This window comes from Rhodococcus ruber NBRC 15591, assembly GCF_001894945.1.
GTDB lineage: Bacteria > Actinomycetota > Actinomycetes > Mycobacteriales > Mycobacteriaceae > Rhodococcus > Rhodococcus ruber.
Map to the genome: position 1 here is coordinate 1 of NZ_BCXE01000036.1, position 113,349 is coordinate 113,349.

A 113,349-nucleotide genomic window follows, 5' to 3' on the forward strand; every position below is an offset into this window, starting at 1 on the left:
ATCATCACAGACGGAAGAATGCGATGTCCAGCAACAACCACCCCACAAAAGTGAAGTGGCCGCACCAAAATAATTTGGCACTGACATTCATCGGCACACTGTTGAGTTCTCAAAGAACACGCACACACCATCACCCCGCGAACCAACGTCCGCGGCGCTCCGGGGCAACCGTTCCAGCCTACCCACACCACCCGCCGGGAACAAACCCGACACACTCGGTGGGATCGGCAACGGCCCAGAACCCTACCAGAAGATTCCGAACCGAACAATCAGGCGCCTGCGTCCAACCTCGTTGTCCCGAGCCCCTGCGGGCCGGGTCGGTGTCCGTGTCGCTCTGACCTGGAATAAGTTACGTGAACATTGCGCGAGTTACCAAATCGCCTGGTCAAGCCGCTTTTCTGGACGACATCAGGGCACCCAGTACTTCGCGGCCAGCTCTTCCACAACGGGGTCCCCCTCGGCGGCCTGGTCCAGCAGTGCCAGGTCGAGGCCGATGTCGATGAGCCGGGGGTTGTCCCCTTCTGCGTCCCCGAGGGGGCGCCCGCCGTCTTCTCCGCGCTGGCGCAGAATCTTCGCTCGCACCCGCTCCTTCAACGACTCACTCATAAGTCGAGTGTACTGAGCCGACGACGCCCGAGCGGGGTGCCGAGCAGCGGCGATCGGACTAGTGGTCGTCGTCGCGCCGGCGGAACACGCGCACCGCAGTGGGGATGAGAACGACCAGGGCGCCGATGATCAGAACGATCGAGAAGATCTCCAGGAGCACACCCGCCATCATGCGGCACGGAACGCGGCGGCGGGCGCCTTTGCCCGGGGCGAGCGGACCGGAGAGTGTACGTGCGTACGACGAAGGCCCTCCGTCCGCGTTCGGGATGGAGGGCCTTCGTCGTGCGGAGCTGCCTGCGAGAATCGAACTCGCGACCTTTTCATTACGAGTGAAATGCTCTACCGACTGAGCTAAGGCAGCGTGCCTGACGGCGCGCACGAGTCTAGCGCCTACCCCCCTGCCCAATGCAAACCGCCCGTCGGTGCCTACCGGAAGGCCGAGCTCAACCGGGCCGCCATCGCGGCCACCGCGAAGCGGGGCTTGACGTTCTGCGCGAGGACCTCGCGGCATTCGAGAATCGCCTCGATGCAGGTCAGCAACGCCTCCGGCCGGGCACGCGAAGCCAGGTCGGCGGCACGCTCGGCCATGTCGGGATGGTTGGCGGTGCTGGAAGCGCCCAGGGAACGTGCCAGCGCGTCGCGGTAGAGACCGGCCAGATCGATGAGGGCGCGATCCATGATGTCGCGCTCGGTCCGGGTGCGTCGGGACTTCTGGGTGCGTTCGAGGTCCTTGAGGACGCCCGCCGAGCCCCGGAGCGCCCCGGCAGCGCCCTTGCCGGTGCCTCCGGCGCCGAGAGCGGTCCGAAGTTCCTCGGTCTCCCGTTCGTCGCGCGTGGCGCTGATCTCCTTGGCTTCCGCCTCCGCACGCTGCACCAGCTCGTCCGCAGCGGTGTACGTGGTGGCAGGGCGGAGGACGGCCGCGGCCAGATCCAGCGCACGTCGACGGCTGGTGCGAGCGGACTCGTCGGTGGCCAGACGCCGGGCCCGCCCGACGTGGCCGCCGCTGATCGATGCCGCCCAGTTCGCGGTCTCGGGGTCGAGTCCGTCGCGTTCGCGCAGCACCCGGGCGATGGCGTCCGGGTTGGGCGTGACGAGCGCGACGTGCCGGCATCGCGAGCGCAGGGTCACGGAGATGTCCTGCGGATCCACGGACGGTGCGCACAGGAGGAACACCGTGCGTTCCGGCGGTTCCTCGACGACCTTGAGCAGTGCGTTCGCGGCGCCCTCGGTGAGACGGTCCGCATCCTCGATCACCACTACCTGCCACTGCCCGGTGCTCGGACGACGCGACGCGGTCCGGACGATGTCGCGCATCGCCTTGACACTGATCGTGAGCCCCTCGGGAACGACCCGACGGACGTCGCCGTGAGTGCCGGCCATGGTGGTGCTGCACGCGTGGCAGCGACCGCAACCCGGGACGTCCGGGTCGGTGCACTGCAGGGCGGCGGCGAAGCAGAGCGCCGCAATCGACCGACCGGAACCGGGAGGGCCGGTGAACAGCCACGAGTGCGTCATCCGGGAACCGGCTCCGCCGCCGCGCGCCGCGGTGGCTGCGGCGATCAGTTCGGTCTCCACGTCGCGCTGGCCGACGAGACGTTCGAAGACACCGGGCATGGCCTCAGCGTAGCGACCGGTTCCGACGCCGCCGAGGCGTCGGCCGTCCGAAACCTTCAAGACGGCGACGGCGCAGCGACCTAGCGTCACCGGTATGACCGCACAACTCGCCCTGGTCGGGCTCGTCGTCGCCGACATGACCCGTTCCTTCGACTGCTATCGACGCCTCGGACTGGACCTGCCCGCCGGTACCGACGAACCGCACTTCGAAACGACACTTCCAGGTGGGCTCCGCCTGGCATGGGACACAGTCGAATCGGTCCGGTCCTTCCATCCGGACTTCCGGCCGGGAACGGGTGGCCCCGCGCTCGCCTTCGACTGCGGTTCACCGGCAGGCGTGGATTCGACGTACCGCGACTTGCTGGAGGCGGGATGCACGAGTGCGCTCGAACCGTGGGACGCGTTCTGGAAGCAGCGGTACGCGAGCGTCCACGATCCCGACGGGCACAGCATCGAGCTGTTCGCGGCCCTGCCCGGGTGACCGCTCAGCCGAGGAGCGCACCGAGCGTGGTGCCGGAGAGGGCGCGGACCTCCCGCGCGAGATGGGCCTGGTCGCTGAAGCCGCACTCGGCCGCGACGTCGGCGAACGGTCGGCCGGCGCGGGCGAGACCGACCGCGCGGCGGAACCGCAGCACGCGTGCCAGCGTCTTCGGTCCGTAGCCGTACGCGCGCAGTGCGTGCCGGTGCAACCGGCGCGCGCTCCAGCCCGTCGACGCCGCCAGCTCGGCGACGGACGCTCCGGCCCCGAGCTGCGCCGCGATGCTCGTCTCGACACTGCGGTCGACGCCGTCCAGACGGCGCCGGGTCTCGCGCAGGAGCGCACCGACCGGGTCGGACTCCGCGTCCGAGACCAGGCGACGAACGTGTGCGCCGGGCCGGATGTGGTCCAGCGGTACGCGTGCGTCACGGAGGTCGGCTGCATCCACGCCGAGCACCGCCGGCCCTACGCCGGGACCGAAACGCACGGCGGTCAGGTCACGCCGGGCACCCAGGTCGGAGAACTGGGCTCGGGTGTCCGGTCCGGCGACGAGGAGGCCGTCCTCGTGCCAGATCAGGTCCGTGCAGCCGTCGGGCAGCACGGACGTTCCCGCCGAATCCGCGGTCCTCGTCGCGGTCCACACGAGCACACCGGGTATGCCGGACGCCGCTTCGCGGTACACACGGCGAGGATAGGACGCCGTACCCGGAAGGTCACTCCTTCTGCGCGGCGGTCTTCTTCGCAGTCGTCTTCTTCGCAGTCGTCTTCTTGGCGACGGTCTTCTTGGCCGCCGTCTTCTTCGCGGGAGCCTTCTTCGCAGCGGTCTTCTTGGCGGTCTTCTTCGCCGGACCACGGGCACGTCGATCCGCGAGCAGCTCGGAGGCACGCTCGTCGGTGATGGTGTCGACCTCGTCGCCCTTGCGGAGGCTGGCGTTGGTCTCGCCGTCCGTGACGTACGGGCCGAAGCGGCCGTCCTTGATCACCATCGGCTTGTCGCTGACCGGGTCGGTGCCCAGTTCCCGCAGCGGCGGCGTGGCGGCGGCCTGCCGACCGCGTCGTTTCGGCTCGGAGTAGATCTTCAGCGCCTCCTCGAGGGTGACCGTGAACATCTGCTCCTCGTTCGCCAGCGACCGCGAGTCGGGGCCCTTCTTCAGGTACGGCCCGTAGCGACCGTTCTGGGCGGTGATCTCCTCACCCGTCGCAGGATCGACCCCGACGACCCGCGGCAACGACAGCAGTCGCAGTGCGTCCTCGAGCGTCACCGTCGACAGTTCCATCGATTTGAGCAGCGACGCCGTCCGCGGCTTGGGACCGGCCGCCTTCTTGGTGGCCTTCTTCGCCGGTGCCTTCTTCGCAGCCTTCTTCGCCACGGTGGTGGTGCCGCCCGCCGAGGGCGCCGCCTCGACCGGGATCGGCGTGATGTCGGGTTCGGGCTCCGGCTCCGGCTCACGCAGCAACTCGGTCACATACGGACCGAAGCGGCCCTCCCGCGCGACGATCTCGTTGCCGGTGGCCGGGTCGACGCCGAGGACCCGGCCCTCCTGCGGGGTCGAGAACAGCTTCTCCGCGTACTCGAGCGTCAGCTCGTCCGGCGGCAGGTCGTCGGGCAGGTTCGCACGCTGGGAGATCGGTTCCCCGTCGGGAGCGTCGGGATCGGCAACCATCCGCTCGAGGTACGGGCCGAACCGGCCCACGCGCACGTGGATCTCCCGGCCCTCGGCGTCGTCGAACAGCCGGATGGAGTTGATCTCGCGGGCGTCGATGTCTTCGAGGTTCTCGCCCACCATCTTCTTCAGGCCACCCTCGCGCGCCACCGAGTTCTCGGCTCCGTGGGCGCCACCGAAGTAGAAGCTCGACAGCCAGTCCGTGCGCTGCTCGTGACCACCCGCGATCTCGTCGAGGTCGTCCTCCATGGCGGCGGTGAAGCCGTAGTCGACGAGGCGTCCGAAATGCGCCTCGAGCAGCCCGATGACCGCGAACGCCACCCACGACGGGACCAGGGCGCTGCCCCGCTTGTAGACGTAGCCGCGGTCGAGGATGGTCTTGATGATCGACGCGTACGTCGACGGCCGGCCGATGCCGAGGTCCTCGAGAGCCTTGATCAGGCTGGCCTCGGTGTAGCGAGCCGGCGGGTTGGTCGAGTGACCGTCCGGGTCGAGCTTCGTCGCGGTGACGCGCTGTCCCTCGGACAGGTTCGGCAGCCGGGATTCGGCGTCGTCGGACTGGCCGCCGGCCTCTTCGTCGACGCTCTCGACGTACGCCCTCAGGAAGCCGGGGAAGGTGATGGTGCGACCGGACGACGAGAACGTGCATTCCTCACCGCTCGCGGCGGTGCCGGTGATGCGCAGTGTCAGGGTCGTGCCCCGCGCGTCGGCCATCTGGGAGGCGACGGTGCGCTGCCAGATGAGTTCGTAGAGGCGGTACTCGTCGGTGTCGAGACGCGAGTGCAGTTCGCCGGGCGTGGCGAACACGTCACCGGCCGGACGGATCGCCTCGTGGGCCTCCTGCGCGTTCTTGACCTTGCGGGTGAACTGCCGCGGGGTGGCGTGCACGTACTCCGCGCCGTACAACTCGGTGGCCTGGGCCCGGGCGGCGGCGATCGCGCTCTCGGACAGGGTCGTCGAGTCGGTACGCATGTACGTGATGTAGCCGTTCTCGTACAGGCGCTGGGCGATGCGCATCGTGCGCTCGGACGAGAACCGCAGCTTGCGGCCCGCCTCCTGCTGCAGCGTCGACGTCATGAACGGTGCGTACGGCTTGCGGGTGTACGGCTTGCTCTCGACCGACGTCACCGTCAGGTCCACGCCGTGCAGAGCGTCGGCGAGTCGTCGCGCGTACGCCTCGTCGAGCACGACGACGCCGGTGGACTTGAGCCGGCCGTCGGCGCCGAAATCGCGGCCGGCGGCGACGCGGGCGCCGTCGACACCGACGAGCCGTGCCCCGAACGATCGGGGGCTCGCGTCGGCGCCGGCGTCGAGGGTGGCGGCGATGTCCCAGTACGTCGCGGACCGGAAGGCCATGCGCTCACGTTCGCGCTGGACGATGACCCGGGTGGCGACGGACTGCACGCGGCCCGCCGACAGCCGCGGCATGACCTTCTTCCACAGCACCGGGCTGACCTCGTAGCCGTAGAGGCGGTCGAGGATCCGGCGGGTCTCCTGCGCGTCGACCAGGTTGTTGTCGAGGTCGCGGGTGTGTTCCGCGGCGGCCCGGATGGCCGGCTCGGTGATCTCGTGGAAGACCATCCGGCGGACCGGGACCTTCGGCTTGAGCGTCTCGAGCAGGTGCCAGGCGATGGCCTCGCCCTCCCGGTCGGGGTCGGTCGCGAGGTACAGCTCGTCCGCGTCCTTCAGCAGCCCCTTCAGCTCGGTGACCTTGGACTTCTTCTCAGGACTGACGACGTACAGCGGCTCGAAACCGTGGTCGACGTTCACACCGAGGCGGGCCCACGACTCGCCCTTGTACTTGGCCGGCACATCGGCGGCCCCGCGTGGCAGGTCGCGGATGTGTCCGACGGACGCCTCGACGACGTAGTCACGGCCCAGGTAGGGCGCGATCTTCTTTGCCTTGGTCGGGGACTCGACGATGACGAGCCGACGCGTGCCCGACGAGCCGTTCGACGTGCTGTTGTCCCGTGCTGCCACAGCGCTGCCGCACCTTCCCTGTTCGCTGACATGTCCCGCTTCTTGAAGACATGTATACCGACCCGTTCCCCGGACGCGGCCATACACAGGGTCGCACACCTGCAACGGAAGGCCCGTCACGCGTGATGCGGCCCCTACTGCACGCGCGGCCAGATCTGCCGCGCGCGGGCGTCGTCCGGGGGTGCCCCGATGTTCTCGACGAGACGCGTCAATCGCCGTCGCCCGGACACCCGCAGGCCCGGTCCGGCGCCGCGGGCGCCGATCAGCGTCGGCGCGATCCCGGCACGCATCAGCGACTGGGCCAGCACCGCGTGGGTGTCCGGGGCGTGCGGATCCAGCCCCAGGACGTAGCGTTCGCCCTCGACCTCGACGCGACCGGCCGCGAGCACCCACGCCCGCAGGGCTCGCGAGCCCGGCACCCATCCCGCCGGCACCGCCTTCACCGCGCCCCGCGTCCATTCGGCCGCGACCGGGACGAGTTCCGGCAGGGCTGCGGTGCGCACCAGCGGATGTCCCTCGTCCGTGCGGGTGACCTCCGGGGACAGCGCGGCCTGCGTCATGAGCTCCGCGATCGCGTCCGCCCGCCACGGCTCGTCCACGACCACGGAGATCCGCGCGCCGTCACCGGAGACCACCGCGTGTCCGTGCGCGGCCAGCAGACCACCGAGGTCGGCCGGGTCCGGCGGCATCACCTCGGCCCCGAAGAACGACAGTTGACTCACTCCCCCGTCCTTCCTTCGCTGCCTCCCGCAGAAACAGATCGTCCCCCATCACCGAGGGTGACGGGGGACGATCGAGGCTTCGGTCCTTGCGGACCGAGTCACGTCAGGCTCCGGCAGGAGCGTCGACGATCAGAGCGCGCGAACGCCGGTGGCCTGCGGGCCCTTGGTGCCCTGGCCGACCTCGAACTCCACGCGCTGGTTCTCCTCCAGGGTGCGGAAGCCGCTGCCCTGGATCTCCGAGTAGTGGACGAAAACGTCGGCGGAGCCGTCCTCGGGAGCGATGAAGCCGAAGCCCTTCTCCGCGTTGAACCACTTCACAGTGCCCTGTGCCATGCTTTTCCTTCTCTTTCTAACACCGGATGCGGCGGTTCGCGGGCGAGCGAGCCGCCGGGCCGGTTCCGACCGCTGTACTTCTTGATCCCCCCACAGGAAGAGCAAAGCACCGCGCTCGCAACCATCGATCCTGCGAGCCGTGCACTTTCTCAAGTCACCGAACACAGAAGCTGCGACCGATGTCAGTGAACCACGTTCGGGGCGCCGACAACAGTAGGAGGGCGCACAATTCGCCCGAAAATTTGATCTTGTACATACCGACGGTACGATTACTCGTCGGTACGGTTACGTCGATGTTAACCCGCGCGCGGGTCGCACACCGACCGAACGCCGGGAACGACGGCCGACTACGCTGGTTTCCCATCCCGACCGCATCCTCCGGAGTACCCAGTGTGACCAGCTCGCCGCACCGCCGTCCCGTCGGCGACGGGCCGACGAGCTTCGGCCACGAACTGCTCGAACGAGTTCTCGAGGGCACCCCGGCCTCGGAGCACCCCCTCACCCACAGCGCGGAGCTGCCCGCCCGCGAGGTCCGGCACACCGACTGGCCGGACTGGGCGTCCGACGCCGTCGTCCGGGCCCTGCGCGCGACGGGTGTGCCCCGGCCGTGGAGCCACCAGAGGGCGGCCGCCGACGTCGCCGCCGGCGGGGAGCACGTCGTCGTCTCCACCGGCACCGCGTCGGGCAAGTCCCTCGCCTACCAGTTGCCCGTGCTCACCGCACTCGTCGAGGACCCGCACGCCACCGCGCTGTACCTCTCCCCCACGAAGGCGCTCTGTGCAGACCAGTTGCGCGCCGTCACCGACGTGACCGCCGCCGAGCCCGAACTCGGTCGGGTGCACGCGTGTGCCTACGACGGTGACACCTCCACCGAACTGCGGCAGTGGGCGCGCAGCCACTCGCGGTGGATCTTCACCAACCCCGACATGCTGCACATGTCGATGCTGCCCGGGCACGCCCGCTGGTCCCGGTTCTTCCGCCGACTGCGCTACGTCGTGGTCGACGAGTGCCACTCCTACCGCGGCGTCTTCGGCTCCAACGTGGCCCTGGTGCTGCGCCGGCTGCGACGGATCGCCGCACGCTACGGTGCCCGACCGGTCTTCGTCCTCGCCTCCGCGACGACCGCCGACCCCGGCGCCGCGGCGTCCCGGCTCGTCGGCGCGCCCTGCCGGGAGGTGACCGAGGACGGCTCCCCGCACGGCCCGCGCACCGTCGCGCTGTGGGAACCGCCACTGCTCGAGCAGGTGACCGGCGAGAACGGCGCCCCGGTGCGCCGCGCCGCCGGAACCGAGGCCGCGCGCATCCTCGCCGACCTCGTCGTCGAAGGTGCCCGCACCCTCGCCTTCGTACGGTCCCGGCGCGGCGCCGAGTTCACTGCGCTCGGCGCACAGCGGCTGCTCGCCGAGGCCGCCCCCGAACTCGTCGATCGTGTCGCCGCGTACCGCGCCGGCTACCTCGCCGAGGAGCGGCGCGAGCTCGAGGCTGCTCTGGCGGACGGCCGTCTGCTCGGTGCCGCCAGCACCAACGCCCTGGAACTCGGTATGGACATCGCCGGCCTCGACGCCGTCGTCGTCGCCGGATTCCCGGGCACCGTCGCGTCGTTCTGGCAGCAGGCCGGCCGGGCCGGCCGCCGCGGCGCGGGATCGCTGGTCGTGCTCGTCGCCCGCGACGATCCACTCGACACCTACCTCGTGCACCATCCGGCGGCGCTGCTCGACAAGCCCGTCGAGGCGACGGTCACCGACCCCACCAACCCGTACGTGCTCGGCCCGCAACTGCTGTGCGCTGCGCTCGAGCTGCCCCTCAGCGACGCCGAGGTCGAGGAGTTCGGCGCGGCCGACGTCCTCGCTGCCCTGGCCGCCCAGGGCGCGATCCGGCGGCGCCCGCACGGCTGGTTCGTCACCCCCGACACCCGTCCGCACTCCGACATCGACATCCGCGGCGGCATCGGCACCCAGATCGCCATCGTCGAATCCGACACCGGACGGATGCTCGGCACCGTCGACGGCGGCCGGGCACCGGCGACCGTGCATCCGGGCGCGGTGTACCTGCACCGCGGCGAGTCGTTCGTCGTCGACGAGTTGCACCTCGACGACGGGATCGCGCTCGTGCACGCCGAGGAGCCCGAATGGTCCACCTCCGCGCGGGAGATCACCGACATCGTCGTGACCGCCGTGACGGAGCAGCGCTCGCTCGGTCCGGTGACTGTGGGCCTCGTCGAGGTGGAAGTGACCCATCAGGTGGTCTCCTACCTGCGGCGACTGCCGTCCGGCGAGGTTCTCGACAGCACCGAACTCGATATGCCGTCCCAGTGCCTGCCGACGCGCGCAGTGATGTACACCGTCACCCCCGAACTGCTCGACCGGTGCGGAATCGGACCGGAACGGGTACCCGGCGCGCTGCACGCCGCCGAGCATGCCGCGATCGGGCTGCTGCCGTTGGTGGCGACGTGCGACCGCTGGGACATCGGCGGGGTGTCCACGGCGGTGCACCCGGACACCGGGCTGCCCACCGTCTTCGTCTACGACGGGCATCCCGGCGGCGCGGGCTTCGCCGACCGCGGTTACGCGCGCATCGCCGAATGGCTCGGGGCGACCCGCGCGGCCGTGACGGCCTGCGAGTGCGCCGCCGGCTGCCCGTCGTGCGTGTACTCCCCCAAATGCGGCAACGGCAACGACCCGCTCGACAAGGCCGGGGCGGTCGCTCTGCTCGGCGCGGTGCTCGACGCCCTCTCCTGACCGGCGCTCACTCGACCGGCCCCGCCCGCGCGATCGCGCGGGCCTGCCGCCCACCCGGCAGCGCCACCGCGGCCTCGACCTCGACGACCGCGTCCCAGCCGTCGACGGTGCACGAACGCACCTGCACCCGCATCCGCGCCGCGATCCGGTTCGCTTCCGAGCAGGCGGTGCCCGATCCGCGGTCGAGTGCACCGGCCACCGCGAGGGCCGCCAGGTCGGCCGCCCCCTGCGCCCGATGCCGCGTCGCGACCCCCGCGCCGATCTGCACGAGCAGTCCGGTGACCGCGATCAGCGCGGCCGCAACGAAACACGCCACCACGCTCGCGCTACCCCGATCGTCCCGGAACGTCACTGCGCCACTTCCGGTTCGAACGCAGCCACGGCCTCCGCGGTGAGCGTCACCGCCGGCAGCAGCGGACCGTCCGCTGTCACCGTCGCCACGACGAGGTCGCCGTCGGGGCGCACGGAGATCCGTGCGCCCTCCGGGGCGATCCGCGCCGCCACCTCCACCGCCCGCGTCCCGTCGCCACGGGCCGCGAGCCGGGCGGCTTCCCGTGCGGCGTCCTGGCATCGGAGCTGACTCGAAATACACAGCACCGCACCGAGACACAGCACGAGGACGCTCACCAGAGCGGTGAGGGCGATCGCCGCCTCGACGGTCACCCCACCGTCGTCCCCGCTCACACCGCCGTGTTCAGTGCGCGCTCGACAATGCCGGTGAGCGCAGTGACGATGTTGTCGCCGGTGACGACCGTGTAGAGCACGGCCCCGAACGCCGCCGCCGCGATCGTACCGATCGCGTACTCCGCGGTGGACATCCCGTCCTCCGCCGCGACGGCACCGCTCAGCCGTTGCACGACCGTACGAATTACGTTGCCTACCATGGTTCCTCCCCTCCTCCGGCGCGGACCGTCCGCGCCGACGTCTCACAACAGCCCCTCACCGAGCACGCGTCCCGCGAGCCCGATCACGACGGGCACGATGCCCAGGCACACGAACGCCGGCAGGAAGCACAGTCCGAGTGGGCCGCTGACCAGAACCCCGGCACGCTCGACGGCTGCAGCCGCCCGGTCCTCCGCTCGTTCGCGCTGCCGCTCCGCCACCTCGGCGACGATGCCCGACAGCGGGGCACCGGATCGTGCCGATCGCCGCGCGGCGCGGGCGAAGGCCTCCAGCGCCTCCGTCTCGTCGTCGGATCCGTCGGCCGTCGCCTCCCCGAGACCGCTCCACGCCTCCGACGGCGCGGCCCCGAGCTCGAGACGGTCGGCGCCCCGCCGCAGGGCCAGGGCGAGCGCGGGCGGTGCCGAGTCGGCCACCGCCCGTGCCGCGGTCGCCGTCGGAAGGCCGGCGCGCAGGCAGGCGGCCATCAGGTCGAATGCGGCCGGCACGGCGTGCGGGTCGTCCGGGGCGCCGCCGGTTCCGGTGGCTTCCCCGGAGGCCGCGGCCCCGGCAGTCCGGCACCGTCGCGTCCGCAGGTCCGGCAGGATCACGAGCGCCGCGGCCAGGCAGACCAGCGCTACGGTCACGATGCCACCCCCCTCGCGATCCGGTCGGTCCACAGCAGTCCGGCGCACCCCAGTGCGGTGCCCACCACCAGCAACACCCCGCCGAGACCGTCGCCGAGCAGCACCGACACCGGCGACGCCCCCATCATCTGCCCGAGCGCCACACCGAGCGCCGGCAGAGCCGCGAGCACCGCCGCCGTCGCGCGGGCCCCCGCCAGTCCCGCTTCGGTACGGGAGCGCAGGCGCATACGACCGGACAGATCCGCCCGTGCGGCCGCGAGGAGTTGCGCCAGCGCCAGCCCGTACCGGTCGGACACCTCCCAGGCCCCGGCGACCCGATCGAGCGACGCGGCGATCCCCGACGGGTCCGTCGCGCGGGCTACCGCGCGCAGGCCGTCGGCTGCGCTTCCGCCGAGCCGGGCCCGCGCCGCCGCGACACGGAAGGCATCGGCGGTGGGCCCGGTCGTCTCCCGTGCCGCCGTCGCACACGCCTCGGCCGGATGGGTGCCCACCTCCAGCTCGGCGACGACGGTTTCGAGACCGGCGAGCAGGGCCCGCTGTTCGGCGTCACGGGCGCGGTCCCGTCGGCGTCGCCGCACCCGGCGCACGGTGGTGCCGGCGACGACCGCCGCCGCGACGGCGGGTGCGACGCCGAGCAGCAACACCGGGAGGACGCACAGCACTGCCGTCACCTCCTGCGGCGGTCGCCACGGCCGTCCGGCGACGACTGTCGTGCGCAGCGACCGCAGTCGCGGCGCGGCGACCGTCGCCGGCGCGACCAGCAGGGCCGCGGCCAGGCACAGGGCGGTCGCGGTCACGGCGCCTCCCGTCGCCGGAAGAGCTGTTCGAGCCGGTCCATGCCGGCCTGCGTGCCGCGCTCGTGGGTCCACGCGGGTGCGACGACGACACCCGAGACCTCGTCGCGCTGCACGACACCGATCTCCGTCAGCCGACGGGTTCCGTCGGGGGTGCGGTGCACGTGCAGGACTACCTGCACCGCTGCGACGAGCTGACTGTGCAGGGCGGCGCGGTCCAGACCGCCGAGCGCGGCGAGGGCTTCGAGCCGCGCCGGCACCTCGTCCGGAGAATTGGCGTGCACGGTGCCTGCACCCCCGTCGTGACCGGTGTTCAGCGCGGTGAGCAGATCGACGACCTCGGCGCCGCGCACCTCGCCGACGACGATGCGGTCGGGCCGCATTCGCAGCGCCTGCCGGACGAGATCGCGCACCGCGACCTCCCCGACGCCCTCGACGTTGGCGGCTCGCGCGACGAGCCGCACGACGTGGGGATGGGCGGGCGCCAGTTCCGCCGCGTCCTCGACGCACACGATCCGCTCACCCGGATCCACGGTGCCGAGCAGCGCCGCGAGCAGGGTGGTCTTGCCCGCACCCGTGCCCCCGACGACGAGGAAGGCGAGCCGGGCGGCGACGATCCGGCGCAACAACACGTAGGCGTGCGGGTCGACGGCGCCGCGATCGCGCAGCGCGTCGAGTCCCTGGGTGGCGGGCCGCAGCACCCGCAGCGACAGACACGTGCCACCCTGTGCGACGGGCGCGAGGACGGCATGCAGGCGGACACCGAAATCGCCGTGCCCGGGCAGCCGGCCATCGACCCACGGTTGGGCGTCGTCGAGCCGCCGCCCGGCGAACAGCGCGAGGCGCTGGGCCAGTCGCCGCACCGACGCCTCGTCGGGAAAGGCGACGGAGGTGAGCCGCAGCCCGCCGCCGCGGTCGACCCAGACGCGGTCGGGGGCGGTGACGAGTACGTCGGTGACGCCGGGTTCGGCAAGCAGCGCTTCGAGCGGGCCGGCGCCGGACAGCTCGGTCTGCAGATGCCGCAGTGCCGTGAGCAGATCGAAATCGCCGAGAACCCCGCCGGATTCGGCACGCAGCGCAGCGGCGACACGGTCCGGCGTGGGCTCGCCGGCCTCCGTCGCGAGACGTTCACGGACCCGGTCGAGCAGCTCGGCAGTGAGGACGGCGCTCATGCTGCCCACCGCGATCCCGGCTCGGGACCGGCCAGCACGTCGAGGACCGACTCGGCGGCGTGGACCAGGGGCGAACGACGTCCGAGCCGCAGTCCACCGCGTTCGAGTGCCGCGGCGAGGCCGGGCTGCGCGCGCATCGTGGCGATCAGCGGCAGCCCCACCACCTCGGCGACGTCCCGGCCACGCAGTCCGCCGGGGGCCGGGCCGCGCACGACGATGCCCTGGTTCGTGTTCTGGTCGGCGACCCAGCCGGCGACCCGCCCCGCGGCGAGGGCGGCACGCACACGGGCGGGGACCACCAGCACGGCCAGGTCGGCGGCCGCCACCATCGCCTCGGCGGCCGGCCCGCGGCTGCGCGGCACGTCGCACACCACCAGGTCGCCCGAGCGGCGGACGGTGTCGAGCACCGCGGTGACGGCGGCGGGGGCCGGCTCGGACGTGGACTCGCGATCTGCGGAGAGCACGCCGAGTCCCGGAAGCCATTCGGGCACCGCATCCCGCAGCGACCGGGCGGAGAGCCGGCCGCGATCGACGGCCAGGCCGGACCAGCGGACACCCGGCCGCTCCTCGATTCCCGTGAGGACGTCCAACCCTCCGCCCAGGGGATCACCGTCGACGAGAAGTGCTCCCGCACTGTGCCGGAAGGCGGCGACGGTCCATGCCAGGGCGGCCGCGAACGTGGAGGCGCCGGCGCCGCCGCAGCCGCCGAGTACGGCGACGACGTGCCCACCCCCGGTGTCGGGTTCGGCGGCGGTGCCGAGCACCGTGAGCAGTTCGACTTCGTCGTCGGGCAGGCCGACGACGTGTTCGGCCCCGACGGCGGTGGCGGCCTGCCAGTCGGGGAGGTCGGCCCCGCCGGCAGTGACCAGGACGATGCCGCCTCGACGGGGAAGCTGCTGCGCGCAGAGCAGGGCTGCGGTTCGGTCGACCACGACGAGTCCCGCGTCGAGCCAGGTTCTGCGCGGCGGTGGCATCGCCGCCGCGCCGACGGTGCGGTCGGTGGCGGCCGCCACGCGGTGCAGGCTCGCCGTCAGGGCGGGATCGTCGACGAGGGCCAGGACGTCGTTCATGGCGCCCAGCTTGCGCGCCGAACGAGGGTGCCGGAAGCCGAGGCGGGGCGAATCGGCGAATCTGTGGATGAATGCGCCGCCTGTGGATGAACACGCCGGGCTTCGAAAGGTCCCGGAACAGAGGACGACCCTCGCCAGGGGGGAGGAGGCGAGGGTCGTCATGTTCAGCCCCGGGGGGGTCGGGCTGAACACCCCCTGGACTATGTCCAGGTGAGGTCGATACTACGCCGGGACCCGATATTTGCAAGTTCAACCGTCGCGTGTTCCACGCAGGTGGAGGCGCCCGACGACGGGCCGGATCACGGGACGTACCGGGAAGATGCAGCCACACCTATTGTGGTGCCGTGACCGACGCGACCGTGGACCCGACCCCGTCCGGCCGAATCGCCGCCTTCTTCGATCTCGACAAGACCGTCATCGCGAAGTCCAGCGCGCTCGCCTTCAGCAAGCCGTTCTTCGCCCAGGGGCTCCTCAACCGGCGGGCGGTGCTCAAGAGCAGCTACGCCCAGTTCCTGTTCATGCTGTCCGGCGCCGACCACGATCAGGTGGAGCGCATGCGTGCCCACATCGCGGCGATGTGTACCGGCTGGGATGTCGAGCAGATCAAGGCGATCGTCGCCGAGACACTGCACGACATCGTGGACCCGCTGGTCTTCGCCGAGGCGGCCGATCTCATCGCGGACCACCGGCTCCGGGGACACGACGTGATCATCGTGTCCGCGTCCGGGGAGGAGGTGGTCACCCCCATCGCGACGGCGCTCGGGGCGACGCACAGCACCGCGAGCCGGATGCGGATCGAGGACGGCCGCTACGCCGGGGAGCTGGAGTTCTACTGCTACGGGGAGGCCAAGGCGGAGGCAATCCAGGCGCTGGCGCTGCAGTACGGGTACGATCTCGCACGCTGCTACGCGTACTCGGACTCGTCGACGGACATCCCGATGTTGCGGGCCGTGGGTCATCCGCGGGCGGTGAACCCGGATCGGGTACTGCGCCGCGAAGCAGTCGAAAATGATTGGCCCATACTCACTTTCATCCGTCCCGTCCCGCTCCTGCACCGATTCACCACGACGTCGCCGGCCGTGGTCGCCGCGGCGGCCGCGATCACCGCGGGCGCGGCGGCCGCGGGCGCCGCGGCGTACCTGGCGTTGCGCCGGAGGCACCGGCGCGGGTTCACGCCCCGGGGGTGACGGTCCCGAAAATGGGACTTGCCCCCCCGTGAGACCGGGAGTAGAAAGGAGTTACGGAAGGACGGAAGGCCAAGAGCGAATCGGAAGAGAAGGTTCGATCTCCCGACCGGACTTCCCAGCACGGACACCGAGCACCCACGCGGAGCCGATGCCACTATAAGGGCAAAAGCGTTGTGGGCTTGCGAGATTCGGGTCTTCGACGGCGAGCACCCCGCACCCGTTGCGAGGACGAACCAGCGATATCCGAACCCTCGCCGAGGCCAGTGACACACAACCCATGCAGCACGCTTGGTAACTCGGCAGTCCGTGCTGGCGGGCGACGCCACCGAAGTCATTCGGCGACGTCGCCCGCTTACATGTGACGACATGGCCCGAAAACGATGTCGGGCAGCCTGATTCACTGCTCTAACCAGCCGCACCGCTCGGACTAGCCGCCGGCGAAGGCGTCCGCGATCGATGTCGCCTCCCGCGCGCCCGCTTCCAGCCCGCCGCAGCAGAAGACGACCCAGCCGCCGACGCCGACCGCGGTGCCCGACTCGAAACCCGCGAGCCCGTCGCGGTAGGCCTGGGCGCGACGCATCCAGCTCACCTCGGGCACGCCCAGATTGTGCACGTCCAGCCCACTCGCGACCGACACGAGGCGCGACGCCGACCGGGCGATCACGCCGTCGGCCACTCCGAAGGGACGCAGCACCGCCAGCTCGCCGTGCACCACCGCGGCCAGCACCGGGGCGGGTGCCCGGGTACCACCGGTCACCAACTGCGCGAGGGCGTCGAGCCGCTCCCCCACGCCCGGCTCCGGGCGGGGCCGGCCCAGCACCTCCGGATCGTCGACGAGGTCGGCCGCCGCGAGCAGATGCAGACGTGCGAGGGTCTGCAAGGGCGCGCGCTGCCAGGTGGACACCATGACGGCCAGGCCGTCGCCGTCGAGCGCCTGCGCCACTCGCAGTGCGCCCGCCAGAATCGGCTCACCCGCCTCCCCCGGCGTGGGCAGCTCCATGGATCCACCGTCGAGCGCGGCCGAGGCCCGGGCGGCCCGGACCGACGCCTCGGCGGCGGTGTTCGGCCAGCCGCGCCGGTTGGTCTTGTGCCGGTGCACCTCGGCGAGGGCGTCGCGCGCGCGGTCCGCGGCGGCGCGCACTCCGGGCAGGTCGAGCAGGGGCTGCAAGGGGTCGGTCACGGCATCCGACGGTACCGGCCGGTGCCGACTGCCCGGGCGCCGGTTCCGCTGGACGCGGAGGCCGACCGCCCGTCGCGCGGGACCGACCGATCGTCGAAAGTGAGCAGGTTGCAGCCGTATGCAACGGTGCGATGTCGGTCACAGGTGACTACCCTCACAGGTGCCCGAACTGTTTGGACCGACCGGAAAGAGGCCCCGCAACCATGACGAGCGCAGCGCAGGACCACGAACAGCAGGTGTACCCACCGAGCCCCGAGTTCGTCGCCACCGCCAACGCCGGTCCCGAGTTGCAGGCCGCCGCGGACGCCGACCGGCTCGGGTTCTGGGCGACGCAGGCGCAGCGGCTGGACTGGGCCACGCCGTGGAGCGAGGTGCTGGACTGGTCCGACGCGCCGGTGGCCAAGTGGTTCGTCGGCGGGCAACTCAACGTCGCCTACAACTGCGTCGACCGGCACGTGCTCGCCGGCAACGGCGACCGGGTCGCCATCCACTTCGAGGGCGAGCCCGGCGATTCGCGGGCGCTGACCTACAACGACCTGCTCGCCGAGGTGTCCAAGGCGGCGAACACCTTCACCGACCTGGGCCTGGTCGCCGGCGACCGGGTGGCGATCTACATGCCGATGATCCCCGAGGCGATCGTGACGATGCTCGCCTGCGCGCGCCTGGGCCTGACCCACTCGGTGGTCTTCGGCGGGTTCTCCTCGCACGCGCTGCGCTCACGCATCGACGACGCCCGCGCCAAGCTGGTGGTCACCGTCGACGGACAGTGGCGCCGTGGCCAGGCCGCTCCGCTCAAGCCGGCCGCCGACGAGGCCCTCGCCGAGGCCGCGTCGGTGCAGCACGTGCTGGTGGTCAAGCGCACCGGCATCGACGTCGACTGGACCGACGGACGCGACCTGTGGTGGCACGAGACGGTGGACAAGGCCTCCGCCGAGCACGAGGCCCAGCCGTTCGACGCCGAACATCCCCTGTTCATCCTCTACACCTCGGGCACCACCGGTAAGCCCAAGGGCATCGTCCACACCTCTGGTGGCTACCTGACGCAGGCCTCGTACACCCACCACTACGTGTTCGACCACAAGCCGGGCCGCGACGTGTACTGGTGCACCGCCGACATCGGCTGGGTCACCGGGCACAGCTACATCGTGTACGGCCCGCTGTCCAACGGCGCGACCCAGGTGGTCTACGAGGGCACCCCGAACTCGCCGAACGAGCACCGGCACTTCGAGATCATCGAAAAGTACGGGGTGAGCATCTACTACACCGCCCCCACCCTGATCCGCACCTTCATGAAGTGGGGCCGGCAGATCCCCGACGCGCACGACCTGTCCTCGATCCGGTTGCTGGGTTCGGTGGGTGAGCCGATCAACCCGGAGGCGTGGCGCTGGTTCCGGGAGGTCATCGGCTCGGGCAAGGCCCCCATCGTGGACACCTGGTGGCAGACCGAGACCGGCGCGATCATGATCTCCCCGCTGCCGGGCATCACCGCCACCAAGCCGGGCTCGGCGATGGCGCCGCTGCCGGGCATCTCCGCCAAGATCGTCGACGACAACGCGGCCCCGCTCGGGGCCGGCGGCAACGGCTACCTGGTGCTCGATCAGCCGTGGCCGTCGATGTTGCGCGGCATCTGGGGCGACATGGACCGGTACAAGGACACCTACTGGTCCCGGTACGCCGAGGAGGGCTGGTACTTCGCCGGTGACGGCGCCCGCTACGACGAGGACGGCGCCCTGTGGGTCCTCGGCCGCGTCGACGACGTCATGAACGTCTCCGGGCACCGCATCTCGACCTCCGAGGTCGAGTCCGCACTCGTCGGGCACCCGGCCGTCGCCGAGGCCGCCGTCGTCGGTGCCGCCGACGAGACCACCGGCCAGGGCATCGTCGCGTTCGTCATCCTGCGCGAGGGCGTGGAGAACACCGGCGATGCGCTGATCGCGGAACTGCGCAACCAGGTCTCCACCGAGATCTCCCCGATCGCCAAGCCCCGGCAGATCTCCGTCGTGCCGGAACTGCCCAAGACCCGTTCCGGCAAGATCATGCGCCGCCTGCTGCGCGACGTCGCCGAGGGCCGCGAACTCGGCGACACCTCCACCCTCGTGGACCCGAAGGTCTTCGAAGCCATCCGTTCCCAGAGCAAGTAGGCAGCGAAGCTGCCGGTGTGCCCTTTGGGCGGCCCCAACAGCCCAAAGGGCACACCGGCCGCGGAGCGGCCTACACCTCGTCCAGCCGGCGATCCTTGGTCTCGTGCATCACGAGCAGCGCGACGAAGGTGAGTGCGGCCGCGGCCAGGAGATACACACCCACCCAGCCGACCCCGTAGGTCGTGGCGAGCCACGTCGCGATGAACGGGGCGACGGCGGCGCCGAGGATGCTCGACACGTTGTAGGCGATGCCCGACCCGGTGTAGCGCACGTTGGTGGGGAACAGCTCGGGCAGCACGGCGCTCATGGGACCGAAGGTGAAGCCCATCAGGATCATGCCGACGACGAGGAACAGCAGCATGCGCGGTTCGCCCATGCCCTCCGGGTCGAGCAGGATCCCGAAGGTCAGGCCGAACGCCATGATGATCCCGGTGACGACGAGCAGGGTGATGCGGCGACCGTAACGGTCGGCGAGCCGGCCGGACACCGGAATGGCGGCCGCGAAGAACAGCACCGCGACCAGCTGCAGCACCAGGAAGTCCGAGTACTGGAACCCGGCGCCGGTACCGCCTTGCGCGGGGGTCTTCCCGGTGCCGTGGCTGAGCACCCAGGTCGTCATGATGTAGAAGAGGGTGTACGTCGCGAGCATCACGAATGTGCCGATGATCAGCTGACGCCAGCTGGTCCGGAAGACCTCGGCCAGCGGGGTCTTGACCTTCTTGCCCTCGGCGACGGCGCGGGCGAACACCGGCGTCTCCTCCAGCTTGAGCCGCACGTAGAGGCCGATGATCACCATCACCGCGCTGAGCAGGAACGGGATCCGCCAGCCCCACGTCAGGAACGCGCTGTCCAGGTCGGGCTCGGCGTTGTTGTGGTTCAGGAACAGGGTGATGATCAGGAACAGGCCGTTGGCCAGGAAGAACCCGATCGGCGCACCCAGCTGTGGCCACATGGCGGCCCACGCCCGCTTGCCCTTCTCGGCGGTTTCGGTGGCCAGCAGTGCCGCGCCGCTCCATTCGCCCCCGAGGCCGAGGCCCTGACAGAAGCGCATGAGTGCGAGCAGCGCCGGGGCCAGCAGACCCACCTGGTGGTACGTGGGCAGGATTCCGATGAGGAAGGTCGCGACGCCCATGGTCAGCAGCGAACCGACGAGGGTGGCTTTGCGGCCGATGCGATCGCCGAAGTGACCGAACAGGATCGAGCCGACCGGACGGGCGACGAACGCGAGACCGAACGTCGCGAGCGAGGCGAGCAGAGCGGTGGTGCCGTTGCCCTTCGGGAAGAACAGGTGCGGGAACACCGAGACGGCGGCGGTCGCATAGATGTAGAAGTCGTAGAACTCGATCGAGGTGCCGACGGTGCTCGCGACGATGATGCGGCTGCGCGGTACTCCCGCGACCAGCGATCCGTCTCGGCCGGCGGTGTTGTCGAGGGAAGTGCTCACGAAACCAGCTCCAGAGATTCACATGATGGGAAACGATCCCAGCTTCTAGGAAAGTGAACACCTCCTTTCCGGAACGAATCAAATCGGACATCCGCCGACCGGACGGACGGGGATACGATTCGTCGCTGGGTGCGCTGGGAATCCTGGTCGGCGGCAGCCCCATCGCCCCGCGGATTCGTCGATCGAAAGGCCTTCGTGAATCAGCCACTGCGCTCGGAACTCACTCGGTATCTACGCACCGAGACCGTCGGTGGCGCGATCCTCCTCGTCGCCGCCGCCGTCGCCGTCCTGTGGGTCAACTCCCCGCTCGGACCCGCCTACGAGAGGCTGCGCGACTTCACCGTCGGGCCGGAGGCGCTGCACCTGCATCTCACCGTAGGCACCTGGGCACAGGACGGCCTGCTCGCCGTTTTCTTCTTCGTCGCCGGACTCGAACTCAAACGCGAACTCGTGATCGGTGAACTTGCGGACCGCAAGAAGGCCCTGCTGCCGGTCATCGCGGCCTGCGGCGGCGTGCTGCTGCCGGCACTCATCGCCGCCACCGTCGGGTGGGGCACGCCGGGCATGGACCGCGGCTGGGCGATCCCCGTCGCCACCGACATCGCCTTCGCCCTCGGAGTTCTCGCCCTCACCGGTTCCCGCATCCCCACCGGCGCGCGTGTCTTCCTGCTCAGCCTCGCCGTCGTCGACGATCTCATCGGCATCGCACTGATTGCCGTCCTCTTCACCACGTCCATCGCGGCGCTGTGGCTGCTCGGGACCGTCGCGTGCGCCGCCGCCTACTGGTACGCCCAGCACCGGCGGATCACGACCCCGTGGCTGTACGTCCCGCTCGCGCTGCTCACCTGGTACGGCATGCACGAGGCCGGCATCCACGCCACCATCGCGGGCGTCGTGCTGGGTCTGCTCACCCGCGTCCGCGCCGACCCGGGTGAGCGGCGGGCACCGGCCGAGCGGCTCGCCCACGACCTCCAACCCTGGTCTGCCGGCCTGTGTGTGCCTCTGTTCGCGCTGTTCGCCTCCGGCGTTCCCATCGACGGCGAGGTCCTCGCCGATGTGTTCACCAGTCCGGTGGGCCTGTCCGTTCTGCTGGGCCTGCTGATCGGCAAGACGGTCGGCATCTTCGGCGCATCCTGGCTCGCGATCCGGACAGGCGTGGCCACCAGGCCCGCCGGCCTGGCATGGCCGGACCTGCTGGCCCTCGCCGTACTCGGCGGCATCGGATTCACCGTGAGCCTGCTCATCGCCGACCTCTCGCTCGCCGGAATCGACGGCGGGGCGCCCGCGGAGATCGCGAAGGCGTCGGTCCTCGTCACGTCACTGATCGCCTCGCTGCTGGGATCGACGCTACTGTTACGGCGTGGGCGAGCCCACCGTAGGCAATACGAATCAACTGGAGGGGTCGACAAGTGAGCGTGACGAACGGGAACCGGAAGCAGGGTGACGGGGTACCGACGAGCATCTCGTCCATTCCGCTGACCGAGGTGCGCGCCCGCACTCCTCAGGAAGCGAGCATCGGGGACCTGGTCCGCGACGCCACAGCACAGGTCTCGACGCTGTTCCGCGCCGAGGTCGAACTCGCCAAGGCCGAGGTCACCGGCGAGGTGAAGAAGGGCCTGCAGGGCAGTCTGTTCTTCATCCTGGCCCTCGCGGTCCTGGTGTTCAGTTCGTTCTTCTTCTTCTTCTTCCTCGCCGAACTGATCGACATCTGGACGCCCCGCTGGCTGGCGTTCCTGATCGTCTTCCTCATCATGGTCGTGGTCACGGCGATCTTCGCCCTGATCGGGTACCTGCGGGTGCGCAAACTGCGCGCCCCGGAGAAGACCATCGACTCGCTCAGGCAGGCTCGTACCGTCCTGCCGCAGCAGCACGACGCGGAGCCGGCAGCGGGCCCCCGGCACGCGCGCTGATCCTCCACGTGCAGGGCACCGTGTCCCTCCCCGACCCGTCCACGGTCCGGTTCCCCGGGCCGTGGACGCACCGCGACATCCACGCGAACGGCATCCGTCTGCACGCCGTCGAAGCCGGCCCGTCCGGCCCCGACGCACCGCTGGCGCTGTTCCTGCACGGGTTCGCCGACCTGTGGTGGTCGTGGCGGCACCAGCTCACCGCCTTCGCGGACGCCGGCTACCGCGCCGTCGCCGTCGATCTGCGCGGCTACGGCGACTCCGACAAGCCCCCGCGCGGCTACGACGGCTGGACCCTCTCGGGCGACGTCGCAGGACTCATCCGCGCCCTGGGCTGCTCGGAGGCGACGCTGGTCGGGCACGCCGACGGCGGGCTGGTGTGCTGGGCGACGGCCGTGCTGCACCCGCGGCTCGTCCGGGCGATCGCCCTCGTGGACTCGCCGCATCCGATCTCGCTGCGGGACGCGACGCTGCACGACCGGGCGCAGCGGGCAGCGCTGCTGCCCACGTTCCTCGCCTACCAGGTGCCGTGGCGGCCCGAACGCAAGCTCGTGCGCGACGACGGCTGGGAGATCGAACGACTGCTGCGGGCCCGGGCGGACGCACGGTGGCAGCAGTCGGACGAATTCCGGGAGGTCGCCGAGCGGATGCGCTCGGCCATCCGCATTCCCGGCACCGCACACTGCACGCTCGAGTACCAGCGCTGGGCCTTCCGCAGCCAGTGGCGGCCGGACGGACGGCGGTTCATGGCGGCGATGGACAAGACGCTGACGCTGCCGGTCCTGCAACTGCACGGCGCGCGGGACCCGTACGTCGTGCCGGCGACCGTGCGCCGGTGCGTCCGTCACGCTCCCGGCCGGAAGTTGCTCATGATCGACGACGCCGGGCACTACGCCCATCAGGAATGTGCCGACGACGTGACCGCCGCGCTGCTCGACTTCGCCGCCGGGCTCTAGGAGCCCCGGGATTCAGGCGATGCAGGTCCCCGTCGCCACCGCGGCGAACGAATCGTCGGCCAGTGCCAGCTGGCTGCCGACCTCCGCCGCGGTCAGCACGAATCCGGTATCGCTGTTGTCCACGGCCGCCCCGAACACGACACCCAGGACCCGGCCCTGCTCGTCGACGAGCGGACCGCCGGAGTTGCCCTGACGGATGGACCCGCGGACGGTGTACACCTCTCGCTCGACGGTGCCCGAGCGGTAGATGTCCGGTCCCTGCAGGTCGAGCGTCTCCCGGATGCGCGCGGCACTCGCCGTGTAGGGGCCGCCGCCGGGATAGCCCAGGACGAGGGCGTCCTGCCCCGAGTCGGCCGGGGCCGGGGCGAATTCGAGCGGTGCCACGTCGAGTCCCGGCACCGAGAGGATCGCGACGTCGACCGCGGGATCGAACAGCACGACCTCGGCGTCGAGCGCCCCGCCCAGCGTCTGCACCGACACTGCCGAGGTGCCGGCGACGACGTGGGCGTTGGTCATGACGCGTTCGGGCGCGACGACGAACCCTGAGCCCTCGAGCGCGCGCTGGCAGGTCGGCGCGATGCCGTTGATGCGCAGCACACTCGGGTGCAGGTCGAGCGCGACGGGACTGGCGAGCACACTCGGGTCCGGTGGCTCCACCTCGGCGACCGGGGTGCGTCCGAACGGGCCGATGACGTCCGGCAGGCCCGAGGTGTCGAGCAGCGCAGAGAACTCCTTCGGGACCCCGCGCAACCAGTCCGGGGCCAGCACGTCGACCGTGCTCAGCACCCGGGACCCGCGCACGGCCGCGGAGATCTCCGGCTGGGACGAGGCGGTGAGCGGTATGGCGAGCAGCCATGCCGCCACCAGCACCGCCACGGCCTGCAGGCCGGCCCCGACCACGCTGTCGACGCCCCGCGCGACGGGGCTGTGCATGTTGCTCCGGGCCGCCCGGCCGAGCACCATGCCCGCGACCTCGCCGATGATGACGAGGACGACGATGAGCGCGATCCCGGCGAGGATCCGCATCCGTCCCTCCTCGACATGCACGAGCACGTGCGGGGCGATGAGGATGCCGGCGACCGCGCCGAGCACCACGCCGAGGAACGCCAGCGCGGACGCCACCGCGCCCTGCCGCAGGCCGGACGACGCGGCCACGAGCACGACCAGCAGGATGAGCAGATCGATCCATCCGGACGGCGTCACGGTTCGACCACCCCTGTCTCGAGCTCGACGAGCGTGACGTCGAAGTCACGGATGTCGCTGTGGTCCCACTCGATCTCCCAGCCCGACACCGCGAACAGGCCTGCCAGGATCCCCGCGGTGAATCCCCACACGAGCATGTCCTCCACCAGGAACGCCGGTCCCTGGTAGCCGCGCTCGTGCCGGATCTGGAAGCGATTGTCCGGGTCGAGCAGGTCGTGCAGGGACACCCGGACCACCCGGACCGCCTCGCGGGGGTCGACCACCCCGATGGGAGTGGGCTTCTCCCAGAAGGCCACCACCGGGGTGACGTCGAACCCGGACGGCGGGATGAAGATCTCCGGCAGCACCGTCAGCGGGCGGACACCCGCGGGGTCGAGGCCTGTCTCCTCCTGCGCCTCGCGCAGCGCGGTCGCGACCGGGCCGTCGTCCTCCGGGTCGGCGGCACCACCGGGGAACGCGACCTGTCCGCTGTGCTGACGCATCGTCGGCGCCCGCTGGGTGAGCAGGACGTCCGCGTCGGCGGGCAGTCCGCCCCGGGCCAGGGGATCGGGTTCGGGCGAGCCGCCGAACAGTACGAGCACGGCCGCGGGACGAACGGGAACCCCGCTCGGAGCCCGGCGGTCGAGCACGGGGTTGACCCGGTGCGGATCGCTCGGCAGGACGGTGGACACGTGGCGCAGCCAGTACGGCGTCATACCTTCACTCCCAGGTGGTACTCCACGGCGGCGGCGACCTCGTCGGCGCTGCGGAACGGCTGGGGCAGCACCTTGGCGACCGAACCGTCGGGCCGCAGCAGCACCGTCACCGGCAGCACCGGCGGCGACTGCACCGCGGCCTGCGCCCGCGCGGACCCGTCCTGCACCCCCGGCAGCTGCACGGCGTACTCCGCGAGCCGGGACAGGGCGTTGGCCTCGTTGGGATCGGTGTGGACGGTGACGACCGTGACCGCATCCCCGGCACGCTGCGCGTACTCCTGCAGGTAGGGCAGTTCTTCGGCGCACGGCCCGCACCACCACGCCCACAGGTTCACTAGGGCGGGCCGTCCCGCGAGCGCGGCCGCCAGGTCGACGCTGCTGCCGTCGCCGAGACACTCGAACCGCAGCCCCGCAAGCGGCCCCGCTCCGTTCCCGGCCGGGGCCGGGCAGGCCTCGAGCGCCGCCGCGGCACGCAGCGGCGCGAGGGCCTCGGGGGTGTCCTGGGCCCGGCGGTCCACCGGCGCCGCGGCCGGCCGGGCACCGTCGACGGGCGGTGCCGGATCGTCGGTGTCGCGGGGCCAGATCGCGACGATCAGCGCCACCACGACGACGAGTGCCACCAGGCTCCAGCGGCCTGCGCGGGTCAGTTGCACCGGGTCACCGTCCGGCCAGCTCGAGCAGGTGCTCGGTCTCCGGTCCCTTCACCAGCGCGGCGGCGGTCACGGGGTCGGTCGGTCCGATGCCGTAGGACGGGCAGTCCTTGGCCAGTACGCAGATGCCGCAGGCGGGTTTGCGGGCGTGGCACACGCGCCGGCCGTGGAAGATCACCCGATGCGAGAGCAGGGTCCATTCCTTGCGCTCGACGAGCGCACCGACGGCGTGTTCGATCTTGACCGGGTCGGTTTCCCCGGTCCACTTCCAGCGGTGCACGAGGCGCTGGAAGTGGGTGTCGACGGTGATGCCGGGAACGCCGAACGCGTTGCCGAGGACGACGTTGGCGGTCTTGCGCCCGAATCCGGGAAGTGTGACGAGATCCTCGAGCCGGCGTGGCACCTCGCCGTCGAACCGCTCGAGCAGGGCCTGGCCGAGCCCGATCAGGGAGTTGGCCTTGTTGCGGTAGAAGCCGGTGGACCGGATGTACTCCTCGAGCTCGGCGCGGTCGGCCTCGGCGTAGGCGCGGGCATCCGGGTAGCGGGCGAACAGTGCCGGGGTCACCTGGTTGACCCGCACATCCGTGCACTGGGCGGACAGGATCGTGGCGACCGCCAGCTCGAGTGGCGTGGTGAAGTCGAGTTCGCAGTACACGTGGGGAAACGCCTCGGCGAGCCGCCGGTTCATGCGACGCGCCCGGCGCACGAGGGCGAGCCGACTCTCGGGTGGGCGCTCGCCTCCGGACGCGCGTCGTCGGCGCACGTCGGGACTCTCGGACGGGGTCGCATGCACCTGCTCCACTGTACGTACCCGGCCCGTCGCGGATTCGGCGCTGTGTCGCATCTGAGACCTTTCTTGTGTTTACTTCCCGGTATGCAAGCTCTTGCTGTCGTGCTCTTCCCCGTCCTGCTCATGCTGTTCGCATTGGCGATGGAGCGGGTCGAGTCCCGGCTGAGCCGTCTGTCCGTTCGCCAGCAGGAGGTCGAGGAGTTCCTCGACAAGGCGAGCCACGACGACGTCGCCACCCTGGCCAGGGAGGGATTCCCCCACGCTCTCGCCCGGTTCCACCGCCGCCGGCGGCGGGTCCTCGTCATGGAGTTCGACGACGCGGAGTCCGACATAGGGGAGCGCCGCGCGAGCTGATGCCGCGCGAGCTGATTCCGGGACGCATCGGTAGAATGCGTGGGCGCTGCCGCGGGAACGGCACGACGGTTGTCGTGGTGTCAATCACTCGTGCCGAGGGCGCGCACAGTAGACTTCGATTCCGTACGCGTTGCAGGTGGCCTGTCCGGGCGCCCGTGGACGTCGTGCGGACCCGGCAGCATGACGACGAGAATTACCCTCAAAGGAGCGCACGTGGACGACGTCCTGGCCAGAGCAGGCATCTTCCAAGGAGTCGAACCCTCGGCGGTTGCGGCGCTGGTCAAAGAGCTTCAGCCGGTCGATTTCCCCCGCGGACATGTCATCTTCAACGAGGGTGAGCCGGGCGACCGCCTGTACATCATCGTCTCCGGCAAGGTGAAGCTCGGCCGCCGTTCCCCGGATGGGCGCGAGAACCTGCTGACCATCATGGGTCCGTCCGACATGTTCGGCGAGCTGTCGATCTTCGACCCGGGCCCGCGCACCTCCACCGCGACGACCGTGACCGAGGTCCGCGCCGTGAGCATGGACCGCGACGCGCTCAAGGCCTGGATCGATCAGCGCCCGGAGATCGCCGAGCAGCTGCTGCGCGTGCTCGCGCGCCGCCTGCGCCGCACCAACAACAACCTGGCCGACCTGATCTTCACCGACGTGCCCGGTCGCGTCGCGAAGGCTCTGCTGCAGCTCGCGCAGCGGTTCGGCACCCAGGAGGCGGGCGCGCTGCGCGTCACGCACGACCTGACCCAGGAGGAGATCGCACAGCTCGTCGGCGCCTCCCGCGAAACCGTGAACAAGGCGCTCGCCGACTTCGCCCACCGCGGCTGGCTGCGGCTCGAGGGCAAGAGCGTGCTCATCTCCGACTCGGAGCGCCTCGCCCGCCGCGCGCGGTAGGCCCACCCCTTCCGAACGACCCGAGGCCGGTGCATCGTCGATGCACCGGCCTCGGGTCGTCCCAGGTCAGGCGAAACTGCGCAGGTACTCGAGCTGGACGTTGACCGACTTCTCCGCGACCGGCCACAGCGACGGGTCCACATCGGCGTACACGTGCTCGACGACGGATCGCGGCGTGGCGTCGTCCCCGAGCACTCGCAACGCGGCCCGCACCTGGTCGAGCCGTTCCTCCCGATGGGCGAGATAGCCGCGGGCGACGGTCTTGAGGTCGGGCAGATCCGGTCCGTGACCGGGCAGAACGGTGTAGCCGCCACCCAGGTCGATCAGCCGGCGGAGCGACCCGAGGTAGTCCCCGAGGTCGCCGTCGGAGTCGTCGAGAACGGTGGTGCCCCGGCCGAGGATGGTGTCGGCGGTGAGCACGCTGCGGTCGTCCTCGACGACGAAGGACAACGAGTCCGCGGTGTGGCCCGGCGTCGCGAGCACCCGGATCCGCAGCCCGGCCGCCTCGATCACCTCGCCGTCGGCCAGGCCCGCTCCCCCGCCGTGCCGGTGCCGGGCATCCACGGCCCGTACCTGGGTGCCGGTGAGTTCGGCGAACCGGCCGGCGCCGTCGGTGTGGTCGCCGTGCCGATGGCTGACCAGCGTCAACGCCACGGGAACGCGCGCGACGCGGGCGAGGTGCGCCTCGTCGAGCGGGCCCGGATCGACCACGACGCATTCGTCGCTGCCGGGGGCCCGCAGGATCCAGGTGTTGGTGCCGTCGAGCGTCATCATCGACGGGTTTTCGGCCAGCACCACCGCGGCGTTGGCGGTGACCTGCCGCAACTGGGCGTACGCGGGGTGAACCAGCGTCACGATCCGGCCTCCTCCATGTGGGGTGCGTCCCACTCTAGATCCGGTCCACCCCGCATCCGTCAGCGCACCTCGGCGACGATCTCGACCTCGACGGGTGCGCCGAGCGGCAGCTCGGCCACGCCGACGGCGGACCGGGCGTGCACGCCCGCCTCCCCGAACACCTCACCGAGGAGTTCGGATGCGCCGTTGATCACACCCGGCTGACCGGTGAAACCCTCCGCCGATGCGACGAAGCCCACGACCTTGACGATGCGGACGAGGTTGTCGATGCCGACGAGGTCGTCCACCGCGGCCAGCGCATTGAGCGCGGCGATGCGCGCCGCGGCCTTCGCGTCCTCGGCCGCGACGTCGGCACCCACCTTTCCGACGAGGCCCAGCGCGCCGTCGACGAACGGCAGCTGGCCGGAGGTGTAGACGTGGTCACCGGTGCGGACGGCGGGAACGTACGCGGCGACGGGCGCCGCCACCGGCGGCAGGCTCAGGCCCAGTTCGGCGAGCCGTGCCGTCCAGCTCTGCCCGGCGGAATCCCCTGTTGCCACGCCCGTCAGCCCTTCGGGCGCTTGAGGTACGCGACGTGCTGCTCGCCGGTGGGTCCCGGAAGCACCGAGACGAGTTCCCAGCCGTCGGCTCCCCACGTGTCCAGGATCTGCTTCGTGGCATGGGTCAGCAGGGGCACCGTCGCGTACTCCCACGTTGTCAATTCGCTCATGTCTCGACCCTATATGCGCACCGGACTTATAGGCTCGACGTCGTGGCATCAACGACTGCTGAACACGACGTCTGGCCGGCGAAGGCCGCGCAGGCGCGGCTGCACTTCGTCTCGGGCAAGGGTGGCACCGGTAAGTCGACCGTCGCGGGGGCGCTGGCCCTCGCGCTGGCGGCCGGGGGCCGCAAGGTGCTCCTGGTGGAGGTGGAGGGACGGCAGGGCATCGCCCAGCTGTTCGACGTGCCGCCGCTGCCGCCGGTCGAAACCAAGATCGCCACGACGGACAGCGGCGGCGCCGTGTACGCCCTGGCCATCGACATCGAGACGGCCTTCCTCGAGTACCTGGACATGTTCTACAACCTCGGGTTCGCGGGGCGGGCGATGCGCCGGATCGGTGCCATCGAGTTCGCGACCACGCTGGCGCCGGGTCTGCGGGACGTGATCCTGACCGGCAAGATCAAGGAGACCGTGGTGCGCACCGACCGCACCGGGGAACCCGTGTACGACGTGGTCGTGGTGGACTCCCCGCCGACGGGCCGCATCGGCAGCTTCCTCGACGTGACCAAGGCGATGGCCGACCTCGCGAAGTCGGGTCCGATCCGCTCCCAGAGCGAGGGGGTCGTGCGGCTGCTGCACTCCGACGAGACCATGGTCCACCTGGTCACGCTGCTCGAGGCGCTCCCGGTGCAGGAAACCTCCGACGCGGTGAGCGAGCTGCTCGCGGCGGACCTGCGGCTGGGTACCGTGATCGTCAACCGGACCGCACCCGACTTCCTGCCCGAGGAGATGGTGGACGAGGCGGCGGCCGGCCGGATCGATGCGGCCGCGGTACGCGAGGGACTCGACCGGGCGGGGGTCGCGCTCGACGAATCGGACTTCGCCGGTCTGCTGACCGAGACGATCGAGCATGCATCCACCCTGCAGGCGCAGCAGGTCAGCGCCGCCCAACTCGACGAGGTGAACGTGGCACGAATGCATCTGCCCGCGCTGGCGGACGGCGTGGATCTCGGCGGGCTGTACGAGCTCGCGGAGCAGCTCGGCGAACAGGGCGTGCGGTGACCGCGCCGCGGGCGCACCATGCGCCGCCGCTCGACGTCCGGTCCATCCTCGCCGACCCCTCGTCGCGCATCATCGTGTGCACCGGCGCGGGCGGGGTCGGCAAGACCACGACCGCTGCGGCGCTGGCGCTGCGGGCCGCAGAGCAGGGCCGCAACGTCGTGGTGCTGACGATCGATCCGGCCCGGCGGCTGGCTCAGGCGCTGGGTGTGCAGGCCCTCGACAACAGTCCGCAGCTCGTGCAGCTGGGGCCGGGCGCGAAGGGCGAGCTGCACGCGATGATGCTGAACATGCGCCGCACCTTCGACGACATGGTGCTCGAGCACTCGACACCGGAAAAGGCGCAGCAGATCCTCGACAACCCGTTCTATCAGACCGTGGCCTCGTCGTTCTCCGGCACTCAGGAGTACATGGCGATGGAGAAGCTCGGGCAGCTCGCGGCGAGCGACGCCTGGGATCTGATCGTGGTCGACACCCCGCCGTCCCGCAATGCGCTGGACTTCCTCGATGCACCGCAGCGGCTCGGCGCGTTCCTGGACGGCCGGATGATCCGCATGTTCACCGCGCCGGGGCGGGGGCTGGGACGGTTGGTGACGGGCGCCATGGGCCTGGCCCTGAAAGCGGTCTCAACGATCGTCGGTAGCCAGATGCTCTCGGACGCATCCGCTTTCGTGCAGTCCCTGGATTCGATGTTCGGCGGGTTCCGGGAGCGGGCGAACCGCACCTACCAGTTGCTGCAGCAGCCGGGCACCCACTTCATGGTGGTCGCGGCCGCCGAACCGGACGCGCTGCGGGAAGCATCGTTCTTCGTCGAGCGGTTGTCCGAGGACCGCATGCCGCTCGCGGGGCTGATCCTCAACCGCACGCATCCGACACTGTCCTCGCTACCGGCCGACCACGCCCTGACCGCGGCGGATCTGCTCGAGGAGCAGGGCCGGAAGGAGAACGCGCCGGCCGAGGCCGTGCTGCGGGTCCACGCGCACCGGGCGGTGACGGCGAAGCGGGAGCTGCGGCTGCTGGCTCGATTCACGAGTGCGCATCCGCGGGTGCCGGTCGTCGGCGTACCGTCGCTGCCCTTCGAGGTCTCGGATCTCGAGGCACTGCGCGCCGTGGCCGATCAGATGACCCGCGAGGCATGACCTCGCGGGTTCCCACTGATCGGTCGGACGGCTGGTCGGTCGGACGGCTGATCGGTCGGACGGCCGATCGGTCAGACGGCGTTCTGGTGCTGACGCTGAGCCTCGAAGAAGTCGGCCCAGGAGTCGACTTCGGGATGCTGCTTGAGCAGCGCCCGGCGCTGACGTTCGGTCATCCCGCCCCAGACGCCGAATTCGACGCGGTTGTCGAGGGCGTCGGCGCCGCACTGGAGCATCACCGGGCAGTGCCGGCAGATGACTGCGGCCTTGCGCTGGGCGGCGCCACGGACGAACAACTGATCGGGGTCCACTTCACGGCATCGGGCTTTCGATACCCATGCGATGCGTGCTTCTGCTTGGTCTACGTCGAGCCGGGCCATCGGGGTGGTCATGTGCATTCAGTTGCCCCTTACTCTCCGAACGCCGTGTCACGGGGTCCTGGAAGGCACGCAGTATCGACGGCCTAGCACGACCGTTCTGCGCCACATTCCTATTCAGGTGTTATCTGCATCACACTGAGGACTCAATCTAGGTAAAGAGTTCCCCGTGCGCAAGGTGGAGAAACACTTTTCTGGTACGCCCGTGCATCACTGCACGTCGGAGGGTTTTCGCCAGCGCAACGCGGACACCGGTACGCGTGCGGCGGGGTCCGTGCTCCGCCGCGGCACGTACTGTGTAGTCGTGTCGATCGGAAAAACGGTGGCGAAGCTCGCAGGATGCACGGCACTGGGCGGAGTCCTGCTGGCCGGTGTGATGTTCCCGGCGGCCGGAGGGTTCGGCTACGTCTCGAACCGCGCCGCGGACACGGTGGACAACAGTTCCGCCGAACTCGTCGAGGGGGTGGTGCCCGCGGTCACCACCATGACCGACGCCGCGGGCACACCCATCGCCTGGCTCTACGACCAGCGCCGGTTCGAGGTGCCGAGCGACCAGATCTCCAACGAGATGAAGCTCGCCATCGTCTCCATCGAGGACAAGCGCTTCGCCGAACACCAGGGTGTCGACTGGCAGGGCACCATCCGCGCCTTCCTCACCAACACCACCAGCGGGCAGGTCGAGCAGGGCGCGTCCACGATCGACCAGCAGTACGTGAAGAACTACCTGCTGCACGTGGTCGCCAAGACCGACGCCGAACGCCGCGCCGCGATCGAGACGACGCCCGCGCGCAAGATCCGGGAGATCCGGATGGCGCTGACGCTCGACGACGAGCTGACCAAGGACGAGATCCTCACCCGCTACCTGAACCTCGTGCCGTTCGGGAACGGATCCTTCGGCGTGCAGGACGCCGCACAGACGTACTTCGGCATCGACGCGAAGGACCTGAACGTCACCCAGTCCGCGATGCTCGCAGGCATGGTGCAGTCCAGCTCCGCGCTGAACCCGTACACCAATCCGGACGGCGTGCTGGCGCGGCGCAACGTCGTGCTCGACACGATGATCCAGAACATCCCCGAGCGCGCCGCCGAGATCCGTGCCGCGAAGGAGCAGCCGCTCGGCGTCCTGCCCGAGCCGAAGACCCTGCCGCGCGGGTGCATCGCCGCGGGCGACCGGGGGTTCTTCTGCGAGTACGCGCTGCAGTACCTGGCCGAGGCCGGGTTGTCCCGCGAACAGATCGACAAGGGCGGGTACCTCATCCGCACCACGCTCGACCCCGAGATCCAGAACTCGGTCAAGTCGTCGCTGGACAAGTTCACGAGCCCGACCGTCGAGGACGTCGCCACGGTGATGAACGTGATCCGGCCCGGGGAGGATTCGCATCGTGTCCTCGCGATGGGGTCGAGCCGCGTATACGGCCTCGACGGCGAGGCCAACCAGACGGTGCAGCCGCAGCCGTACTCGCTGACCGGTCACGGCGCCGGCTCGGTGTTCAAGATCTTCACGGTGGCCGCGGCGATGGAGAAGGGCCTCGGCACGAGTGCCGTGCTCGACGTGCCGGCCCGCTACAACGCCCGCGGTCTCGGTGACGGCGGCGCCCCCGGGTGCCCGCCGGCCACCTACTGCGTCGAGAACGCCGCGCCGTACCCGCCGAAGCTGTCGGTGACGGACGCGCTGGCGCAGTCCCCCAACACCGCCTTCGTCAAGCTGATCGAGGCCACCGGGGTGGACTCCGTCGTCGACATGTCGGTGCGGCTCGGTCTGCGCTCCTACGCCCAGCCCAATTCCTCCGGTTTCGGCGAGCAGAGCATGTCCGAGATGCAGAAGGCGCAGCACCTCGGTTCGTTCACCCTGGGACCTACCTGGGTCAACCCGCTGGAACTGTCCAACGTCGCGGCGACGCTCGCCTCCCACGGCAAGTGGTGCCCGCCCACACCGATCGACGCCGTGTTCGACCGCGAGGGCAAGCCCGTGCCGATCACCCAGCAGGCCTGCGAGCAGGTCGTCGAACCGGGCCTGGCCGACACGCTCGCCAACGCCCTGGGCAAGGACACCACGGGCGGCGGCACGGCGGCCGGCGCGGCCGGCTCGGTGGGCTGGAACCTGCCGGTGTCCGCCAAGACGGGAACCACCGAGTCGCACATGTCCTCGGCCTTCCTCGGTTTCACCAACAATCTCGCCGGAGCCGTCTACACGTACGGTGACTCGCCGACGCCGGGGCAGATCTGTTCCGGGCCGGTGCGCCCCTGCTACGACGGCAACCTCTTCGGCGGCACCGAGCCCGCGCGCACGTGGTTCGATGCGCTGCTGCCGGTCGCGAACAAGTTCGGCCCCACCGAGCTGCCACCCGTGGATCAGAAGTACGTGCGCGGCGCCGGCAACGCGCAGGTCCCCAACGTCGTGGGCCTGAACCGGCAGCAGGCCAGCCAGCGCCTGATCGACGCCGGGTTCCAGGTGACGGAGACGACCGTCAAGGCGGAAGGCCGCAGTGGCACCGTCGCCTCGGTCTCGCCGTCCGGTTCCGCTGTCCCGGGCTCGACGGTGACGATCTTCGTCAGCGACGGGTCGGTGCGCGCCGCGCCGCCGAGCCCGAGTGCGACACCGGCGCGGCCGAGCGAGAGCCGGGTACCGGACACGACGGTGCCGGCCGCGCCGGCACCCATCCCGGGACGATGACCGTCGCCGCCCGGTCGCGCGACGACCGGGCGGCGCCGTCGTCTACAGGTGCGGTCTACAGGCGCGACTTGACGGCGGCGGACAGGCGCTTGCCGTCGGTCTTCCCGGCGGCGATCGCGGTCGCCGCCTTCATGACCTGACCCATCTGCCGGGGCCCCGGCCGCTCCCCGAGCTCCTCGGCGACCTGGGCGATGGCGGTGTCCACCACGTCGGCCAGTTCGGCGTCGGTGAGCGGGGTCGGCAGGTACTCGTCGATGATGCGGGCCTCGGCGTGCTCTTTCGCCGCCAGTTCCCCGCGGCCGTTCTCGGTGTACACCTCGGCAGCTTCGCCGCGCTTCTTCGCTTCGCGCGCGAGCACCTTCACGACTTCCTCGTCGGTGAGCTCGCGTGCCTGCTTGCCGGCGACTTCTTCGGTCTGGACGGCGGCGAGCAACATGCGCAGCGTGTTGGTGCGCAGCGCATCCTTGTCCTTCATCGCGGACGTGAGGTCGGCGCGGAGCGTGGCTTTGAGCGAGGACGTGGTCTCGGACATGCCTCGACGCTACGCGGTGCCCTACGAACCCGTGCACGGACGAGCCTCGGCGGTACGCTGGAGACGTGCCAGACGTTCCTATTCTCCGACGTGCCGCGATCGGCGCGGCCGGTGCCGCTGTCCTCGGCCTCGGCTACGCGACGCTCGTCGAGCGCAACGCCTTCGCTCTGCGGGAGGTGACGCTGCCGGTGCTCGCGCCGGACGCCTCGACGCTGCGAGTGCTGCACCTGAGCGACATCCACATGACGCCCGGGCAGCGGCTCAAGCAGAACTGGCTTCGCGAGCTCGACCGCCTCGAACCCGACCTGGTGATCAACACCGGTGACAATCTCGCGCATCCGAAGGCGGTCCCCGCCGTCGTGCAGGCGCTCGGCGGTCTGCTCGCCCGGCCGGGGCTGTTCGTCTTCGGCAGCAACGACTACTTCGGGCCGCGGGTGAAGAACCCGCTGAAGTACTTCGACCGCAACCACGAGCGCGTACACGGCGCGCCACTGCCCTGGAGTGATCTGCGCGCCGCGTTCAGCGAGCGCGGCTGGCTCGACGTCACGCACGTGCGACGCGAGCTCGAGATCGCCGGGGTGCGCATCAGCGCAGCCGGTGTCGACGACCCGCACCTCGACCGGGACCGGTACGACACCGTCGCCGGTCCCGCGAATCCGGCGGCGGATCTGCGGCTGGGGCTGACCCACTCGCCCGAACCGCGGGTGCTGGACCGGTTCGCGGACGACGGGTACGACCTGGTGATGGCGGGTCACACCCACGGTGGTCAACTGTGCCTGCCGCTGGTCGGCGCGCTGGTGACCAACTGCGGGCTGGACCGGTCGCGGGTCAAGGGCCCGTCGCGCTGGGGGTCGCACATGCGGTTGCACGTCTCGGCGGGCATCGGCACGTCACCGACGGCACCCGCCCGGTTCTGGTGCCGTCCCGAGGCGACGCTGCTGACGCTGGTTCCGGCGCCGCGGGAGCAGGCTCGAAGCACCGCCGACGCGGGTACCCGGAGTACGTTTTCGCCGCGCTGACCAGGCGATTTAACCGTCACCCCCATCGTGCTGTAAGCTGACCGAGGTTCGAAACGGGGTGTGGCGCAGCTTGGTAGCGCGCTTCGTTCGGGACGAAGAGGTCGTGGGTTCGAATCCCGCCACCCCGACTCGTGAAGAACCTGATCGGGGCCTCTTCTCCGCACAGAGAAGAGGCCTCGATCTCGTTCTCCGTTTCTCGGCACGGCACGTCCGCCGTGATCGTGACGTACGGTGAGCAGACCGGCACGTTCCCGTCTCGAGCATCCGGCTCGACGCCTCCCGGTGACAAGCCGGCCTCCCCGAGGCCACCCAAGGAGCGTCTCATGACGCACAACCACGCCATCACCCACGTCGCCGACGATCGCTCCGTGCCGCACGATCGCTCCGTGCCGCCCGATCGCCCCGTGCCGCCCGAGCGCACCGTGCCGTCGCACCGCCCACCTGCCCGATTTCCCACACCGGCCCACACGCCGCGCTTCCTGCTCCGGCCGAACTCCGCACCACCGTCCTCGATCGACGGCTCCTGGTTCCCGTGGACCACGAACCTCACCGACGAGCTGGACGACCTGATCTCCGCGCTCGTCCTGCGCCTCGGACCCGTGGCCCGGGTCTGCTTCGACTGGAACGCCCTGCAGATCTCGCGAAAACGAATCGACGAGTTCACCCTCGACTCGGGCGGCACCGCCCTGCGCGAACCGGCACCCGGACAACCACCGCACACGATGTACTTCCTCGGGTGCAACGGCACCCAACTCGTGCTGGTGCTCCTGTCCCCCGACACCGAACCGGACCACGCCTACGGCATCATGCGCACGTTGGCGGATTCGTAGGATCGGCCGGCGGCGCCGGCTCGTCCGGATACCGGCCGCCCCCGGAGTCCAGTGTGGCCGTCAGGCCCGAAAAGAAGACGTCGAGGCCGCGCTCGAACTCGGCGGCACCGTCGTAGGAGGCCAGAATCGGCGCGAGACTACGTAGGATAGGGAACTCGCCGATCGGTAGCCGATGCAGCCCCAGGCGGAGCAGGTCGTCGGACTCCTCCGGCCGCTCGACGAGTTCCTGCAACTCGTCGAGGACGTGACCGTGAAGGAATCCGAACAAGGCCCGGTAGACATGCAGGGCGTCGGCCGCAGTGAAGCCGGCCCGGGTGAGCAGGGTCAGGATACCTTCGAGGGGACGCAGAGTTCCGAGCGGACGCAGCGCGAGGGGCGTGGCCAAGGGGCGGGTGACCAGCAACGGAACCACGTGCGGGTGGTCGAGAGCCAGTCGACGGAAATCCCTTGCCACCGTTCTTAGTTGATCTTCCCAGTCACCGTCCTGGGGGTCGACGACCAGTTGCCCGAGGACGATCTCGGCGACTCCGTCGAGGAGGGCGGCCTTGTTCGGCGCGTGGCGGTACAGGATCATCGGATCCCGGCCGAGAGCCTTGCCGAGGCGGCGCATCGAGAGCCCCTCGACGCCGTCGCGATCGATGATCGCGAGCGCGGACGTGAGGATCGCTTCCCGGGTCCGAATGTTCCCGCCCCAGGGTCCGACCGGGCGGCCCGCGGGAGTCTTCGGCATCACGGACTCCTTCCCGTCCGTGTCCACTGTAGCCCTGTGCTGTAGGTCTACAGCGTTGACACCCTCGGTGACGCGGTGTTGACTGGTCCTACATCCCAGGCCTCGGGAGGCCGCCGTGATCGACCTTGTGCGACCGAACGTCCTGCTCGTCGGGACCGCCGGAACGGGCGGGGCGCCCCGCGGATCCCGTCGCGAATCGACCGACACGCACCGGCGTCGTGGCCGCCCCGCTACCGAGAACGTGACTCGACGACGTGCGCCGCGGTGGGCCACCGCACCCACCGTTGATCCGCTCCCGCAGCGGGGGCCGAATCCGACCTCGCCCGTTGCGAACTCGATGCGGAAAGGACACCATGGCGATCTCCGACATCAAGAAATATGCGCACCTCACCGCGGATGATGTCGAGGCGCTGAGCACCGAACTGAACGAGATCCGCCGGGATGTCGCCGAGTCGCTCGGGGCGGCGGACGCCGCCTACATCCGGCGCACGATCGCGTTCCAGCGTGCACTGGATGTCGCTGCACGGCTGATGATCTGCACCAGCAGGTCTCGGGCCGGGTGGGTTCTCGGAGTGACAGCCCTCGCTGTCGCCAAGAGCGTGGAGAACATGGAGATCGGTCACAACGTCTCGCACGGGCAGTGGGACTGGATGAACGACCCGGAAATCCACTCCACCACGTGGGAGTGGGACATGGCCGGGCTCTCCTCGCAGTGGCGGCACTCCCACAACTACCGCCACCACGTTTTCAACAACGTCGTCGGCGTGGACGACGACCTCGGCTTCGGCGTCATCCGGATCACCCGCGACCAGCCTTGGCAGCCCGGCAATCTGGCGCAACCGCTGCGAAACCTGCTGTTGGCAATCACCTTCGAGTGGGGGATCGCACTGCACGGTCTGCATTCCGCGAACGAGCACGCCGGCAGCGAGGCCGAGAAGACCGCCCACCGGCGAGCACTGACGGGAAAGGTTGTCCGCCAATCGCTGAAGGACTACCTGGTCTTCCCCGCGCTCAGCGGTCGTCGCTGGCGGCGTACCCTGACGGCCGATCTGGTCGCGAATCTGCTCCGGAACCTGTGGTCGTACGTGGTGATCTTCTGCGGGCACTTTCCCGACGGCGCCGAGAAGTTCACCCTCGTCGAGCTCGAGCACGAGACGAGGGCGGAATGGTATCTCCGGCAGATGCTCGGAAGTGCCAATTTCCGCGCCGGCGCGGTGATGGCTTTCCTGAGCGGCAACCTCTGCTACCAGATCGAGCATCATCTGTTCCCGGATCTCCCCAGCAACCGCTACGCAGAGATCTCCATGAAGATCCGGGCGCTGTGCGACAAGTACGATCTGCCGTACACGACGGGTCCTCTTGTGCGGCAGTATCTTCTGACTCTGCGTACGATCCACAAGCTCGCGCTGCCCGATCGATTCCTGCGGGCGACCTCCGATGACGCCCCGGAAACCGCCTCCGAACTGAAGTTCCGCTCCCCGGCTACCGCGCCGGTCGTTCCGCCGGCGGCCCTTCGGCCCGGCCGTCGGGCAGTTCTGCGGACCTTGCACCTCGACCGGCGCAACCGCCGGTGAGCGATGAACCCTGCCCGGCACCGGGGTGACCATCCGGGGCGGGGCCACGGAAGAGCAGGCTGTGAGGATAGCCTGCCCTAATGAACAAGCTCAGACACCTCGGCCGCCTCACCGCCGCGGCCCTGCTCGTCACCTTCACGGTCGCGGCCTGCGGCGGCGCCGCCGAGTCGACCCGCGACACCGGCGCCGGCAACGCCGACGTCGCCACCGGTGGCCGGCTGTTCGCCACCGCCGACGAGGAGACGGCGAAGCTCGGCAGCGACGCGGCGCCCGGACAGTTCCCCCGGGTCGTCACCCACGCTCTCGGCGAGACGGAGATCGCGGCCAAGCCGCAGCGCGTCGTCGTGCTCGACGGCGGCGAACTCGATGCCGTCCTCTCCCTCGGCCTCACTCCCGTGGGCATCGCGAGTCCCGAGGGCGCTGCGGAGCAGCCGTCGTACCTCGCGGACCGGCTCGCCGGCGTCGCCGACGTGGGCACGATCAACAACCTCGATCTCGAGGCCATCGGCACGCTGCGGCCGGATCTGATCGTCGGCAGCAAGCTCCGCGCGGACAAGATGTACCCGCAGCTGTCCGCCATCGCCCCGACCGTGTTCTCGATCCGGCCCGGTTTCCCGTGGAAGGAGAATTTCCTGCTCGTCGCGGACGCGCTGGGCGAGGAGGAGAAGGCCGAGTCGGTCCTCAATGCCTATCAGACCCGCGCCGACGAGGTGGGGGACTCGATCCAGGGCGATCCGAGCATCTCGCTCGTGCGGTTCATGTCCGGCAAGATCCGCCTGTACGGGAACCTCTCGTTCATCGGCGTCATCCTGCAGGACGTCGGGCTGCGCCGTCCGCCGGTCCAGGACATCGAGGAACTTGCGGCCGAGGTCAGCCCGGAAACGATCACGGAGGCGGACGGCGACCGGATCTTCTACTCGAGCTACGGCAGAGAAACCGACGAGGCGGCCGTCGTCGGTGGCCCGCTGTGGTCGAGCCTCACAGCCGTGCAGCAGGGGCGCGCCGTCGCGGTGAGCGACGAGACGTGGTTCCTCGCACTCGGCCCGACCGGCGCAATGCTCGTTCTCGACGACCTCGAGCGATTGCTCGCACGGCAGTAACCGACAGCTGCGTCAGATCGTCACCTCGTCGCGCCAACGGGTCAGCAACGCGGCGTCACCGAACACCTCGAACCGGTCGAGGGACGCCCGGTTCCACAGGAGGAGCAACAGATCCGATGCCGGCCCGCGGACTGCGACGTCCCCCTCGGCGTGGGCGTGGACGACGGAAGGTTCGTCGGCATCGAAGGTGATCGACCATTCGCCCTCGCTCGCGGCGAGGGCGGGGTCGGTCGCATGCAGGTGCATCGTCTGCCCCGACCAGGACGGCGACCCGGCACTCCCCGTCCCGGCAAGGGCACGGAACGGGAGCAGCACCCCGAAGAGTTCGTCGATGCCCTCGACGGCCAGTGCGGTGTCGACGGGCGTGGTGCCCTCGCCCGTGGCGAGCTCGGCGTCGATCCGGTGCAGCGCAGTTTCGACCGCCATGCGACGGACCCAGAACGACGCCGGCTGCGGTCCGGCGAAGGTCTGCTCGTCGGCGTGCGGATCGGCCGACTGCACGGCCTCCGTCAACTCCTCGAGTCCGTCCCGCACCCACGGGAGGACGGCGGCCCCGGCCGGAGCGGGTGGGATCTCGGCGCGACTGCCGGTCCGCAGCCAGGCTGCCGCGTTCCGGTGCACGCGGCCGACGTGCCCGAGAAGCCGCTCGACGGACCAGCGCGGGCAGGTCGGGACCGGCCGGTCGAGCCGGCCTTCGCCGACGGCGAGCAGCCGCTCGGTGTCCGCGCGCAACAGCTTCGGATAGGACGCTCGATCCACGCCTCGATTATGCGTCCCGGGCACCTGCTTCCTGCCGGAGCGCCTCCTGTCAGCGCGCCGTCTCGCGCACGCGCAGCATCATCACGTCGACGGGCTCCCCGACGTCCGAGAGGCCGTCGGACTTGCGGGCGGTGACGGCACCGAACTCGACGATCTCCCCGCCGTGGGTGCCGGCGAACGCGTACAGACCGTACGTGCCGTTCGCCGCACCGTCGCTCACCGTGAACGCGATCCGCTCCTCGAGGGTTTCCCCCGCGGCCAGATCGACGTCGATCGGGTCCAGGACCGGCTCGCCTTCCTCGCCGTTCGGGCGGACCGCCCCGGCCCACACCTGCCCCATGTAGGGTGCGTCGTCGGGTGCTTCGACGAGCAGGGTGGCCTCGACCACCCCGCCGGACGCGGGCAGCGTCGTGGACGTGTCCGCGGTGAGGGAGACGCGCACGGGCAGATCCGTTCGGGGAACGGCGGGCCGGGTCGACGACGGGGATCCGTCGCCGATCTCCGGCCACCCGTTGGCCCACACGATCCGGTCGATCATGCCCTCCCGTCGCTGAGCGCCGCTGGGCAGCTGGAGATCGTCGCGGGGAATCGCGTGGTAGACGATCCAGTCGTCGCCGGCGTCGTCGGTCACCACCGTGTTGTGCCCGGGCCCTGCCCACGGGTCGCTGCCGGCCAGGATGAGCGCGCCGCCACCGCCGTCGAGATCGTCGCCCTTGCGGTCGACGTACGGGCCGGTCAACGACTCGGACCGGCCGACGAGGACCCGGTAGGCGGTGTCGGCACCGTTGCAGCAGTGGCCGGAGGAGAGGAACAGGTAGTAGTAGCCGTCGCGATGTTCGACGTGTGGTCCCTCGAAGCGTTCGTCCGCGACCCGGACCGGTTCGCCGGCAGGCGCGGTTCCCTCCGCATTCAGCGGGATGGCGTAGACGCCTTTGAAATTCCCGACGAACATCGTCTTCGTCGTGCCGTCGTCCCATACGAACGGATCGATCGTGCCCTGGACTCCGACGTCCTCGGCGCAGAACACGGGACGACCCAGGTCGGTCCACGGGCCGGCCGGTCCGGGTGCGGTGGCGAGACCGATGCACGGATTCGCCCCGTCCGGGAGCGCGTAGTAGAGGCTGTAGCCGGAGTCCGACTCGATCACGTGGGGAGCCCACACGTAGTTGTCCGGCGGGTGCCAGGTGGGAATCTCGGAGAACACGTCGTCGACGTACTTCCAGTCCGTGAGGTCGAAGGACGTGAAGACGGACATCCCGCGCAGGCCCCGGCCGTCGCCCCAGTCGTCACCCGTCGTGTACATGTAGTACGCCCCGTCGGATGCCCGCACGATGCTGGGGTCGGCCGCCACCGGCTCGACGATCGGGTTCGCCGCGGCCGACGGCGCCGGTGCGATCAGACAGGCGAGCAGCGCTGCGGCGGCGGCCCCCCGACGGACGTGGCGCCGCGCCGCGTGCGTGCCTCCCGCGTTCTTCCCCGTCTCGAACTTCCGCACGTCGCTCCCACCGTCGCACCCACATGGAACGGGGCAAATGTATACGGATGTGACTGATGTGAGAGTTGTGAACGACGGAAGCGGCGGGATCGAAACCGAACCGTGCCCTCGGACCGGTCCCGCGCCTCACACCGGCGGCAGCAACCGATCGAGGAATCCGTTGGTGAACACCCGATGCGGGTCGTGCCGGTCGAACGACGCGCGCGCCGCGTCCCAGCCCTCGTCGGCGGACAGTCCGGTGCGGTACATCGCCGGGACGACCTCACCGAGAAACCTCGGATCCCGGTATCCGCCCGCCGCGTCGAACGCCCAGCCCTTCGACCACTCCGACCGGAAGGCCGCGTAGTCACCGGAGTAGTGGTCGGCCATCCACTGCTCCATCTCCTGGAAGAAGGCGGACTGTCCCGCGGTGCCGGGAACGGAGACGACGTTCATCCAGATGGCCGTGTCCCACTCGGGCCGGTCGGGACGGGGACGGACGGCCGACAGGTTCGGCGGGCCCGCCGACTCGACGAGCACCTCCGACTGATCGTCCACGGTGCACAGGCGCACCTCGAACGGCATGTTGACCGGATACTGCCCGAGCGAGGCGTAGTGGGTCATCCGTTCGTGCAACCACGTGGTGAACTCGTGGATGACGCGGGCGATGTTCGCCCGCCGCGTGAGGACCACCCCGCCGCCGGCGACGACGCGCAGCGTGGTGGCCCGCAGATAGAACAACAGGTCCTTCGACCAGCCCCACAGGTCGGCGGTGCCGGTGGCGGCGAGACCGGCGGCGACGGCCCCGAACTGGGCGGCGCCGAAGGCCGGGGTGGCGGCCTGCATCCCGCTCGCCACCTGACCGAGAGGCGTGGTGACCTCCTCGGGGATGCTGTCGGAGAAGAAGTAGTTGTACGGCCCGTGCACCTCGCGCGCGGTCGGCGGCTTCTCGGGGCACACCGACCAGATCTTCAACCACGGCGTCTGTGTGAAGGGGAACCAGATCGCCTCCACTCGGCCGGACTCCTCGACGAACCGCTCGAAGGTGCGGCCCGGAGCGCCGGGCGGGGCGAACAGTTCCTGCCACGGCACGTCGGTGAAGCTCTGGCAGCGCAGCCGGTAGTTGGCCCCGGCCTGCAGGGTCACCGAGGTGACGAAGCTGCGACCCAGATGGGCGAGCAGGGGCGTGATCTCGGGTTCGGACCGACGGAACTCGCGCAGTTCGTAGGCGCCGGCGGCACCGTTCCACACGACGGCGGTGAGGGCGACGACGAGGTTCGACAGGGAGCCGAACGACTGGCCGGGGATCGCCCGCTCCCCCGCCGCCGGATAGGTGGCGCCGTGCGCGCCGATCGACAGCGCTCCGGCGATGGTGATGTCGCCGATGGCCGGCGCATTGGCCCACCCGAGGCCGTGCTGCTCCAGCGCGGTGAGGATCGATTCGATGCTCGCGCCCGCGCCGGCGGTGACGGTGGCGGGCGTTCCTGCGGGATCGACGGTGACGGCGTTCAGGTGCGCCATCGTGTCGATCAGCACGATCTTCTCGACGCTCTCGCCGGGCACGACGGTCAGCGGGCTCCAGCTGTGCATGGTGCCCCGCGGGCGGACGCGGTAGCCGTGGGCGCGGGCCCAGTCTGCGATGCGCACGACGTCGTGCGCATCGCGTGCGGTCGCGGTCCACACCGCGTCGAAGCGGATCGTCCGGGCCCAGTTCTCGAAGCGCTGCTGGGCCAGCGGGATATCCGTGGGGAATGCCGGGGGCGCCGGAATGGTGGCGCGCGGATCACCGACCGGGACTGCGCCGGCGGGTTTCCAGGCGAGACCGGTCAATCCCACGGCACTGGCGGCGCCGAGAAAGCCTCGTCGGCTGAGGGTCGTGGTGGAGACGGGGTCGCCGTCCGTCCGGGCATCGCGGGCTTTCACCGGGCTGGGCTCCGATCTGGCGGGAGGCAGAAACAGAGCAAAAATAGAACAAGTTCTCTTTCGATGCCAGTGGTTCCGAAATCCGCGTCAGCTGCCGGCGCGCGACACCCCGACGGCTTCGCGCAGGAGTTCCGGCGCGCCGTCGATCGACCACACCGCTATCGCGACCGCGGCGATCGTCAGCGCCGGGCCGAGGATCGCCAGCTCGAACGCGCCGCCGGCGCGGATGGCGAGGAACCCGGGCATCCGGATCTCCCACCAGCGTTCGCCGCGCCAGGGCACGAACGGCGCGAGAAACGGGATGCCCTCCTTGGTGACGGCGTCGCCCAGGCAGTGCGTCGCGCATCCGAGCGCTACCGCCACCCCGAGGCCCACCGAACCCACCTCGCCGGGGAACCAGTTCCACATGAGCACCGACAACACCGCCGAGGTCGCGGTCACCACGAGCCACCCGTTGCGCTTGGCCCAGCCGTCCGCGAGCCCGCGCAGCGCCAGGCCGAGCGTGACGAACAGGACGGCGACGACCGCGACGCGGTCGAACCGGGCGACGAGCATGGACACCCCCGCCCCCAGCAGGGCCGCGAACAGGGCCGTGTGCGTCAGCGTGCGATGGCCACCCCGGCGGCTACGGTCACGACGGCCCTTGGTGAGCGTGTAGTAGCCGAGGGAGAGGTTGTCGATGCCGCGCGCCGCCACCTGACTGACCGGCCCGAAGGACCGCGCCACCGTCGACTGCGGGGTGTCGAGATCCGGCAGCAGGGCTGAGCCGGCGCAGACCGCGGCGAACGCGAAGGTCTCCGCCGTGGAGCCGGGTCCACCCCACTCCGGGGGCAGCACGTCGGCGACGAGGAGGCCGACCAGCGCCCCGGACACCGCGTGGGTAGGACCCATGACCATCGCTGCAGGCACCTTTCGATCGGAGAACGGACCGGTGCCAACGTAGCAATCACATCCGACACTCCAGTAACACAGGTGTTCGATCGCCCGGAACACACGAAGGGCCACCCGCGGGAACGGGTGGCCCTGAGGGAGGTACCGGCTCAGGCGAGCTGGGCCTGCCACATCCAATGCGTCTGCTCGAGACCGGCGGTCTGGGCGATGAGCAGGTCCTGCGTGACCGGGTCCGCCTCGTCCGTCGCCGCGATGCGCTCGCGCAGGCGGCCGATGACGGCCGAGAGGTTGTCGGTGATCGACGCGACGACCTGCTCGTCCTTGGTCCAACCCGCACCGAACCCCTTGGTGCCCGAGTCCTGGGCGACGGTCGTGGCCCGTCCGTCCGGGCTGACGCCGATCGCCGTGAGCCGCTCCGCCACCTCGTCGGTGTAGGTCCGGGCGGCCGTGACGATCTCGTCCAGGGCGAGGTGCAGGCTGCGGAACTGGGGGCCGACGACGTTCCAGTGCGCCTGCTTGGCGATCAAGCTCAGGTCGATCATGTCGACCAGGGTGTCCTGCAGAGCATCCCCCGCGATCTTCTGCTGGTCCGGATTCAGCGTGCTGGTGATGGGTCCGGTCATGATCCGAGCTCCTATCGGTGTCGATGTGCCTCCCGGCGGCGACGGACGTCGCGCCGGTCGTACTTCGGACATACTGCCCTGTTTCAACGCCCGAGGCGGTGGCCTGGTTCCCTGCGGCCGCAGGCAACGAAGTGGACACGGGACTCCCTGTTCTCGGAGTGTCCGTGGCGGCCGTGCCCCCGCGGGCGGATGATGGAGGAAGAATCCGCACCGAGGGAGGACAAAGAGATGCAGACGGTCGTCGTGTGGATACTGGCCACCCTCCTCTACTGGTGGGGCTTGCTCTGACGCGCGGTCAGGCCCGGCCCGACCGGACACCCTCCTCGATCTTCTTTCCGAGGTCGGTGTCGACATTCGACCAGTATTCGAAGATCCGGCCGTACAACGCCTCCGAGGTTCCGCCGAGGATGTGTCCGACGATGTTGCCCACCAGCCGCTCCCGAGCGGCGTCGTCGAGCACCTCGCGCACGAGCGTGCCGGCCTGACCGAAGTCGTCGTCCTCGGCATGCCGGACGTAGCCGGCCCGTACCGCCTCGGTGCCGAACTCCCACAGACCTTCGTCGCCGGCGAGCTGCGGGTCGGCGTGCGGGCCGCCGAAGCTGTTCGGCGCATACACCGGGGTGCCCGGGTCGTTGAACGAGTACCGCATGGCGCCGTCCTGCGAGTACGAGTTCACCTCGTTCTTCGGCGCGTTGACCGGCAGCTGCGCGTGGTTCGCGCCGATGCGGTAGCGGTGCGCGTCGGCGTAGGAGAACACCCGGCCGAGCAGCATCTTGTCCGGCGACAGTCCGATGCCCGGCACGATGTTCGACGGCGCGAACGCGGCCTGCTCGATCTCGGCGAAGAAGTTGCGCGGGTTGCGGTTCAGCGTCCAGGTGCCGACCTCGATCAGCGGGTAGTCACGCTGGGACCACACCTTGGTCAGGTCGAACGGGTTGAAGCGATACCCCTCCGCCTCGGCCAGGGGCATGATCTGCACCTTCAGCGTCCAGCTGGGGAACTCGCCCCGCTCGATCGCGTCGTGGAGATCGGCGCGATGGTAGTCCGGGTCGGTACCGGCGAGCCGGTCGGCCTCGGCCTGGGTGAGGAATTCGATGCCCTGGTTCGTCTTGAAGTGGTACTTGACCCAGAACCGCTCCCCTTCGGCGTTGACCCACTGGTAGGTATGGGAGCCGAAACCGTCCATGTAGCGCCAGGTTCGGGGGATGCCCCGGTCACCCATCAGCCACGTCACCTGGTGCGCGGTCTCGGGACGCAACGTCCAGAAGTCCCACTGCATGGTGTGGTCGCGCAGTCCCGAACCGGGCAGCCGCTTCTGGGAGTGGATGAAGTCGGGGAACTTGATCGGGTCCTTGACGAAGAACACCGGGGTGTTGTTGCCGACGAGGTCGTAGTTGCCGTCCTCGGTGTAGAACTTCACCGCGAATCCGCGCGGGTCACGCCACGTGTCGGGACTGCCCTGCTCCCCGGCCACCGTCGAGAACCGCACGAGGGATTCGGTTCTCGTGCCGGGCTGGAACAGCTTCGCCGCGGTGTACGCACTGACGTCGTTCGTGACGACGAGTTCGCCGAACGCGCCGCCGCCCTTGGCGTGCACGACGCGCTCCGGGACCCGTTCCCGGTTGAACTGGGCGAGCTTCTCGATCAGGTAGTGGTCGTGCAGCAGGATGGGGCCCTGCGTTCCGGCGGTGAGCGATTCGTCGTCGCTCGCGACGGGGATACCGACGCCGGTCGTGGTGGGGCGGGGATTCGTCATGGTGATCCTCCTGAGGAAGGGTGCCCGCCACACCACCGCGGGATGCGGTGGTGGCGGAGGGAAAAGCGTTGCTGAACTAGGATTCTCGACAATCGGGGCACAGACCCCAGAACGTCACTTCGGCCTCGTCGACGGCGAATCCGTGATCGTCCGAGGGCACGAGGCACGGGACCGCTCCGACGACGCAGTCGATATCGGTCACCGCGCCGCAGTTGCGGCACACCAGGTGGTGGTGGTTGTCGCCGATCCTGGTCTCGTACCGGGCGGGTGAGCCGGCGGGTTCGATGCGGCGCAGTAGCCCGGCCCCGACACACGCCTTGAGCACGTCGTACACCGCCTGCGTGGAGACGGAGCCGAGTTCGCTCCGCACCGCGACCGCGATCTCGTCCGCATCGGAATGCGGGTGCGCGGCAACCGCGCCGAGCACGGCAACGCGCGGAGCAGTCACCCGCAGACCCGCGGCGCGCAGTTGCGCCGGGATGTCGACAGGCTCGTCCGTTCGGTGCATGACCCCAGTATGCCCCTTTTCTGGAATAGGTCAAGAAAATGGGCGAGATCGGTGCGAGCACGATCCTCCGATTCCACACAACGGACCCCTCGGTGCGGTCTACCCTGCTTCTCAGCCCACCGGAAGAGGTCCGCCATGCGCACCATCCCGATTTCTCGCGCCTCCGGGATCGCGATCGCGGCCGGCACCGCGCTCACCCTGCTGCTCGGCTGCTCCAGCGGTTCCGACTCGGAGTCGGAGCCCTACTCCTACGGGCCCACCGTCGATGTCGGCGACGGCACTGCACGGACCTATGTCGAGTCGGGCGACGACGGCACACCCCAGGCGATCGGGCTGCGCTTCTCGGCGACGGCACTCGACGGGCTCGCCGACGCCCTCGAGGTGCACACGCTCGAGTTCCCGGCCGAGGCGGACGAGACGGCCTTCGACCACCTGACCCTGGACTGGAACCCGCACGGGCACGAACCGGTGGGATTGTTCGACCAGCCCCACTTCGACATCCACTTCTATATGATCCCCGCCGAGAAGGTCGACGAGATCGACCCGGCCGCACCGGGATACGCCGAGTCGGCGGCCAACATGCCCGAACCACGGTACATGCCTGCGGACTACGTTCCCGCCGGCCCGCCGGAGGTGGCACTCGTCCCGCAGATGGGGATGCACTGGGTCGACGGCACCCTGCCGATCGCACCCGGACAGTACGACTTCACCCAGATCCTCATCGAGGGATCCTGGGACGGCGAATGGACATTCGTCGAACCGATGATGACCCGTGAGTGGCTGCTCACCCGGCCCACCGTCGACGAGCCGGTGAAGCAGCCGGAGGCCTATCAGCAGAGTGCGTACTACCCCACCACCTACTCGGTGAGCTTCGACGACCGGGAGCAGGAATACGTCGTCGAACTCGGTGGACTCACCATGCGAGAGGAGTCGTGACAGTGGTGCATCTTCGCACGTTCGCGGTGCTCGGAGTCGTCGGTGCGACGGCGACGGCGACAGCACTCGTCCTCGGCTCGGCGGCCGGAGCCCAGAGTTCCACGGCCCTCGACGGCCCGCCGCACCCGGTCGGCAACGGATCGGCCCACACGTACGTCACCGTCGGCCCCGACGGCACTCCCACCGCGATCGGCGTCCGCCTCGACGCGGCCGCACTCGACGGCCTCACGAGCGGTCTGCTGCCCACCACCGAGGCCTACGTCCTCGACGTGCCCGCCGGGGCGCCGGACACCGTCGTCGACCACGTCACGCTGGACTGGAACTCGCACGGCCACAATCCGGAGCACGGGTTCGACCAGCCGCACTTCGACGTGCACTTCTACCTCGTGGACACCGCGACGGTGGAATCGATCCACCCGTTCGTCCCCGGTTATCTCGAACGGGCCGCGAAGCTGCCAGACCCGAAGTATCTGCCGGAAGGCTACGCACCGTCGGACCCCCAGCCGATTCTCGGCACCGTCGCCAAAATGGGACTGCACTGGCTCGACACCACCGAGCCGCACGGGCACTTCACGGAAACGGTCCTGCAGGGTTCGTGGGACGGCCGGCACATCTTCATCGAGCCGATGATGACCAGGGACTGGCTCGCCTCCCGGCCCGACCTGCACGAGGACCTGCGCCAGCCGAGCGCGTACCAGCAGTCCGGCTACTACCCCACCACCTACTCCGTGACGTGGGACGACGCGGCCGGGCAGTACGTCGTCGAGCTCGGCGGGCTCACGATGCGCGAGGCGTCGTGAGCCCGGTGCCGCCCGTCAGCGCACCGTCCGGGCCGGCCCGATGCTCATCCGGCCCGAGGTGATCACGATGCCGTGGTGTGCCCCCGGCAGCAACCACTGCCCGAGCGTCGGGCCCTGCGCCTCGACGCGGACCCGCGCGTAGCGGAACCGCCCCCGCAGCCGCGCCGTGGCCCGGGCCTGACTGCCGTCCGGTTCGGGCTGGGCGAATGCCAGTCCGCCGACGATCGGCAGTTCGGGACCACGCGGGGACGCGTCGGTGTCCACCTTCCACGTGTGGCCCGTGGCCGAGAACCGGCCGGTGACGTCGCCGTCGAACGAGGCAAGCACCTTCGGCAGGTGCCAGTGCTCGCGGCCGCCGTGCACGGACGCCTCGGAGTCCACGGCGATGAACGGCACCGCCATCGCCGGGATCAGGACCGGGCGCAGGACGGGACTGGCGAGCACCTCACGGTAGGGACCGACGGGCGAGTCGAGATAGTCCACCACCATCGCGAGGGTGAACGGCAGGGTCCGGCCACCGGGGCCGAACTGCGCCGCCCCCGGCGCACTGCGATGCCACCACAGGGCGGCGCGCGCCTGCGCCGACCACGGGGGCGGCGCGGATGTCGGCCAGTCGGTGCGTTCGTCGGTGCTCTCAGGCACGCTCCACAACACGGGCGGCCTCCTCTCGTCGGACGGGATGGATCGGCAGGCGCAGCGCCCCGGGCGCGGAGTCCGGAACGCTGGGGCGCACCGGCTGCACGGCGGTGACCGGCACGTACCCGGAGCCGGAAGCCGGACGCGGGTCGGCCTCGCCCTTGTTGGGCCACAACGCCATCGCCCGCTCGGCCTGCGCCGTGATGGTGAGCGACGGGTTCACGCCCAGATTGGCACTGACGACGGATCCGTCCACGACATGCAGACCGTCGTGACCGTGGACGCGCAGGTAGGGGTCGACGACACCGGACTCGGGCGAATCCCCGATCACGCAGCCGCCGAGGAAGTGCGCGGTCATGGGAATGTCGACCAGGTCCGCGATCGATCCGCCCGCGTCGCCGTCGATCCTGTCGGCGACCCGCCGGATCGCCTCGTGACCCACCGGGATCCACTCCGGCGGCGGCGCACCCGGTCCGCGGCGGCTCGTGAGCCGGCGCCCGAAGAACCCGCGCTTGCTCGTCAGTTCGAGCGAGTTGTCGTCGGTCTGCATGACCAGCGCGATCACGGTCCGCTCGGACCAGCGCCGCACCGACAGGCTGCGCAGGAACGCCGCCGGATTACGGGCCGCCACGGCGAAGAACTTCGCCAGCCGCGGTGTCCGGCCGCCACCGTCGACCAGCAGGGCCTGGAGGAGTCCGATAGCGTTGCTGCCCTTGCCGTATCGCACCGGTTCGATGTGGGTGTGGTCGTCCGGGTGGAAGGAGGCGGTGATCGCGATACCCCGGGAGTAGTCCACGCTGCGGTCCTGCGCCGTCGCGGCGAGCACCGCTTCGGAATTGGTGCGCACCACCGTGCCCAGCCGCGGCGACAACCGCGGCAGCGCACCGGTCTCGCGCATCGCGAGCAGCAGCCGCGACGTGCCGTAGGTGCCGGCGGCGAGCACCACCTGGTCGGCGGTGTACACGTCGTGGCGCTTGCGGATCCGGTTCGTGCTGCGGGTGCGGACCTCGTATCCGCCGCCGGCGCGCGGGCGGATCCCGGTGACGGTGGTGAGCGGGTGGATCGTCGCACCGGCCTGCTCCGCGAGGTACAGGTAGTTCTTCACCAGGGTGTTCTTCGCCCCCACCCGGCAACCGGTCATGCAGCCGCCGCACTCGGTGCAGCCGGTCCGGTCCGGGCCGGCGCCGCCGAAGAACGGGTCCGGGACCGTCTGCCCCGGCTCGCCGAAGAACACCCCGACCGGCGTGGTGGTGAACGTCTCCCCCACCCCCATCTCCTCGGCCACCGAACGCATCACGTCGTCCGCGGGGGTCGTCAGCGGATTCGGGCGCACCCCGAGCATCCGCGCCGCCTGCTCGTAGTACGGTCCGAGCTCGGCCTGCCAGTCGGTGATGTGCCCCCACTGCGGGTCCTGGAAGAAACGGGCGGGCGGCCGGTAGAGGGTGTTGGCATAGTTGAGCGATCCGCCGCCGACGCCTGCGCCCGCCATGACCAGGACGTCGGGCAGCAGATGGATGCGCTGCACGCCGTAGCAGCCCAGCGCCGGCGCCCACAGGTACTTGCGCAGCCGCCAGCTGGTCTTCGGGAGTTCGTCGTCGGCGAACCGCCGGCCGGCCTCGAGGATGCCGACGCGGTAGCCCTTCTCGGTCGCGCGCAGCGCGGCGACACTGCCGCCGAAGCCGGAGCCGACGACCAGTACGTCGTAATGGGTCATGCCGCAATCCTTTCGGCCGCGGGGCGGGCGAGGTAGTTCTCGGGGTCGAACTGCCGGGTCCGGGCGCGGTACCGCCAGGTGAACGTAGGCCACATCACCGAGTTACGGCCCTTGCGGTCGAGGTACCAGCTGTCGCAGCCGCCCGCGTTCCACACCGTGCCCGCGAGGGCTGGATCGAGTTCGGCGTTGTAGGTGCGCTGCGCGCCCGCGGTCACCTCGACGGCGGACAGACCCCGGGACCTCATGGCGCGCAATGCATCCGCGATGTAGGCGGCCTGCGACTCGAGCATGTACACGATCGAGCTGTGACCGAGGTTGGTGTTCGGCCCGTACATCAGGAAGAGGTTGGGGAAACCGTGGACCGCGATGCCCAGATAGGCGCTGGGGCTGCCGTTCCAGGTCTCGGCGAGGGTGCGGCCGTCGCCGCCTCGGATGTGCTGGGCCACCGGTGGTTCGGTGACGGTGAAGCCGGTACCGAAGATGACGGTGTCGACCTCGTACTCGTTGCCGGCTTCGTCGACGACCCCGTTCTCGGTGAGGGCGGTCAGCCCGGACGCCACGACGGTGACGTCGGGCCGGGTGATCGCCGGGAACCAGTCGTTGGACAGCAGGATCCGTTTGCACATGATCCGGAACTTCGGGGTGAGCTTCGCCCGCAGCTCCGGATCGGCGACCTGCCTGTCGAGCACCGACAGCGCCCGGCGCTCGAACAGCGGCACGAGCCACCGGCGTGCGAACGGGCGTGTCATCCCGACGACGTACGTCTCCTTCTGCCCGTAGACGGCCGCGCGAACGACCTTCTGTGCGAGCGGGAAACGCCGGTAGAGGGCCCGCACCGGACGCGCGATGGTGTGGTCGTGCTTGGGCATGACCCACGAGGCGGTGCGCTGGAACAGTGTCAGGTGCCCGACGGTGTCGACGATGGCGGGGACGAACTGGATCGCGGAGGCGCCGGTGCCGATCACGGCGACGCGCTTGCCGGTCAGGTCGTAGTCGTGGTCCCACTGCGCCGAATGGAACATCTTGCCGCGGAACGATTCCAGTCCCGGCACCTTCGGCAGGGTGGGGGTGGACAACGCGCCGGTCGCCGAGACGAGCACCTCGGCGGTGAGGTCACCACGCGACGTCGACACCATCCAGCGGGCGCTTTCGTCGTCCCATTGCGCGTCACGCAGTTCGCACCCGAACATCGTCCGGTCGGTGACGCCCTGCTCCTTCGCGACCCGGCGCAGGTAGGCGTAGATCTCCTCCTGGGTACCGTGAGCCTTCGACCAGTCCGGTTCGGGCGCGAAGGAGAACGAGTACAACGCGCTCGGCACGTCGCAGGCCGCACCCGGGTAGGTGTTCACGCGCCAGGTGCCGCCGACGTCGTCGCCTCGTTCGATCACGAGGACGTCGGCGCGCGGATCCTCGCGCAGGAAGGTGGCGGCCATGCCGATGCCCCCGAAGCCCGCCCCGACGACGAGCGTGTGTACGTGCGGCGGGAGGGTCTCGATGCTCACTTCATCACCAGTTCCTTCCAGACCGGGAGCAGCCGCTCCCGGATCTCACGATCCGATTCGGGGGTACGCATCAGGGCGGCGACGGCAAGTCCGCGAGCGAGTTCGATGCTCAGGTCGATCTCGTCGGGCCCCATCCGGTCACCCATGATCTCCAGGCAGCCGACCCGCAGCGCATCGGAGACCTTGCGCTCGAGGGGGATCACCGCCTCGTGCAGGGCGGGATCGGTCCGCGCGGCCACCCACAGCTCGAGCGCGGCATGGAACAGCGGCCCGCGGAACGCGTCGGTGAGGACGTCGAGGCCCCGCTCGGGGTCCGGGCTCGCCTCGAGAATCTCCGTCAGGCGCTTGTCCACGAGGTGTTCGACCGCGGCGACGACGAGTGATTCCTTGGTCGGGAAGTGATGCAGTTGCGCGCCCCGGGACACCCCGGCCCGCTTGGCGATCACCTGCGTGGTGGTGCGTGCGTAGCCGAGCTCGACGAGCGAGTCGACGGCCGCGTCGAGGAGTTTCGCCCGGGTCACGGCGGTGCGCTCGGCCTGCGTGCGCCCGGTGCCCGTGGATGTGGTTCGAGTCACAGAACGGACGGTAACAGTCAATGAACAAACAGTCCAGACTGCTTGCAAATAACCGGCGGGCCGGCGTCACTCCAGCTGGCGGGCGTAACCACCCAAAAGCAACTGGAATTCAACCGTTGACTACTTCAATCGTTATTGGTCTACTGTGATCTGCGCGACAAACGTCGCAGAAGGAGGACCGCCGTCTCCATGAGTGCCGTGTCGCTCGACCGCACCGTCTACGAATCCGACCACGACGCGTTCCGCGAAACCGCGCGACGCTTCGCCGAGCGCGAGGTCGCACCGCACCTCGAGGAGTGGGCCGCCACGGGCCGCGTCGATCGTGAGCTGTACCGGCAGGCCGGCAAGCTCGGCCTGCTCGGGGTCGCCGTGCCGGAACGGTTCGGCGGCGGCGGCATCGACGACTTCCGGTTCGGGGCCGTGCTCATCGAGGAACTCGCCCGCGCCGGCGCCCAGGCCGTCACCATGGGGCTGTCGGGATTCAACGACCTGGTCGCGCCGTACTTCACGGCCCTCGGCACCGACGAGCAGAACCACCGCTGGCTCGCCCCGATGGTCGCCGGCGAGACGATCGGCGCGATCGCGATGACCGAGCCCGGCACCGGCAGCGACCTCGCCGCCGTCACCACCACGGCGATCCCCGACGGCGACCACTTCGTCCTGAACGGCAGCAAGATCTTCATCTCCAACGGCATCCTCGCCGACACGATCATCGTCGTCGCAAAGACCGATCCCGCCGCCGGGAAGAACGGGGTGAGCCTGCTCGTCGTCGAGGACGGCATGCCCGGCTTCACGAAGAACGGCCCGCTCGACAAGGTGGGCCTGTCCGCCCAGGACACCGCCGAGCTGGTGTTCGACGACGTCCGAGTGCCCCGGACCCACCTCCTCGGCGAGGAGAACAAGGGCTTCGGCTACCTACGGCACAACCTGCCGCAGGAGCGGCTGAGCATCGCGGTGACGTCCATGGCCCTGATGACCCGAACGTTCGAGACGGCGTTGCGCCACGCCACCGACCGCAGGGCGTTCGGGCAGCGCATCGCCGACTTCCAGGCCAACCGCTTCTACCTCGCCGAACTGGCCACCGAGATCGAGGTCGCCCAGGTGTTCGTGGACCGCTGCATCCTCGACGCCGCCCACGGACGCCTCGACGAGGTGACGGCGGCGATGGCGAAGTGGTGGGTCACCGAGCTGCATCTGAAGGTCGTGCACCGTGCCGTGCAACTGCACGGCGGCTACGGCTTCATGAAGGAGTACGACGTCGCCCGCGACTATCTGGACTCCCGGGCCGGGACGCTCTACGGCGGCACCACGGAAATCATGAAGGAGATCGTCGGCCGCAGGCTCACCCGGCCGTAGCCGCTTCGATCCAGAACATCCTGAAATTCCCAGGCATCGAGGAGATCCCGTGCTCAACCAAGGTACCGGTACGTGGCCGCGCCGACGCGCCCGGCAGGCCCCCGACGCGGTCGCGCTCGCCTTCCGCGGCACCGGCGTCACCTACCGCGAACTCGACGAGCGGGTCACCCGGCTCGCCCACGCCCTGCGCGCCCAGGGTGTCGGCCCCGGGGACCGCGTCGCGCTGCTGTCGGCGAACCACCCCGCCTATCTCGAAGTGCTGTTCGCCGCCGGTCTGCTCGGGGCGGTGTTCGTGCCGCTCAACGCCCGGCTGACCACCCCCGAGGTGGAGTACTGCCTGGCCGACTCCGGCAGCATCGTCCTGGTCCATTCCGCCGCCCTCACGGACGTCGCCGACGCCGCCGCGACCGCGGCCGGCACCACCCGGCGCGTGGTCCTCGACGGTGCGCCCGACGACCGGGCCGTCGGCTACGAGGAGATCGTCGCGGCCGCTCCCACCGACCGCCTCGACCTCCCGGTCACGCACGAGGACCCGTGCTTCATCATGTACACCTCCGGCACGACGGGCCGGCCCAAGGGTGTCGTCCTCACCCACGGGAACGTGGTGTTCGCGGTGATGAACCCGATCGTCGACCTCGACTTCCTGTCCGACGAGGTGGCTCTCGTCGCCGCACCCCTGTTCCACACCGCCGCATTGAACTTCGTCGCCCTGCCCACCCTGCTCAAGGGCGGCACCGTGCTCATCGAGGAAGGCTTCGAGCCGGGCCGCATCCTCCACCTGATCGAAACCGAAAGGGTCACCTACTCGTTCGGGGTGCCCACGATGCTCGACGCGATGAGCGCCCACCCGAACTGGGACCGCACCGACCTGAGTTCGATCCGGCGCTGGATCGTGGCGGCCGCACCGGTTCCGCCGCGGACCCTGCAGACCTACACCGCCCGCGGCGTCCGCCTCTGCCAGGGATACGGGCTGACCGAGACCGGTCCGGGCGCGCTGATCCTCACCCCCAAGGACGCCGAGCGCAAGCTCGGCACCGCGGGCGCGCCGCACTTCTTCACCGACGTGCGTGTCGTCGACCCCGACGGCACCGAGGCCGCCCCCGGAGAACGCGGCGAGATCCAGATCTCCGGCCCGAACGTGATGCAGCGCTACTGGAATCGACCCGACGCCACCGCCGACGCGTTCATCGGCGACGGCTGGTTCCGCTCCGGCGACGTGGGGGTTCCCGACGAGGACGGCTTCGTCACGATCGTCGACCGGCTCAAGGACATGATCATCTCGGGGGGCGAGAACATCTACCCCGCCGAGGTGGAGGCCGCCATCCTCGACCTGCCCGGCGTGCTCGGCTGCGCCGTCTTCGGTGTGCCCGACGAGAAATGGGGCGAGGTCGGCCGGGCCGCGGTCACCCTCGCCGACGGCGTCACCCTCACCGAGGAAGAGCTGTTCGCCTTCCTCGGCGAGCGTCTCGCCAAGTACAAGATCCCCACATCGCTCCTCGTTCTCGACGAGATCCCCCGCAACGCCACCGGAAAGGTCCGCAAGGACACGTTGCGCGAGCAGTACGCCCACTGACCCGACCGCCACTGCAGGAGCCCCCATGACTGTCACCGCATCCGCGGACATCACTGCGGCCCAGAGGAAGAAGGAAGTTCGACGCGTCGTGCTGTCGAGCTACCTGGGCAGCACGATCGAGTTCTACGACTTTCTGCTCTACGCGACCGCGGCAGCGATCGTCTTCGCCCCCGTGTTCTTCTCGGACCTGTCCCCGCTCGCCGGGACCATCGCGTCGATGGGCACGTTCGCCGCGGGCTACCTCGCCCGCCCCTTCGGGGGCATCGTCTTCGGGCACTTCGGCGACCGGTACGGCCGCAAGTCGATGCTGCTGATCTCGATGACGGTCATGGGCGTGGCCTCGTTCCTCATCGGCCTCGTCCCACCGGCGTCGGCGATCGGATCCTGGGCCGCGATCATTCTCGTGCTGCTGCGCGTGTGCCAGGGCATCGCCGTCGGCGGCGAGTGGGGCGGGGCGGCACTCATGTCCCTCGAGCACGTCGGCGGGCGGGGACGCGGCTTCGCCGCGGCGTTCACCAACGCCGGCGCACCCACCGGTTCGCTGCTCGGCACCCTCGCCCTGGCACTGGTGGCGCTGCTGCCCGAGGACGACTTCCTGTCGTGGGGCTGGCGCATCCCGTTCCTGCTGTCCGCGGTGATGCTGGCCGTCGGCCTGTTCGTCCGGGCCCGGGTTTCCGAGAGCCCGCTGTTCCGGGAGGCGATGGCCAAGCAGGTCGAGGTCGATGCCGCCGCCGTGGACCGGCCCACCCCGCCGATCCTGAGCATCCTGCGCCGGCCGCGAAATCTGCTGCTCGTCGCCCTGGGCTGCATGGCCAGCTTCGGGATCCAGACCATGTTCACCACCTTCGCCATCGGGTACGCATCCCACTCCGGGGTGACCCGATCGCAGGCGCTGATGGCGTTCGCCGTCTGCCAGTTCGTCGCGATCTTCACCCTGCTCGGATTCGCCCGCCTCTCCGACCGCGTGGGCCGGCGCCCGGTGATGCTCTTCGGCCTCGGCGCGTTCGTCGTGCTGATCGTGCCGATCCTGGCGCTGCTCTCGTCCGGCAACGTCGCGCTGGTGACGCTCGGGTTCGTGCTCGGCTTCGGCGTCTGCCAGTCCGCGACGTACGGTCCGATGGCCGCTTACATCGCCGAGCAGTTCGGCACCGCGGCCCGGTACACCGGCGCCTCGCTCGGCTACCAGGGCGCGACACTGCTCGGCGCGGGCTTCACGCCGGTGATCCTCGCGTCGCTGCAGGCGGCCGCCGGCGGCGGCACCGGACTGGTCGCGGCGTTCATGATCGGTCTGGCAGTCCTGAGCGCGGTGTTCATCCTCCTGGCGAAGGAGAGCAAGGACCGCGATCTGAGCACCTACGAGCACTGATACGCGAACCCCGAGGGCGCGCAGGGAAATCCCTGCGCGCCCTCGGGGTTTCCGACTCCGGTCAGCGCCGCACCGGCCGGTGCTCCGGATACGCCCGCGCCGAGGTCTCCACCGCCGTGGGGAACGGCTCGAACGCCGCCTCGAGCGGCCGGATATTCGGGTGCGTACCGCCGGCTCCGCGACCACAATGGGACGGCAACGACGAAGGAGACGAAATGGTGCAGCCACGGTCCCGGGAGTTTGCGCAGGTAGACGTGTTCGCCGCCGAACCGTATCGGGGAAACCCCGTCGCGGTGGTTCTCGACGGCGCCGGCCTCCCGGACGAGGCGATGGCGCAGTTCGCGGCGTGGACGAACCTGTCCGAGACCACGTTCGTCCTTCCCCCGACGACCGCCGGGGCCGACTACCGGCTCCGCATCTTCACTCCGGCCGCGGAGATCCCGTTCGCCGGTCACCCCACCCTCGGCTCGGCGCAGGCGTGGCTCGAGGCCGGCGGGGTGCCGAACAGCCCGGGTCTGCTCGTCCAAGAGTGCGGAGCCGGACTCGTCGCACTGCGCCGCGGCGACGAGTCCCTGGCATTCCGGGCTCCCGAACCGGTCCGTCGCGGCGACCTCGACGACGAGCACCTGGCCCGGATCGCGCGGGGGCTCGGGATCGACCGTGCGCGAATCGTGGCGCACAACTGGGTCGACAACGGACCCGGCTGGGCCGCGGTCCTGCTCGGGTCCGCGCAGGAGGTGCTCGACCTCGAACCCGACGACCAGCACATGCGCGATCTCATCCTCGGCGTCGTCGGTCCCTACCCGCCGGGATCGCCGCTGCAGTTCGAGGTGCGCGCCTTCGCGGCGCCCGTGGGCGTCAGGGAAGACCCGGTGACGGGCAGCCTCAACGCCGGCCTGGCCCAGTGGCTGATCGGTGCCGGCCTCGCGCCGGCCGACTACCGGGCGAGTCAGGGCACTCGCGTCGGCCGCCGCGGCATCGTGACCGTGCATTCGTCCGGCGACGAGGTGTGGATCGGAGGACGCAGCACGACGTGCATCCGGGGCGCCGTGCACCTGTAGGGCACCGGTCTCGGGACGGGGTCTCCCGTCGTCTCCGTGCGACTACGCCGACAGCGCTCGGGCCAGATCGTCGGGGACCGGCATCGGCGTGGTCAGTCCGGCGGCGACCCGTCCGATGTTGCCTTCGGGATACCGGCCGGTCATCGAACCGGGGGCAGCCACGAGGATCCGCACGACCTGCCCGAAAGCCTCGCGGCGGTCACGGCAGCGCAGGGCCAGGGCGAGCATCGCGGCGTGGTTGCAGGTGTGCAGCCACGGGTCCGGCTGCGAGAGGATGTGTGCGCGTTCGAGATGGCGCCACCGCTGTTGCGGGTCGACGGCGGTTCTCGACGCCGTCATCTCCTGTCGGTAGAGGGCTCGGGCAGTGGCACCGATACGAGGCATCATCGATCCTTCGGTTCAGGAGGGGTTCGGCAACAATCGCATTCGGATCCGCAGCAGCATTCCGGCGCGTCATCGGTCACCACTGCGGGTACTGGACAGCAGGTTCGGCCCCTCCAGGCTTCGAGTCCTTCCCGCACCGCGAAGACCGCAATGACGAGTGCCGCGACCGGATCGGCCCACGACAGACCGAATGCGCTGTTGAGTACCAGCCCGATCAGCAGCACGGCCGAGAGGTACGTGCACAGCAGCGTCTGCTTCGAATCGGCCACGGCGGAGGCGGATCCGAGTTCGCGCCCGGTACGCCGCTGAGCCCAGGACAACACGGGCATGATCACCAGGCTCGCCGCGGCCAGCGCGATCCCGACCGGCGAGTGCCGGGCTTCGCCGATCCCGAGCAGCGATCGGATCGAGTCGACGCCGACATACAGGGCGAGCCCGAAGAACGAGAACGCGATGATCCGCAGCGTGGCCTTCTCGCGGGCTTCCGGATCTCGGCCGGCGAACTGCCAGGCCACCGCGGCGGCGGAGGACACCTCGATCAGCGAATCGAGCCCGAACCCGATCAGCGCCGTCGACGACGCCCGCGCGCCCTCGGTCAATGCGACGCTCGCTTCGACGATGTTGTACGCGATCGTCGCGGTCACCAGCAGCCGGATCCGTTTCGTGAGCACGGCCCTGCGCGGCGCCGACGGCGCGGGGGCGTGTGGCCGCGCGGACATCAGCAGCAGTCCTCGGCCGCGGCGGCGGGACAACACGAGGGGTCCACCGTCAGGACCAGGTCGAGCAGGTCGTCGAGTGCGTGCCCGATCCGGCGATCGGCGAGTTCGTAACGATTGCGCCGGCCTTCGGGCACCGCGACGACGAGACCGCACCCACGCAGGCACGCCAGGTGGTTCGAGAGGATCTGCCGGCTGACGCCGATCGCCTCGGCCAGTTCCGAGGGATAACCCGGGCCACGCCGCAGGGTCAGCAGAATCCGTGTCCGGGTCGGATCCGAGAGGGCATGACCGAACCGGGACAGCGCGTCGTGATGCTCCACCGTCTCCACGACCTCGAATGTACATCGAATCCTGTATTCAGGAAATGATGTATCGAATCGCCGTCCGCGAGGCAGTACCGGCCGGCGCGCCGCCGCTAGACTCGGCGGCCACATGCCGACCGCAGCCGAGGACGGGTGATGGACACTCTCGCGCGTTACGTCGAACTGTTCGTGCCGATGCTCTGGCTCGGAATGGTGCTCGCGATCTCCTTCCTGGAGGCGCCTTTGAAGTTCCGGGCGCCGGGGATCACCATCCCGCTCGGACTCGGCATCGGGCGCCTGGTGTTCCGGGCCCTGAACACGGTCGAGGTCGTTCTCGCCGTCGCGCTGATCGTCGCGTGCCTGATCCTCTCGCCGGGCACGACGGGCTGGGTGCTGCTGCTGGTGACCGTGGCCGTGCTGGCGGTGCAGGTGGCGGTGGTCCGGCCGCCGTTGACACGCCGGTCGAACCGCGTCCTCGCCGGCGAGGACGTGCCCCGCTCGAACGCGCACTACGCGTACGTGGCACTCGAGATCGCCAAGGTCGCCTTGTTGATCGCGCTCGCGATCGTGCTCGCCGGCGCCATCGTCTGATCCCGGCGGACGATCGCGCCCCACGGGGCCGTCACGTCGTATGCCCGCCTTGCCTCCGGCACGGCCCTACAGTAGGAATCGAGGAGCTCATCGCCGTCGACGCTGCCGGCGTCACGGAGCCGAACACGAGGGGGCGTACCGATGCCTGTGACAGCCACTGTTCACCGGCCGGTGCGCGCGGCGAGTCTGCGGTCGCGTCGCCCTCGTCCCACCGAGGCGCCGCGAGGGCGCAGGAGGTAATCCGACAATGGCGGACACTTCGGTTCGCGACCTGCCCCCCGCGCTCGGGAACGAGGACCTGGCGCGGCTGCTGGACGGACGCCGGCCGGCGGTGTTCCTCGACTACGACGGAGTACTCACCCCGATCGTGTCGCGACCCGAGGACGCTGTGATCTCGGACGGTATGCGTACCGTCGTCCGAGATCTCGCAGCACGGTGCCCGGTCTGCGTCGTGACCGGCCGGGACCGGGCGGTGGTGCAGCAGCTGATGGGCGTCGACGACCTCGTGGTGGCCGGCAGCCACGGCTTCGACATCTGGACTCCGCAGCGCGGCTCCGTCTCCGACGACCGCGTGGCCCGGTTCGCGGACCTCGTCGCCGCGGTGACCGAGCGGCTCCGCGCCGAGATCGGGACGATCCCGGGTGCGCTGGTGGAGCCGAAACGCGCGTCGGTCGCGGTGCACTACCGGCTCGTCGACCCCGCGGACCGGAATCGGATCGAGGCGGTCGTGCAGACCCTGCTCACCGAGCATCACGGCGAACTGAAGGTCACCCCGGGAAAGATGGTGTACGAGCTCGCGCCCGCCATCGACTGGGACAAGGGCCGGGCCGTGCTGTACCTCGTGGACGTTCTCGGTCTCGACTCGGCCGACACGGTACCGGTGTACCTGGGCGACGACATCACCGACGAGGACGCCTTCCGGGCGTTGCGCGGGCGGGGGATCGGCATCCTCGTGGGCCGGCCGGACGATCCGGAGATGGCGGGCCGGACCACGGCCGCCGAATTCGCACTCGCCTCCGTCGACGAGGTGGAGCGCTTCTTGACCACACTGGCGCGGTGATCGGGGGCCACGCCCAGGGACATCCAGGGGGACGTCGTGCAGGACCCGAAGTTCGAACTCGACTACGACCGGTTCGACAGCGCGTCGGAGGGACTGCGAGAGGCGCTGACCTCCACCGGCAACGGCTACTTCTGCACGCGCGGCACCGCCGAGTGGGAGGACATGAGTCCCATCCACTACCCCGGCACGTACGTGCACGGGATCTACAACCGCGAGACCACCATCATGGGCGGCCGCCCGGTGCTGAACGAGGATCTGGTCAACGTCTCGAACTGGCTGGTCCTCAAGCTTCGCATCGAAGGCGGGGACGCCGTACGGCTCGACGACGTCGACGTGCTGTCCTACCGGCATACCTACGACATCCGGCTCGCCACGGTGAAGCGCGAGGTGCGATTCCGGGACCGGTTCGGGCGGGAGACCACCCTGCGGAGCCGTCGCTTCGTGAGCATGGCCCAGAGCCATCAGGCCGGGATCGAATGGACGCTGGTCCCGGAGAACTGGTCCGGGACGGTGGAGGTGGTCTCGGCACTGGACGGCCGCGTCACGAACCAGATCGTCGCCCGCTACCGGCAGCTCGAGGGCCGCCATCTGGATCCGGTATCCCCGCGTACCTTCGGCAACGAGACCATCGCGCTGCGCGTGCAGACCCGCCAGTCCGACATCTACATCGCCGAGGCCGCCCGTACCCGGGTCTTCCGCGGGGAGGGCTACGACGGCGGACCGCTCGAGGTCGACCGCTCGCTGTACCAGATGGAGGACTACATCCAGCAGGTGCTCTCCTTCGACGTCGAGCAGGGCCGGCCGACGCGCGTGGAGAAGATGGTGTCGCTGTTCACCTCCCGGGACAATGCGATCACCGAGGCGCTGGCCGCGTCCGGCCGGCACGTGCTGCGGTACCCGGACTTCGCCCCCGCGTATGCCGAGCACGAAGCGGCGTGGGACGAACTGTGGGACATCTGCGACGTCCGGCTGCCCAGCGAACCGCGTGCCGACCTCCTGCTGCGGCTCCATGTCGCGCACGTGCTGCAGGTCTGTTCCCGGCACACGGCGCGGCACGACGTCGGCGTGCCGGCACGTGGACTCAACGGAGAGGCGTACCGGGGGCACGTGTTCTGGGACGAGATGTACATCCAGCCCTTCCTGAACCTGCGGATGCCGGAGGTGACCCGGAGCCTGCTGCTCTACCGGTACCGCCGGCTGTCCGAAGCCCAGGCCGCGGCCGAGGAGGCCGGGTACCGCGGCGCGATGTTCCCCTGGCAGAGCGGCAGCGACGGCACCGAGGAGACCCAGGCAGTCCATCTCAATCCCCTTTCCGGGCAGTGGGATCCAGACCTCAGCCGGAATCAGCGGCACGTCAACGCGGCGATCTTCTACAACGTGTGGCGCTTCCTGCAGGCGACCGACGACACGGAGTTCCTGGCCGACTACGGCGCCGAGCTCATGCTCGAGATCGCCCGGTTCTGGGCGTCGGTGGCCCACTACAACCCCGAGCGCGAACGTTACGAGATCCACGGGGTGATGGGGCCGGACGAGTTCCACGAACGCCACCCCGGCGCGGCCGAGGCCGGTTTGCGCAACAACGCCTACACCAATGTCATGGTGGCCTGGATCATGGCGACGGTCCCGACGGTGCTCGACTCGCTCTCGTCCAGCCGGCGCGGCGCCCTGCTCGCCCAGCTCGCGGTCACCGACGAGGAGCTGCACACATGGGACGACATGAGCCGGCGGATGTTCGTGCCCTTCCACGAGGGCGTCGTCAGCCAGTTCGAGGGCTACGACGAGCTCGAGGAACTCGACTGGGAGCACTACCGCGCCGCATATCCCAACATCCAGCGGCTCGATCGCATCCTCCGGGCGGAGGGCGAGGATCCGAACCGGTTCAAGATGGCCAAGCAGGCCGACACGGTGATGTTGTTCTTCCTGCTCGACGACGACGAACTGCACACGACGTTCGAGCGGCTGGGCTATCCGTACGACCGGGAGCTGGCCCGGCGCACCATCGAGTACTACGACCAGCGGACCTCACACGGGTCGACGCTCAGCCACGTCACCTTCGCCGGAGTGCTCGCCGACATCCATCCGCCCAGCTCGTGGGAACGCTTCATGCTGGCACTCGAGAGCGACGTCAGCGACATCCAAGGTGGAACCACCAAGGAGGGCATCCACATGGGCGTCATGTCCGGCACGCTCGACCTGCTGCAGAGCAGCTTCGTCGGCGCCCGGGTCTACGACGGTGTGCTGCTGTTCCGGCCCCGCCTCGTGGACCGGCTCGACGGCGTGTCCTTCTCGATCCGGTTCCGGGGCACCCCGCTACGGGTACGCATCGTGGGTGGCGAACTGACGGTGCTGGCCCAGTCCGAGGGGTTCCACGGACCCGTCCGGGTGGGTCTCGACGGTCAGGTCTGCGAACTCGGCGCCGGGGAGAGTTGTGTGTTCACCCTGCCCACCCAGGAACCGTCGATGCCCTGAGCACCGCCCAACCGTTGTGGCCGAATGTCACATGCGGTCGATCCAACCGACCGCATGTGACATTCGGTCACCGGCGCCGGCGTCCTACGGCAACGAGCGGCGCATCAGTTCGGCGACGCTCCGGTCGTACGCGACGAGCGTGACGATCTCGACGGCGGTGCGGGCGGAGGTCAGCGCGGTGACCGCCTGCCGGATCGCGTCCTCCCTCGGCCAGCCGTAGGCACCGGCGGAGATGAGCGGGAACGCGACGGTGCGGGCGCCGAGGGTGTCGGCGACGGCGAGACTGCGGGTGTAGGCCGACCGCAGCAGGTGCGAGCGGTCCTCGTGGGGCGAGTAGAGCGGTCCGACGGTGTGGATCACCCAGCGCGCCGGGAGTTTTCCGGCAGTGGTGGCCACCGCCGCACCGACGTCCAGACCGTTGGGCAGGGTCGTCGCGCGCAGGGCCTTGCAGGCGGCGAGGATCTCCGGACCGCCGGCGTGGTGGATGGCGCCGTCGACGCCGCCGCCGCCGAGGAGGGAGGACTTGGCGGCGTTGACGATCGCGTCGACGCGCTGGGCGGTGATGTCGCCGTGGACGACGTCGATGAGGGTCACGACTGCTCCTGGAACGTGGTGGGACGAGCGGGGACGGCGACGGGACGACCGTATCCCTTGCGGGCGGCCGCCGTGGCCAGGCGGGTCAGGTCGTGCGCGGTGTACCCGGGCCAGCCGTGCAGGATGCGCCGCCAACGATCCGGGACCGCCGAGGCGCCCCAGCGAGCGCCGAGCAGTCCGCCCGCGATGGCGGCGGTCGTGTCGGTGTCACCGCCGGCGCGGACCGCGGCCTCGAGGGCACGCTGCAGGTGCCCGGCGTCGGAATCGTCGGTCGTGCTGATCGCCCACCACGCGGTCTGCAGCGCGTGGACGGTCCATCCGTTGTTCGCGAAGTCGTCGGGCGAGCCGCGCTCGGCCCGATCGAGCAACGGGCCCCAGTACTCGGCGACGTCGGCGGGGCAGACCTGCAGGTATCCGCGGACACCGTCGAAGGTGCCGTGCAGGACGGCGTGGCGGATCGCGTACGTCCACAGCCGGCAGGCCTGGACCACCCGGGGGTCGTCGTGGGTCAGCCGGGCCACCTCCCCCGCGGCGACGAGCGCGACGTCCGTCCCGCCCGCGCCGAGACAGGACAATGCGACGGGGGCGGTGCGCATGAGAGCGCCGTTGCCGCCCTTGCGGCCGGGAAGGGCGCGGGCGCGGGCCTGCATCGCGGCGCCGCCGGCGGGACGATGCGAGAGCACCGCGCGGGTCTGGTTGCCGATGTCCTTCGGGTCCGAGTCGAACCAGCGCACGAACTGCGCGGCCAACGCGTCGAGACCGGCGGCGCTGCCGAGGTCGACGCCCGTGGCCGCGACCTCGGCGACGGCGACGGTCATCGCGGTGTCGTCGGTCCACTCCCCCGGTTCCCACCCGAACACGCCGCCGCCGACCATGCCGATCTCAGCGTCCGCCGCGGGGTGAGTGAATTCGTAGCCGGCGCCGAGGGCGTCCCCGGCCGCCGTCGCCACCAGCACCCCCACCGCTCGGTCGCACTGTCGTGTCGTCAATGCCATCGCTCGTCCCACCCTTCGATCAAATCTGCGCTATCAGCTTAGATCATGTCCGAGCTAAGCTGCAAGAGTGAACGAGTGGAGGGACGAGACCGGCCGGACGCTGGGCGACTATCCGCACCCGTCGGCGGCGGTGGACGTCGCCGTGCTGACCTACTGCGACGGCGAACTCCGGGTGCTGGCCGTCGAGCACGGCCACGGCCCCCTGGCCCTGCCCGGCACGTTCCTCCGCGAACGCGAACGGCTCGCCGACGCCGCCCGGCGCGTGCTGCGCGACAAGACGAACCTCGCCGGCATCCGATTCCACCAGATCGGCGCGTTCGACGCCCCCGACCGGGATCCGCGCGGATGGGTGATCTCGATCGCCCATGCCGCGGCGGTCCCCCACGAGGATCTCCCGCCCCGCGCCCTCCTCGTGGTGGTGCGTGACGGAAAGGCCGACCAGCCGCTGGCTTTCGATCATGCCGAGATGGTGGCGGCGGCCGTGGCGGATCTGCGGGCGCGCTACGCACAGCGTGTCGATCCGGACGGGCTGCTCGGCGACGAGTTCACCGTCCTCGAGCTGCGGCGGCTGTACGAGGTGGTGTTCGGTCTTCCACTGCAGAAGGACTCGTTCCGCCGCCACGTCGTCGACGCTCTCGACAGCACCGGGCGCATGTCGAGTCCGGGTACCGGCCGGCCGGCGGAACTGTTCCGCCGCAAGGACGGCGCCCGGTTGCCGGCTCAGGCGGCGGTGTTGTTCACCGGCTGAGGCGGCCGCGGGGTCACAGGATCGGATAGACGAAGTGCCCGGGCCCGCCGCCCGGCAGACTCGAACCGGTGACGTTCGGCAGGTTGGCCGGCAGCCGGATCAGCTTGTGCGGCTGCCCGTTCTGATCGGCCTGCCAACAGTCGGTGGTCACGCCGTGGAAGCCGACGCAGACGATCCGGGTGCCGGTGCCGAACGGTGACGTGAGCCGATTCCGGTTCACCAGCGGATTCCAGTAGTCCAGGTCCGCAGGAGTCAGGAAGTCCTTGGTCTCGTACGGCATCATCGGTGTCGGATAGGACGGAATCTCGGGCCACTGGTCCTGCGCCGACGCCGGGCCGGATGCGCCGAAGACTGCGGCGGCCGCCAGCAGCAGCGTCGCTCCCGCTCGCCGGGCACGGCGGCCGATACGGTTGCTCGTCATCTCGCCTCCTCGCGGTACTCGTCCCGACCATCGAAGCACGTGGTGCCCGCCGGCAGCGGGCACCACGCGGAGACGGAAGATTCGGAACCGGTCAGCCGAGCCGCTTGTGGTACACGACGACGTCGCACGGAACGGCGAGCAGCGGAACCAGTTCGGGGTACATGACCTCGGGGTCCTCCGTCCGCACCGGCACGTATCCCATTCGCGGATACCACTGCGACAGGAACACCTTCGACGGGTGCTCGAAGTCTTTGGGCTGGATGATCTCGAGCTGCATGATCTCGTTCCCGAGCCGCGCCGCGTGGGATTCGGCGAACCGCACCAGGGCACGGCCGATGCCTGCACCCCGCACCTCCGGGTCGGCAGCGAGCATCCCGAACTCGGCGGTGCGGGCATCGAGTTGCACCACCTTCACGCAGCCCACGATCCGGTCGCCGAGCGAGGCGACGAAGAGCTGACCGGCACCGGCAAGTTCGGCGATCTCGGTCGCCGAGGTCCGGGTGGCCCCCTCCGGCCACATGCCGTCCTCGGCAACGGCATAGACGGAATTGACGAGGTCGGCGACCACCTTGGCGGTGTCGTCACTGCCGTCGGCCGGGCGCACCAGCGGCCCGATACTCAGTTCCCCAGAGTCCGTCAACGTCTTTCACCCAATTTTCTCGACGACCGCGGCCCGCAACCGCGGAGGGACCGGCGGTCCGGCTTGCCGGAACAAGCCTAGCCGACCGCGACGACGCGACCGTTCCGGCTTCCGAGGGGCGGACGCTCAGCCGGGCAGCGCGCCGACGGCCGGCCTCGACGCCCCGAACTTCGAGGCGAGTTCGCGCCGGGCGGCCCGGTCGCCGGCCCGCTCGAGGAACCGCCTGCCGGTGCGTGTGCGGGCCACCACCGTGGAGGCGACGACGTTCTTGACCAGCACCGGAGGAACGGCCCAGGCCGAGGTGACGGGCAGATCCAGCTCCCGCAGGCTCTGCGTGCCGAGGAAGTACCGAAGCATACTCAGCAGGCGCTGCCGCTCGTACCGGCCGCGCACGTCCCCGAACCTGCCGTGGTCGAGGGTCCGCTGGCCCTCCACGAGGGCCCCGGACAACGCGGCACCCGCGGGCGTGACGTCGTCCTGCACCAGCAGCACGTGGTAGTTGAACACGTGCTGCTCGCGTTCGGTGTCGAACAGCCAGTCCTCGTCGATTCCCATGAGCCATCCGACGTACTTCCACAGGTGCATCACCGCCCGCGACTCCTCACGGGTGACGAAGTACCCGAGTGCCCGCATGCCGAGCAACAGCGTGCCGTTGAACAACCCGAGAGTTGCCGCCTGGTCGGTCTGGTTGATCGGCAGACCCCAGCGCTCGACGTCCCATCGGCCGTTGGTCTCGAACTGGTGGTTGATCAGCGCATGCATCGCGCGCACGTGCACGGTGAGCTTGAATCCCTCACCGTTCCTGCGCATCCCGCCTGGCTCGCCGACCGCGGTTCCCCATTTCTGCGTTTCGCCGAGGCGCCGCATTGCGGTCGAGCCGGTCAGGCCCCCGGTCTCGACGAGCAGATCCGGCGGCCCGCCGAACCGATAGCCACCGATGAGCGACAACTGGAGCAGCACGTCGATGCGGCTGCGGCCCATCCTGCGAAAGGCCCGGGCGCCCTTCTCCAGCAGGTCGAAGTCCACCCACTCCGGGACGTCGTCGACCACGGCGAAGAACCGTCGCAGCGCCTCCGGGGCCTCCGGCACCGCGTCGATGCCGTGCTCGAGCGCCCGATGGAACTGCGCCATGCTCACCCGTTCGGCGTCCGTCCGGGGGCGGCGCATCGCGCGCACCAGATCGGCGCCCACCTCGTCCCGGGCGAACATCCGGCGGCCGATCCGATCGAGCAGTTCCTCGTCGACGGCGCCGATCCGCGCGTAGGCGCGCAGTGGGCGTCCGATGCGCTGGTTCCTGGGCCGGATGCCCGCGTACCGGCGCGGGTAGCGGGCCGCCTGCGCGTCCTGTCGAATCTCGTGTGCCACCATGAGCCGATGCTGACACGAGCAAATACTCGCGTTCAATTCGCGTCCGGGGGGCGCCGATGAGGCCGGCGGAGCAGAGCCGGCTGCGCCGGGTGCCACGGCAACGCCGCTCCCAGGCGATGGTCGAGCGCATCGTGACCGCCGGCCGGGAGGTCCTGCTCACCCACGGATACGAGGGCGCCTCCACCAACCGGATCGCCGCCGCCGCCGGTATCAGCCCCGGCTCGCTGTACCAGTACTTCCCCGGCAAGGACGCCATCGTGGCCGAAGTCGTCGACCGGTGGACCGAGGAGGTTCAGGCTCGCATTTCGCACGTGTTCACCGATGCGCTCGACGCCCCCACCTGGACCGAATCGGTGCGGACCAACATGCGCGTACTCCTCGAGGCACTCGGCGAGAACCCCCGGCTGCTGCGCGTGCTCGTCGAGCAACTCCCCCGCACGCCGGACAGCCGGCTGGTCGCGTTCGAGCACCGCATCGACGCGCTGCTGGCCATGTGGCTGCGCTTCAATCCCGGCCGGCGCCGGATCGAGCATCCCGACGCCATCGCGTGGATGCTCGTCCGCACCGTCGAGAACGTCGCGGTCGGTTACGTGCTCGATCAGCCACCGATCGAGCCGGAGGTGGTCGCGGACCAGCTGACGGCCATGATCACCGCCTATCTCAAGGAGATTCTGGACTGAGCGCCGCCCGTATCCTTCCCGACGATCTGTCCGCACGCCTCAGCAGTTGCTCCGGCAGCGTCGCAGCTGGCCGGCCAGGTATCGCCGGGCGCGGCGATGCCCACCCGCGCTGGCGAGTTCGAGGTCCAGCGCGTTCAGGAGCGTCGCGAGCAGGCTCGCCTGCGGGGCCCAGCCGCGCCGGTTCCGGCACTCGGCGAGCCACTCGACCGGACCCCGGTGACCGCGGTCGGCGTTGCACCGCCGGCACGCGGCGGCCTCGTTGGCCGCGATGCTGGGACCGCCCTTGACTCGTGGCACGAGATGTTCGGTGGTCGGCGGAATCAACGGTCCGAACCGTCGGCCACACCACAGGCAGCAATCGTCCTGTCGTTCGACGGCGAGCGTGAGTCTGGCGGCGCGGTCCACCTGTCGATCGTGACCGAGTCGCTCCCCGAGCGCCAGTGCCCCCGCGGACCACGATGCAGGGCGAGCGTTGTCGTCCCGTTCGCTCAGGGATCACAGGCGCTTGCAGAAGTGGCGCCGGGACACCCCGTGGCGGAGATCACTTTCATCCGGCAGACATTCGCGTTCTCCGCACCGTACCATCTTGCGCGGGTGGGGTTCCGGGGGGATACGACATTCGAGGCGTCCGAACGAGCATTCGGGAACTGGACGGTTTCACGAGCAGTCTCCCCCGTGCATCACGTCGTTGTGCAAGTTCGGTTCCATCAAGGGGGGTCATGCATTCTCGCCACACCGTCGTCACGTCCGGACATGCACTGCTGGACGGGCTGGCCACTTCATGCGTCGAGCGCCCCGATCGGATCGCGGTGACCGATCTGCGCTCGTCGTCGCAGCACGCTTTTTCCGACATCCAGCACGCGGCCGAGTCCGCACGGACACACCTGCACCAGCTGGGTGTACGGCCAGGCGACAACGTGGTGGTGACGCTGCCGCTGAGCGTCGAGCTGATCGCATACTGCTACGGCGTATTCCTGGTAGGAGCAGTCCCCGCGTTCCTCGACCCCAACCAGCCCCCCGACACGCTGGCCGCGTGCCTTGCCGACCTCGATGCGCCGGTGTGGGTCTCCGAACTGCCCTGCCCCGGAGCGGATCTCTACGACGGCATCGTCTGCACCCCGACGAGCACCGGCTTCGACAGCGCTCGTCTCGGTACGGTTCTGCCCGACCCGAGTCGGAGCGAAATGCAGTGGGACATCGCCGATACCGTGCTGCTGCTCTACACCAGCGGAACCACGGGCATCCCCAAGGGAGTGCCGTGGACCTCGCGCGAGCTCGCCTCGCAGATGCGCTACTACCGCAGCGACGAGATCTCCTCCGAGTTCTGCCTGTTTCCACACCTGGCTCTGGTGGCCGTGGCCATGGGCCGACGCGTGGTGTTGCCGGACCTGGCCACCGTCCAACCCGCTCGCCTCGACGTCGCCGCGTTCTACCAGCAGCTGGCCGTCTCCGGCAGCGACTACCTGTTCGCTTCGCCACTGGTGTGGCATCGCCTGATCACCCATATGGATCAGCATCACCTGCCCGCCCCGGCGTTGCGACGGGTGGCCACCGCGGGGTCGGCCATCGGCGCCCGGCTGGTCGAACGCATGCAGGACAGGCTCGCCCCGGCCGAGGTCGTGGTGCCGTATGCGAGCACCGAAGTGTTGATGCCGATCACCCTGATCGGCGCCGACGAGCACGTGTACCGTTCGAAGCTCGGAACCTGGACCGGCATGGGCACCCCGCTCGGGCGGCCGCCCGCGGACATGGACGTCGCTGTCGTCGAATCGCAGTTCGAGGGGCCGCACTTCGACGTAGCGCTCGACGGCCTCCCTGCCGACAGGACCGGCGAGATCGTCGTTTCCGGCGCTCGGGTGAGCACCACCTACTTCCACCGCGACGACGCCGTGCGCACCGCCAAACTGCGCGATACGCGAACCGGTGAGATATGGCACCGCACAGGCGATTTCGGCTACATCGACTCCTCGGGTCTGGTGTGGTACCTGTGCCGCAGAAAGGACGTCGTCGACTCCCCACACGGCCCGATCCATCCCGATGCGCTCGAACAGATGTGGAACATGGTCACCGGGTTCCTGCTCAGCGCAGTGGTGTATCTCGAGGATCTCGACCGCCTGTTCTACGTCTTTCCCCACGACGAGGATCCTCGCGCCGTCGACCTCGGCACCATGGCAATCCTCGCCCAGCGGCTGCACTTGCCACGGCCCACCCCGGTGCACCTGTCCACCGCGCTACCGACCGACCCGCGGCACAACAGCAAGATCGACCGCGGGCGACTGCGCCGCGTCGTCGAGCACCTCGTCGCGACGGAGGGCCTGTGACCACTACTTCGACTCCGTCGCTGCGTTCGACACCGCCGGCCTGAACGGTCCGGTTCGCGGCTGTGCCGTCGGCACCGGTTTCGGCACCTCCGACTGCTCGAGGCCGGCTACCCGCTGTTCCGACGGCAGCGTGGACGTGCTCGACCGATTTCGGCTCGACTGCGCCGAGGCCGGTCTGCCCTACGCCACCGCACCCGGCCCTCACCTCAGCCAGCTCGTCAGGCTGCCGATACCCTGCCGACCCTCGATGGGTCGACAACTCCACACCCCGGACGCCCCGACCGCGCCCGTGGACGAGCGCGCGGTCAGCGGGCGGCGTTCACCGACTCGGGAAAAACCATGCGGCCGAGCACAGTGCGCATTTCGGCGAGAAGAGCCGGGTCCACGCCGGCGAAGTGCCGGTCCGACACCTCCTCGCTGAGCCGGCGCGCTTCGTCGCACAGCTTTCGTCCCTCGTCGGTGGCGACGACGAGTTTGTTGCGCCGGTCGCCCGGGTCGGCGGTGCGGGCGACCAGATTCCGGTTCTCGAGTTCGTCGACGATCGCGACGATCTGGCTGGGGTCGAGTCCCATGTCCGCGGCGATGCGGCGCTGCGCCACACCGGAGGGTTCGTCGCACGCGAGGGAGAGCACCGTGTAGGGGCGCACCCGCAGCCCGAGTGGGGCGAGAGCCTCGTTCACCGATCGCACCACCATCGCACTGGCACGCGTCAGCAGAAATCCCAGGTCGTCCTCGAGGACGCGTCGACGTTCCATTCCGAGAGCCTTTCGTCGCGACCCTCAGGATAACAGTTCCTCAATCGTTGACATTCTCAATAGTAGATGTTCCTATGTGATTGGGAGTTCATCAGCTCGAGCAACGGAGGATCTCGTGGACCTCAGCAACAAAGTCGCCGTCGTCACCGGTAGCGGGCAGGGCCTCGGCCTCGCCTACGCCGCCGAGCTGGCACGTCACGGCGCCGCGGTCGTGATCAACGACGTCGACCGGGGCACCGCCGATGCCGCCGTCGCGACGATCACCGCCGCGGGCGGACGCGCCGTCGCCGTCGTCGCCCCCGTCGGTCCCACCGAGACGGCTCGAAAACTCGTCGCCGCCGCGGTCGAGCACTTCGGCCGCCTCGACGTGATGGTGACCAATGCGGGCATCCTGCGTGACAAGGTGCTGTGGAAGATGACCGACGACGACTTCGACGCCGTGATCGACGTGCACTTGCGCGGCACCTTCACGTGCGTGCGCGAGGCCGTACTGCGCTTCCGTGAGCAGGGCGAGGGCGGGCGCATCATCGCCATCGGATCCCCGGCCGGGCAGCGCGGCAACTTCGGGCAGACCAACTACTCCGGCGCCAAGGCCGCGGTGGTCGGGATGGTCCGCACCTGGGCGATGGAACTGCAGCGCGCCGGGATCACCGCCAACGCGGTGTGCCCCGTCGCCGTCACCGCGATGACCGAGACCGTGCCGATCTTCGCGCCCTACATCGAGCAGATGAAGCAGACCGGCGAGCTGCCCGCGGTGATCCGCCGCGAGGTCGGCATGGGCACCCCGCAGGACGTCGCCGGCCTGATCGCCTTCCTCGCCTCCGACGACGCCGCCGACATCACCGGGCAGGCGTTCTCCGTCGGCGGCGACCGCCTGGCGCTGTGGTCGCATCCGCAGCTGACCGCCACCGCCTTCCACGACGGCGGCTTCTCCGCCGACGACGTGGCCGCGCAGTGGCCCATCGTGTTCGCCGACCGCGTCGAGTCCGTCGGCGAGGAATTCCCCGAGGAGGTGCTCGCCAAGTGAGCCGCTACGAATACGGGATCGACTTCGAGGCGATCGAGGCGATCGACATCCACACCCACGTCGAGATCGACGGCTGCGGACACCGCTCCATGGACGACGAACTGATGGCCGCCTCGGAGAAGTACTTCAAGTCCGGCGAGGAACGCACCCCCACCATCGACTCCATCGCCGAGCACTACCGGCAGCGGAACATGGCCGCCGTCGTGTTCACCGTCGATGCCCGGTCCGCCACCGGCCACGCCCCCAACTCGGTCGAGGAGATCGCCGAGCTCGCCACCACCCACAACGACGTGCTCATCCCCTTCGGCTCCGTCGACCCGTTGCAGGGCAAGGCCGCTGTGAAACGGGCGCGCCGCCTGGTCGACGAGTACGGCGTCAAGGGCTTCAAGTTCCACCCCAGCATGCAGGGCTTCGAGCCGAACGACCGGCAGTTCTACCCCCTCTACGAGGCCCTCGTCGAGGCCGGCGTGCCCGCCCTGTTCCACACCGGCCAGACCGGCATCGGCGCCGGACTGCCCGGCGGGCACGGCATCAAGCTGCGCTACTCCGACCCCATGCTGCTCGACGACGTCGCCGCCGACTTCCCCGACCTGACCATCGTCATGGCCCATCCCGCGGTACCGTGGGTCGACGCGCAGATCTCCATCGCCACCCACAAGGCGAACGTCTACATCGACCTCTCCGGTTGGTCGCCGAAGTACTTCCCGCCGCAACTGGTCAAGGCCGCGAACACGATGCTGCGCCGCAAGGTGCTGTTCGGCTCCGACTTCCCCGTCATCCAAGTGGATCGATGGCGCAACGATTTCGCCACTCTCGACATCAAACCCGACATCGCACCGATGATCTTCAAGCAGAACGCACTGCGCGTTCTCGGCATCAAGCGCTGAGCACAGGAGGCCCCATGACCGTCCCCGCCACCTCCATCACCCACGTCGCCACCTTGGCCGACCTCGAGGCACTCGTCGGGCAACCGCTCGGCGTCAGCTCGTGGATGGCGATCGAGCAGGACCGGATCCAGACCTTCGCCGACGCCACCGACGATCATCAGTGGATCCACCTCGACGTCGAGCGGGCGAAGAAGGAGAGCCCGTTCGGCGGTCCCATCGCCCACGGTTACCTGACGCTCTCCCTGATCATCCCGATGTGGAGCGAGGTCCTGAAGGTCGACAGTGTCACCATGGCCGTCAACTACGGCCTGAACAAGGTCCGCTTCACCAGTCCCGTGCCCGCCGGCGGCAAGGTCCGCCTCGACGCGACGCTGAAGTCGCTCGAGAAGCTGCCGAAGGGCGGCGTCCAGATCACGATCGACGGCATGATCGAGCTCGAGGGCAGCGAGCGGCCCGCCGTCGTCGTCGAGGCGGTCTACCGCATGTTCGAGTAGCGCCCGTTGCCTGCAACCGAGCGAATGTGACCTTCTGTCGGCTGAAGGGCACATTCGCTCGTTCCAGGCCGCCTCACGGCCGGACGAACGCGGGCAGCAACGTCTGCGCGACCCGTTCGTTCCAGTCGGCGGCGATGCCGCCACTGCGCGCCCGTTCCGCGAAGTAGGCGCCGACGATGCAGTCGAGGAAGGTCTCGACGTCGAGGTCGGTCCGCACGGTCCCCCGGGCGATGTGGCGCCGCACGACCTCCGTCAAGGTGCGGCGGTGTCGCACGAGCACCGAGCGGATGAGATCGGTGAACGCGGGATCCGCATCGGTCACCAGCGCGGCGAGACCCCCGAAGCCCACACCGCCGTCGACCGAACGCAGGGACTGCTCGGTCAGCCACGTCAGCACCTGCTGCGCGGTGGCATCCGGTGCGGGAGGCGACGGTTGCGCGATCGGTTCCATCACCGCGGTGAGCATCTCGTCCCGGTCGCGGTAGCGACGGTAGATGGTGGTGCGGGCCATGCCCGTGTGTGCGGCCACGGCCTCGATCGTCACCGCCCTAGGCCCCTTGCGACGCAGCAGCTCGAGCACGGCGTCGGCGATGCGTTCCTCCGGCGTGGCAGTGCCCTCACCGACCGCAGTGCCCTCACCCGACCGCATGCACCCCTCCGTCCGCCGTCCCGACTTCGACGATCATCCTACAACAGCGCTACACTCTCTGTAGCTACGCAACATGTAGCGATTCGAAGAGAGGTGCGCACATGAAGATCTCGAACTCGTTCGCCGGAGCGATCGCCCTGATCCTGGGCATCGCCACCATGACCGCGTCGGTGTGGTTCGACACCACCGCCGTCGGCTCCGGCGTCACCCTCGGACTGGGGGCCATCGCCGCGATCTACGCCCTGTGGTCGCTGATCGCCCGCGACCCCACCAAGGACCACTGGTCCCTGTCCGTCGTCGGCCTGATCCTGTTCATCTCGCCCTGGATCGGACAGTTCGCCGGCGACGGAGCAGCCTGGACCGCGTGGATCGCGGGTGCGCTCATCATGCTCGTCGGCAGCAGCGCCTACCTCGCCGACGAGTTCGCCGACGTCACGGCGTCGACCCAGGGACGGTCCCCGATCACGGAAACTGTGGTCCTCGACCGGAAGTAGTGGCCAAGCACGCGGAAGTGTCCACTCGACCGGTGACCGCCCCGATCAGCACGGACACATCCTCGGGAATGCTGTTTCCGCGCCACGCCACGTGACCGTCCGGCCGCACGAGTACGAGATCGGCCTCGTAGACGGCGCGCACCGTGGCGTCGTCCACGGCGAGAACCTGAATGGGCATGTTCACCGCGGCTGCAGCATCGACCAGTTCCGTCGCGGCGTCCTCGCCGACGAAGCTGACGATCGTGAACGTGTCGCGGTAGGCGTCGAGCATGGACCGGCCGTCCGGCAGCCGCACGTGCGGTGCGCGTGCGCCGGGAAGAGTGGTGGGGATGTAGGTCGAACCGTCGTTGTCGGGAACCGCACGGTCGTCCCGGACGATCACCGGCGAGGCGTAGACATACCCCATTTCCACGCCGAAGCTCTCGTGCTCACCGGTGTGGGAAGCGAAGTACTCCTCCAGGGCGTGCCGGTGCTCGTCTGCTTCGGTGGTGTCGGCTTCGACGAGTTCTGGGTCGACGAGCTGCTGGGCTTCGACGTGGACGCCGAGATGGCGGAACGACCAGTCCCGGGCCATGACGGCAACCGGTCGGCGCTCGGTTTCGTAGCTGTCGAGAAGGTCGTTGCCGCCGTATCCCTGGAGGACTGCGGCGAGCTTCCATCCGAGGTTGACGGCGTCGGCGATGCCGGTGTTCAGTCCGTATCCGCCGGTGGGGATGACCTCGTGGGCGGCGTCGCCGGCGACGAACAGCCGACCGAGGCGGTACCGGTCGGCGACGAGTACGTTCGCGTGCCACACACTGCTCTGCAGGACCTCGTCGACGTCGAGGTGCCGGCCGCAGACCGCGTCCAGCAGTTCCTGCTTGTCGATGTCTTCGGTCCGCACACCGTCGGTGATGGCGCTGGTCTGCAGCGTCCACGTGTCGCGTTCGTCCTGGGCGATGATCGCGCCGACTCCGCCGCCGACGAAGAAGGTGTGCCAGAACTGGCCGTGCGCGTGCAGGGTTTCGAGATCCCGGGACTTGAAATGCACCTGGCAGAACGTGATGACGCCGCGCTCGCCCTCCATGGTCAGCCCCATGGCGCGCCGCACGACCGAGGCGGCGCCGTCACATCCGACGACGTAGTCCGCCGCGAGTGTGTGGACGGTGCCGTTGACCGGGGAGGTGATCTCGATCCGGGCACCGCCGTCGTCCTGGGTGACGGCGGTGACGCGCCCGGGCCGGAGCACCTCGATGTTCTCGTCCGCGAGACAGCGGCGCATGAGCAGCTTCTCGACCTCGATCTGGGTGACCCGCTGCCAGGCGTGCGCCGGTGTGGTGCCGTCGTTCCTGGACGCGATCCACTCGGACATCTCGTCGACGGCGGGGTACTTCCAGCGGCCCACCTGCCGGCCTGCCATCGAGGTGCAGAAGACGACATCGTGCGAGTGCTCCGGGGCGACGCCGACCGAACGGATGTCGTCGACGAGACCGAGCCGGTCGAGAAGCTCCATGCTGCGCGCATTCGTCAGGTCCATCTTCGGAAAGCGGGTCGTCTGCGGAGCCTGTTCGACCAGGGTGCTGCGGATCCCGTGCAGGCTGAGTTCGAGCGCGAGAATCATCCCCACCGGGCCCGCGCCGGAAATCACCACCGGTCGCCGCGACGACACATCGATCGCCGCAGCGACGTCCGTCGACGACGGCCCGGGGCGCACCGAATCCTGTTCCGGCTCGCGACTTGTGGGATGGCTCATGACGATTCCTTTCGAGGTGTTCCGCCCGTACGCGGCCGTGGAGTACGACCGGGCGTGTGGGATGCGCAGGGTGGGACGAGGTGGCGTCACCGAGTCGGGTGGCTGCCACCGGTAGGTCCGCGGCGGCAGCCGCCTCCCGGTGTCAGCGCGCGGCGACGACCGGGCTGGGATCCATGAAGATCAGGTACTCGGTCACCTTCCCGTCCTCGATGCGGGTGCGGGTGACCGCAGGAAGGGTGAACGTGGTGCCGTCGTTCATCGTGTACGTGACGTCCACGCGCAGGGCGGTGACGTTGCCGGCGCACCACTGTTCGAGGATGACGTGCTGCATTCCGGCGACCGATCCCAGGTAGGACGCCACCCACTGCTGGATCGCCTCGCTTCCTTCGACCGGGTCGTTGTTCCCCATGCGGAAGTGGCAGTCCGTGGAGAAGTAGCCGAAGAATCGGGCGATGTCGGTGTCGGCAGCATGGAGAAGGCTACGGGTGATCTCGAGGGCGGTGGCATCGGGGGAGGTCGTGTCCGAGGTCATGGCGTTCACTTCCGTTGCGGTGGAGGTGCTCGTACGTCGCGCACCTGGAGGGCATGTCGGAGACCGATCCGGGTGTGTCAGAGCAGCGGGTCGGCGACGGGGAGGTCGAGGGTGAAGCGACCCATCGTTTCCGACGCGGTGTCGATGTCGAGGAAGGCATGCACCGCCAGGACGCTGAGGTCACGATGGAAGCGCTGGATCGGTGAGGCGGTGCGGAATCCGTCGCCGCCGATGCCGCGCACGATGTCGTTGAGTGCATTGCGGCACAGGTCGGTCATGTACGCCGCCTTCAGTTTCATTTCGGCCCGATCCTGCGGATCCGACTGCTCGGGACGCTGTGCGGTGAGGCGTTCGAAGAAGGCGCGCAGGAGAGTCTCGGCGGCGTCCGCCGCGGCAAGGGCACGGCCGAGCCGCATCTGGGCGGCCTGCTTGCCGGCAGCCTTCTCCTGGCTCAATGTTCCCTGCCGCTGACGGGTGCGGTCGATGAAGGCGTTCGTCGCTCCCCGCATGGCCCCGACGACGACGGGCGTCACCTCCGCCATCGCGAAGGGCAGGAACGGCAGGTGGTACATCGGGTTGTCGTGGAGCAGCATGCCCGGCGCCGCGCCGGCGAGGGCGAGGTCGAACGGACCGGTCCGGTAGTCGGGGACGAACACGTCCTCGACGGAGACGTCGTTGCTGGCGGTCCCGGCCATGCCGGAGATGTACCAGGTGTCGTGGATCTCGACCTCACTGCGAGGAACGAGGAACCACAAGGGCGCCGGCGGGCGACCCTCCTCGAGGGAAACTCCGGCGAAGGTGAACCATTCGGCGTGAGCGGAGCCGGAGTTCCAGGCGGTCTGACCGGTGATCCGGTAGCCGCCCTCGACCTTCTGCACTCCGCGCAGTGGAGCGGCAGTGCCGGCGGTGAGGGTGTAGGGCTTGTCCGCGAACACCTCTCGCTGTGCCTGCTCGGTGAAGATGTTCACCCGCCATGCCGCGCCGATGTAGAAGGACGTGACCCACCCCGTCGACGGGCACACGGCGCTGATGGCGCGAACGATGTCCGCTGCGACATCGAGACCGAGCTCGAGCCCGCCGTACGCTTTCGGTGTCAGCGTCGCCAGGATCCCCGAGTCGATCAGGTCGGTGATCGTCTCGTCGAGCGGCGCCCGGTTCTCCTCGGTTTTCTGGGCGCGTTCGGCCAAGACCGGCACCAGGTCGTTGACGCGGCTCATCAGTTGATCGGCGGTGATGTCCATGGTTTCCTCGCTTCGGGATGGGTGGTCGAATTGATCGCAGAGAGCTGACCCACTCCGGCACCGCACACCTCGGGTGCGCGAAATCGACTGGATCGGAATGGATTCGGACGAAGTCGGTGGTCAGTGTGAGCGTTCGTGATACTCGTCGGGTGCTACGAGGGTGAGGCCGTAGCTGTCGGCCAGTGCTTCGGCGTCGTGGGGACCTGCGGTGTTCACCGGGTCGCCGATGCCGTCGAGTTCGGCGAAGACCGCACCGGAGTATTCCGGCCGTGCCAGATCGGTCAGCGCAAGCGCGCAGGCGGCGACCGTCCGTCGCTCGCACAGGACACGCGGATCCACCCGGACGGGGACGAGATGCCCGGGCCTGCTGAGGTCGTCGACGCTCGAGCGCGGATCCGCGAGCACCCGGGCGGTGCGAGCCCGATCTGCCCCGGAGATGCCGGTGGTGACTCCGGCCGAAGCGTCGACGGCAACACATTGGCCGTATGCGCATGCCGACGGCGCGCGCGAACTCGGAGTGGCTTCGGGCAGACCGAGCCGGTCGCAGTCCCGCTCGTGGAGGGCCACTTGGACGAATCCCGTGCTGTGTCGAATGACGAAGGCCATCTGCTCGGTGGTCACGGTGCCTGCACACCCGACGAGCACGAGACGAGCACCGTGCCGCAGGATGATCAGTTCGCCTCGTGCCAGGGCGCGCATGCCCTCGGCTGCAGTCGACCACAGGGTCCGCGGGTCAGCGGCGTATGCAACGGAGGCGGTCATGACTTTCCTCTCCTCGAGGGTGTTCGGCGCTGGGGAACAGGGGCAGAAGCGATAGACGCTGCCGACCGGAACTGTCCGGTTACACCATTTCCAGCGCGCAGTGGGTGCCGAAGGTGCGGCGGTGATAGGTGAGGGGGTCGCTGTCGTGCTGCTCGGCGGCGACGACATTGCCCAGCACGATCATGTGGTCGCCGCCTTCGAGGATCCGTTCGACGGTGCAAGCTACCCATCCGGCCGCACCGGTGATCCGGGGCAGGTCGTGGTCGATGTCCCAGCGAACCCCGTGGAACTTGCCGAGGCCGTTCTTGGTGGCGAATTTCAGGGCGGCGCTGTGTTGGTCACTGGACAGGATGTTCAGGCCGAACCTGCGCGACTCGGTGACGAGTTCGAGGGTTTCGGACCCCCGGTCGAGGGAGACGAGGACCATCGGAGGGTTCATCGACAGCGAGAGGAAGGCGCTGACGGTGGTGCCGACGGGCAGCCCGCCGTTCATGGAGGTTGCGACGGCGACGGGGGTGGCTACGTGCGCCATCACGTTCTTGAAAGTTTCCTGGAGCGAAGTCAACGGACGTGTCCTTCGATCGACCGCGGGACATGCCGCGGGCCTGGAGGATGGGGCGCCGGGACCCGCTTCGACTGCTCTCACCACGGTGGCCGGCTGTGTTCTAGGACACAAGTAGACCGCACGGGTTGCGCCTTGCGCATTGGTGCGCAGCCTAAGGTTGCGCACCAACCTTGGTTTCCAGACCAAACTGCAGACGCAGGATGCCGGTACTGCCGAGCGCTACTCTCGGGCGAGCGGATCTCCGCGAAGCCACTCGTGAATGCGGAGCGCCGCACGCAGGTCGGTGGTCGTCTCCCCCGAATGACCACACAGATTCAACGCCTTGTGCACGCGATAGGTCACCGTGTTCTTCGAGATATGCTCTGCCGCAGCCACCTTGGACAGACTGTGATCCATGTCGAGATAGCGGCGCAGCGTCGACCGAAGCTCCGCCATGCGAGGTTCGCGCTGCGCGAGCGGGCCCAGCAGCCGCGACGCGAACTGGTCTGCCGCGTCCGGATCCGACAGGAGCAACACCTCGAGTGCGACGTGTTCGTGGGCCACGGTGCAGGGACCCCGGCCCGGGTGAAGGCGGATCAGTCGTTCGACCGCCTTGGCTTCGGCATGGCTTCGACGGAAGCCCTCCACCCCGACCCCCGTCTCCCCTACCGTGACGAACACGTCGTCGAACGTGGGGAGGGCACCCCGGTGCGGCGAACTCCCGGGGCGCACGGTTCCCCACGCCCATACCGTCTGGAGCCCGACCGGTAGTACCAACGAGGCCGACGCGGTGCCTCGCTCCCGCAGGACGGTGTCGACGACGGTGCGCAGATCCTGGGTGGAGTGCGGTCCGCCCCACGCGACGAGCGCAATGTGGGGGCCGGCGAGCGGATAGCCGAGAACCTTCTCGGCGTGGACCCGATCGACATCCTCGGCTCCCAGGATCTGGTTCACCAGATCGAATCGGGCCGCAGACACCCCCGCGGCCCAGACGCTTTGCTCTGCGATGAAAGCGGAGGCCGCCCCGGCCGTGAAGTCGTCGTGCACCTCGAAGAGCAACACCGAGATCCGCCGGAGTTCGGCACTGCTCTCCGTGGGCGGAAGCAAGAGAGTCGCCGCGTCGAGAAAGGCCGCGGCCAGGACGGCGTACCCCACGCGAATGGTACGCAGCAGGTCGTCGAGCTCCATACCTCGTCGGGCGAAGTCCCGGGCGATCTCGTCGACCTCGGCACTCGCCAGCGTCGTGTCGGACTCGCCGAGACCGGCCACCATCATCAGTGCGCGCAGTGCGGTGGAGGTGGTGGCTCGACGGATGGCCACCATGACAGCCGCCTCGTCCGCCAGGGCCGGAATCTTCCGGGCAATCCTGGCGGCGATGTCCTGACCGACCTCGACCGCCCAGGTCACCGCCCCGTCCCCGAGAGCCTCCCTGACGCGCTCGGCATCCGGGCTCAGCCACTCGCCCTCGGGCTGGGGTGCACGTGCTCCCGAGAGCTCATATGTCCAATGCGGCACTTCGGCATCCTTCCGATCCGGGCCGAGCACGGTGAGCACACGACTCTATTGGGCTCCAGACCAACTCTGTCCGGATTTCTTGGCTTCCAGCCCGTAGCCGCACAAGGCGACATCGGATGGAATTGTGCAACAGATCACATGACAGAGACCACACCACGAACCCGTCCCGGCAGCGCCGTCGCTTCCCCAGACGGCAGCGTTCCCGTCCTGAGCACGCTGTTGCCCGGAGCGGCCCCCGTGGCGGTCCGCCCGGATTCGCCCGAGGTCTCGCACCGACGACCACGTTCAGCTCCGAAGGAGACACCGATGACCTCCACACCGAAGTTCGCTCACGTTGTGCTGCAGACCAGTCGTTTCGACGAGATGCGGGACTGGTACTGCGCCGTCCTCGACGCTCACGTGGTCTACGAGGGCCACGGCCTGTGCTTCATCACCTTCGACGAGGAGCATCACCGCGTTGCTCTGCTCGGCGCCCCCGTCGAACTGGCGCCGCGCAACCCCGGAGCCGCCGGCATGCACCACACCGCCTACACCTTCGACACCCTGCAGGATCTGCTCGACCGCTACGACAGGCTCAAGGCCGAGGGGATCGAACCGAAGGTGCCGATCCAGCACGGGGTGACCACGTCGCTGTACTACCAGGACCCGGACGGAAATTTCGTCGAACTGCAGATCGACAACTTCGCCACCCCGGAGGAGGCGACCGAGTACATGCACGGGCCGGAATACGGCAACAACCCCGTCGGTGTGTCGTTCGTCCCCGAGTTGATGCGTGAGGCGCTCGCGATGGGCACCCCGGTCTCGGAGATCACCACCCATGCCTGGGCTCTCGAGACCAGCCCCCATCTGCCCGATCCGATGGTCGCGCTCACCAGCTGACCCGACGGTCTCTACCGATACCGACACTCGATCGTCTCTCGAAGGACTCGTTCTCATGCGTGTGGCAAATCAATCCGGCCGGCTCACCCTCGTCGCGGACGGACGCGGCGTCGACGTCGAAACCGCCAGCGCCGGGCGCTTCTCCGCAGATCCCCAGCAGATCTTCGAGCGCTGGGACGAGTTCGTCTCGTGGGCCCGGACAGTGGACTTCTCCGATGCTGCTTCGGTGATCGAATCGGAGCTGCACGCTCCGGTTCCCCGGCCGGGCCAGATCTTCGCCGTCGGCGTGAACTACGCCGATCACGTCGAGGAATCCGGTCTCGAATTGCCCGATGCGCCCTTCGTGTTCACGAAGTTCCCCGCCGCGATCACCGGGCCGTACGACACCATCGAACACCCCGGCGGCTCGGTGGACTTCGAGGTCGAACTCGTCGCGGTCATCGGTAAGGAAGCCCGCCACGTTCCCGTCTCGCAGGGCTGGGACCACGTCGCCGGCCTCACCCTCGGTCAGGACCTCTCCGAACGCGAGCTGCAGTTGTCCGGACCGCCGCCGCAGCAGTTCGCCCTCGGCAAGTCCTTCACCGGCTTCGCGCCGATCGGCCCCGTGCTGGTCACCCCCGACGAGTTCGCCGATCGTGACGACCTCGAGGTGAGCACCGTGCTCTCGGGTGAACTCATGCAGAAGTCCCGCACCCGGCATCTGATCTTCCCGATCCCGGTCCTGGTGTCCTACCTGTCGTCGATCGTGCCGCTGCGTCCCGGCGATCTGATCTTCACCGGCACCCCCGCGGGCATCGGCTTCACCCGCGAGCCCAAACGGCTCATCGGCACCGACGACGAACTCGTCAGCCGCGCCGAGGGTATCGGCGAGATGCGCCACCGCTTCGTCGCCACCGGCCGCCCCCACCCTCTCACCACAGTTTCCAGGAGCACGCACCATGTCTGACATCACCGTTCCCGTACTCGTCGTCGGCGGCGGCGGCTGCGGCCTGACCACCTCGATCCTGCTGTCCGAGCACGGCATCGACCACCATCTCGTCGAGCGGCACACCGGCACCTCGCCGCTGCCGAAGGCGCACTACCTCAACCAGCGCACCATGGAGGTGCTCCGGCAGTACGGCGTCGCGGACTCGATCTACGAGGTCGGCACGCCGCCGAAGAACATGGGCAAGACCCGCTGGGTGACCTCCCTGGGCGGCGACGGCGAACTCGACGGCCGCACCCTGTTCACCCTCGACTCCTTCGGAGGCGGGGGCCTCGAGAACAAGTACGCCGACGACAGCCCGTGCCTGTCGAGCAACTACCCGCAGGTGCGGCTCGAGCCGCTGCTGCGCGCGCACGCCGAGCGGCGCGCACCGGGCTCGATCCACTTCCACCGGGAACTGGTCTCGTTCACCCAGGACGACGACGGCGTCGATGCGGTCATCCTCGACCGGGACACGCAGCAGACCTACACCGTCCACGCCCAGTACCTGGTCGCCGCGGACGGCGGCAAGACCGTCGGACCCGAACTGGGGGTGACGCTGGAAGGCCCGACCGGGATCCTGGACATGGTCAGCACCCATTTCACCGCGGATCTGTCGCAGTACTGGGAAGACGACGTGCTGATCACCTGGCTGGTCAACCCGGAAGGGGCCGGCTCGTGGCACAGCGGCGCCATGGCCGCGATGGGACCGACCTGGGGCAAGCATTCGGAAGAGTTCGTCATCCACTTCACCTTCCGTCCGGACGATCCCAACCGCTTCGACGAAGAGGCGATCGTGCCCCGGCTGCGGGAACTGCTCGAGCTGCCCGACCTCGAACCGAAGGTGCACAAGGTCAGCCACTGGATCCTCGAAGGGGTCCTCGCCGACAAGTACCAGGTCGGCCGGATCTTCCTCGCCGGGGACGCCGCCCACCGGCACCCCCCGACCACCGGTCTCGGGCTCAACACCGCCATCCAGGACGCCCACAACCTGGTGTGGAAACTCGCCGCCGTCCTGCGGGGGGACGCCTCCCCCGCGCTGCTCGACACCTACGAACCGGAACGGCGCCCGGTGGGCATGCGCAACGTCGACTGGGCCATGTTCACCTTCCTCAACCACATGGTCATCGACGCCGGCCTCGGGCTGAGCCCCGATCAGCCTCTCGAGGTTCGCACCCAGGTGTTCCGCGACTTCTTCTCCGACACCCCGATGGGCGAAACCCGCCGGGCGCGGGCGTTCGAGGTCGCCAACACCCAGCGCACCGAGTTCCAGGCGCACGACCTCGAGATCGGCTTCGCCTACCAGGACGGCGCCCTGGTGCCCGATGGCAGCGACGCTCCGCCGCGGGACCCGATGGGCAGCGTGTACTTCCCCACCACCCGCCCCGGCCACCGACTTCCCCACGCCTGGATCGAGCACCACGGCCGCCGGGTCTCCACCCACGACCTCACCGGCACCGACACCGCCTTCGTGCTCGTCACCGGCGCCGAGAGCGAGGCCTGGGTGACCGCGGCCGACACGGTCGAGAAGAAGTTCGGGATCCGTATCAAGGTCGTCACGATCGCCGACGGCGCCGACTACACCGATCCCACCGGCCGATGGAACGAACTGCGCGAGATCGCAGAAGACGGCGCGATCCTGGTCCGCCCCGACAACCACGTCGCCTGGCGCAGCGCCGAACGCGTCACCGATCCTGCCGACGAGCTCGCCCGCACCGTCGGCACCCTCCTGTCCCGCTGAATCGACGCCGTCCCGGCGACCGACCCCGCGCACTCACCAGCGCATGCCTCGGTCGGTCGCGGGGGTGGCAGACCAGTCGAAAGGAAACCCCCACCGATGTCCGGTCCCGAGCCCGAACTGTTGTGGTCTCCCGCTGCCGAGCGGGTCGCCGCCTGCCGGATGTCGCGGTACCAGCGCTGGCTCGCCACCGAAAAGAACGTGCGCACCACCGATTACCGGTCGCTGTGGCACTGGTCGATCACCGACCTCGACGGGTTCTGGTCCTCGATCTGGGAGTACTTCGACGTGTCGGCCTCGAACCCGGGCTCGGTGGCCCTGGCCGAGCCTCGGATGCCCGGAGCGCAGTGGTTCCCCGGGGCGCGGCTGAACTGGGCGGAGAACCTGCTACGGCACATCGACGCCGACGGCCCGGCAATCGTCTCGCTCGACGAGAACGGCCACCGATCCGAGATCGGGCGGGCCCAGCTGGTGTCCCAGGTCGCCAATCTCGCCGCACAGTTCCGCGCCATGGGGGTGCGTCCCGGCGACCGGATCGCGGCGGTGCTGCCGAACATCGCGCCGACGGTGGTCGCGGTGCTCGCCGCGGCCAGCGTCGGCGCGGTGTGGTCGTGCTGCGCCCCGGACTTCGGTCTCAAGGGACTGCTGGACCGGTTCACCCAGATCGAACCGACCGTGCTCATCGGCATCGACGGCTACCGGTTCAACCACAAGACCGTCGACCGCCGTGCCCTGCTCGCCGAGCTGCAGACCCAGCTGCCCACCGTCGCGCACACCGTCCTGGTCCGCACCCTCGACAGCACGACACCGCTTCCCGACGGTGTCCTCGATTTCGCCGAGCTGATCACCGGGGACGCGGAGCCCCGGTACGAGCAGGTGCCGTTCGACCATCCCCTGTGGATTCTCTACAGCTCCGGCACCACCGGACTGCCCAAGGGCATCGTGCACTCGCACGGCGGCATCCTGCTCGAATCCCTCAAGGCCAACGCGCTGCACTACGACCTCGGCCCCACCGATCGGGTGTTCATCGCCGCCAGCACCGCGTGGGTGGTGTGGAACATGCTCGTCGACGCCATGGTCACCGGCGCGACGATCGTCACCTACGACGGCAGCCCCACCGCCGACGGCCCGGACACCCTGTTCCGTATCTGCGGGAAGGAACGCGTCACCCGTTTCGGCACCGGAGCCGCCTACCTGACCTTGTGCGAGAAGGCCGGCGCCACCCCGGGTGCGGACGTCGACCTCGGCTCGCTGCGGTCGATCATGAGCACCGGCTCCCCGCTGCCCGAGTCCACCTGGACCTGGGTGTACGAGGCGGTCGCGTCCGATGTGCACCTCGGTTCCGACAGCGGAGGGACGGATGTGGCCACCGCGTTCGTCGGCGCCAATCCCCTCCAGCCGGTGTACACGGGCGAGCTGCAGGGGCCGTGCCTCGGTGTCGCAGTCGAGGCCTGGAATGCCGACGGAGAGCCGGTCACCGACGAGGTCGGGGAGATGGTCATCACCGCGCCGATGCCGTCGATGCCGATCTACTTCTGGAACGACCCCGACGGTCACCGCTACCACGACGCGTACTTCGACACCTTCCCCGGAGTGTGGCGGCACGGCGACTGGATCACCATCACCGGCCACGGCAGCTGCCGGATCCACGGCCGCTCCGATTCGACCATCAACCGCGGCGGTGTGCGGATGGGCTCGGCCGACATCTACCAGGCTGTCGAAGCCCTCCCCGAGATCGCCGACGCCCTGGTCATCGGCGCCGAACTCCCCGACGGCGGCTACCACATGCCCCTGTTCGTCGTGCTCCACGACGGTCACGACCTCGACGACGCCCTCGTCGACAAGATCCGCACCACCATCCGCACCGAGGTTTCACCGCGTCACGTGCCCGACGAGATCATCGACGTCCCGGCCGTACCCACCACCCGCACCGGCAAGCGCCTCGAGGTGCCGATCAAGAAGCTCATCCAAGGGGCGTCGCCGGAGAGTGCACTGAACCGGGCCACCGTCGCCGATACCGATGCCTTGGACTGGTACATCGACTACGCCAACGCCTTTCACCGCTCTCGCCAGACACGACATCAGTGAGGACTGCCGTGACCGACACCGTAGAGAACCCTGCACCCCACCGGCTCGAGCCTGTCGAAGAACGGGCACTCGAGGCGTTGTTCACCGCGGCGCGGACCGCGAACTCCTTCGCACCCATCCCGGTGTCCGACGACCAGCTCACCGAGATCTGGGAGTTGGCGCGGTGGGCACCGACGGGGGCGAACACGCAACCGCTGCGAACAGTGTTCGTTCGCAAGGAATCCGGGCGCGATCGTCTGGTCACCCACATGAACGACGGCAACAAGGCCAAGACCGCTTCGGCTCCGGCCACGGCGATTCTCGCCGTGGACACCCGGTTCCACGACCATATGGGCACCCTGCTGCCGTTCAAGCCCGAACTCGGGCAGCTCTACGAATCGAACGAGGCAGTCCGGTCGGCCACCGCCCAGCTGAACGCGGCGCTACAGGCCGGCTACTTCATCCTCGCCGTGCGGGCTCGCGGTCTCGCGGCCGGGCCGATGAGCGGCTTCGACGCCGCCGCCCTCGATGCGGACTTCTTCCCCGACGGGCAGTGGCGGTCGCTGCTGGTCGTCAACATCGGACACCCCGGTGAGAACCCGTGGTTCGAGCGGCTTCCGCGGCTCGAGCACAGCGAGTGCCTGCGCTGGGAGTGATCGTGGATTGCTTACTCCGCGAGGGTGTCGAGCAGTGGCCGCACCCGGTAGTCCACCATTTCGCGCATCACCAGGGCCGTGGTGGTGCGTTTGACGCCCTTGATGTTCAAGATGTCCCCGGCGATGCGATACAGATCGTCGGCGTCCCGGGCCGCGACGTGGACGAGCAGGTCGGCGACACCGCTGAGGCCGTGCACTTCGAGGACCTCGGGTATCGCGTCGAGTGCGGCTCCGACGCGGTCGAGTTTGCGCTGGGTGACGTTGGTGAGCACGTACGCCTGCAGCGGATACCCGAGGATGGCCGGGTCGACGCGGCGTTCGAACGAGCGCAGCGCCCCCGCCTCGTCGAGCTTGCTCAGGCGTGCTTGAACGGTGTTGCGGGACAGACCTGTTCGTTCTGCTATGGCCATCACAGTGGCACGCGGGTCGTCGGACAGGGCGGTCAGGATTCGCGCGTCTATCCGGTCGGCTCGGTGTGTGCTTGGCACAGTGCCCACCTCCCTCTCGTCCACACCCGCCGGCGGGGTGCATAATGCTCAATTTTCGGTTCCAGTATTGCGCAAACAGACACCCACTGGTGGACTGTTGTCACACCCCGCAGGTCGGGCAGCCTCCCAGACACGATCCGGTCGGCCTCCCGATTCCTTCGCCGCTCGGCCCCTTCTCATCCGTCGCCGGCCGAGCCGGCTCCCCCCCGGCGCCCGATGCAGTAGCCCTGCCCGGTTCCGCGTTGTTGTCTTCAAGGAGAGTTCCGATGTCCCAGCCCGTGTCCTTCGACTCCGTGACCTCGTACCCGACCGGCCAGGTCGGTGCGTGCGAGGACCTCGCCGCCCTCGAGGCGATCCGGCAGCGGGTGTTGTGGCTGTCGACCTCGATGATCCACCACGCGAACCGGGTCCGCCCCAACCCCACCGGCCTGAAAGTCGGTGGCCATCAGGCCTCGTGCGCGTCGATGGTCTCGATCATGACCGCCCTGTGGTTCGAGCACCTGCGTCCCGGCGACCGGGTCTCGGTCAAACCCCACGCGTCTCCGGTGCTGCACAGCATCAACTACCTGCTCGGCGAACTGGACGAGAAGTACCTGACCACCCTGCGCGAATTCGGGGGCCTGCAGTCGTATCCGAGCCGGGCGAAGGACCCGGATCCGGTCGACTACTCCACCGGGTCGGTCGGGATCGGTGCCACCGCCCCGATCTGGGGGGCGATGGCCCGCCGCTACGTCGACACCCACCTCGCCGGCACCGGCCGCGGCCGGCAGTACTCGCTGGTCGGCGACGCCGAACTCGACGAGGGCGCGGTCTGGGAGGCCATCCTCGATCCCGGGATCACCGACCTCGGGGAGGTGGTGTGGATCGTCGATCTGAACCGCCAGTCCCTGGACCGGGTGGTGCCCAACATCGCCGCCCGCCGCCTGGAGAAGATGTTCGACGCCGCCGGCTGGCAGGTCGTCACCGTCAAGTTCGGCACGCTGCTCGAAGAACTGTTCACCCGACCCGGCGGGGACGGGCTGCGCACCCGCATCCTGGACATGCCGAATCCGGAATACCAGCGGCTGCTGCGCTGCACCCCGGCCGAGGTCCGCGACCGGCTGCCCGGCGACGGCCCCGGCAGCACCCAGATCGCCGAGCTGATCGCCACCCTCGACGATGCGACCCTGACCGCCGCGGTCCGCAACCTCGGCGGGCACGATCTGCAGGCCCTGTCGCAGGCGTACCGGCAGATCGACGACACCCGCCCCACGGTGATCATCGCCTACACCATCAAGGGCTACGGCCTGCCCACCGAAGGGCACCCGCAGAACCACTCCGCGCTGCTGACCGTCGACGAATACACGCAACTGGCCTCGAGTCTGGGAATGGACCCGCAGCACCCGTGGGGCCGGTTCGCGGCCGACACCGCGGCAGGACAGCTGTGCCGGGCCGCCGCCGACCGGCTGCGGCGCGACCCGGTCCCGGCGCTGCCGGCCCTGACGCTGCCCACCGACATCGGCCGCACCCCCAAGGGCACCGCCACCACCCAGGCCGCCCTCGGCCGGGTACTGCTGGACCTGACCCGCGAAGCCCCCGAGGCCGCCGGGCGGGTGGTCACCGTCAGCCCCGACGTCAGCTCCACCACCAACCTCGGCGGCTGGGTGAACAAGGTCGGGGTGTGGTCGGCGGCCGAGCGGCACAACTGGTTCGCCGACGACGCCGAGACGATCATGCACTGGAACGAACGCCCCACCGGCCAGCACATGGAACTCGGCATCGCCGAAACCAACCTGGTCGGGCTGATCGGCGAACTCGGCGCCACCTGGAGCCGCTGGGGCCAGCCGCTGCTGCCCATCGGGGTGCTCTACGACCCGTTCGTCGAACGCGCCCTCGAACCCTGGTCGTACGGCATCTACGCCGGCGGACAGTCCATCCTCGTCGGCACCCCCTCCGGGGTCACCCTCGCCGCCGAGGGCGGTGCGCACCAGTCGATCAAGACCCCCTCGATCGGTCTCGAACAACCCGGCTGCATCAGCTACGAACCGGCCTTCGCCCTCGACGTCGAATGGACCCTGCTCGCCTCCCTCGCCCGGCTCGGCCGCCCCGACGGCACCTCGGCGTACCTGCGGCTGTCGACCCGCCCGGTCGATCAGACCCTCGCCGCCGTGCCCACCGACCCGGCCGCGCGCGAACGCCGCCGCCGCCAGGTCGTCGCCGGCGGCTACCCGATCCGGCGCCGCGAGGGCGCGCAGGTGACGATCGTGGCGATGGGCGCGATGCTCACCGAGGCGCTCGCCGCCGCGGACCGGCTCGAGGCCACCGGGGCGCGCGCCGACGTGCTGTGCATCACCAGCCCCGGACTGCTGTTCGAGGCCTGGCAGGCCCGCCAGGGCCGCGGCCGCGGTGAGAGCTGGATCCTCGATCAGCTCTTCCCCGCCGACCGCGCCACCCCGATGGTCACCGTCCTCGACGGCCACCCCCACACCCTGGCCTTCCTCGCCGGCATCAACCGGGTGCGCAGCACCTGCCTCGGCGTCAGCCGCTTCGGGCAGGTCGGTGGGCTCGACGACGTCTACCGCTACCACGGCATCGACACCGACAGCATCGTCGCCGCCGCCCTCGACCTCCTTCCCTGACCTGGCACCGTTCCCGCATCACCGGAGACAGAAGGGACCCCCATGACCACCGGACAACTCACCGGCACCACCGTGCGCATGCCGGCCCTCGGCGAGGGCGTCGACGAGGGCACCGTCACCCGCTGGCTCAAACAACCCGGCGACCACGTCACCGCCGACGAGCCGCTGCTCGAGGTCGCCACCGACAAGGTCGACACCGAAATCCCCTCGCCCGTCACCGGTGTCCTGCAACGGATCCTCGCCGAGGAGAACGACGTCGTCACCGTCGGCACCGACCTGGCCGTCATCACCGCACCGGGCACCGGATCGGCGCCCACACCCCCTGCGCCACCCCTCCCGGCGCCCGCTGCGGACCCGGCATCCCCGGCTGCGGCGGCGCCCCCGGTTCCGGGGGCGACGGCTCCTCCCCTGCGGCCGTCGCCACCGGAACCTCGGATTCCTGCCCAAGATGCATCCCGGCCACAGGACCACGCCGGTTCAGACGGGTCGACGGTGGAGAAGCTGCCCCGCATCCGCCGCACCATCGCCCGGCGAATGGTCGACTCGCTGCAGACCGCCGCGCAGCTGACCACGGTGCTCGAGGTGGACGTCACCGCCATTGCCCGGCTGCGGGCCGCCCACAAGGACGAGTTCTACCAACGCACCGGCATCAAGCTGTCGTTCCTGCCGTTCTTCGCCAAGGCCGCCGTCGATGCGCTCGCCGAGCACCGGGTTCTCAACGCCTCGCTGAACACCGAGGTCACCGAGGTCACCTACCACCACCACTGCCACCTGGGCATGGCCGTCGACAGCGACAAAGGGCTGATGGTGCCGGTCCTCCGCGACGCCCACACGCTCGGCATCGAAGGACTCGCCCGGGCCGTCGCCGACAAGGCCGAGAAGGTCCGCACCGGCACCATCTCCCCGGACGAGCTGACCGGCGGCACCTTCACCCTCACCAACACCGGCAGCCGCGGCGCCCTGTTCGACACCCCGATCCTCAACCAACCCCAGACCGGCATCCTCGGTGTCGGCGCCGTCGTCGAACGACTGATCCCCACCCGAGCCGACGGTGAACTCCGCATCGACGTGCGCTCGATGGCCTACCTGTCGATCACCTACGACCACCGCATCGTCGACGGCGCCGACGCCGCCCGCTTCCTCACCACCGTCAAGAACACCCTCGAACACGGCTTCACCACAGCCGACCTGACCTGATCGCCCACCCGGAAGGAGCACACATGCGCCCGGACGATCGCGCGATGCTGGCATTCGCCGCCAAGTGGTCCCCCTTCGGCGGAGGAGACGAGCACATCCTTCCCGAATTCGGGCTCACCCCCGCGGTGTTCTACCGACGTCTTCTGGCGATGGTGACCACCACTCCGACGGATGAGGTGGATTTCGCGACCCGTACATTCCTACGACAGTTCTGCGTCTCGAAGCTGTCCCGTTCGACGCGACCCGCACGCCCCGCCTTCGACAAACCGATCGCTCCGCCCGAGGTTCGCCTGTCCCAGGCGACCGTAGAGAAACGCCCGTGAACACGACCACCGCCGCCACGGCAGCCGAACCCCACAACGACCACCTCATGCTCGCTCAGGGGAACCGGCCGTTGTTCGACGAATCCGATGAACCGGTCTCGTCGGAGGACCCGGTCTCGTCGGAGGACACAACCGCATCCTGATCGTCTCTGCCGGCGAAACCGGCACGAGGAACGCCGCGCCCATGCGTCGACGTCCCCCGAGAACGACGAGGGGGAGGTTGCCGGCGACGTGTCGCGGCAACCTCCCCCTCGGGGCGAAGAACCTACACCAGCAGCTCGGCGATCTGAATGGTGTTGAGGGCGGCGCCCTTCCGCAGGTTGTCCCCCGAGACGAACAGCGCGAGACCGCGGCCGTCCGGCACACCCGGATCCTGCCGGACCCGGCCCACCAGCGACGGATCCTGGCCGGCGGCCTGCAGCGGCGTCGGAACATCCACGAGGCGCACGCCGGGGGCGTTCGCGAGCAGTTCGTTCGCGCGCTCGACCGACAGCGGGCGTTCGAACTCGGCGTTGATCGACAGCGAGTGACCGGTGATCACCGGCACCCGCACGCAGGTACCCGAGACCAGCAGATCCGGCAGTCCGAGGATCTTGCGGGACTCGTTGCGCAGCTTCTGGTCCTCGTCGGTCTCGCCGCTGCCGTCGTCGACGAGCGAACCCGCGAGCGGCAGGACGTTGAACGCAATCGGCGCGACGTACTTGTCCGGAGCCGGGAAGTCGACGGCGCTGCCGTCGTGCACGAGCTTCTCGGCGTCGCCGATGACGGCGCGGGCCTGGCCGAGCAGCTCCTCGACGCCCGCGATGCCGCTGCCGGAGACCGCCTGGTAGCTCGAGACGATCAGTCGCTGCAGGCCGGCTTCGTCGTGCAGCACTTTCAGGACCGGCATCGCGGCCATGGTGGTGCAGTTCGGGTTGGCGATGATGCCCTTCGGCGGGTTCTTCGCCTCCTGCGGGTTCACCTCGCTCACGACGAGCGGCACCTCGGGGTCCTTGCGCCAGGCCGAGGAGTTGTCGACCACGACCGCCCCGGCGGCGGCGAACCGCGGCGCCTGGGCACGCGAGAGCGTCGCACCGGCCGAGAACAGGGCGATGTCGATGCCCTTCAGATCCTCGTCGGAGGTCGCCGCGGCGTCCTCCACGACGATCTCCTCCCCGCGGAACGGCAGCTTCTTGCCGGCCGAGCGGGCCGAGGCGAAGAAGCGCACCTTGTCGGCGGGAAAGTTGCGCTCCTCGAGCAGGGTGCGCATGACGATGCCGACCTGGCCGGTGGCACCTACGACTGCGATGGTGGTCATGATCTACCGTCCCGTTCCGGCGTGGACGACGGCTTCCTCGTCGCCGCCGAGTTCGAAGGCGGCGTGCAGGGCGCGCACCGCGTCGTCGAGTTCGGTGTCGTCGACGAGCACCGAGATGCGGATCTCCGAGGTGGAGATGAGATCGATGTTGATGCCCGCGTCCGCGAGGGCCTCGCAGAACTTCGCCGTGACGCCCGGATGGCTCTTCATTCCGGCACCGACGAGCGAGACCTTGCCGATGTGGTCGTCGAACAGCACCTGGGTGAAGCCGATCTCCTCCTGCTGCTTGCTCAGCAACTCCACGGCACGTGGGCCGTCGCTCTTCGGCAGGGTGAAGGTGATGTCGGTCTTGCCGGTCTCCACCTTGGAGATGTTCTGCAACACCATGTCGATGTTGATCTCGGCCTCGGCGACGGCGCGGAACACCTTCGCGGCGTAGCCGGGAGTGTCGGGCAGGCCGACGACGGTGACCTTGGCCTCGCCGCGATCGTGCGCGACGCCGGTGATCAGAGCCTCTTCCACGGGGATGTCCTCCATCGATCCGGACACGATGGTGCCGGGCTTGGTGGTGTACGACGAACGAACGTGCACGGGCACGTTGTAGCGGCGGGCGTACTCGACGCAGCGCAGCATGAGCACCTTCGCGCCGCAGGCCGCGAGCTCGAGCATCTCCTCGAACGAGACCTTCTCGAGCCGCTGCGCGTCCTTGACGATGCGCGGGTCGGCAGTGAAGACGCCGTCGACGTCGGTGTAGATCTCGCAGACATCGGCGTCGAGCGCCGCGGCCAGGGCCACGGCGGTGGTGTCGGACCCGCCGCGGCCGAGGGTGGTGATGTCCTTGCTGTCCTGGCTCACGCCCTGGAAACCGGCGACGAGGACGATGCTGCCCTCGTCGAGCGCGGTCCGGACGCGGCCGGGGGTGACGTCGATGATCTTCGCGTTGCCGTGGCTGCCCGTCGTGATCACGCCGGCCTGGGAGCCGGTGAACGAGCGTGCCTCGGCGCCGAGCGAGTGGATCGCCATCGCGACCAGGGCGTTGGAGATGCGCTCACCGGAGGTGAGGAGCATGTCCATCTCACGCGCCGGCGGGGCGGGGCACACCTGCTGAGCGAGGTCGAGCAGCTCGTCGGTGGTGTCGCCCATCGCCGACACGACCACGACGACGTCGTTGCCCGCCTTCTTGGTCTCGACTATCCGTTCAGCGACGCGCCGGATCCGTTCGGCCGTCGCGACCGAGGATCCTCCGTACTTCTGGACGACGAGTGCCACGCTGGCGAACCTCCGGGGTCTTGGGTGCAAGTCCAGGGGACCAGCTTACCGATGCGGCCCGAAGGGATGCGGCCCGACCTGCCCCGACCCGCCCCGCCCATCCGGCGGCAACCTCGGCAGCAGACCGTAATCGCCGGGCCCGAACGCGATCTCGGACGGCAACGGCAGCGGCGGGCGGGAGCGCCGGCGGACGCTGCGGGTCCGCGCGGCGGGACGCGGGTCCGCGCGGCGGGATGCGGCCGACAACGGCCGCTCGGGACGAGCGGCTCAGCCCGCGACGGTCGTGCGCAGCAGCATGACGTTGTAGTCGCTCCAGCGGGACGCGACGAAGTAGAGGTCGTTGCCGCTGGACCACGGGTGGATGTACGGCGCGTACAGGCCGCTGATCTGGGCACTGGTGACGAGCACGCGCGGCGCGCTCCACGGGCCCTCCGGCCGCGCGCTCGTGCGCATCTCGATCCGGCCGCCTTCCTCGTTGCCGTAGAGGAGGACGAAGGTGCTGCCGGTCCAGTGCACCGACATCTCGCCGACCGGGCCGTCGACGACGGGCACTGCCGCATCGATTCCGCCGAGCACCCAGCCGGTGCCGGTCCAGAACTCGTAGGCGCCGAGGTCTCGGATCTGCGCCTCGGGCACGCGGGAGACGTAGGCCGGTCCGAAGCGGCCGTTGGGCGTGCCGAAGTCGTAGACGTAGCCCTCGTGCTTGACGTACGCGTGCTGCTGGAACCCGGCGTTGCCGACGGCCAGCTGCTGGACGCCGGGCACCTCCACCGGTGTGTTGATCCGCGCGGTGGCCGGGTCGACGGTCCACGTCTCACCGTTGTCGGTCGAGTACGCGAGGGCGGAGGCGTTGGTCCACCATTCCCCGGGCTCGCCCCAGGCGCGCACCGACATGAAGTTGATGTACTGGGTGCCGCCGACGGCGACAGCGGCGGTGGGCACGACGGTGGTCTCGACCCCGTCGATGCCGATGCTGCCGAGGATCTCCCGGGCGAAGTTCGGGTCGGAGGCGAGCACCGGTGCGCCGGAAGAGGGATCGCCGGGGCGGGGCTCGGGCACGGCGATGCCGTCCGACAGCTCGGTGTCCGCGCTGCGCATGAGGATGTTGCGGCGCCATTCGTCGCCCTCGACCGAGCAGTCGCCGAAGGTGTCGCCGAAGGCCATGAGCACCTGGCGGCCGGGTCCGGTTTCACCGTTGTCCCACATGATTCCCAGATCGGTACCCGAGACGGAGAACCGGGTGTCGGTCCGGTTCGGGCTGCGCGGCCCGGTGACCCAGGCGACGGTGCGGGTGGGACCGGAGGTGATCGTCGGGAGCGGTCCCTGTGGTGTCCCGGCACCGGGGTTGCTGCTGCCGAAGCCGCTGCTTCCGGGTCCGGAATTCCCGCAGGGTTCGGCGTGGGCGGTGGCGGCGAACGGCACCGCGCAGCCGAGCGCCAGCAGCAGCGCGGAGGTGAACGTCGTCGCCGACCGGACCGCGCTCATGAACTCTCCTCCCGTCCGGGTGACCGGATCGCGTCTTCCGCAGGACTTCTGTGACAGGTGATTCTCATGTGACGAATGAGGTCAACGTATTGGACCGGCACGGACCGCGGCGGGGCCCTTCGTATCGATCGGGTCACGTTCGCGCGGGCCCGGCTGTTCGGGATCGGTTTCGAGATCGTTTATGGAATCCCTCACCTCCGGGTGGGCTCCGGCGGGGCCGGCGAGTACACTGCCTGGCATGCAGCGCGCGCTTCTCCTCGGCCGCCGCGGCGGGATCTGACCAGACCGGCTTCCCGTCGCGGGGTGTTGTCGCGCCGGTCGTATCCTCATCCGGACTCACCGGTCCCCATTTTTTGGAGCTACGTCATGTCACCCGCCGACGCATTCACCTCCGGCTCGCGCACGATCACGCCGCCGAGCAAGCCCGCCCCCGCCGATCAGCCGGCGTGGAACAAGCAGAAGAACTCTTCGATGCCGACCTACCGGTACCGGCCGTTCGCCGAGGAGGTCGAGCCGATCACGCTGCCCGACCGCACCTGGCCGGACAAGATCATCGACCGGGCGCCCGCCTGGTGCGCGGTGGACCTGCGTGACGGCAACCAGGCGCTCATCGACCCCATGAGCCCCGCCCGCAAGCGGCGCATGTTCGACCTGCTGGTACGCATGGGCTACAAGGAGATCGAGGTCGGCTTCCCGTCGGCGAGCCAGACCGACTTCGACTTCGTCCGAGAGATCATCGAGGACAACGCGATTCCCGACGACGTCACCATCCAGGTGCTGACGCAGGCCCGCCCCGAGCTGATCAAGCGCACCTTCGAGGCGTGCGCCGGGGCCCACTCGGCCATCGTCCACTTCTACAACTCGACGTCGATCCTGCAGCGTCGCGTGGTGTTCCGGGCGGACAAGGACACGGTCAAGAAGATCGCCACCGACGCGGCCGAGCTGGTGCTCGAGGAGGCGAAGAACCACCCCGACACGAACTGGCGGTGGGAGTACTCCCCCGAGTCGTACACCGGCACGGAACTGTCGTATGCCAAGGAGGTGTGCGACGCGGTCGTCGACACCCTGGGCGCGACCCCCGAGAACCCGGTGATCATCAACCTGCCGGCCACGGTCGAGATGGCCACGCCGAACGTGTACGCCGACTCGATCGAGTGGATGCACCGCAACCTGGCCAAGCGCGACTCGATCATCCTGTCGCTGCATCCGCACAACGACCGCGGCACCGGTGTCGCGGCGGCCGAACTGGGCTACCAGGCCGGCGCCGACCGCATCGAGGGCTGCCTGTTCGGCAACGGCGAGCGCACCGGCAACGTGTGCCTGGTGACCCTGGGCCTGAACATGTTCAGCCGGGGCGTGGATCCGCAGATCGACTTCTCCGACATCGACGAGATCCGCCGCACCGTCGAGTACTGCAACCAGCTGCCCGTGCCCGAGCGGCACCCCTACGGCGGTGACCTGGTCTACACCGCCTTCTCCGGCAGCCACCAGGACGCCATCAACAAGGGCATGGACATGATGAAGGCCGACGCCGATGCCGCGGGCACCGACGTCGACGACCTGACCTGGGCGGTGCCGTATCTGCCCATCGACCCGAAGGACGTGGGCCGCAGCTACGAGGCCGTGATCCGGGTCAACTCGCAGTCCGGCAAGGGCGGCGTGGCGTACATCATGAAGCACGACCACGGCCTGAACCTGCCGCGACGGCTGCAGATCGAGTTCTCGCAGGCGGTACAGCGCGTCACCGACGGTGAGGGCGGCGAGGTCAGCCCCAAGGAGATGTGGGACATCTTCCACGAGGAGTACCTGGCTCCGACCACTCCGCTCGAGCGGATGCGGCAGAAGGTCACGGCGGCCGAGACCGACGACGGCACCGACACCGTCACCGCGGTCGTGAAGTACCACGGCAAGGAACAGGAGATCACCGGGTCCGGCAACGGGCCGCTCGCGGCCTTCGTCGACGCCCTGGAATCCCTGGGCTACCAGGTGGCCGTCCGCGGCTACGCCGAGCATGCCATGTCGGCCGGCGACGACGCCCTCGCCGCCGCGTACGTCGAAGCGGACGTGACCCGGCCCGACGGCGTCACGGCCCTGGTCTGGGGCGCCGGCATCGCACCGTCCATCACGACGGCCTCGCTGCGCGCGGTGGTGTCGGCGGTGAACCGGGCGCACTGAGCCCTCCGGGTCCCGCGAACGCCGGTCGATTCGGCAGGAATTCGGACGAATGCGGCGGTACTCTTCCCCGGGGAGTGCCGCCGCATTCCGCGTTTTCCCACCTCGCGCGTGCCCCACGAAAGGGAGCGTCACATGGATTTCTGGGACATCATCTGGTTCATCATCATCAGCTTCGCGTTCATCGCGTACCTGATGGTGCTCTTCTCGATCATCGGCGACCTGTTCCGCAACCACCAGCAGTCCGGCTGGATCAAGGCGATCTGGATCGTCTTCCTGATCTTCCTGCCGTTCCTCACCGCCCTGATCTACCTGATCGTCAACGGCAAGGGCATGGCCGAGCGGTCCGCACGGGAATACGCCCAGGCCAAGCAGGCCCAGGACAGCTACATCCGCGAGGTCGCCGGCAAGTCCCCCGCCGAGCACATCGCCGACGCCAAGGCGCTGCTCGACGCGGGCACCATCACCGAAGCCGAGTACCAGGCTCTCAAGGCCAAGGCGCTGTCCTGACCATCTGCTGCCTGCCGGAACGAGAACGTTAACGCCTCTCCTTCCTGAAGGCAGGAGATTCCCGGCTCAGACCGCAACCGCACCACCACCCGGAGGGAGGACGGCGCTTCCTCTCCCTCGTGAACGAGGGAGTATCCGCGCCGCACATCAGATGACACCGGATCCGGTGCTGGTCGACCGCGACGGCCCGGTCACGACGATCGGGATCAACCGTCCGGGGGTCCGCAACGCCGTCGATCGGGCGACGGCCGAGGCGCTGGCCGCCGCCTTCCGCGCCTTCGACGCCGACGACGGCGCGGCGGTCGCCGTGCTGCACGGCACCGGCGGCACCTTCTGCGCCGGTGCCGACCTGAAGGCGATCAGCGAGGGACACCCGAACCGGGTCGCCCCGGACGGGGACGGGCCGATGGGCGTGTCGCGGATGCGGCTGTCCAAGCCCGTCGTCGCCGCGATCTCGGGGCACGCCGTCGCCGGCGGGCTCGAACTGGCCCTGTGGGCCGATCTGCGCGTCGCCGAGGAGGGGGCGGTCCTGGGCGTGTTCTGCCGCCGCTGGGGCGTGCCGCTGATCGACGGCGGCACGGTGCGGCTGCCGCGGCTCATCGGCGAGAGCCGCGCGATGGATCTCGTCCTGACCGGCCGTCCCGTCGACGCCGGCGAGGCGCTGAGCATCGGGCTGGTCAACCGGCTCGTTCCCGCCGGTCAGGCACTCACCGCGGCCCGCGCTCTCGCCGCCGAGATCGCCGCCTTCCCGCAGACCTGTCTGCGCCGGGACCGCCTCTCGCTGCTCGAGCAGCACGGGCTCGACGAGGACCAGGCGTTGCTCAACGAATTCCGGCACGGCGCGGTCTCCCTGGCGCACGACACGCTCGAGGGCGCGTCCCGGTTCGCCGGCGGTGCCGGGCGGCACGGCAGTTTCGGTGAGCCCGGCACCTAGCCGTCCACATCCCCGCCGTCCCACACCACGTGCCCGTCCGCCCGCATGCGGGCACCCGGCGCCGCCTCGTGCGCCAGTAGACGGCCGTCGTGCATGAGGTGCTCGACGTCGTGGCCGAACCGCAGCACGACGACGTCGGCGACGAGGCGGCGGTGGCATCGCCACCACACGCTCTCGCTGCACATCATCGCGGTCCGGCGCCGCTCGGACTCCTCGAGCAGCCCGTCGAGCGCGTCGGCGAACTCCTCGGTGCGGGTGTGGGCGGCGTAGGCGGCGAACTGCTCGACCCGCCACCACGAGTCCTCGGGCGTCGTCCCGGCGGGGAGCCGTCGCCGGCCGCCGAGTCGCCGCTCGAGCCGGTAGCCGATGCCGGCATCGGCCAGCCATTGCGTCATCGCGTCGCTCGACAGGTCCGGGTTGCGCCGGCTGCCCGGGAAACGCCGGACGTCGACCAGCGACTCGACGCCGGCGGAATGCAGCAGCTCGGCCAGTTGCGTCCGGTCGAGCCGTCCGTGCCCCACGGAGAGCAGCATCGCGACGATTCCTCCCTCGGGTCGGGTTCCCTCCGGCATACCTGCCCCTCCGGCATACCCACCGGCGGCTACCGCATGCCCGCGCCCGCGACCGGCGCGTGCCGGCAGCCCCCCGGCGACGCGATCGGCAGTTCCTCGAACCGGCCGTCCGGAAGGCGCAGGTGCACATGCACCGCACCGGCGACCACCCCCAGCGGCTCGCGACCGAGCAGACGCGCGAGCACGTACGTCGCGCTCAGGCTCGTCACGTCGCGGATCACGCCCAGCGGCAGCAGCGAGCCCGTCTCGGCGAGCACCTCGCGTTCCCCGGCGCGCAAGACCAGCCGCAGGCCCGGTGCGATGCCCTGGACGGCGAGCGAGACCGCGACGTTGTCCCGGTCGTCGGACCCCACCGCGGCGAGCGCGACCGCCCGATGGACCCCGACCCGCTCGAGCAGCCGGCGGTCGCCGCCGTCGCCGACCACGGCGGGGATATTCAGGTCGCGCACCAGTCGCAGGTTGCGCGCATTCGTGTCCCGCTCGACACCCACCACCGGGATGCCGAGGTCCCGCAGCTCCCGGCACAGCCGCAGACCCACCTGCCCGAGGCCCACGACGATCACGTGCCCGGAGCGGGGCAGCGATCGCGGGCCGAGCAGCGCGGTCAGGCGCGGACCCAGCAGCCGGTCCACCACCCCGGCGGTGAACATGGCAGTGAACACGATCGTCGCCAGCATCGCGGTGGACGCGATCGCGGCGTATGCCTCGTTGCCGTGCGGGTCGGCCGCCGGTCCGACCGTGGTGACCACGCGGACCGCCTCGTGGAACGCGTCGATCGTTCCCTTGCCCTCCCCGAAGGTCAGCCAGGCCCAGTCGCCGAACAGCACCGCAGCCAGCCCGAGCAGCCCGGCGAGCAGGATGCGGGTGCCGGTCTCGTGGGTGCGCAGCACCGCGGTGAGTTGCCCGGCCCACCGCTGCCACGCCATGCGGCGCGGCACCGCGACGGGCACCTCGTCGAGCACGTCACCGGCCGCGCGGATGCCGCGCGGTCCGCGGGTGGAGGTCACCGCCAGCAGGTCGGGTGCCACGCACGGCCCGGCCAGGGACGCCACGGCCAGGTCCGCCGGCGACGTCACGTCGCACTGCGGCAGGAACCGGGCGAGCTGATCGCCGATCGTGCGGTCGAAGATCGTCGCGACCATCGGGGCGTCCGGCTGCAGGTGCGCCGCGGCGAGCGCGTACCGCAGCGCCACCACGTCGTCCTGCAGGAGCACCGCGATCCCGGCGACCGGCGGCCGGTCCAGTAGGGCCCGCAGCTCGTCGTCGTCGGGCCGGGGCGCATGCCGCACGGTGCAGCCCAGGACGACGAGCGAGGCGCAGACCCGGCGCGCGACCGTGGTGTCGCCCACCACGACGTACGTCCCGGTGTTCCCGCTGGTTGTGTCCGCATCCGCCACGGCGACCACCTCCCCGCCCCAGGGGACCACGCCACCTGCGCGGATGCATCCGGCACCGCGGATGCTGTGAGCGATTCGCCCCGGCGCAGCGGCGTGTGACGGCGCGGACACGGCGGCGCTGCGGCGACGCCGGCGCCGCTGTGGAAAACTCGCGACGTGGGTACAAGCACTCGAATCACCGGGCGCGGGCGGCTGGCGCTGCGCGCGGCGAAGGCCGCCTCGTGGGCCTCGCAGAAGGCCGGGCGCGGCAAGGGCTCGATGATCGGCGGTCTCGTCGCGCTGAAGATCGATCCGCGGCTGATGGAGCAGCTCGGGCGCGGACGACGCACCGTCCTGGTGACCGGCACCAACGGCAAGTCCACCACCACCCGGATGACGGCGGCGGCGCTGGAGACGATGGACTCCGTCGCCACCCAGGCCGACGGGGCGAACATGGACGCCGGCATCGTCGCCGCGCTGGTCGCCAATCAGGAGGCGCCGCTCGCGGCGATCGAGGTCGACGAGTTGCACACCCCGCACGTCGCCGACGCCCTCGACCCCGAAGCGATCGTGCTGCTCAATCTGAGCCGCGACCAGCTGGACCGGGTGGGCGAGATCAACATGATCGAACGCAAGCTGCGGGCCGGTCTCGAACGGCACCCGGACGCGGTGGTCGTCGCGAACTGCGACGACGTGCTCGTCACCTCCGTCGCCTACGACCATCCGAACGTGGTGTGGGTGGCGGCGGGCGCCGGCTGGTCGGGCGACTCGGTCAGCTGCCCCCGCACCGGCGAGCCGATCCTGTGGGAGGACGGGCACTGGCGCAGCACGGGATCGGATTTCGCACGGCCCGAACCGGATTGGTGGGTCGACGACGACAATCTCTACGGCCCGGACGGGCTGGTGCTGCCGATGACGCTGACCCTGCCGGGGCGCGCCAACCGCGGCAACGCCGCGCAGGCGGTGGCCGCGGCGGTCGCCCTCGGCGCGGATCCGGCCGCGGCCGTCGCCGCCGCGGGTGTCGTCGAGGAGGTCGCCGGCCGGTACAAGACCGTGCAGGTGGGTCCGCATTCGGTGCACATGCTGCTGGCGAAGAATCCGGCCGGATGGCAGGAAGCCCTGTCGATGATCGACCCGACGGTCGACGGTCTGGTCATCGCGGTCAACGGGCAGGTGCCCGACGGGGAGGACCTGTCGTGGCTGTGGGACGTGCGGTTCGAGCACTTCGAGGGCGTGCAGGTGGTGGCCTCCGGCGAACGCGGTACCGACCTGGCCGTGCGGCTGACCTACGCCGGGGTCGAGCACACGCTGGTGGCGGATCCGGTCCGGGCCATCGCGTCGTGCCCGCCCGGACGGGTCGAGGTCCTGGCCAACTACACCGCGTTCCGGGATCTGAACACCGCCCTGGCGAAGGGAGCCGCGCATGTCTGAGTCCACCGTGCGGATCGGGCTCGTGCTGCCCGACGTGATGGGCACCTACGGCGACGGCGGCAATGCGCTGGTCCTGCGGCAGCGCCTGCGGATGCGCGGCCACGATGCCGAGGTCGTGTCGATCAACCTGACCGACCCGGTGCCCGACTCCCTGGATCTCTACACCCTCGGCGGGGCCGAGGACTCGGCGCAACGCCTCGCCACGCGACACCTGCAGCGACATCCGGGACTGCAACGGGCGGCCGGACGGGGGGCTCCGGTCCTGGCGATCTGCGCGGCGATCCAGGTGCTCGGCAACTGGTACCAGACGTCGGCGGGCGAGCGCGTCGACGGCGTCGGCCTGCTCGACGTGACCACCGCTCCGCAGCAGACCCGTGCCATCGGCGAGGTCGTGACCACTCCCCTCGTCGAGGGGCTGCACCTGCCGTTGACCGGCTTCGAGAACCACCGCGGCGGAACGACTCTGGGGCCGGAGGCTCGTGCCCTGGGCCGGGTCACCCGGGGTGTCGGCAACGGCGTGGGCGACGGCGTCGAGGGCGCCGTGCAGGGTTCGGTGATCGGCACCTACATGCACGGACCGGTCCTGGCCCGCAACCCCGAACTGGCGGATCTGCTGCTGGCACGCGCGCTCGGCGTGGACTCGCTGCCGCCGCTGGATCTGCCGGAGGTCGAGCAGTTGCGGCGTGAGCGGCTGGCCTGACCCGCCGTCCGTGAACACCCCGCGTCCGCGAACACCCCGGACAGGGGTTCGGCCCGGGAAATCGCTTTCGCGTTCACCGGGCCGGATCTCTGCTTCACGAGCCTCTGTCGTCCTCGGACGTCTGCTCGATTCGCACTACCGATGTTATCTGCATCACACCCCGAATGCAAGGGCGGGAACTCAACGGCGTCCCTTCATCTCGCGCGTCTCGCGGCGATGCTGGTCGACGACGGTGCGGGCCAGTTCCGCCACCTTGACGTTGACCTGCTGCGACGTCCGGCGGAGCAGCTCGAACGCCTGATCGTCGGAGATCTTGTTCAGTGCCATGAGAAGACCGACCGCTTTGCCGATCTCCCGGTTGCTCTCGATGCCGTTGCGCAGTGAGGCAATGTCCTCGCCCCGGGACGTGGCGGCGACGGCAACGGCCGCGAAGGCGGCCAGGACGCTGGCGTGGGTGGCGGCCGCGAGGTCGAAGGCCCCCGCCGTATCGGAGAACAGGTTCAGCGACCCGACCTTGCGGTCGTCGACTCGCAGGCGGAACCCCATCGCTCCACGCACGGGCGTCTGCGTCACGATGCCGGGAGCCAGATGCGGCCACTGCTCGGAGACGTTCAGGTCCGGCTCGATCTGAGCGGCGTCCTCCTCGATCGCGTCCAGGCACGGTCCCTCGCCGGTCGCGCGCTCGAGGTCGTCGACGTGCCGCGCGACGTCGTCGGAGGCACCGACGGTGACGTACGCCTTACCTTCCCGCAGCATGAGACTGGCATGGTCGCAGCCGGGCACCAGCATCGTGGCGGCCACGCAGATCGCCGTGTACGTCTCCGCAGGGCCCGCGCCGCGGTAGACGATCTCGGCGAGTGCGGTGAACACCGTCGCCGGATCGGCCGTGGACTGACCGTTCTGCATGTGCGCTCCTCGACCTCGTCGCCGCGCTTTCGACGCGGGGCTCGGATCGCCATTCAACCAGACACGCCGGAACGGCCGGCGCGTCGCGGGGAGCGCGGAGCCGCCTCCTACGTGCGGATCGCGGGCGATCGCGCGGACCCCTGAGCACAGTTGGACATCCGCTCGAGTAGCGCACGCCGCTGTGATGGGGTACAACACATCGGCATTGGTTTTGTGAACCAAGTCACGAATTGCTTGCAGGGGGATAAACCGAATATGACAGGCACGGCAACGCGCCACCACACCTCACGCTACGAGGACGTCCGGAGCGCCCCGATGGTGCTCGTGTCCCACACCGGCTCGTCGACGCCGGGGTGGCGCGCCGCTCTCGGGCACACGCTCGGCGCCGCCGTCTCCGTCGGCGCCGCAGCCCTCATGGTCACCGGCCTGACCGCGGTCGGTGCGACCACCACCGTCACGGGTCTCGTGTCCTTCCTCCGGACGAACTGACCGTCCCGGTCGACCGAGCCCCGATCATCCCGACATCACAGACAGGAACACCACCACACATGCACACCTCCGCTGTCGCCGCGCCCCGTCGCTCCATGAGCACCGAGGAGATCAAGGCCCGCATCGAGGCCATGTTCGCGGACCGCGACCAGCAGGAGCGCCCGACGGCCGACTGACGATCGGGCCGCACGTCGAGAGGAGAAACCGATATGAACGCGAACGTGGTCGAGCTACTGCTGCTGCTCGGTGCCGCACTGGGCGGCACCGCAGCCCTCGAGGCCTACCTGGTGCGATCGGATTCCGCGCATCCGCACGTGTCCGACGACCTGGTCCGCCCGCCCAGGTACTGACGCGAGACCGCCCGTCCGGAAGACTCCCTTCCGGACGGGTCTTCTCATCCCCGGACGGCCCGGCCCGCGAAGCACGACGCGGGCCCGGTGCCACGGTCCGGGCAGGATCGGCAACATCCCGGTAGGCACCCGCTTCCACCCGGGCGATCGTGGCGTCCGCGTTGAGCGCGGCCTGCGTGAGCCTCCGGCCCGATGCTCCGTCGCCGGACCCGGTCAGGTCCGCCACGTCGCCACCTCGCAGATCGTCACTTCGCGTCCGCTCCCTGCAGCAGCCACCGGTCGTCCACCCGGTCGAGGGTGATCAGGAACCGTGTCGCGTCGACCCGCCCGTCCGGCACCGCGACGTTCTTCACGTCCTGGTCGAGGAACACGAGCACCGTCGCGCGATCCGCGTCGAGTGTCTCGACCGCGGCGTGCGACACGGTCGCGACGGAGACGCCCTGCCCGTTCTCCACGAGCCCGCGCAGGTCTCCCGCCACCGCGCGGTACTTGTCCGCGAACTCGGGGGTGGAGACGTCGGTGACCGCGGCGAGCGCATCGTCGAAGTGCCGGTAGTCGTAGGTGCCGAGCGCGATCGCGTACTCCCGCGCCCGTTCGAGCGCACCGGCCCGTAGGTCCTCGGCCTGCTCGGCCTGCCACCACCGGAAGCCGCAGAAGCCGGCGGCCGCGGTGAGCAGCACGATCAGGACGAGCAGCAGCCGTCGCCGCGGCCGGGAGCCCGGGGGCGCCGTCTCCGGCGGCGCGGGCGTGGCGGTGTCGTCGACGGCGGATTCGGTGGTGGATTCGGTGGTCGGCATCAGTTTCCCAGTCCTTCCAACAGCTTCTGCCAGTACTGCAGTACCTCGACGCCGGTGGGGACGAGCAGCGGATCCTCCGCCATGTCCGGTCCGGTCACCATTGCGGGGGTGGTCTGGTGTTGCAGGCCGAGGTCGTCGGGTCGTGGCGCGACGCGGGCGCCGCGCTGGGCGAGATCCTCGCCCGGCGGGCAGTACAGGGACAGGTTCGGGGTGCGGGGGCTCTCGTCGCCGACAGTGCGGCGCTGCGTGTCGTAGTAGCAGACCGGCCCCTGCGTGGCGACGAGCGAGAAGTCGCCACGGTCGCCTTCGACCACCGAGGTCAGGTCGCCGAGCGCCGCGGGGATCGAGTCGAGGCCGGCTGCCAGGGCCGGGGTGCGCGGGGCGAGCACGTCGCCCACGGTCACCAGGTTCGTCAGCAGCAGCCCGTAGTCGTCACGGGTGTCGGCGAACAACCGCTCCGTCTTCGCGAGGGCCTCCGGCGACCGGTCCAGCAGGTACACGAGCGCGTCCCGGCTACCGGCGAGTTGGTCGGAGACGTCCCGCACGGCCCGCATCGCGCCCGGGAAGGTGCCGGAGTTCTCGGCGAGCGTGTTCACCAGGTCGACCCCCTGCTCCAGCAGTGCCGCGAGGGTCGGCGCCCGTTCCGACGCCATCGTCGAGAGTGCATCGGCGTTCTCGAGCAGGGCCTGCAGGTCGGGCCCCGTACCCGCGAGTGCGGTGCCCCAGGTCTCGCCGAGCGTCGCGACCGATCCGGGATCGATGCTCTCGACGAGTGCGCTCATCCGGACGAGCATCTGGTCGAGCCGCAGTCCCTGCGCGTCCGCCGGCACCTCGAGGGTGTCGCCGTCGGTGAGATAGGGACCCTCGGCGGTCTGCGGTTCGATGTCGAGGGTGATGATGCCGATCGCGGTGCCCGTCGCGACGCGGCCCGTGCTGCCCACGGGGATCCGGGTGTCCGGATCCAGCGTGAGCACCGCCGTCGACCCGCGACCGCCGTCGTCGATCGTCACCGAGTCGATCTCCCCCACCGCGACCCCACGGTAGGTCACCGTCGTCCCGGGACCGATACCGCGCGCGTCGACCAGGTGCGCTCGCACCTCGAGGCCACCGCCGATGCTCTGCGGGCCGAGGACGTAGCGGACACCGAACGCGGTGGCCAGCAGACCGAGCACGACGAACAGCGAAACCTGCACCAGCACCGGCCGTTTCATCGGAGTCCTCCCTGGAGCAGGTCCGGCAGCCCCGACGGGACGGTGACCGGCGGCGAGGCGGCGGGCATCGGGACGCCGCCCGTGAGCAGCATGTCGATCGCTCCCGGCACGTCGAACGCGCCGTCGAACAGCAGATAGTCGCCGTGCACGGACCGGTTGAACCCGTCGACGAAGGCATCCATGTTGGTCAGCGCAGAGCCGACCGTCCGGTTGAAGTCCCGGATTCCGGCGAGGATCTCGGCGATGTCGTCGACGGATCCGCCCATCCGGCCGGAGTCGGCCATGATCGCGTCCAGCGACGTCAGCATCGTGGACGTGCTCGACACCAGGGACCGTAGGTCCGCTTCCTGCGCCGCGAGCAGGTCGACGATCTCCGCGCTGCTCGCGATGCCGTCGTCGATCAGCTGCTGTTGCTGCGCCAGCCGGGCCGTGACGTCGTCGGCGGCGCGCAGCGTCCGGGCGAGGTGATCGCCGTTGCCGGCCGCGAGCGCCATCGTCCGGTCCATCCGTTCGAGCAGGGTGCGGATCTTGTCGCCGCGACCGCCGAACGCGGTCGTGAGCTCGGTGGTGATCGTGCGGAGTTCGTCGAGGCCGCTGCCGCTGACGATCTGTCCCAGCATCGCGAACGTGGCCTCGAGCTCGGGGCCCCGCTCCGTCCGCTCGATGACGTCCCCGTCGGCGAGCGGCTCCGGTGACGGCTGCCCGGGCAGGTCGATCTGGACGAACGGGCTGCCGAGCGCGGACGGCAGCCGCACCGACGCGGCGACGTTCGCGGGCAGTTCGGCCCACTCGCTCATGCTCAGTTCGAGGAAGGCACGGCGGCCGTCCGTGGAGATCGACCGCACGCGGCCCACCACGGCCTGCCCGACGCGCACCTCGGTGCCGGGATCGACGCGGTCCGCCCCGTCGAACACCGCTGTCACCCGGTAGGTTTCGCCCTCGCCGCTGCGCCCGATCGGCAGCTGCTGCAGGCCCACGCCGCACCCCGTGGCCGCGACCGCCGCAGCGGCCAGGACGGCGGCGAGCCCGGCCGTGCGCCGGTTCATCGGCCGCCTCCCAGGGCCCGGTCCAGCGACTGGGGCACGAGATCCCGGAAGGGATCGGACAGGTCGATCGGGACGGTGATCGGGTTGGTGAATCCCGCTCCGGTGCACAACGGCAGCTGTTCCCGCTCGCACAGCTCCCTCGCCCGCGGGAACTGACCGATCCGGGTGGAGATGTTCAGCCGGATGCGGGCGGTGGTGTTCTCACCGATGGTGTTGTCGATGTTCTGCATCGTCAGCGGCAGCACGTCCAGCAGCTCCGCGAGATCGGCACGGTGCTCGGCGAACAGCCCGGTGAGCACCTGCGCGTCGGCGACGACGGCGTCGATGTCCTGCCCGCGGGCACCGAGCAGGGTGTCGAGCCGGTCCAGGATCGTCGTCAGCCGGCCGATCGGCCCGGCGACGTCGAGGTTCTGCCGTTGCAGCTCGGCGGCCAGGTCGGACAACCCGGTGGCCAGTTCGGACAGCGAGCCCTGACGGGCGTTCACGGCCTCGACCGCGATCCCGAGGTCGTCGACGAGCGCCCCGATGTCCTCGGATCGGGCGCCGACGACGGAACTCGCGGCACCCACCGCACGCAGCGCCCGGTTGATCTCGGGTCCGAGCCCCGCGGTGGCACCGGCGGCCAGGTCGAGGGTCGAGCCCAGCGCGCCGGCGTCCGGCCCGAGCGCCGCCGCGATGGTGTCGACGCTCTCGAGCAGTTCGTCCCAGTTGATCGGTGCGTGGCTGCGTTCGGGCGGGATGACGTCACCGTCCTCGAACCGGGCCCCGCCCGCATAGGCCGGGCTCAGTTCGACGAACCGGTCGCTGATGATCGACGGATTCATCACGAAGGCCGAGACGTCGGCGGGCAGGACGATGTCGTCGGGGATCCGCATCGTCACGGTCACGACGGTGCCGGCCGGCTCGACCGATTCGACCGTGCCGACGGGCAGCCCCAGGACGGCGACCTTGCTGCCGGGATAGACACCGCTCACGGACGCGAATTCGGCGGTCACGGTCCGGGCACGATCGGTGCCGACGAAGACGTACCAGGCCGCCGCCGCGCACACCACCGTGACGACGCCGATCGCGAGCCCGCGGAGCGCCCAGGTTGTCCGGGTGGTCACTGCCGTCCGGGTGGTGGTCACCGGCATCCCTCCATCACGCCGAGCGCGCACAGCAGGTTGTCGGGGATGGGGCCGGCGGGGGCGTGCACGTCGACCCAGTTGCCGTTGCCCGACGCGTCGGCGGCGGCACGCAGCGCCGGCGGCAGACGGGTCATCAGCACATCGATGTTCTCGGCGTTGCGGTTCAGCGTGTCGGTCACCGAACGCAGGTTGACCAGCAATGCGTCGATCTCCGCGGAGTTGTCCTCGAGGAAGGCGGCGGTGCGCTCGGTCAGCAGGCGCAGGTCCGCCACGAGCTGCCCGAGCGCGTCCCTGCGGGCGGCGAGCACCGACACGACGGTGGTCGCGTTCTGCACCAGCGCCGCGACGTCCTCGCTCTGCCCGGCGACGATCGCGGAGAGCGAGCGCGACGCCTCGAGCAGTGAGTGTATGCGGGCGTCGTTGCGCGACAGCATCTCTGCTGCGGCGGTGGCGCCGGCGAGGGCGTCGGCGAGCTGGGCCGAGTCGGACGGGACGATGTCGGCGAGCGTCCGCATCATCGCTTCGAGTCCGGGCACGTCGAGATCGCGGGCCACCTGCCCGGCGTCCGCCGCGATCTGGTCGAGGCTGTACGGAACGGAGGTGCGTGCCAGCGGGATCCGGCCCTCGGGGAGTTCCCCGGCCCCGGCCGGAGTCACCGACAGGTAGAGCTTGCCGAGGATCGTCTTCAG

At 69.7% G+C, this 113,349-nt stretch carries 113 protein-coding genes and 2 tRNA genes (1 of these 115 only partly in view); 49 read left to right on the forward strand and 66 right to left on the reverse strand.

What is annotated here, in order from left to right; translation table 11 throughout:
- Nucleotides 1-408: 408 nt before the first annotated feature.
- The 3 genes from RR3_RS21440 to RR3_RS21450 all read right to left on the reverse strand — a co-directional run bounded on the left by RR3_RS21440 (nt 409) and on the right by RR3_RS21450 (nt 2,220).
- Nucleotides 409-606, reverse strand: a complete 198-nt coding sequence (locus tag RR3_RS21440) for a hypothetical protein (protein ID WP_017681228.1) — start codon at nt 604-606, stop codon at nt 409-411.
- Between the two features lie 288 nt (nt 607-894).
- Nucleotides 895-967 (reverse strand) — tRNA-Thr (locus RR3_RS21445).
- 65 nt (nt 968-1,032) lie between these two features.
- Nucleotides 1,033-2,220, reverse strand: a complete 1,188-nt coding sequence (locus RR3_RS21450) for a DNA polymerase III subunit delta' (protein ID WP_010595037.1) — start codon at nt 2,218-2,220, stop codon at nt 1,033-1,035.
- 94 nt (nt 2,221-2,314) lie between these two features.
- Between RR3_RS21450 and RR3_RS21455 the strand changes: the two genes are divergently transcribed.
- Nucleotides 2,315-2,701, forward strand: coding sequence for a VOC family protein (locus RR3_RS21455; protein ID WP_010595036.1), 387 nt, complete (start codon nt 2,315-2,317; stop codon nt 2,699-2,701).
- Nucleotides 2,702-2,705: 4 nt separating this feature from the next.
- Here the strand turns inward: RR3_RS21455 and RR3_RS21460 are convergent, their stop codons facing one another.
- From RR3_RS21460 to RR3_RS21475, 4 genes are all read right to left on the reverse strand, one after another.
- Nucleotides 2,706-3,380 (reverse strand): helix-turn-helix domain-containing protein, encoded by a 675-nt coding sequence (locus RR3_RS21460; RefSeq protein WP_010595035.1) that lies wholly within the window; start codon nt 3,378-3,380, stop codon nt 2,706-2,708.
- Between the two features lie 31 nt (nt 3,381-3,411).
- Nucleotides 3,412-6,342 carry a type I DNA topoisomerase gene (topA, locus tag RR3_RS21465; protein WP_064066536.1) on the reverse strand — a complete coding sequence of 977 codons (2,931 nt, stop codon included), beginning with the start codon at nt 6,340-6,342 and terminating at the stop codon, nt 3,412-3,414.
- 134 nt (nt 6,343-6,476) lie between these two features.
- Nucleotides 6,477-7,064 (reverse strand): hypothetical protein, encoded by a 588-nt coding sequence (locus RR3_RS21470; protein ID WP_040273695.1) that lies wholly within the window; start codon nt 7,062-7,064, stop codon nt 6,477-6,479.
- A 129-nt stretch (nt 7,065-7,193) separates the two neighbouring features.
- The gene (locus RR3_RS21475) at nt 7,194-7,397 is read right to left on the reverse strand and encodes a cold-shock protein (RefSeq protein ID WP_003935252.1); all 204 of its coding nucleotides are present in this window, start codon (nt 7,395-7,397) and stop codon (nt 7,194-7,196) included.
- Nucleotides 7,398-7,789: 392 nt separating this feature from the next.
- Between RR3_RS21475 and RR3_RS21480 the strand changes: the two genes are divergently transcribed.
- A complete protein-coding gene (locus RR3_RS21480) occupies nt 7,790-10,135 on the forward strand; it encodes a DEAD/DEAH box helicase (protein WP_010595031.1) in 2,346 nt (781 codons plus the stop codon).
- Nucleotides 10,136-10,142: 7 nt separating this feature from the next.
- Here the strand turns inward: RR3_RS21480 and RR3_RS21485 are convergent, their stop codons facing one another.
- The 7 genes from RR3_RS21485 to ssd are packed head-to-tail and all read right to left on the reverse strand — an operon-like array spanning nt 10,143 to nt 14,697.
- Nucleotides 10,143-10,487: an Rv3654c family TadE-like protein gene (locus RR3_RS21485; RefSeq protein WP_010595030.1), complete on the reverse strand. Its 345-nt coding sequence runs from the start codon at nt 10,485-10,487 to the stop codon at nt 10,143-10,145.
- Nucleotides 10,484-10,798 carry a TadE family type IV pilus minor pilin gene (locus RR3_RS21490; protein ID WP_017681224.1) on the reverse strand — a complete coding sequence of 105 codons (315 nt, stop codon included), beginning with the start codon at nt 10,796-10,798 and terminating at the stop codon, nt 10,484-10,486. Before RR3_RS21490 ends, RR3_RS21485 begins: the two co-directional genes overlap by 4 nt.
- Nucleotides 10,799-10,815: 17 nt before the next feature.
- Nucleotides 10,816-11,019, reverse strand: a complete 204-nt coding sequence (locus RR3_RS21495) for a DUF4244 domain-containing protein (protein WP_026137874.1) — start codon at nt 11,017-11,019, stop codon at nt 10,816-10,818.
- A 42-nt stretch (nt 11,020-11,061) separates the two neighbouring features.
- The gene (locus RR3_RS21500; RefSeq protein ID WP_010595027.1) at nt 11,062-11,694 is read right to left on the reverse strand and encodes a type II secretion system F family protein; all 633 of its coding nucleotides are present in this window, start codon (nt 11,692-11,694) and stop codon (nt 11,062-11,064) included.
- Entirely contained in the window at nt 11,658-12,458 is an 801-nt protein-coding gene (locus RR3_RS21505) for a type II secretion system F family protein (protein WP_010595026.1), read from the reverse strand. Before RR3_RS21505 ends, RR3_RS21500 begins: the two co-directional genes overlap by 37 nt.
- Complete coding sequence (locus RR3_RS21510; RefSeq protein ID WP_010595025.1) at nt 12,455-13,627, reverse strand: TadA family conjugal transfer-associated ATPase; 1,173 nt, start codon at nt 13,625-13,627, stop codon at nt 12,455-12,457. The genes RR3_RS21505 and RR3_RS21510 overlap by 4 nt, the downstream gene beginning before the upstream one ends.
- Nucleotides 13,624-14,697, reverse strand: coding sequence for a septum site-determining protein Ssd (ssd, locus tag RR3_RS21515; RefSeq protein WP_017681222.1), 1,074 nt, complete (start codon nt 14,695-14,697; stop codon nt 13,624-13,626). The genes RR3_RS21510 and ssd overlap by 4 nt, the downstream gene beginning before the upstream one ends.
- 344 nt (nt 14,698-15,041) lie before the next feature.
- Between ssd and RR3_RS21520 the strand changes: the two genes are divergently transcribed.
- Complete coding sequence (locus RR3_RS21520) at nt 15,042-15,884, forward strand: HAD-IB family hydrolase (RefSeq protein ID WP_064066535.1); 843 nt, start codon at nt 15,042-15,044, stop codon at nt 15,882-15,884.
- Nucleotides 15,885-16,311: 427 nt separating this feature from the next.
- On the opposite strand, the gene RR3_RS21525 is transcribed toward RR3_RS21520, so the two are convergent.
- Nucleotides 16,312-17,064, reverse strand: coding sequence for a Fic family protein (locus RR3_RS21525; protein ID WP_064066534.1), 753 nt, complete (start codon nt 17,062-17,064; stop codon nt 16,312-16,314).
- A 203-nt stretch (nt 17,065-17,267) separates the two neighbouring features.
- Between RR3_RS21525 and acs the strand changes: the two genes are divergently transcribed.
- Nucleotides 17,268-19,205, forward strand: a complete 1,938-nt coding sequence (gene acs, locus RR3_RS21530) for an acetate--CoA ligase (RefSeq protein ID WP_064066533.1) — start codon at nt 17,268-17,270, stop codon at nt 19,203-19,205.
- Nucleotides 19,206-19,275: 70 nt separating this feature from the next.
- Here acs and RR3_RS21535 read toward each other — a convergent pair whose 3' ends face one another.
- A complete protein-coding gene (locus tag RR3_RS21535; RefSeq protein ID WP_064066532.1) occupies nt 19,276-20,649 on the reverse strand; it encodes an MFS transporter in 1,374 nt (457 codons plus the stop codon).
- Nucleotides 20,650-20,844: 195 nt separating this feature from the next.
- On the opposite strand from RR3_RS21535, the gene nhaA reads away from it, so the two are divergent.
- Genes nhaA through RR3_RS21550 form a run of 3 tightly spaced genes read left to right on the forward strand, consistent with a single transcriptional unit; the run spans nt 20,845 to nt 23,512 of the window.
- Nucleotides 20,845-22,062 (forward strand): Na+/H+ antiporter NhaA, encoded by a 1,218-nt coding sequence (gene nhaA, locus RR3_RS21540; RefSeq protein WP_010595018.1) that lies wholly within the window; start codon nt 20,845-20,847, stop codon nt 22,060-22,062.
- On the forward strand, nt 22,059-22,559 hold the full coding sequence (locus RR3_RS21545; protein ID WP_064066531.1) for a phage holin family protein: 501 nt from the start codon (nt 22,059-22,061) through the stop codon (nt 22,557-22,559). Before nhaA ends, RR3_RS21545 begins: the two co-directional genes overlap by 4 nt.
- A 20-nt stretch (nt 22,560-22,579) precedes the next feature.
- A complete protein-coding gene (locus tag RR3_RS21550) occupies nt 22,580-23,512 on the forward strand; it encodes an alpha/beta fold hydrolase (protein WP_064066537.1) in 933 nt (310 codons plus the stop codon).
- Between the two features lie 12 nt (nt 23,513-23,524).
- Here the strand turns inward: RR3_RS21550 and RR3_RS21555 are convergent, their stop codons facing one another.
- Genes RR3_RS21555 through nth form a run of 4 tightly spaced genes read right to left on the reverse strand, consistent with a single transcriptional unit; the run spans nt 23,525 to nt 26,862 of the window.
- Complete coding sequence (locus RR3_RS21555; RefSeq protein ID WP_064066530.1) at nt 23,525-24,715, reverse strand: MarP family serine protease; 1,191 nt, start codon at nt 24,713-24,715, stop codon at nt 23,525-23,527.
- Nucleotides 24,712-25,410: an NUDIX hydrolase gene (locus RR3_RS21560; protein WP_064066529.1), complete on the reverse strand. Its 699-nt coding sequence runs from the start codon at nt 25,408-25,410 to the stop codon at nt 24,712-24,714. The genes RR3_RS21555 and RR3_RS21560 overlap by 4 nt, the downstream gene beginning before the upstream one ends.
- Nucleotides 25,407-26,030 (reverse strand): TlpA family protein disulfide reductase, encoded by a 624-nt coding sequence (locus tag RR3_RS21565; RefSeq protein ID WP_010595014.1) that lies wholly within the window; start codon nt 26,028-26,030, stop codon nt 25,407-25,409. The genes RR3_RS21560 and RR3_RS21565 overlap by 4 nt, the downstream gene beginning before the upstream one ends.
- Before the next feature lie 37 nt (nt 26,031-26,067).
- Complete coding sequence (gene nth / locus RR3_RS21570) at nt 26,068-26,862, reverse strand: endonuclease III (RefSeq protein WP_026137872.1); 795 nt, start codon at nt 26,860-26,862, stop codon at nt 26,068-26,070.
- Nucleotides 26,863-26,934: 72 nt separating this feature from the next.
- On the opposite strand from nth, the gene RR3_RS21575 reads away from it, so the two are divergent.
- On the forward strand, nt 26,935-27,204 hold the full coding sequence (locus tag RR3_RS21575; protein ID WP_026137871.1) for a hypothetical protein: 270 nt from the start codon (nt 26,935-26,937) through the stop codon (nt 27,202-27,204).
- A gap of 213 nt (nt 27,205-27,417) precedes the next feature.
- Nucleotides 27,418-28,092, forward strand: a complete 675-nt coding sequence (locus RR3_RS21580; protein WP_003935274.1) for a Crp/Fnr family transcriptional regulator — start codon at nt 27,418-27,420, stop codon at nt 28,090-28,092.
- 66 nt (nt 28,093-28,158) lie between these two features.
- Here RR3_RS21580 and RR3_RS21585 read toward each other — a convergent pair whose 3' ends face one another.
- Genes RR3_RS21585 through sp36 form a run of 3 tightly spaced genes read right to left on the reverse strand, consistent with a single transcriptional unit; the run spans nt 28,159 to nt 29,656 of the window.
- Complete coding sequence (locus tag RR3_RS21585; protein WP_064066528.1) at nt 28,159-28,947, reverse strand: MBL fold metallo-hydrolase; 789 nt, start codon at nt 28,945-28,947, stop codon at nt 28,159-28,161.
- A 59-nt stretch (nt 28,948-29,006) separates the two neighbouring features.
- Nucleotides 29,007-29,486, reverse strand: a complete 480-nt coding sequence (locus tag RR3_RS21590) for a RidA family protein (protein WP_064066527.1) — start codon at nt 29,484-29,486, stop codon at nt 29,007-29,009.
- 5 nt (nt 29,487-29,491) lie between these two features.
- Nucleotides 29,492-29,656 carry a Sp36 family protein gene (gene sp36, locus RR3_RS24725; RefSeq protein ID WP_006945567.1) on the reverse strand — a complete coding sequence of 55 codons (165 nt, stop codon included), beginning with the start codon at nt 29,654-29,656 and terminating at the stop codon, nt 29,492-29,494.
- A gap of 42 nt (nt 29,657-29,698) precedes the next feature.
- On the opposite strand from sp36, the gene bagA reads away from it, so the two are divergent.
- Together bagA and bagB are read left to right on the forward strand one after the other, a co-directional pair.
- Nucleotides 29,699-30,712, forward strand: coding sequence for an ATPase BagA (gene bagA, locus RR3_RS21600; RefSeq protein WP_064066526.1), 1,014 nt, complete (start codon nt 29,699-29,701; stop codon nt 30,710-30,712).
- Nucleotides 30,709-31,848, forward strand: coding sequence for an ATPase BagB (bagB, locus tag RR3_RS21605; protein WP_010595008.1), 1,140 nt, complete (start codon nt 30,709-30,711; stop codon nt 31,846-31,848). Before bagA ends, bagB begins: the two co-directional genes overlap by 4 nt.
- Nucleotides 31,849-31,919: 71 nt before the next feature.
- Here the strand turns inward: bagB and RR3_RS21610 are convergent, their stop codons facing one another.
- On the reverse strand, nt 31,920-32,243 hold the full coding sequence (locus RR3_RS21610) for a WhiB family transcriptional regulator (RefSeq protein ID WP_026137870.1): 324 nt from the start codon (nt 32,241-32,243) through the stop codon (nt 31,920-31,922).
- Nucleotides 32,244-32,544: 301 nt separating this feature from the next.
- On the opposite strand from RR3_RS21610, the gene RR3_RS21615 reads away from it, so the two are divergent.
- On the forward strand, nt 32,545-34,896 hold the full coding sequence (locus RR3_RS21615) for a penicillin-binding protein (protein ID WP_064066525.1): 2,352 nt from the start codon (nt 32,545-32,547) through the stop codon (nt 34,894-34,896).
- Between the two features lie 55 nt (nt 34,897-34,951).
- Here the strand turns inward: RR3_RS21615 and RR3_RS21620 are convergent, their stop codons facing one another.
- Nucleotides 34,952-35,428, reverse strand: coding sequence for a GatB/YqeY domain-containing protein (locus RR3_RS21620; RefSeq protein WP_064066524.1), 477 nt, complete (start codon nt 35,426-35,428; stop codon nt 34,952-34,954).
- Nucleotides 35,429-35,493: 65 nt separating this feature from the next.
- On the opposite strand from RR3_RS21620, the gene RR3_RS21625 reads away from it, so the two are divergent.
- The 3 genes from RR3_RS21625 (at nt 35,494) to RR3_RS21635 (ending at nt 37,277) form a co-directional block, all read left to right on the forward strand.
- On the forward strand, nt 35,494-36,447 hold the full coding sequence (locus RR3_RS21625; protein ID WP_064066523.1) for a metallophosphoesterase: 954 nt from the start codon (nt 35,494-35,496) through the stop codon (nt 36,445-36,447).
- Between the two features lie 54 nt (nt 36,448-36,501).
- Nucleotides 36,502-36,575: transfer RNA gene (locus RR3_RS21630), tRNA-Pro, on the forward strand.
- 195 nt (nt 36,576-36,770) lie between these two features.
- Nucleotides 36,771-37,277: a DUF5994 family protein gene (locus tag RR3_RS21635; RefSeq protein ID WP_064066522.1), complete on the forward strand. Its 507-nt coding sequence runs from the start codon at nt 36,771-36,773 to the stop codon at nt 37,275-37,277.
- Here the strand turns inward: RR3_RS21635 and RR3_RS21640 are convergent.
- Nucleotides 37,252-38,007, reverse strand: coding sequence for a TetR/AcrR family transcriptional regulator C-terminal domain-containing protein (locus RR3_RS21640; RefSeq protein WP_064066521.1), 756 nt, complete (start codon nt 38,005-38,007; stop codon nt 37,252-37,254). The genes RR3_RS21635 and RR3_RS21640 overlap by 26 nt on opposite strands.
- 353 nt (nt 38,008-38,360) lie before the next feature.
- On the opposite strand from RR3_RS21640, the gene RR3_RS21645 reads away from it, so the two are divergent.
- Nucleotides 38,361-39,581, forward strand: coding sequence for a fatty acid desaturase family protein (locus RR3_RS21645; RefSeq protein WP_064066520.1), 1,221 nt, complete (start codon nt 38,361-38,363; stop codon nt 39,579-39,581).
- Between the two features lie 80 nt (nt 39,582-39,661).
- A complete protein-coding gene (locus RR3_RS21650) occupies nt 39,662-40,681 on the forward strand; it encodes an ABC transporter substrate-binding protein (protein ID WP_064066519.1) in 1,020 nt (339 codons plus the stop codon).
- Nucleotides 40,682-40,693: 12 nt separating this feature from the next.
- On the opposite strand, the gene RR3_RS21655 is transcribed toward RR3_RS21650, so the two are convergent.
- From RR3_RS21655 to RR3_RS21685, 7 genes are all read right to left on the reverse strand, one after another.
- A complete protein-coding gene (locus tag RR3_RS21655; RefSeq protein WP_064066518.1) occupies nt 40,694-41,440 on the reverse strand; it encodes a maleylpyruvate isomerase family mycothiol-dependent enzyme in 747 nt (248 codons plus the stop codon).
- 49 nt (nt 41,441-41,489) lie between these two features.
- Nucleotides 41,490-42,935, reverse strand: coding sequence for a family 43 glycosylhydrolase (locus tag RR3_RS21660; RefSeq protein WP_064066517.1), 1,446 nt, complete (start codon nt 42,933-42,935; stop codon nt 41,490-41,492).
- Nucleotides 42,936-43,061: 126 nt separating this feature from the next.
- Complete coding sequence (locus RR3_RS21665; protein WP_064066516.1) at nt 43,062-44,837, reverse strand: cholesterol oxidase substrate-binding domain-containing protein; 1,776 nt, start codon at nt 44,835-44,837, stop codon at nt 43,062-43,064.
- Nucleotides 44,838-44,924: 87 nt separating this feature from the next.
- Complete coding sequence (locus tag RR3_RS21670; protein WP_010594996.1) at nt 44,925-45,734, reverse strand: metal-dependent hydrolase; 810 nt, start codon at nt 45,732-45,734, stop codon at nt 44,925-44,927.
- Between the two features lie 143 nt (nt 45,735-45,877).
- Nucleotides 45,878-46,351 carry a Dps family protein gene (locus tag RR3_RS21675; protein ID WP_010594995.1) on the reverse strand — a complete coding sequence of 158 codons (474 nt, stop codon included), beginning with the start codon at nt 46,349-46,351 and terminating at the stop codon, nt 45,878-45,880.
- Between the two features lie 295 nt (nt 46,352-46,646).
- A complete protein-coding gene (locus RR3_RS21680; protein ID WP_017681209.1) occupies nt 46,647-48,107 on the reverse strand; it encodes a catalase in 1,461 nt (486 codons plus the stop codon).
- Nucleotides 48,108-48,183: 76 nt separating this feature from the next.
- Nucleotides 48,184-48,615, reverse strand: a complete 432-nt coding sequence (locus RR3_RS21685) for a Fur family transcriptional regulator (RefSeq protein ID WP_010594993.1) — start codon at nt 48,613-48,615, stop codon at nt 48,184-48,186.
- A gap of 135 nt (nt 48,616-48,750) precedes the next feature.
- Here RR3_RS21685 and RR3_RS21690 point away from each other — a divergent pair, with 135 nt between their 5' ends.
- Entirely contained in the window at nt 48,751-49,551 is an 801-nt protein-coding gene (locus RR3_RS21690; RefSeq protein ID WP_017681208.1) for a DUF5602 domain-containing protein, read from the forward strand.
- Between the two features lie 2 nt (nt 49,552-49,553).
- Nucleotides 49,554-50,351 (forward strand): DUF5602 domain-containing protein, encoded by a 798-nt coding sequence (locus RR3_RS21695; protein WP_017681207.1) that lies wholly within the window; start codon nt 49,554-49,556, stop codon nt 50,349-50,351.
- A gap of 15 nt (nt 50,352-50,366) precedes the next feature.
- On the opposite strand, the gene RR3_RS21700 is transcribed toward RR3_RS21695, so the two are convergent.
- From RR3_RS21700 to RR3_RS21715, 4 genes are read right to left on the reverse strand one after another with little or no spacing between them, the layout of a single operon-like run.
- Nucleotides 50,367-50,993: an acetoacetate decarboxylase family protein gene (locus RR3_RS21700; RefSeq protein WP_010594989.1), complete on the reverse strand. Its 627-nt coding sequence runs from the start codon at nt 50,991-50,993 to the stop codon at nt 50,367-50,369.
- A complete protein-coding gene (locus RR3_RS21705) occupies nt 50,986-52,701 on the reverse strand; it encodes an FAD-dependent oxidoreductase (protein WP_064066515.1) in 1,716 nt (571 codons plus the stop codon). Before RR3_RS21705 ends, RR3_RS21700 begins: the two co-directional genes overlap by 8 nt.
- Nucleotides 52,698-54,203 carry a flavin-containing monooxygenase gene (locus RR3_RS21710; protein ID WP_064066514.1) on the reverse strand — a complete coding sequence of 502 codons (1,506 nt, stop codon included), beginning with the start codon at nt 54,201-54,203 and terminating at the stop codon, nt 52,698-52,700. Before RR3_RS21710 ends, RR3_RS21705 begins: the two co-directional genes overlap by 4 nt.
- The gene (locus tag RR3_RS21715) at nt 54,200-54,778 is read right to left on the reverse strand and encodes a TetR/AcrR family transcriptional regulator (protein WP_017681203.1); all 579 of its coding nucleotides are present in this window, start codon (nt 54,776-54,778) and stop codon (nt 54,200-54,202) included. Before RR3_RS21715 ends, RR3_RS21710 begins: the two co-directional genes overlap by 4 nt.
- Nucleotides 54,779-54,967: 189 nt before the next feature.
- Here RR3_RS21715 and RR3_RS21720 point away from each other — a divergent pair, with 189 nt between their 5' ends.
- The 4 genes from RR3_RS21720 (at nt 54,968) to RR3_RS21735 (ending at nt 60,134) form a co-directional block, all read left to right on the forward strand.
- The gene (locus RR3_RS21720; RefSeq protein WP_040273637.1) at nt 54,968-56,134 is read left to right on the forward strand and encodes an acyl-CoA dehydrogenase family protein; all 1,167 of its coding nucleotides are present in this window, start codon (nt 54,968-54,970) and stop codon (nt 56,132-56,134) included.
- 49 nt (nt 56,135-56,183) lie between these two features.
- Complete coding sequence (locus tag RR3_RS21725; protein ID WP_064066513.1) at nt 56,184-57,707, forward strand: acyl-CoA synthetase; 1,524 nt, start codon at nt 56,184-56,186, stop codon at nt 57,705-57,707.
- Nucleotides 57,708-57,732: 25 nt separating this feature from the next.
- Nucleotides 57,733-59,073: an MFS transporter gene (locus RR3_RS21730; RefSeq protein ID WP_026137869.1), complete on the forward strand. Its 1,341-nt coding sequence runs from the start codon at nt 57,733-57,735 to the stop codon at nt 59,071-59,073.
- A 215-nt stretch (nt 59,074-59,288) separates the two neighbouring features.
- Nucleotides 59,289-60,134: a PhzF family phenazine biosynthesis protein gene (locus RR3_RS21735; protein ID WP_010594982.1), complete on the forward strand. Its 846-nt coding sequence runs from the start codon at nt 59,289-59,291 to the stop codon at nt 60,132-60,134.
- A gap of 42 nt (nt 60,135-60,176) precedes the next feature.
- On the opposite strand, the gene RR3_RS21740 is transcribed toward RR3_RS21735, so the two are convergent.
- Genes RR3_RS21740 through RR3_RS21750 form a run of 3 tightly spaced genes read right to left on the reverse strand, consistent with a single transcriptional unit; the run spans nt 60,177 to nt 61,566 of the window.
- A complete protein-coding gene (locus RR3_RS21740; RefSeq protein ID WP_010594981.1) occupies nt 60,177-60,518 on the reverse strand; it encodes a DUF3703 domain-containing protein in 342 nt (113 codons plus the stop codon).
- Entirely contained in the window at nt 60,518-61,237 is a 720-nt protein-coding gene (locus RR3_RS21745) for a cation diffusion facilitator family transporter (protein WP_010594980.1), read from the reverse strand. Before RR3_RS21745 ends, RR3_RS21740 begins: the two co-directional genes overlap by 1 nt.
- The gene (locus RR3_RS21750; RefSeq protein WP_010594979.1) at nt 61,237-61,566 is read right to left on the reverse strand and encodes an ArsR/SmtB family transcription factor; all 330 of its coding nucleotides are present in this window, start codon (nt 61,564-61,566) and stop codon (nt 61,237-61,239) included. Before RR3_RS21750 ends, RR3_RS21745 begins: the two co-directional genes overlap by 1 nt.
- A gap of 129 nt (nt 61,567-61,695) precedes the next feature.
- Between RR3_RS21750 and RR3_RS21755 the strand changes: the two genes are divergently transcribed.
- From RR3_RS21755 to RR3_RS21765, 3 genes are all read left to right on the forward strand, one after another.
- Nucleotides 61,696-62,130 carry a hypothetical protein gene (locus tag RR3_RS21755; RefSeq protein WP_017681197.1) on the forward strand — a complete coding sequence of 145 codons (435 nt, stop codon included), beginning with the start codon at nt 61,696-61,698 and terminating at the stop codon, nt 62,128-62,130.
- Between the two features lie 247 nt (nt 62,131-62,377).
- Nucleotides 62,378-63,190 (forward strand): trehalose-phosphatase, encoded by an 813-nt coding sequence (otsB, locus tag RR3_RS21760; RefSeq protein ID WP_010594977.1) that lies wholly within the window; start codon nt 62,378-62,380, stop codon nt 63,188-63,190.
- Between the two features lie 36 nt (nt 63,191-63,226).
- Nucleotides 63,227-65,659, forward strand: a complete 2,433-nt coding sequence (locus RR3_RS21765) for a glycoside hydrolase family 65 protein (protein WP_064066512.1) — start codon at nt 63,227-63,229, stop codon at nt 65,657-65,659.
- Between the two features lie 84 nt (nt 65,660-65,743).
- Here the strand turns inward: RR3_RS21765 and RR3_RS21770 are convergent, their stop codons facing one another.
- Together RR3_RS21770 and RR3_RS21775 are read right to left on the reverse strand one after the other, a co-directional pair.
- Nucleotides 65,744-66,253: an O-acetyl-ADP-ribose deacetylase gene (locus RR3_RS21770; protein WP_010594975.1), complete on the reverse strand. Its 510-nt coding sequence runs from the start codon at nt 66,251-66,253 to the stop codon at nt 65,744-65,746.
- A complete protein-coding gene (locus tag RR3_RS21775) occupies nt 66,250-67,248 on the reverse strand; it encodes an ADP-ribosylglycohydrolase family protein (protein WP_029540077.1) in 999 nt (332 codons plus the stop codon). The genes RR3_RS21770 and RR3_RS21775 overlap by 4 nt, the downstream gene beginning before the upstream one ends.
- Nucleotides 67,249-67,315: 67 nt before the next feature.
- Here RR3_RS21775 and RR3_RS21780 point away from each other — a divergent pair, with 67 nt between their 5' ends.
- The gene (locus RR3_RS21780; protein ID WP_010594973.1) at nt 67,316-67,996 is read left to right on the forward strand and encodes an NUDIX hydrolase; all 681 of its coding nucleotides are present in this window, start codon (nt 67,316-67,318) and stop codon (nt 67,994-67,996) included.
- 13 nt (nt 67,997-68,009) lie between these two features.
- Here RR3_RS21780 and RR3_RS21785 read toward each other — a convergent pair whose 3' ends face one another.
- The 3 genes from RR3_RS21785 to RR3_RS21795 form a co-directional block, all read right to left on the reverse strand.
- Complete coding sequence (locus RR3_RS21785) at nt 68,010-68,417, reverse strand: hypothetical protein (RefSeq protein ID WP_010594972.1); 408 nt, start codon at nt 68,415-68,417, stop codon at nt 68,010-68,012.
- Between the two features lie 91 nt (nt 68,418-68,508).
- Complete coding sequence (locus RR3_RS21790) at nt 68,509-69,057, reverse strand: GNAT family N-acetyltransferase (RefSeq protein ID WP_230831725.1); 549 nt, start codon at nt 69,055-69,057, stop codon at nt 68,509-68,511.
- A 126-nt stretch (nt 69,058-69,183) separates the two neighbouring features.
- On the reverse strand, nt 69,184-70,425 hold the full coding sequence (locus tag RR3_RS21795; RefSeq protein WP_040273621.1) for an oxygenase MpaB family protein: 1,242 nt from the start codon (nt 70,423-70,425) through the stop codon (nt 69,184-69,186).
- Nucleotides 70,426-70,541: 116 nt separating this feature from the next.
- Here RR3_RS21795 and RR3_RS21800 point away from each other — a divergent pair, with 116 nt between their 5' ends.
- Entirely contained in the window at nt 70,542-71,105 is a 564-nt protein-coding gene (locus RR3_RS21800; protein WP_010594969.1) for a TetR/AcrR family transcriptional regulator, read from the forward strand.
- A 39-nt stretch (nt 71,106-71,144) separates the two neighbouring features.
- Here the strand turns inward: RR3_RS21800 and RR3_RS21805 are convergent, their stop codons facing one another.
- Nucleotides 71,145-71,510, reverse strand: a complete 366-nt coding sequence (locus tag RR3_RS21805; RefSeq protein WP_010594968.1) for an HNH endonuclease — start codon at nt 71,508-71,510, stop codon at nt 71,145-71,147.
- Between the two features lie 314 nt (nt 71,511-71,824).
- On the opposite strand from RR3_RS21805, the gene RR3_RS21810 reads away from it, so the two are divergent.
- Entirely contained in the window at nt 71,825-73,426 is a 1,602-nt protein-coding gene (locus RR3_RS21810) for an AMP-binding protein (RefSeq protein ID WP_064066511.1), read from the forward strand.
- A gap of 305 nt (nt 73,427-73,731) precedes the next feature.
- Here the strand turns inward: RR3_RS21810 and RR3_RS21815 are convergent, their stop codons facing one another.
- Entirely contained in the window at nt 73,732-74,181 is a 450-nt protein-coding gene (locus RR3_RS21815; protein WP_010594966.1) for a MarR family winged helix-turn-helix transcriptional regulator, read from the reverse strand.
- Between the two features lie 115 nt (nt 74,182-74,296).
- Here RR3_RS21815 and couN point away from each other — a divergent pair, with 115 nt between their 5' ends.
- The 3 genes from couN to RR3_RS21830 are packed head-to-tail and all read left to right on the forward strand — an operon-like array spanning nt 74,297 to nt 76,589.
- The gene (gene couN / locus RR3_RS21820; protein WP_010594965.1) at nt 74,297-75,208 is read left to right on the forward strand and encodes a 4-hydroxyphenyl-beta-hydroxyacyl-CoA dehydrogenase; all 912 of its coding nucleotides are present in this window, start codon (nt 74,297-74,299) and stop codon (nt 75,206-75,208) included.
- Nucleotides 75,205-76,095 carry a 4-hydroxyphenyl-beta-ketoacyl-CoA hydrolase gene (gene couO / locus RR3_RS21825; RefSeq protein WP_064065599.1) on the forward strand — a complete coding sequence of 297 codons (891 nt, stop codon included), beginning with the start codon at nt 75,205-75,207 and terminating at the stop codon, nt 76,093-76,095. The genes couN and couO overlap by 4 nt, the downstream gene beginning before the upstream one ends.
- A gap of 14 nt (nt 76,096-76,109) precedes the next feature.
- Complete coding sequence (locus RR3_RS21830) at nt 76,110-76,589, forward strand: MaoC family dehydratase (protein ID WP_064065598.1); 480 nt, start codon at nt 76,110-76,112, stop codon at nt 76,587-76,589.
- 73 nt (nt 76,590-76,662) lie between these two features.
- Here the strand turns inward: RR3_RS21830 and RR3_RS21835 are convergent, their stop codons facing one another.
- On the reverse strand, nt 76,663-77,238 hold the full coding sequence (locus RR3_RS21835) for a TetR/AcrR family transcriptional regulator (protein ID WP_064065597.1): 576 nt from the start codon (nt 77,236-77,238) through the stop codon (nt 76,663-76,665).
- Nucleotides 77,239-77,339: 101 nt separating this feature from the next.
- Between RR3_RS21835 and RR3_RS21840 the strand changes: the two genes are divergently transcribed.
- Complete coding sequence (locus RR3_RS21840) at nt 77,340-77,732, forward strand: SPW repeat domain-containing protein (protein ID WP_064065596.1); 393 nt, start codon at nt 77,340-77,342, stop codon at nt 77,730-77,732.
- Here the strand turns inward: RR3_RS21840 and RR3_RS21845 are convergent.
- The 6 genes from RR3_RS21845 to RR3_RS21870 all read right to left on the reverse strand — a co-directional run bounded on the left by RR3_RS21845 (nt 77,701) and on the right by RR3_RS21870 (nt 84,058).
- Nucleotides 77,701-79,464: an FAD-dependent monooxygenase gene (locus RR3_RS21845; protein WP_082900261.1), complete on the reverse strand. Its 1,764-nt coding sequence runs from the start codon at nt 79,462-79,464 to the stop codon at nt 77,701-77,703. The genes RR3_RS21840 and RR3_RS21845 overlap by 32 nt on opposite strands.
- Before the next feature lie 142 nt (nt 79,465-79,606).
- Nucleotides 79,607-79,996: a nuclear transport factor 2 family protein gene (locus tag RR3_RS21850; RefSeq protein WP_017681858.1), complete on the reverse strand. Its 390-nt coding sequence runs from the start codon at nt 79,994-79,996 to the stop codon at nt 79,607-79,609.
- Nucleotides 79,997-80,073: 77 nt separating this feature from the next.
- On the reverse strand, nt 80,074-81,237 hold the full coding sequence (locus tag RR3_RS21855) for an acyl-CoA dehydrogenase family protein (protein ID WP_017681857.1): 1,164 nt from the start codon (nt 81,235-81,237) through the stop codon (nt 80,074-80,076).
- Nucleotides 81,238-81,357: 120 nt separating this feature from the next.
- Nucleotides 81,358-81,999, reverse strand: a complete 642-nt coding sequence (locus RR3_RS21860; RefSeq protein WP_017681856.1) for a 3,4-dihydroxy-2-butanone-4-phosphate synthase — start codon at nt 81,997-81,999, stop codon at nt 81,358-81,360.
- A 79-nt stretch (nt 82,000-82,078) separates the two neighbouring features.
- Nucleotides 82,079-82,531 (reverse strand): flavin reductase family protein, encoded by a 453-nt coding sequence (locus tag RR3_RS21865; protein ID WP_017681855.1) that lies wholly within the window; start codon nt 82,529-82,531, stop codon nt 82,079-82,081.
- A 252-nt stretch (nt 82,532-82,783) separates the two neighbouring features.
- Nucleotides 82,784-84,058 (reverse strand): PucR family transcriptional regulator, encoded by a 1,275-nt coding sequence (locus RR3_RS21870; protein WP_026138031.1) that lies wholly within the window; start codon nt 84,056-84,058, stop codon nt 82,784-82,786.
- 306 nt (nt 84,059-84,364) lie between these two features.
- Here RR3_RS21870 and RR3_RS21875 point away from each other — a divergent pair, with 306 nt between their 5' ends.
- The 5 genes from RR3_RS21875 (at nt 84,365) to RR3_RS21895 (ending at nt 90,362) form a co-directional block, all read left to right on the forward strand.
- Nucleotides 84,365-84,937 (forward strand): VOC family protein, encoded by a 573-nt coding sequence (locus RR3_RS21875; protein ID WP_064065595.1) that lies wholly within the window; start codon nt 84,365-84,367, stop codon nt 84,935-84,937.
- 55 nt (nt 84,938-84,992) lie between these two features.
- Nucleotides 84,993-85,883: a fumarylacetoacetate hydrolase family protein gene (locus RR3_RS21880; protein ID WP_048773657.1), complete on the forward strand. Its 891-nt coding sequence runs from the start codon at nt 84,993-84,995 to the stop codon at nt 85,881-85,883.
- Nucleotides 85,876-87,642, forward strand: a complete 1,767-nt coding sequence (locus RR3_RS21885; protein ID WP_064065594.1) for an FAD-dependent oxidoreductase — start codon at nt 85,876-85,878, stop codon at nt 87,640-87,642. The genes RR3_RS21880 and RR3_RS21885 overlap by 8 nt, the downstream gene beginning before the upstream one ends.
- 96 nt (nt 87,643-87,738) lie before the next feature.
- Nucleotides 87,739-89,727, forward strand: coding sequence for an acetoacetate--CoA ligase (locus RR3_RS21890; RefSeq protein WP_064065593.1), 1,989 nt, complete (start codon nt 87,739-87,741; stop codon nt 89,725-89,727).
- Between the two features lie 8 nt (nt 89,728-89,735).
- Nucleotides 89,736-90,362 (forward strand): malonic semialdehyde reductase, encoded by a 627-nt coding sequence (locus RR3_RS21895; protein ID WP_017681849.1) that lies wholly within the window; start codon nt 89,736-89,738, stop codon nt 90,360-90,362.
- A gap of 11 nt (nt 90,363-90,373) precedes the next feature.
- Here the strand turns inward: RR3_RS21895 and RR3_RS21900 are convergent, their stop codons facing one another.
- Nucleotides 90,374-90,850 carry an Lrp/AsnC family transcriptional regulator gene (locus RR3_RS21900; protein ID WP_048773687.1) on the reverse strand — a complete coding sequence of 159 codons (477 nt, stop codon included), beginning with the start codon at nt 90,848-90,850 and terminating at the stop codon, nt 90,374-90,376.
- Nucleotides 90,851-91,116: 266 nt separating this feature from the next.
- Here RR3_RS21900 and RR3_RS21905 point away from each other — a divergent pair, with 266 nt between their 5' ends.
- The 4 genes from RR3_RS21905 to RR3_RS24975 are packed head-to-tail and all read left to right on the forward strand — an operon-like array spanning nt 91,117 to nt 95,131.
- Nucleotides 91,117-93,468 (forward strand): thiamine pyrophosphate-binding protein, encoded by a 2,352-nt coding sequence (locus RR3_RS21905; RefSeq protein ID WP_108754909.1) that lies wholly within the window; start codon nt 91,117-91,119, stop codon nt 93,466-93,468.
- Between the two features lie 42 nt (nt 93,469-93,510).
- On the forward strand, nt 93,511-94,665 hold the full coding sequence (locus RR3_RS21910) for a 2-oxo acid dehydrogenase subunit E2 (protein WP_017681846.1): 1,155 nt from the start codon (nt 93,511-93,513) through the stop codon (nt 94,663-94,665).
- A 23-nt stretch (nt 94,666-94,688) separates the two neighbouring features.
- Nucleotides 94,689-94,988 (forward strand): hypothetical protein, encoded by a 300-nt coding sequence (locus tag RR3_RS21915; protein ID WP_017681845.1) that lies wholly within the window; start codon nt 94,689-94,691, stop codon nt 94,986-94,988.
- Nucleotides 94,985-95,131, forward strand: a complete 147-nt coding sequence (locus tag RR3_RS24975) for a hypothetical protein (protein WP_156525141.1) — start codon at nt 94,985-94,987, stop codon at nt 95,129-95,131. Before RR3_RS21915 ends, RR3_RS24975 begins: the two co-directional genes overlap by 4 nt.
- Nucleotides 95,132-95,253: 122 nt before the next feature.
- On the opposite strand, the gene RR3_RS21920 is transcribed toward RR3_RS24975, so the two are convergent.
- The 3 genes from RR3_RS21920 to RR3_RS21930 form a co-directional block, all read right to left on the reverse strand.
- On the reverse strand, nt 95,254-96,285 hold the full coding sequence (locus RR3_RS21920; RefSeq protein ID WP_048773649.1) for an aspartate-semialdehyde dehydrogenase: 1,032 nt from the start codon (nt 96,283-96,285) through the stop codon (nt 95,254-95,256).
- 3 nt (nt 96,286-96,288) lie between these two features.
- The gene (locus RR3_RS21925) at nt 96,289-97,554 is read right to left on the reverse strand and encodes an aspartate kinase (protein ID WP_003935350.1); all 1,266 of its coding nucleotides are present in this window, start codon (nt 97,552-97,554) and stop codon (nt 96,289-96,291) included.
- 267 nt (nt 97,555-97,821) lie between these two features.
- Nucleotides 97,822-99,039 carry a glycoside hydrolase family 183 protein gene (locus tag RR3_RS21930; RefSeq protein WP_010594959.1) on the reverse strand — a complete coding sequence of 406 codons (1,218 nt, stop codon included), beginning with the start codon at nt 99,037-99,039 and terminating at the stop codon, nt 97,822-97,824.
- A gap of 366 nt (nt 99,040-99,405) precedes the next feature.
- On the opposite strand from RR3_RS21930, the gene leuA reads away from it, so the two are divergent.
- The 3 genes from leuA (at nt 99,406) to RR3_RS21945 (ending at nt 102,655) form a co-directional block, all read left to right on the forward strand.
- On the forward strand, nt 99,406-101,214 hold the full coding sequence (gene leuA, locus RR3_RS21935; protein ID WP_040273612.1) for a 2-isopropylmalate synthase: 1,809 nt from the start codon (nt 99,406-99,408) through the stop codon (nt 101,212-101,214).
- Between the two features lie 132 nt (nt 101,215-101,346).
- Nucleotides 101,347-101,721 (forward strand): SHOCT domain-containing protein, encoded by a 375-nt coding sequence (locus tag RR3_RS21940; protein WP_064065592.1) that lies wholly within the window; start codon nt 101,347-101,349, stop codon nt 101,719-101,721.
- A 151-nt stretch (nt 101,722-101,872) separates the two neighbouring features.
- Nucleotides 101,873-102,655 (forward strand): crotonase/enoyl-CoA hydratase family protein, encoded by a 783-nt coding sequence (locus RR3_RS21945; protein WP_010594956.1) that lies wholly within the window; start codon nt 101,873-101,875, stop codon nt 102,653-102,655.
- On the opposite strand, the gene RR3_RS21950 is transcribed toward RR3_RS21945, so the two are convergent.
- A complete protein-coding gene (locus tag RR3_RS21950; protein WP_064065604.1) occupies nt 102,652-103,188 on the reverse strand; it encodes a DUF488 domain-containing protein in 537 nt (178 codons plus the stop codon). The two genes, RR3_RS21945 and RR3_RS21950, sit on opposite strands and share 4 nt — an antisense overlap.
- 68 nt (nt 103,189-103,256) lie before the next feature.
- Nucleotides 103,257-104,624 (reverse strand): potassium channel family protein, encoded by a 1,368-nt coding sequence (locus RR3_RS21955; protein WP_048773682.1) that lies wholly within the window; start codon nt 104,622-104,624, stop codon nt 103,257-103,259.
- A 156-nt stretch (nt 104,625-104,780) separates the two neighbouring features.
- Between RR3_RS21955 and RR3_RS21960 the strand changes: the two genes are divergently transcribed.
- Nucleotides 104,781-106,034, forward strand: a complete 1,254-nt coding sequence (locus RR3_RS21960) for a Mur ligase family protein (RefSeq protein ID WP_010594952.1) — start codon at nt 104,781-104,783, stop codon at nt 106,032-106,034.
- Nucleotides 106,027-106,734: a type 1 glutamine amidotransferase gene (locus tag RR3_RS21965; protein WP_010594951.1), complete on the forward strand. Its 708-nt coding sequence runs from the start codon at nt 106,027-106,029 to the stop codon at nt 106,732-106,734. Before RR3_RS21960 ends, RR3_RS21965 begins: the two co-directional genes overlap by 8 nt.
- Before the next feature lie 180 nt (nt 106,735-106,914).
- Here the strand turns inward: RR3_RS21965 and RR3_RS21970 are convergent, their stop codons facing one another.
- Nucleotides 106,915-107,640: an ANTAR domain-containing protein gene (locus tag RR3_RS21970; RefSeq protein WP_010594950.1), complete on the reverse strand. Its 726-nt coding sequence runs from the start codon at nt 107,638-107,640 to the stop codon at nt 106,915-106,917.
- Nucleotides 107,641-107,895: 255 nt separating this feature from the next.
- On the opposite strand from RR3_RS21970, the gene RR3_RS24730 reads away from it, so the two are divergent.
- Together RR3_RS24730 and RR3_RS24980 are read left to right on the forward strand one after the other, a co-directional pair.
- Nucleotides 107,896-108,129 carry a hypothetical protein gene (locus RR3_RS24730; protein WP_099528127.1) on the forward strand — a complete coding sequence of 78 codons (234 nt, stop codon included), beginning with the start codon at nt 107,896-107,898 and terminating at the stop codon, nt 108,127-108,129.
- A gap of 209 nt (nt 108,130-108,338) precedes the next feature.
- On the forward strand, nt 108,339-108,479 hold the full coding sequence (locus RR3_RS24980; protein WP_017681531.1) for a hypothetical protein: 141 nt from the start codon (nt 108,339-108,341) through the stop codon (nt 108,477-108,479).
- 245 nt (nt 108,480-108,724) lie between these two features.
- Here RR3_RS24980 and RR3_RS21975 read toward each other — a convergent pair whose 3' ends face one another.
- The 5 genes in view from RR3_RS21975 to RR3_RS21995 are tightly spaced (each overlapping or abutting the next) and all read right to left on the reverse strand, a layout consistent with a single transcriptional unit that may run on beyond the window.
- On the reverse strand, nt 108,725-109,276 hold the full coding sequence (locus RR3_RS21975; RefSeq protein ID WP_064065591.1) for an Rv1363c family protein: 552 nt from the start codon (nt 109,274-109,276) through the stop codon (nt 108,725-108,727).
- A complete protein-coding gene (locus RR3_RS21980; protein WP_048773646.1) occupies nt 109,276-110,487 on the reverse strand; it encodes an MlaD family protein in 1,212 nt (403 codons plus the stop codon). Before RR3_RS21980 ends, RR3_RS21975 begins: the two co-directional genes overlap by 1 nt.
- Nucleotides 110,484-111,533, reverse strand: a complete 1,050-nt coding sequence (locus RR3_RS21985) for an MCE family protein (RefSeq protein WP_048773644.1) — start codon at nt 111,531-111,533, stop codon at nt 110,484-110,486. Before RR3_RS21985 ends, RR3_RS21980 begins: the two co-directional genes overlap by 4 nt.
- Entirely contained in the window at nt 111,530-112,666 is a 1,137-nt protein-coding gene (locus RR3_RS21990) for an MCE family protein (protein ID WP_064065590.1), read from the reverse strand. The genes RR3_RS21985 and RR3_RS21990 overlap by 4 nt, the downstream gene beginning before the upstream one ends.
- Nucleotides 112,657-113,349, reverse strand: partial view of an MCE family protein gene (locus RR3_RS21995; protein WP_010594945.1) — the 3' portion only. The gene runs 345 nt beyond the window's last position; 693 of the gene's 1,038 nt are visible here — the last part of the coding sequence; its start codon lies off the right edge, out of view; the stop codon is at nt 112,657-112,659. Before RR3_RS21995 ends, RR3_RS21990 begins: the two co-directional genes overlap by 10 nt.

What these genes read in the sequence shown, in the direction of transcription:
- RR3_RS21440 (WP_017681228.1), bottom strand. Translation starts at nt 606, where the DNA reads ATGAGTGAGTCGTTGAAGGAGCGGGTGCGAGCGAAGATTCTGCGCCAG.
- RR3_RS21450 (WP_010595037.1), bottom strand. Translation starts at nt 2,220, where the DNA reads ATGCCCGGTGTCTTCGAACGTCTCGTCGGCCAGCGCGACGTGGAGACC.
- RR3_RS21455 (WP_010595036.1), top strand. Translation starts at nt 2,315, where the DNA reads ATGACCGCACAACTCGCCCTGGTCGGGCTCGTCGTCGCCGACATGACC.
- RR3_RS21475 (WP_003935252.1), bottom strand. Translation starts at nt 7,397, where the DNA reads ATGGCACAGGGCACTGTGAAGTGGTTCAACGCGGAGAAGGGCTTCGGC.
- RR3_RS21495 (WP_026137874.1), bottom strand. Translation starts at nt 11,019, where the DNA reads ATGGTAGGCAACGTAATTCGTACGGTCGTGCAACGGCTGAGCGGTGCC.
- RR3_RS21510 (WP_010595025.1), bottom strand. Translation starts at nt 13,627, where the DNA reads ATGAGCGCCGTCCTCACTGCCGAGCTGCTCGACCGGGTCCGTGAACGT.
- ssd (WP_017681222.1), bottom strand. Translation starts at nt 14,697, where the DNA reads ATGAACGACGTCCTGGCCCTCGTCGACGATCCCGCCCTGACGGCGAGC.
- acs (WP_064066533.1), top strand. Translation starts at nt 17,268, where the DNA reads ATGACGAGCGCAGCGCAGGACCACGAACAGCAGGTGTACCCACCGAGC.
- RR3_RS21560 (WP_064066529.1), bottom strand. Translation starts at nt 25,410, where the DNA reads ATGACGCCGTACTGGCTGCGCCACGTGTCCACCGTCCTGCCGAGCGAT.
- RR3_RS21575 (WP_026137871.1), top strand. Translation starts at nt 26,935, where the DNA reads ATGCAAGCTCTTGCTGTCGTGCTCTTCCCCGTCCTGCTCATGCTGTTC.
- sp36 (WP_006945567.1), bottom strand. Translation starts at nt 29,656, where the DNA reads ATGAGCGAATTGACAACGTGGGAGTACGCGACGGTGCCCCTGCTGACC.
- RR3_RS21610 (WP_026137870.1), bottom strand. Translation starts at nt 32,243, where the DNA reads ATGCACATGACCACCCCGATGGCCCGGCTCGACGTAGACCAAGCAGAA.
- RR3_RS21620 (WP_064066524.1), bottom strand. Translation starts at nt 35,428, where the DNA reads ATGTCCGAGACCACGTCCTCGCTCAAAGCCACGCTCCGCGCCGACCTC.
- RR3_RS21635 (WP_064066522.1), top strand. Translation starts at nt 36,771, where the DNA reads ATGACGCACAACCACGCCATCACCCACGTCGCCGACGATCGCTCCGTG.
- RR3_RS21640 (WP_064066521.1), bottom strand. Translation starts at nt 38,007, where the DNA reads ATGCCGAAGACTCCCGCGGGCCGCCCGGTCGGACCCTGGGGCGGGAAC.
- RR3_RS21645 (WP_064066520.1), top strand. Translation starts at nt 38,361, where the DNA reads ATGGCGATCTCCGACATCAAGAAATATGCGCACCTCACCGCGGATGAT.
- RR3_RS21650 (WP_064066519.1), top strand. Translation starts at nt 39,662, where the DNA reads ATGAACAAGCTCAGACACCTCGGCCGCCTCACCGCCGCGGCCCTGCTC.
- RR3_RS21670 (WP_010594996.1), bottom strand. Translation starts at nt 45,734, where the DNA reads ATGGTCATGGGTCCTACCCACGCGGTGTCCGGGGCGCTGGTCGGCCTC.
- RR3_RS21675 (WP_010594995.1), bottom strand. Translation starts at nt 46,351, where the DNA reads ATGACCGGACCCATCACCAGCACGCTGAATCCGGACCAGCAGAAGATC.
- RR3_RS21680 (WP_017681209.1), bottom strand. Translation starts at nt 48,107, where the DNA reads ATGACGAATCCCCGCCCCACCACGACCGGCGTCGGTATCCCCGTCGCG.
- RR3_RS21685 (WP_010594993.1), bottom strand. Translation starts at nt 48,615, where the DNA reads ATGCACCGAACGGACGAGCCTGTCGACATCCCGGCGCAACTGCGCGCC.
- RR3_RS21690 (WP_017681208.1), top strand. Translation starts at nt 48,751, where the DNA reads ATGCGCACCATCCCGATTTCTCGCGCCTCCGGGATCGCGATCGCGGCC.
- RR3_RS21705 (WP_064066515.1), bottom strand. Translation starts at nt 52,701, where the DNA reads ATGACCCATTACGACGTACTGGTCGTCGGCTCCGGCTTCGGCGGCAGT.
- RR3_RS21720 (WP_040273637.1), top strand. Translation starts at nt 54,968, where the DNA reads ATGAGTGCCGTGTCGCTCGACCGCACCGTCTACGAATCCGACCACGAC.
- RR3_RS21730 (WP_026137869.1), top strand. Translation starts at nt 57,733, where the DNA reads ATGACTGTCACCGCATCCGCGGACATCACTGCGGCCCAGAGGAAGAAG.
- RR3_RS21735 (WP_010594982.1), top strand. Translation starts at nt 59,289, where the DNA reads ATGGTGCAGCCACGGTCCCGGGAGTTTGCGCAGGTAGACGTGTTCGCC.
- RR3_RS21740 (WP_010594981.1), bottom strand. Translation starts at nt 60,518, where the DNA reads ATGCCTCGTATCGGTGCCACTGCCCGAGCCCTCTACCGACAGGAGATG.
- RR3_RS21745 (WP_010594980.1), bottom strand. Translation starts at nt 61,237, where the DNA reads ATGTCCGCGCGGCCACACGCCCCCGCGCCGTCGGCGCCGCGCAGGGCC.
- RR3_RS21755 (WP_017681197.1), top strand. Translation starts at nt 61,696, where the DNA reads ATGGACACTCTCGCGCGTTACGTCGAACTGTTCGTGCCGATGCTCTGG.
- otsB (WP_010594977.1), top strand. Translation starts at nt 62,378, where the DNA reads ATGGCGGACACTTCGGTTCGCGACCTGCCCCCCGCGCTCGGGAACGAG.
- RR3_RS21775 (WP_029540077.1), bottom strand. Translation starts at nt 67,248, where the DNA reads ATGGCATTGACGACACGACAGTGCGACCGAGCGGTGGGGGTGCTGGTG.
- RR3_RS21785 (WP_010594972.1), bottom strand. Translation starts at nt 68,417, where the DNA reads ATGACGAGCAACCGTATCGGCCGCCGTGCCCGGCGAGCGGGAGCGACG.
- RR3_RS21795 (WP_040273621.1), bottom strand. Translation starts at nt 70,425, where the DNA reads ATGGTGGCACACGAGATTCGACAGGACGCGCAGGCGGCCCGCTACCCG.
- RR3_RS21800 (WP_010594969.1), top strand. Translation starts at nt 70,542, where the DNA reads ATGGTCGAGCGCATCGTGACCGCCGGCCGGGAGGTCCTGCTCACCCAC.
- RR3_RS21810 (WP_064066511.1), top strand. Translation starts at nt 71,825, where the DNA reads ATGCATTCTCGCCACACCGTCGTCACGTCCGGACATGCACTGCTGGAC.
- RR3_RS21815 (WP_010594966.1), bottom strand. Translation starts at nt 74,181, where the DNA reads ATGGAACGTCGACGCGTCCTCGAGGACGACCTGGGATTTCTGCTGACG.
- RR3_RS21830 (WP_064065598.1), top strand. Translation starts at nt 76,110, where the DNA reads ATGACCGTCCCCGCCACCTCCATCACCCACGTCGCCACCTTGGCCGAC.
- RR3_RS21835 (WP_064065597.1), bottom strand. Translation starts at nt 77,238, where the DNA reads ATGCGGTCGGGTGAGGGCACTGCGGTCGGTGAGGGCACTGCCACGCCG.
- RR3_RS21840 (WP_064065596.1), top strand. Translation starts at nt 77,340, where the DNA reads ATGAAGATCTCGAACTCGTTCGCCGGAGCGATCGCCCTGATCCTGGGC.
- RR3_RS21845 (WP_082900261.1), bottom strand. Translation starts at nt 79,464, where the DNA reads ATGAGCCATCCCACAAGTCGCGAGCCGGAACAGGATTCGGTGCGCCCC.
- RR3_RS21850 (WP_017681858.1), bottom strand. Translation starts at nt 79,996, where the DNA reads ATGACCTCGGACACGACCTCCCCCGATGCCACCGCCCTCGAGATCACC.
- RR3_RS21855 (WP_017681857.1), bottom strand. Translation starts at nt 81,237, where the DNA reads ATGGACATCACCGCCGATCAACTGATGAGCCGCGTCAACGACCTGGTG.
- RR3_RS21860 (WP_017681856.1), bottom strand. Translation starts at nt 81,999, where the DNA reads ATGACCGCCTCCGTTGCATACGCCGCTGACCCGCGGACCCTGTGGTCG.
- RR3_RS21865 (WP_017681855.1), bottom strand. Translation starts at nt 82,531, where the DNA reads ATGGCGCACGTAGCCACCCCCGTCGCCGTCGCAACCTCCATGAACGGC.
- RR3_RS21875 (WP_064065595.1), top strand. Translation starts at nt 84,365, where the DNA reads ATGACCTCCACACCGAAGTTCGCTCACGTTGTGCTGCAGACCAGTCGT.
- RR3_RS21880 (WP_048773657.1), top strand. Translation starts at nt 84,993, where the DNA reads ATGCGTGTGGCAAATCAATCCGGCCGGCTCACCCTCGTCGCGGACGGA.
- RR3_RS21885 (WP_064065594.1), top strand. Translation starts at nt 85,876, where the DNA reads ATGTCTGACATCACCGTTCCCGTACTCGTCGTCGGCGGCGGCGGCTGC.
- RR3_RS21890 (WP_064065593.1), top strand. Translation starts at nt 87,739, where the DNA reads ATGTCCGGTCCCGAGCCCGAACTGTTGTGGTCTCCCGCTGCCGAGCGG.
- RR3_RS21905 (WP_108754909.1), top strand. Translation starts at nt 91,117, where the DNA reads ATGTCCCAGCCCGTGTCCTTCGACTCCGTGACCTCGTACCCGACCGGC.
- RR3_RS21910 (WP_017681846.1), top strand. Translation starts at nt 93,511, where the DNA reads ATGACCACCGGACAACTCACCGGCACCACCGTGCGCATGCCGGCCCTC.
- RR3_RS21915 (WP_017681845.1), top strand. Translation starts at nt 94,689, where the DNA reads ATGCGCCCGGACGATCGCGCGATGCTGGCATTCGCCGCCAAGTGGTCC.
- RR3_RS21920 (WP_048773649.1), bottom strand. Translation starts at nt 96,285, where the DNA reads ATGACCACCATCGCAGTCGTAGGTGCCACCGGCCAGGTCGGCATCGTC.
- RR3_RS21930 (WP_010594959.1), bottom strand. Translation starts at nt 99,039, where the DNA reads ATGAGCGCGGTCCGGTCGGCGACGACGTTCACCTCCGCGCTGCTGCTG.
- leuA (WP_040273612.1), top strand. Translation starts at nt 99,406, where the DNA reads ATGTCACCCGCCGACGCATTCACCTCCGGCTCGCGCACGATCACGCCG.
- RR3_RS21940 (WP_064065592.1), top strand. Translation starts at nt 101,347, where the DNA reads ATGGATTTCTGGGACATCATCTGGTTCATCATCATCAGCTTCGCGTTC.
- RR3_RS21945 (WP_010594956.1), top strand. Translation starts at nt 101,873, where the DNA reads ATGACACCGGATCCGGTGCTGGTCGACCGCGACGGCCCGGTCACGACG.
- RR3_RS21950 (WP_064065604.1), bottom strand. Translation starts at nt 103,188, where the DNA reads ATGCTGCTCTCCGTGGGGCACGGACGGCTCGACCGGACGCAACTGGCC.
- RR3_RS21965 (WP_010594951.1), top strand. Translation starts at nt 106,027, where the DNA reads ATGTCTGAGTCCACCGTGCGGATCGGGCTCGTGCTGCCCGACGTGATG.
- RR3_RS21970 (WP_010594950.1), bottom strand. Translation starts at nt 107,640, where the DNA reads ATGCAGAACGGTCAGTCCACGGCCGATCCGGCGACGGTGTTCACCGCA.
- RR3_RS24730 (WP_099528127.1), top strand. Translation starts at nt 107,896, where the DNA reads ATGACAGGCACGGCAACGCGCCACCACACCTCACGCTACGAGGACGTC.
- RR3_RS24980 (WP_017681531.1), top strand. Translation starts at nt 108,339, where the DNA reads ATGAACGCGAACGTGGTCGAGCTACTGCTGCTGCTCGGTGCCGCACTG.
- RR3_RS21975 (WP_064065591.1), bottom strand. Translation starts at nt 109,276, where the DNA reads ATGCCGACCACCGAATCCACCACCGAATCCGCCGTCGACGACACCGCC.
- RR3_RS21980 (WP_048773646.1), bottom strand. Translation starts at nt 110,487, where the DNA reads ATGAAACGGCCGGTGCTGGTGCAGGTTTCGCTGTTCGTCGTGCTCGGT.
- RR3_RS21985 (WP_048773644.1), bottom strand. Translation starts at nt 111,533, where the DNA reads ATGAACCGGCGCACGGCCGGGCTCGCCGCCGTCCTGGCCGCTGCGGCG.
- RR3_RS21990 (WP_064065590.1), bottom strand. Translation starts at nt 112,666, where the DNA reads ATGCCGGTGACCACCACCCGGACGGCAGTGACCACCCGGACAACCTGG.